This window comes from Phyllobacterium chamaecytisi (assembly GCF_020164455.1).
Classification (GTDB): domain Bacteria; phylum Pseudomonadota; class Alphaproteobacteria; order Rhizobiales; family Rhizobiaceae; genus Phyllobacterium; species Phyllobacterium chamaecytisi.
Window position 1 is genome coordinate 1 of record NZ_JAIQWW010000005.1, and the last position, 115,343, is coordinate 115,343.

The window sequence follows — 115,343 nt, forward strand, 5'->3', positions numbered from 1 at the left end:
TGACGGTGGCCTCGACGATGATGTTCTCAGTGGTGGCAGTGGCAAAGACATTGTGCGCGGCGGCTCTGGTAACGATCAAGTGGCGGTTGATACCGATCAGGTGGCCGACGTTTATGACGGCGGCGCTGGCGTCGATACGCTCGACTATACCGCAGTCCTGTACGGGAGCACGATCGATGTCGACGAAGGTACTGCATCCAGCGCCGAGATTGGTGAGGACACGATTTCGAACTTCGAGGTTTTCATGGCCGGGGCGGGACAGGATGACATCCAAGGCAGCGATGCGGCCGAGGAGATCCATGGCAATGGCGGCGATGATCGGATTGAAGGCGGCGGAGGCGCTGACATCGTGTCAGGCGGCGAGGGCAACGATCATCTGTCTGATGGTTCGGGGCAAGACTCTGTAAGCGGCGGAGCCGGTAACGACACGGTCACAGCCGCCCTGGATATAGTCGATGATGCCTACGACGGCGGGGAAGGCATCGACACGCTCGATTATTCGGCCGCCTTGATGACCGTGGTCATCGATGTCGTTGCCGCCAACGCCAGCGGCGCGGAAATCGGTACGGACAGCATTACCAATTTTGAGGTGATCAATGCGGGTGCAGGAGCCGACGAAATCAGCGGCGGTACCGCCAGCGAAAGCATCTTCGGAAACGCCGGTGACGATATTATTGCCGGAGGCGGCGGTAACGACACTTTATCGGGTGGCGCCGGCAATGACGTGATTGCAGATGGTGCAGGAGCAGATTGCGTTTTGGCTGGCACCGGCGACGATATCGTGCTGGCGGCGGCTGATGGCAGCAACGACATTTACTCCGGTCAGGGTGGATCCGACACCCTCGACTATTCGCAGTCGGCGCAAGGCGTGCTTGTCGATTTGAACACGGGCGCAGCGACAGGTTTCGATATCGGGCACGACGTGATTTCCGGCTTCGAACAGGTGGTTGGGAGCACCGGCAACGATCACATGAACATCGGTACGACTGCCATGGTCCTCGAAGGCAATGGCGGTTCAGACACTTTCGAATTCCATATTCCGGAAGGGAGTTCCAGTGCCGAGGTCATCCACCAGATCCTTGACTTCATGGTTGGTGATCGCATCGAGATGTCCAGGTACGAGATCTTCGAAGATGTCATCGACAGTCTGGAAGATCGGTTCGAGGAAACCTACGGCGATGATGCCAACGCGCAACCGCTGCCGATCCGCGTTCGTCACGAAGGAACGGATGAACTGCAAAAGACGCTGATCGAGGTCGATATGGACCGCGATGAACACTATGAAATGACTATCAATCTGACGGGTCATCACATGCTGATGGTCGTCGAAAACCCTTGAGTGAAGACGTCGTTGTGACGCGAGTGGGAGTGAAACATGTTCGGGCGACAAAAACAAAAAGACTTGGGCTTGGGACCTCAGATCGATTCTGAAAACAGTTTCGCTGTAGGGCCTCGGGTTGTCGCGGGTGTTACGCTTGGACTAATGCTTTTCGTCGGTGCGGGCGGCTGGGCGGCAACCGCACAGCTGACAGGGGCGATCATCGCGCCGGGCATGGTCAAGGTCGATCAGAACCTGAAGTCGATCCAGCACCGCGACGGCGGCATCATCAGCGAGATTGCAGTCAGGGAAGGTGACTTTGTCACGAAGGGTCAGGTCATGCTGCGGCTGGATGACGCCGAAACGCGTGCGGAACTTTCGATTGTTCGCACCCAGCTGGTCGAACTGATGGCGAAACAGGCGCGGCTGATGGCCGAGCGCGACAATCTCGACGCCATCATGATGTCAGCGGAACTGAGCGCGCGAACCGGGGACTTTCCACATGTGTTCTTTGGTGAAAAGCGCATGTTTGACGGCAATCGTCAGAACCGCAAAAGCCAGAAGGAACAGCTGGTCCTTGGGATCGATCAGCTTGGCGAGGAAATCAAGGGGCTTGAGTCGCAGCGCGATGCCAAGATCGACGAGATTGCGTTGGTCAAGACCGAACACGGCAAAATCAAGGGCTTGACAGACAAACGCCTCATCGAAACCTCGCGCAAATATATCATAGACCGCGAAATGGCGAAGCTCCTCGGCGAGCGGGGCGAGGTTGAAGCCAATATCGCGCGCGCCAAAGCCCGCATGGGCGAAATCCGCCTGCAGATTATAGCCATCGATGAAACAGCACGCACCGAAGCACAGCGTGAACTGAGCGCAATCGAGCCAAAGCTCTCCGAACTCAGGGAACGGCGAGTGGCGATCGAGGACCGGCTCGCGCGCGCCGATATCCGCGCACCGCTCTCGGGTACTGTCAACGAACTCGCAGTCCACACCATCGGCGGTGTTATCACCCCGGCGGAGAAGCTGGTGACGCTTGTCCCCGCAGATGCTGCGTTGAAGATAGAGGCGAAACTGTCACCGACTGATATCGACCAGGTTTTCGTTGGACAACCGGCAAAATTGCGCTTTTCGGCCTTCAACCAGCGTACCACGCCGGAACTGCATGGCCGTATCGCCTATGTTTCTGCGGCGACCAGCAGCGATCCCTCGACGGGCCAGGTCTATTATCTGGCCGACGTCATTGTACCATCGGACGAGCTCGAAAAGCTCGGCGACAGCAAGTTGTTGCCAGGTATGCCCGTGGAAGTCTTTGTTTCGACCGAAGAGCGTACAGCGATGTCCTTCCTGTCCAAGCCGCTCGCCGATCAGTTCAGCCGAGCCTTCCGTGAGCAGTAGCGAGACTGGGGATATAAGCGGCATTCGCGAGATTCGGTTTCCGTCGCGGGTGCCTCTTGTTAAGGGCATATTCGATTGCTAAACCCCTTCAAAAGGGGATTCGCTATGCCACCAATCAACCTAGCAATTGTCGGCGTTGGTAAAATTGCCCGCGATCAGCACCTGCCTTCAATTGCGGGCAATCCAGACTTGCAGCTTGTCGCTGCGGCAAGCCGTAACGGCGCGGTCGAGGGCATTCCGAATTTTCCGACGATAGAGGCGATGCTTGACGCCGTCCCCTTCATCGACGCGGTGTCCCTCTGCATGCCTCCTCAGTTCCGCTACGATGCTGCTTACAAAGCGCTCTGTGCAGGCAAGCATGTCTTTCTTGAAAAGCCGCCTGGAGCAACGCTGAGCGAGGTCGCTGACCTGGAGGCTCTTGCCATCGAGAAGGGTGTTTCACTTTTCGCCAGCTGGCATTCCCGATATGCCGCTGCCGTTGAAGCTGCAAAGTCGTTCTTGGCATCAACAAATATCCAAAGCGTTCACGTCGTCTGGAAAGAAGACGTTCGCCACTGGCATCCCAATCAGGATTGGGTATGGCAAGCCGGCGGTCTCGGTGTCTTCGACCCCGGCATAAATGCGCTATCGATCATAACGCATATTTTGCCAACCGGCATTTTTCTCAGAAACGCGACGCTGGAATTTCCGGAAAACAAACATGCACCAATTGCAGCCGATCTTAATTTCACGAACAGTGACAATATTTCTGTCCACGCGGAATTCGATTGGCGGCAACTAGGCGAGCAAACGTGGGACATTGTTGCCGAAACGTCTGCTGGAAAGATGGTTCTGGCTGAAGGCGGTTCAAAGCTCACCATCAACGATACGGTTGTTCCAGTTTCATCGGAGACGGAATACGCAGCTCTTTACCGTCAATTTGCCAGGCTAGTCAAAAATGGAGAATCCGACGTCGATCTAGCGCCGCTTCGGCATGTCGCCGACTCGTTCATGCTCGGCAAACGTGTCTTCGTTGCAGCCTTCCACGATTAGCATCAGACGCAATCTGTCCGATACCGTTGGAGCTGATCCTGCAGAAACCGATTTGTGTATGGGAAATGCGGAAGGCTTCGTGTGCCCGGTTACGGCGCTCACATAGCGCGAACAAAATCAAACCATATTTCAGCGGGATTTTATCATTCAACCCATGAACATTTTCATGGTTAGCGCATTTCAATTCGTACCTGCCGAACAGGCGTCGAGCAAGGATTGCAACCATGAAGAAGTTCGTTACCGCAGCCATCATCTGTGCCGCCTTTTCCAGCGAAGCAAATGCCGTTGATGACAAAACGCGGGATGCCATTCAGGCGCTTAAATTTACGAAGGCAAGCGCGTATGCAAAAGCCATCGACCAGTATTGCTTTGCCGATCATCCATTTGCCACTCAACCCCTCGCCGATGCCGCCGCGCAAGAAGCGGAATTCCGCCAGGAAATGAATGGGAATGAACAAGCTACGGACATTATTGCAGACGCCGACCGTTCCGCAGCGGAACATTTGAAAGTCGATCAATCGGCCTGCGCGCCGGCCGCTACTTTCGTCGACGGTGTCGCAGCGACGATTGAGGACTCAAAGCAGCACATGGCGGCCATCAAGCAGACGTTCGCCGATGCGAACGCGGCCGAGCAAAAGGCTGCGCAGGCCGAAAAGCGGTCCGCTACTTGCCATGACCTGCAATCGAGCGCCGACGCTGCTGGCCTCGAGGATCTGGTCTCCAAACGCATGGCGCTCCTTGACTGTGCCGACGTGCTGGGCGTTGACAACATTGCCAAGGTTGACACGCGAATTGAAAAGCTACGAGCCGACCAAGAAGCCACTGACGATGCGAAGCAGAAGCAAGCCGCCGATGCAAAGGCAACGGCCGCGGCCGCCGACGCGAAAAGAACTGCCGAAGTTGCAGCAAACATGGCAAAGCCTGCCATCAAGCCAGCGGTCAAACCCGCAGCTGAGATGACTTTCGTCGGCAGGTGGGATCAGATTGACGGTAACTGCCGAGGCAGACTCTGGGATTTCAATACAAGGACATATGACGGAACGCCTATCAGGAATGTCGAACGAAATGGCAACAGCTACCGGGTAGAATTGAGCGATGGCTATGCCTTCGAGCTCCGGGATGTGACAAAAAAAAACCTCACCTGGTATTCGCTCGAAAGCGGCGACAGCTTTCGCTTGAAACGCTGCAGATAAGTCTGGTTAGCAATCACGCCTCGTATTTTGGCTTAGGCGCAATCCAGCATTTTCCCAAAAGTTGGAACCCCGCCCCTTGGTGAACGTTAACCTTATCAAATGGGCGGGATATTTGATTTGAAAAAAGGAAGACTGTTATGTTGAAAAAAATCCTTATCGTCGGAGCAACGGCGTTAATCGCCATAACATCGGCTCCCCAAGCCTTTGCTCAGTCCATCCAGATTGGCCCTGACGGTGTTCGGCTACAAGAGCCACGGCCGGAACGGGATTATCGCCGTTTTTCGGACATCAGTGAGCGCGAAGCCGTGCGTATCGCCAGAAGCGAAGGTCTTCGCGACGTTGACGACGTAAGACGCACGAGGTCAAGATTCGTCGTTGAGGGTATAGATCGCCGCGGAAACGATATGCGCGTCAGTGTGGATCGCCGTACTGGTGACGTCCTTTCCGTGCAATAAGCGCTGAACCTGACGAAAGCCCGTCGCCGCAAGTGGCGGGCTTTTCCATGCCGACAGTCGGTCGCTTAGTAGGCTGATGTATCGCCATAGTCTTCAGTGAGATCATATAGACGCGACAGTTCCAGCTCGACTGCGGTGAAGAATGCTCCGACCTGCTCATCCTGTTCGTCCTCTTTGACCCCAATCCGCTCAAGATGCCGAAACAGCGTATCGGCAATCTGGTTACGATAGGCTTCCGCCTGCCGATCGGTAGCCTTTTCCATCAGTTTCGCCGCCACGTCGCGAATCTTCGCCACACGCTTTGTCAGTGGGAACGCAATGATCTGACATGGGATCGGGGATTCAGCTTCGAACATACTCATACTCTTCCCAGTTCGGCAACGCCGCGCTTACAATTGATTCGCCCAACGATAAGGCGAAGGTTCCTAACAATGTGTTCAGCTATGTCCGGTCATGCCGTGTGGAACGCTCTGATTGGTTACGTAACAAGTTATGTAACAAGCCAGCGAACAGATTGTGTGTAACGAAACCACAATGTTGCCCGCTACGGCACGCATGCTTATTCAGGTTCGTGTAAAGTGATTCGCATTCGTTACGGCATTAACCCATGACACTCAGTAATGCAGAGAGGCAGAGACGGCACCGCGAGCGGCAGAAGCAAAAGCTTGCCGTGGCTGCACCGGATCTCTCTATGCAGTACGAGAATGTCGGTGCTGATCTGCGCGACAAACTATATGCGCTTATCGACGCTGAAAATGGGCGGCGCGAACGCGCCGTAACACTTCTTGGACCGACGGATTTCCGCAGGGTCATTCTCGACATTGCTCTAAACGAAAATCGCTCGGGTATCGCCGACAGCGCGCGAATGGTCTTGCTCAAAGCTCTCAGTATGGGCGAAAGCTCGGAAAAGGAGATTCTCGACGCGCGCCGGCAAAAGGATGCCTTCGCCGAGCGAAAGTCTGACTTGCGCGACTCGAAGGAACAAGTGACGCCGCTTGCGCATTATTTGCGTGTTCCGAATTTCGGCTGATCAAATGTTACTGTTCTCATGTTCCGTTAGCTTGCCGCGATAGCGCTACGTAACGATAAAGGACGAATTCCATGGCACATCCTGCCTTTTCACCTTCCCATGTAGCCGTAGTCACAGGAGGCGCATCCGGTATCGGCCTTGCAGCTGCAAAACGCTTCACCTCCATGGGTTTAAAGGTCGCTATTGCTGATCTAGCAGGTGAAAAACTCGACCGGGCTTATGCGGCGGTTTCTGAACTCGCCAGCACCGGTGATGATGTCATCGCTGTCGCCACAGACGTGACCAACGTCGAAGATCTGCGCAAACTGCAGCAGACGGTCAATGATCGATTTGGCAGCGTTGCCGTCCTCATGAACAATGCAGGCATCCAGCCTGGCAGCAGCGTTTTCGATCCAGATCACTGGGACAGGATCATCGCCGTAAACATGTTCGGCATCATCCGCGGCAGCCAGGTTCTTGGCCCGGACATGATCCGGCGAGGCAAGCCTGGCCTCATCATCAACACAGGCTCCAAGCAGGGCATAACCACTCCGCCTGGCGATCCTGCTTACAATGTCTCGAAATCGGGCGTAAAGACCTTCACTGAAGCCTTGCAGCATGAGTTACGTAACACGAAGGACTGTCACGTAACGGCTCATCTGTTCATTCCGGGTTTTGTCTATACGCCTTTGACTGCAGGAGACCGCACGGAAAAGCCAGCTGGCGCGTGGACGCCGGAACAAACGGTCGATTTTATGCTGGAGCGTGTATCAGCCGGTGATTTTTATATCCTTTGCCCGGACAACGATGTTGCCCGCAACCTCGATGAGCGGCGCATCCTCTGGGCAGCCAACGACATTATCAGGAACCGTCCACCCCTATCGCGTTGGCATCCGGACTATCAGACCGAATTCGCTGATTTTCTTAATCAGGATATCTGACCCGCTAGTCCTGAAACACAGTCCCGGACATTGTGGATCCATCAAATTGCGAAAGGTAATTCCAAAATCGGTCGCTTGATACCGGGACTAATCCGGTTCTATGCTGAGGAAAGCCCTTCATTGACCAAGTTGGATTCATAATGACCTCATCTCCCCAAATCCCCGCAGTCGATCCCGTCAAGCTCGATCGTCTGGCGGAAGTAGCTATCAAAATTGGCTTGCAGTTGCAGCCCGGACAAGATCTCCTGATTACCGCCCCGCTTGCCGCAGTTCCCCTGGTGCGGCGGATCACAGAACATGCCTACAAGGCAGGAGCCGCTCTCGTTACATCGCTATACAGCGACGAAGAAGCCACCCTTATGCGCTATCGCAACGCGCCGGACGAAAGTTTCGATCGCGCCACAGGCTGGCTGTTTGAGGGCATGGCGAAAGCCTTTTCTGCCAATACAGCTCGGCTTGCAGTTGCCGGTGACAATCCGATGCTGCTCTCATCGGAGGACCCGGAGAAGGTCTCCCGCGCAAACCGGGCACAGTCACGCGCTTATCAGCCTGCGTTGGAAAAAATCACCAATTTCGAAGTCAACTGGAACATCGTTTCGTACCCGAATCCATCCTGGGCGAAGCAAGTATTTCCCGATCAGGATCCCGAAGTGGCTATAACCATGCTCGCTAATGCAATTTTTGCGGCGTCGCGTGTCGATCTGGACGATCCTGTCAGCGCCTGGCGTGATCACAACGCCGCCTTGCGTAAGCGCACAAAATGGCTGAACGAGCGCACTTTCTCGGCACTGCATTTCAAAGGACCGGGCACGGACCTCACAGTTGGCCTCGCAGATGAACATGAATGGCATGGTGGTGCTTCGGTTGCGAAGAATGGCATAACCTGCAACCCGAATATTCCCACCGAAGAAGTTTTCACGACACCCCACGCACTGCGGGTCAATGGCCATGTTTCGAGCACCAAGCCACTTTCCCACCAGGGCACGCTCATCGAAAATATCCAGGTTCGCTTCGAAGGTGGCAGGATTGTCGAAGCCAAGGCGACGCGGGGCGAAGAAGTCTTCAACAAGGTGCTTGGCACTGACGAGGGCGCACGTCGTCTCGGCGAAGTGGCGCTTGTCCCTCATTCCTCCCCGATTTCAGCATCGGGCCTGTTGTTCTTCAACACACTTTTCGATGAAAACGCTGCAAGCCACATCGCGCTCGGCCAATGCTATTCGAAATGCTTCGTCAATGGCGGCGAGCTGACGACCGATGAAGTTGCAGCGCGTGGTGGTAATAAGAGCCTCATTCATATCGACTGGATGATCGGCTCTGGCGAGATCGATGTAGACGGCATCAACAAGGACGGTTCGGCTGTGCCCGTGATGCGCAAGGGCGAATGGGTTTGATCGTTGACTTCATAAAAACAAAAAGGCCACCCAAGGTGGCCTTGTTGTTTTGTGCTATGGGTTAGGCAACCAGCCGCCCAGCTGATTCCGCTTGCGCATAAGCCTTGCCGAAACGATTGGCGAGGAACGCGTCAAGCGCAATATCTTCCTGCTTGAGAAAACCCTGCTGCGGCAAGGCGCCGTTCGCGAGCATGTCAAGCACGGCACAGATGGCCGACGCCGTCGTGATCTGGATCCCGCTATAAAGTTGCGATCCGATATGGCCGCTGTAGACCTTGTTGGCATAGGTTTCCTGAAGAAGACGGCCCTTCTTGCGTCCGCTGACCGTAACGAAAATCACGACGACATCCTGCAAGGTCGATGGCAAGGCGTTTTCGAGAATATCCTTGAACACATCGCGGCGATCACGCAGTCCAAGGTCGTTGAGCAGCGCCTTCATGATAGCCGCGTGGCCAGGATAGCGAATGGTGCGATAGTTGAGCGTGCGAACCTTGCCGAGGAGTGTTTCGCACAATGTGCCGAGACCGCCTGACGTATTGAACGCCTCATAGGTCACTCCGTCGAGCGAAAATTCCTCGCGTTCTTCCAGCGGCGGCACCTCCGTCAACTCGCCATCGACGATCGCCTCGCAGGGCTCGCAATATTCGTTGATAACCCCGTCCGTGCTCCATGTCAGATTGTAGTTCAGTGCGTTTGACGGATATTGCGGCAGTGCGCCAACGCGCATGCGCACGCTTTCCAACGTATCGAAGCGCTTGGCCAGATCGTTGGCTACAATCGAGATGAAGCCTGGTGCAAGGCCGCATTGGGGAATGAAAGCAGTCTTGGCAGTCATTGCCAGCTGCTTGACGATGCGTGTGCTGGCCACGTCTTCTGTAAGATCGAGATAATGCACGCTGGATTTGGCGGCAGCTTCAGCTATGCGCGTGGTCAAATGGAACGGCGCTGCACTCAGCACGGCGAATTTGCCATTGAGAACGCTTTCAAGCGCTCCGACTTCGGAAATCTCGATGCAGGCGGTTTCAACGAGCGGCGATACATCCAAAGCATCAAGCTGGGCTTGCGACCGGTCGACGACCGTTACGCGATAATCTCCCGTACCAGCCAGAAGATTAGCGATGGTCCCGCCGATTTTCCCTGCTCCAACGACAACGATCTCTTTCATGTGATTCCCCTCGGATATAAAAACTTTATATGAATTTCGCATATTGCTCGGCGAAATGAAGTCTATAAACTGACGAAACAACACCATAATTTTGTCGATATGCCGATTGGATTTGTCATTATGCTGTCAGAAGCCGATCATGCCCTGCTTTCATTGCTGCGCGAGAATGCGAGAGCCTCGACTGCCGAGCTTGCTCGCAAGCTGCGCGTATCACGCACCACTGTGCAAAGCCGCATCGAACGGCTGGAAAAGCGCGGTATGATAAGGGGATATAGCGTTCAGCTTTCCCCCGAATATGAACAAAACCTGGTGAGGGCACATGTGCTGGTGACGGCCTTGCCGAAACTGGCTGTGAAGGTTGAGGCTGCCTTGCGGAAAATCGCCTGGGTCAGAACGCTTCATTCCGTTAGCGGTCAATTCGATATGATCGTTATCGTTGAAGCACCTTCGATACAGGAACTGGACAAATTGCTCGACGAAATCGGCGCTCTTGAAGGTGTCGAACGCACCATGTCGTCGATTATTCTCTCCACTCGTATCGATCGATAATGGCGCATCCAACAACCTGATACATGCCGCTTGACTCTTGCTGTCATCGGATTCCATAATAGAACATATCATGAACATTGAAAGGCTACCGTAGTGACAACCGTCGATCTTGCGGCGTTGAGACGCGACATCGCATGTCTTGGAGAGGAGAATGCGCGTGCTGCGCAGCGCTCCGCCTTTGACTTCGGCGACAATGATATCGACCGCGTCTTCCGCCAGGGGATGCAGCGTGGTGCCGTGCATGAAATCTTCGCAGAAGAAGCAGGCGACGCAGGTGCGGCGACCGGTTTCGCTATTGCCCTTGTCCTGCGCGCATCTCCGGATCAAAGCCCTGTTCTATGGTTGGAAGAAGATTTTGCAGCGCAAGAAAATGGCTTCCCATATGCTCCCGGCTTGCAAAATATTGGACTTGATCCGCAACGCCTCATCATCGTGCGATGCGCCTCACCGCAGGATGTTTTGAAAGCTGCTTCGGACAGTCTCGGTATTCGTGGCACGGGCGCCGTCATCATCGCGCCGTGGAGCAACCCGAAGTGTCTGGACCTGACCGCCTCGCGCAAATTGCTGCTGACGGCGCAACAAACCGATGTGCCGGCCTTTCTTCTGCGATTGGGGGCATACCCCAGCGAAAATGCCGCCGTCACTCGCTGGTTGATCCGTGCCGCACCTTCGCAATCGAGTGGCGCCAATGCACCCGGACATCCGGTTTTCGACGCCACTCTCATACGCAACAGACAGGGAATGACAGGCCATTGGATCCTGCAATGGGAAAGTGATGATCATGTTTTCAGACAGATCGAGCCGTTTTCTGGCACTATGGTTTCCGCACCTTCCTACCGACCGCCTCAAACGCGAAAATCCGGGACGCGCCCATACTGATCAACACCTGATCGTGGTGGACAAACTTGCCAATGCCTTGAGGCTGACAGCTGTCGATGAAAAGGCCGCCAAGGCGGGGCTCTACAAGGGCATGGCTCTGACAGATGCACGCGCGCAATTTGAAAAGCTGGATATCGCTTTCGCTTCACCGCGCAAGGATGCTGTCCTGCTTGAAAAATTGGCCGATTGGTGTGACCGCTACACACCGCTTGTGGCACTTGATGAGCCTCATGGCCTTATTCTCGACCTGACCGGCTGCATTCATCTTTTTGGCGATGAAAGCAATCTTATTGAAGATATTCATAAGCGTCTTCATCGCTATGGCATGATCGTCCGGACCGCTCTTGCAAGCAATCCCGCTGCAGCACGCGCCCTTGCTCGACACTCGCCCGGTGGTATCATCGACCGGAATGACGAGACGCGCAGATTATACGCCTTGCCGCTTATCAGTCTCGATATCGAAGAGAACCATCTCGCCGGTCTCAAGCGGGCGGGTTTACGCAACGTTGGTGATATCGATGTCTTGCCCCGAGCTGCACTCACAGCGCGTTTTGGCACAAATCTTGTTAACCACCTCGATGCATTGTTTGGTCGTCAGGACGAACCTATTACCCCTCGCCGTATCGTCCCTGTCTGCATGATTGAGCGGCGTATGGCAGAACCGCTCATCGCCATGGAATCCGTGGAACACGTTCTTCTGTCCTTGAGCGATGAACTTTTCCGTCGCCTGCAACAAAGAGTTGAGGGTGCCCGCGAGATCGAAGCCAGCTTCTTTCGTGCCGATGGCAATGTACGCCGCATCAGCATTCAGACCGGCCGCCCCGTGACCGAAACAAAAACCATGTTTCGACTATTGAAAGAGCGGCTTTCCACACTTAGCGATCCGCTCGATGCCGGTTATGGTTTTGATATCATCCGGCTTGCCGCTATTCGTGTGGAGCAGAGTCAAGCGATCCAGAAAAGCCTCGACGACAGGGCACAAGAAACAGAAGAGATCAACACGCTTGTCGACCGGCTTTCCATCCGTCTTGGCAATTCCCGTGTACTACGCCCGCTGCCTGTCGATACGCATATTCCCGAACACGCAGTTTCACTTGAACCTGCCACTTCCTCAAAACAGGACATGGTGTTTGAACGGGCACCAGAACATAATCCGGGCAATCCTCCGGAGCGGCCGATCCGATTATTTCAGCCACCCGAGCGGATTGATGCGACGTTTGAAGTCCCGGATGCCGCCCCGGCACGATTCACCTGGCGCCGGGTTCAGCATATTATCACCATGGCAGAGGGACCGGAACGCATCGCCCCCGAGTGGTGGCGCGAACATGCCGGCGCGCTGACGCGGGATTATTACCGCCTTGAAGACAATAGAGGCCGTCGTTTCTGGGTGTTTCGCGAAGGCTTGTATGAGCGTGGAGATCCCACACCGCGTTGGTTTCTACACGGGATTTTTGCCTGATGCGACCCTACACGGAACTTGCTGTCACTAGTAATTTTTCCTTTCTTGAAGGCGCCTCGCAACCGCATGAACTTGTGCAGGCTGCAGCCATACTCGGGCTCGATGGTATAGGCATCGCTGACCGCAACACACTGGCAGGTGTGGTGCGGGCCTATAAGGCTCATAATGAGCTCAAGGAAAAAGCTGGAATACGACTGAACCTCTTTATCGGATGCAGGCTGGTCTTTATTGACGACACGCCAGATCTGCTCGTCTACCCACGCGACCGTACAGCCTATGGCCAGCTCTGCCGTCTTTTGAGCGAAGGCAAGGATCGGGCGAAAATCAAGGGTGAGTGCCACCTTCTTCTCGAGGATTTTCTTTTCCGAGCGAAAGGTTTTCAAATCGCGGTCGTTCCGCCGTTACGGGCAGATAAAATCTTAACTGCGTTCCTGAGAAAACTTGTCATTGCGGCACCGGGTTCAGTCTGGCTTGCTTTGGCAATGCCGCATCAGGGTGCAGACCGGCGGTATGGTGAAAAGCTGGCGCATATTGCAACAGGGGCCAATGTTCCCTTGCTGGCGATCAATAATGTGCTCTATCACACCGCTGCACGGCGGCCGTTGCAGGATGTACTGACCTGCATTCGCGAACATGTCACGATCGATACGGCCGGACGCAAGCTGGAAAAGAATGCGGAACGGCATTTGAAATCGCCTGATGAAATGCAGCGACTTTTCCGGCATTTCCCCGCAGCACTTCAGGAAACGCAGCGTTTCGTTGAGCCGATCGGCTTTTCGCTCGATCAGCTGAAATATGACTATCCTGACGAACCAGTGCCACCGGGCAAGACACCGCAACAATATCTATCCGAGGAAACGTGGAAAGGTGCTGCACAGCGCTATCCTGAAGGCATTCCGGAAAAGGTATGTGCAATTTTGCGGAAAGAGCTGGCGATAATCGAAGGGCTTGAATATGCACCCTATTTCCTCACGGTTTATGACATCGTCAAATATGCCCGCTCGCAGAATATTCTTTGCCAGGGCCGCGGCTCCGCTGCCAATTCCGCGGTCTGTTATTGTCTTGCTATCACAGCAGTTGATCCAAAACACACGGATGTCTTGTTCGAACGGTTCCTCTCGGCGGAGCGGAAGGAACCACCGGATATCGATGTCGATTTCGAGCATGAACGCCGCGAAGAAGTGATGCAATGGGTCTATGAGCGTTATGGTCGCAGTCGAGCGGCCATCGTGGCCACTGTCATCAGCTACCGCCCGCGCAGCGCTATCCGTGATGTGGGCAAGGCTTTGGGGCTGACTGAAGACGTTACTGCTGCGCTGGCCAATATGGTCTGGGGCAGCTGGGGCACAGCGGTTGAGAAGAACGAGGTTCGGCAAGCTGGACTGGATCCCGATAATGTCATGATACGGCGCGCTGTCCGACTCGCGACCGAATTGATTGGTTTTCCACGCCACCTTTCCCAGCATGTGGGTGGATTTGTACTGACGCAGGAGCGCTTGGACGAAACCGTCCCTGTTGGTCCTGCAGCTATGAAAGACCGCACTTTCATAGAGTGGGATAAGGATGACATCGACGAACTCAACATCATGAAGGTGGATGTGCTGTCACTTGGTATGCTGACATGCATTCGCAAGGCTTTTGATCTCATTCATCTGCATGGGGGCAAACGTTATGAACTGGCAACGATCCCCCAGGAAGACCCCGCGGTCTATGACATGCTCTGCAATGCCGATTCCCTTGGCGTGTTCCAGGTGGAAAGCCGCGCACAAATGAACATGCTGCCGCGCCTTCGACCAAGAGAATTCTATGATCTGGTGATCGAGGTTGCCATCGTTCGTCCTGGTCCAATCCAGGGCGATATGGTTCATCCCTATTTGCGCCGTCGCAATAAAATAGAGAAAGTCCACTATCCGTCTCCGTCCCCTAAGCATGGTGACAAGGACGAACTGAGAAATGTTCTCGGCAGGACCCTTGGTGTACCTCTATTCCAGGAACAAGCCATGCGCATTGCCATCGAGGCAGCAAAATTTACTCCCGACGAAGCCAATAAATTGCGCCGTTCCATGGCCACATTCCGCAATGTCGGCACAATCAGCGAAATGGAAGGGAAAATGGTGGAGGGGATGGTCCGCCGTGGTTATGAGCGGAGCTTTGCCGAAAACTGCTTCAACCAGATCAAGGGCTTTGGTGAGTATGGTTTCCCGGAAAGCCACGCGGCGAGTTTTGCGATTCTCGTTTATATTTCTTCCTGGATCAAATGCCATCATCCTGCGACATTCGCGGCGGCACTTTTGAACTCACAACCGATGGGTTTTTATGCTCCCGCACAGATCATCCGCGATGCACGCGAGCATGGCGTCGAGGTACGTCCCGTCGATATCAACTTCAGCGAATGGGACAATACGCTGGAACGCGTCGACAAGAATAATCTTGCCTTGCGTCTAGGCTTTCGACAGGTCGAAGGCTTTTCGGAAGCCTGGGCGGACGAAATATGCGCAAAACGAAAGCACCACTATAGTGACATCGAAGAACTGCGCCGCCTGACGCGGCTGGAAAGACGAGCCTTTATTCTCCTCGCTGATGCCGATGCGTTCCGTTCGCTGGAAATTGATCGCCGCGAAGCACTATGGGCAGTCCGTCGTTTCCCTAACAATGAAACCCTGCCACTCTTCCAGGTTGCTGAAACGAATGAATTGGCAAGGGAAGCCGAAACCAGACTGCCGCAGATGAAAATGTCCGAGCACGTCATTGCCGACTATGAATCGACGCGGCTTTCGCTCAAAGGCCATCCAATGCAGTTCTTGCGTGAAATGCTGACTGCGGAAAACATTGTAACATGCAAGCAGGCGAACAGTCTGAGCAACAATCGACGGGTCAAACTTGCCGGCGTGATTACTGTCCGGCAAAGGCCAGGCAATGGCAAAGTTGTCTTTATGACAATCGAGGATGAAACAGGCATCGCCAATATCGTTGTCTGGGCAAAACTACTGGAAAAATATCGCAAGGAAGTCATGGGATCACGCCTGATCCTGATCGAAGGCATGGTTCAAAGCGCCGATAATGTTGTGCACATTGTTGCCCGAAAACTGTTTGATCGGACCGGAGATCTCTACCGTCTCTCCGAGCAACGAACTATCCTACCTGTGTCTCATAGCGACGAGGTAATACATCCGGTCCCGGATCGACCACGGGCCAGTCATCCACGCAAGGTGCGTATTTTGCCAAAATCGAGAGATTTTCACTGACCGTTCAAGCCTGCTTGCTCTCCTTGGCCAATGCTGCCCGGTCTATCGCAGTGATCATGCAAATTTCCAGATCACCGAGACCATCCTTGATCTCCGATTCGGAAATACCCGCAGCTTCCGCATCTGCAGCACATTTTGCAGCAAGTTGTTTTGGCCGACGATCATGATGTGCCATATCCGCCGGTTTGTTTGCATCGACATTCGTGTCGATCCAATTATTAACGAAATCGATCGCTCTTTGGCTCATACATTTCCTCCTTGGCATTTGCCAACGTCTCTCAGACAAAACTGCCTAAGACCCAGAAGGTTGCGAAAAACACGCGACTAAACAGCTTCGCCGGCCCAAACCTTGAATTTCGTCAGGACATTGGGCCCGAATATATTCGTCAGGGGTACGTCCGCAGCGTCGCGTCCATGCGCCACCTTGATCCGGCCTATTCGGGGCTGATTGTTACGGGGATCAAAAGCGTGCCACTGACCCCCGAGGTAAACCTCCATCCATGCACAAAAGTCCATTTCCGCATGGGGCAATGGTATGCCGATATCGGTGATATAACCAGTGCAATAGCGCGTCGGAATGTTCAGACAGCGGGAAAAGGCAACTGCAAGATGCGTGAAATCACGGCACACACCACGGCCTTCGAAATATCCCGTGGACGCCGTGCGAGTGGGGTTCGAATGCTCGTAGCCAAACACAATGTGGTTGTGCACGAAATCGCACACAGCCTGAACGCGTTGCCAGCCTTCCGGTACGTGGCCGAACAGGCGCCATGCTTCCTCGCTCAACAAATCGGTCTCGCAATAGCGGCTGCCCATAAGATAGACCAGCGTTTCATCCGGAAGATCCTGCACCCGGTGCTGAACAGCATCGAGAACCACAGGATCTGGCATGCCGCTGTCGTTGACGACGGCATTTGTGGAGCAAAAAAATGTGCCCGGCGCTGCGAGAATGCGATTACACCAGTTGCCGAACTGGTCGTGATAGCCATCGACACTGGCGCCAAATGTAGTCTGGAACGTCTCGATGCCCTCCAGATCGGCAAAACGTGAATGATGCACGTTCAAAATGGCAATCAGAGGCGTTTCCTGCGTAAACTCGAACGTCAGTTCACACCCCACATTAATCCTCATCAGCTGTTCCTTTAAAACAAAAAAATCTGATTTCGATAAAAAAGACAGCACGACAGACTCTCGCACAAAAAGCAACCGGCCCGACAAGGGACCGGCTGAATTCGCAGCGTTAAAGACGATCAGGCCTTATCGACAACCTTTTTCACAGCATCCTTGGCTCTCCCCTTGGCCTGCTGTGCTTCGCCCTTTATTTCCTGCATTTTGCCCTTCGCCTGCATTTCTTTCGATCCGGTCGCCTTGCCGGCGGCCTGCCTCACATTACCAGCCGCCTTGTTGGCTGCGCCGGAAAGTTTGTCGCTGGTACTACCCATAAGGAACTCCTTGAAGCTTCAACTACACAAATCAAACGGTCGTAGTTGAAGTTTGTTCCGTCGGTTCATGCAGGTACAAGTATTTGAAAATTCAGGATATTTGCACGGATGGACGACAAACGACCCGGCGCCCACGGGGGAACAGGCACCGGGTCTCCAGTTACCGATCGAAGCTCGATCAGCTGGGTGGAAACGTAGCCAGCTCGCTCTTGGTTCCGCGAAAATCAAGATTGGTGAAAAATCTCCGGGGGGCGGCTCACTCGCAAACCTCTTTAACCACCGCTTCTAACGACGATACAAAAAAACAGTTGCGTGTTGATCCAACGATCTTTTCGCCATCAACTTCGCTCCCATCTTCCGCCCAGAATCCGATGACAATCTTTACGCGTGCGTTCCGCCGTCTTATGCGGCGGACGAGATAGCGTGCGTGAGCGACCGAGGACGTGTTCAGGTAGCTTATGTAGATTGCGTTGACGCTAGCAAGATCAAGCTTGCCGATGTTGATCGCCTCAAGCTCCTCGTGAGAAATGTCGCGAACGTCAAAATCCTTGCGCTCGAGAATATCACCAAGAACAACAGCTGCGGCATCGTCGAGGTCGCCGCGTCCGCCTGCAGACACGATTGTTCTCGGCGTTTCTGGTTTTACCTTCTCTTTATTAGCCACAACTTTCTTGGAGCCCCCTTCGGGTTCGGCTCCTTTTTCTTCTTCGTCCTCAACGTCGTGATATTCCGACAGGTTCTCGACGAGAAGGATCATGCTTTGCGCCACACGATTGCGCCTAGGCTCGTCAAGCACGCCCCGGCCTCTGTCGTGTTCGGCGAGCAGCAGCGCGGGAATAGCCACCGAAGCGTAATAATCTGTGATCGTTGCCGATTGCAGATACTCCTCTGCCTTTTCTGTTGCTTCGTCCGGATCGCCGGATAACAGCCGTTGATATAGCTGCTGCGGTGGAAGGAGCACCGGCTCATTTCCAAGAAGAACATCCAAAAATTCGAACTTTGGCACGTGTCTTCCGAGAACGACCAGGCACACGGTGAGCGGTGTTGAAAGGATCAATCCGATCGGCCCCCAAATCCAGGTCCAGACAATGGCGGCCATCAGAATCGCAACGGGGGACAACCCCGTCTTGGAACCGTAGAGAAGCGGCTCCATGATATTGCTGCTGATGAGCTCCAGCACGATGAACAAGGCGGCAGTCCAGAAGAGCACCATCCAACCCGGATCGACTGCCAGCGACAGAATAATCGGAAATGCGGCTGCAATGATTGGTCCAATGTAGGGCACAAAACGGAGAACTATCGCCAGCATGCCCCACAGCATCGGGTTGGGAATGCCAATGAACCATAGCCCGATCCCGATTGGGACGCCGAAGCTGATATTGATGATCAACTGCATCAGCAAATATTGGCCGACGCGCTTGCCGGCATCATGTAGAGCTGTCGTCGTTCGGTGAATATCGCTGGCTCCCACCAGCTTTATGAAACGGTCGCGCAAATCTTCACGCCGCATCAGCATGAATATGACTACCACAATCACAATGCCGATTGTCGCCAGGGGCTGGATCAACGGACCGGCAAAGGTCTGCAGCAGACTTAAGGGATCTAGCGGTGGATTGCGGATTTCCACAGGTACGGGTTTGTTAGGATCTATGCCGCGCAAGGGTGGTAAAGGGGCAGGCGGTGCAACATTTTGGGGAGGTTGTCGCGCCGGGTCTGGTTTGGCCGCTGCCTGGTTGTCGCTTTCAAAGCGCTCCACTTCGTCCGATCGACCAATTTCGTCGCTGAAGCGTTTGAACATGCGCGCGCCGCGATCAAAAATGCTGTTCCCCGACTGCGCATCCTTGATCGCGCGGATCTTCGTCTCGATATTATATTGATAGCTTGGCAGATTTTGCGCGAGCACAGTAAGCTGGCTCGCGACAATGCTGACGAAAATGAAGATCACAAGAAAGGCCGTTGTCACAACACTTAGTACGGCAACGCCTTTCGGCACACCCGAGCGGTGCAAGCGGGTGACCAATGGTGACAGCGCGAAGGTCAAAAGCAGAGCCAGCGCCAATGGCACGAAAATTTCACGGGCGAAATAAAGCGCTGCTACAATGGCTATCGCGACAATTATTGGTGGGAACTGGTTCGCCGCATTCGCCGAAACTGGCGTATAGATCGATCGTTGGGTTACCCGTTCGACAGCGCGCGACTTCCCCCCGGCCCCTTCAGAAGGCATGAAAACCTACCGGCATGACATCCATAAAAACCCATCTCCATTGAAACCCCGCGACAGAAACGAAGTCGGCTCAATTTGGTTGCATTCCACTTCTTGGTCGTGGTCCGAGCCCGTCACGTGGGAACCAAATTCTGATTCGGGTGTTTCGGAGCTGTAAAGTTTCCCAGGAGAGGGAGGAAAGAATGCCACTCACGACAATTCTCATCATCATTCTCATCTTGGCACTTATCGGGGTCTTTCCAACTTGGCCTCACGCCAGGAATTGGGGCTACGGCCCCTCTGGACTCGTGGGAATAGTCTTGGTCGTTCTGTTGATTTTGCTTCTGATGGGCAGAATTTAACGCGCTTCTTAGACCTTTATTACGAACGATCATCTGACATAGCTGAAAAGGAGTTCTAAAATGTTACGAGGTGTTTTGCTTTGGCTCATTGGTCTGCCGCTTCCGATCATTCTCATTTTGTGGTTGATGGGCTATCTTTCATAAGCTTTGGAAAGGATGCCCGCTAGTAGACTACTTGCAGCGGCCTCCAATGCATGGAACAAATACTGAAGACCAACGTTCCTGACCGATATCCGGCTGTTTTCTCAAGGAGTTTTTCTATGGCTACGGTTTCTTCAAAAATTCGCAAAGCGGTTGACGACGCGACCGATAGCAATCCCGATTTACAAGCCCAGGTTGCGGCCCTGAAGGAGGACATCGCGAATATTGCAGCAACCCTTGCCAAGATAGGAAAGAGTTCTGCCAAGGACGCCACGCGCAGCGCAGCAAGTTCCTATGAAACCGCAAAAGTCCGCGGTGAGGAAACGTTGGACGATCTTCGCTTGCAGGCTCGTGAGCTTGAAGACCAACTCACTGAGACTGTTCGTGAACACCCTCTGACCACGATTGCCGTCGCCGCCGGTGTCGGTTTTCTTCTTGCCCTGATCGCCCGCCGCTGACATGCTCAAACTGTTAGCTCCACTTTTTACCAGCGTCGCCGCGGGTGAAGTTGGCCTCGTGATAAACAGATTGAAGCGCAACGCGGTCTTCGCTGGCATTATCGCTGTGCTGGCAATTATCGGCGTGATTTTTCTGGTTGTGGCTGCCTATATCGCCCTTGCCGAGCGCTACGGCCAAATGCATGCGTCGTTGATCCTCGCCGGTGGCGCGTTCGGCTTGGCTATCATTACTTATATAATCATGAAGCTCGTCGAACGCGCCGCGCGAAATCGCCAGCGCGAACGCGCCAAGGTTGACACATCTGCTCTTCTTACAGTTGCAGCTCTTGCTGCAGCACCGGTTGTTCTGCGATCACGCGCGCTCATGATGCTTGCAGTTCCTCTCGTGGCTTTCGCTGGCCTTTCGCTTCTGACAAAACCAAAGAAGAAGAAAAGACGGCGTCCTGAAGACACCACCTCATCTACGGGCCAGGATATTTGAGTGATCGCGGATGGGCATGGAAATCAAAGCCTCCATGCCGGTTTCCGGATAACTCAATCTGACGCTGCTCGATAGAACCTTATCCAAACTGCGCTCGATCAATCTTTCACCAAGCCCTCGCGCTTCCGGCGGCAGCACCTTCGGACCGTTGGATTCTACCCAGTGGATGGTAACGCGGGATTCATCGAGGCCGGGTTCTATTTGCCATGACACCCGCACGCGACCGTCGGCGACGGACAGGGCGCCATGTCTAGCTGCATTGGTGGCAAGCTCGTGCAGCGCAATGCCAAGCCCGAGTGCGTGGTCCGGCGGTAAAACCATGTCCTCCCCTGCGAGCTCGATCTGTCGAGGATCAAAACCCGCATAAGGCTCCACTTGCTTTGCAATCAGATCGATCAGACTGATGCCGCTCCATTCTCGATCGGAAAGCAATGTATGTGCTTCCGAAATGGCCCGAAGACGTCCTGAAAACGCCTCCATGAACTCGGCTGGATCGGATGTTCGATTGAGCGTCTGCCGTGCCAGCGATTGCAACATTGCCAAGGTGTTTTTGACGCGGTGATTGAGCTCGCGCAGCAGGAGCCGCGTTTTCTCGGCGGCTTTTTTTGTGTCCGTAATATCAATATTGACACCAACCGCGACCACGGGTCTTCCCTGGGCATCGCGTTCGAAAATGCGGCCGCGTCCTAGAAGCCATTGACCCGATGACGCAGCGCGGAATTCTCCGACATAATCCTGATTACTGACCAGCGCGCGTGTGAAGGCCGATTTCATGATTGGAAAATCGTCAGGGTGCATTGCCCGGAAGACGTCTTCGCCGCTGACAGGTTGATCGGGACTGAGACCAAGCATGGAATAGGCCATCCTGTTGCCACTGAACTTGCCCGTGCGCAGATCCCATACCCAGCTGCCGACATTGCCGACCTCAAGTGCCATGGAATTGCGATCTTCATCCTGATGCAACTTCGCCATGGCATCGGTTTCCGTGCGGGATTCACGTTTGAGCGAGATAAACGAACCGGCAAGTCTTGCCAGATGCATGAGTTGCTTCTGCTGGGTTAAAGCGAATTCCGTTCGGGGCTCGTCGGACAGGACGCTGAGAGCTCCAATACACTCGTTGGCGACGCAGATTGGTGCAACGGCCAAGAACCGGAGATTCGGCCTATGGGTCACAGCATCGATTTCGGAATAGCGAACATCCTCGGCGGCGTTCAGAATGATCAGGCAACCCCTCTCAGGTGCCGCCAGTGAACTGGCTTCAATAGCCCAGATATTGGCTATCCCAAGACGGCCTGCATTGGACAAGATACGGCTTCGTTTCTCATCCACAAGCGTGATCTGTGCGCCGCTGCTGTTGGACATCGACAATGCGAGTTCCGCCAAACAATGGAACTCGTTGTCATGCTCGCGAATTTCAAGCGTCTTCAAACTCGAAAGAACATCACGACGCGACGACCCCGAAAGAAATTCTAACGTGCTTTCTGAAATGTTTTCCGATCTCATATCCACATGATGGCTCGCATCGCCACCCTACTCGTACCATCGATACAGCTCCATCAAGAACGCAACCCTTTGTGCTTTGTTCCTTATTTGGAACATTTATCCAGCACCTTCGTTTTCGTTAGATCGAAGGAGGCCGAAAATGCTTGAAGCGAATGACATTCTATCTGACGAGGGTCTGAGCAGGGTCCAGAAGATTGCCAAACTGGAAGAACTGCTGAGCGAGGCTCGGGGACTACAGCGAGCGGCCACGGAAAGTGGTATGGATCCTGATGATGGTGTAACACGAAATTTGCGGGACATTGAACTTGCCCTTGGTCATCTGAATGCTGAAAAGCCGGAAACAGGTGCGGCAACGCTCTGACGACCGATCACTCATCCTTTTGGGTGGCCTCCTCTGACTGTATCTCCATGAGGCCGGGTAGCGCCACCTTTACTGAGGTGCCCCCGCCCGGATGGACAGAGTAGACAACCGATCCGTCGAATTGCTGGCAAAGCTGATTGACGATAAGCGACCCAAGTCCAGAGGAGCGTTTTTTCGATGTCTTCTGCATGCCGATGCCGGTATCGGCAATCTCCAGCCGCAGAACGTCATCTTCACCCCGCACGAGATCGATTCTTATCTCTCCGGCCTTGCTGCCCGGAAAAGCGTGTTTTATGGCGTTCATCGTCAACTCGCCGATGATTATTCCCAGCGTCGTCGCATCGCGGGAGCTCAGGTTTATTGGGGCAAGCTCTGCGACAATCCTGATATCTCGTTCATGGGCGGTCGACTGCTTGATATCAGCGATGACGTCCGGCAAATATTCATCCGCACGAACAGTCTCATGATCCTTTCCAAGCCGCAGACGTCTGTGGGCCGACGAAATGGTTTGAATTCTGTCGCGGGCTGCCCCGAGTGCGGCGCGTATTTCCTCCGACGATACGTCCCGCATCTGAATACCGAGTAGCGACGAGACCGTCGCAAGCGAATTTCCTATGCGATGGTCGGAATCCTGCAGCAGTGTTTCCACGCGAGCCCGCTCCCGTTTTGCCAAGAGCATGGCTTTTTCAAGTTCCGCCGTCCTGTTTTGGACCATACTTTCCAGAATTGTTTTTTCTGAAAGAAGCAATGTTTGTCCCTCTGTCAGCTTGCGTACATAACGTCTGGTTCGGTTCGCAAGAATGACTGCCAGAATGAGAGCACCCCCGAGGGAAGAGAGCGCAGCTATTGTTAGCCAGCTTCTCATTTGATCCACAGCAATGTTTCGTTCAATCAGCCTTCGATCTTCTTCTGCGAGAAAGCCGTCGACCGTCTTGTTGATTTCATCGAGTTGACCAACGCCGAAATTTGGTCCGAGGGACTCACGCGCTTCCATACTCATCCCCGCAACCGCCTGGGCAATCGCCGCATCCACGTTTCTCTGTTTTGCTTTCGCCAGATCGCGGATTCGAGTCGCCGTAGCTTGCTGCCGCGGATTTCCCTTGGTCATTTCCGTAAGCGTATTGAGGCTCTCGTCGAGCCGGGCTGTTACGTTCCGATAATGATCGAGTAACGGGGTACTGTTCGTCAAGATGAACCCGCGCTGACTGTTGTGAGCCTCGGTCATCAATGACAGCGAACCATACGCCTGTTCGCGCACCTTATAGGTGGCGAGGATATCGTCGATCTGATTGTTGACGCTGCGCGCTAGGATAATCGTGGAGCCGGCTGAACCAATAATCATGCCGAGCGAAAGGACGATCGCCAAGCCCCTTAGCGGCCTCTGTGAAAAGCTCATGACAACTCTGCGCCACCACAACAAATGATGTGCCCTCCATGGGAATACCCTAGATATATGGTCGAAGCGTGCCCGGCAAACCCTGCCATCCCGATATGTCCAGGAGCACGTCCTCCTCAAGGATCTCGCACCCGCGATCAAGCCAACGAAGGGCGTTACGAGCCGCGAGCTTCTTCAACGTCTTGTTAGTGTGAACAATCGAAAGGCCTAGCGTATCAGCCACATGTTGCTGCGTCAGCGGCACCATCAGCTTGTTACTCCTGACCATCCCTACTGATTTGGCACGCTGGAACACGAAGGCAAAAAGATAGGCTGCCCTCTCCAAGGCCGTGCGCCGTCCTACGCTCAGCAGGATTTCGTCGAGCATTTGTTCCTCGCGGGAAGCAATCCAGGTTATGTCATAGGCAAGTTCGGGATAGTTTCGGAAGAGGTTCGCAAGTTTATCGCGCTGAAATACACAAAGTATCATCGGCGACAAAGCCTCGATCGAATGCTGCATCTCACGCATCACAGATCCCTGCAGACCAATCAGATCGCCAGGAAGAACATAGTTCAGGATCTGCCGGCGACCGTCTTCCAATGTCTTGTAGCGGAAGCCCCAGCCCGAAAGCACGGTAAAGAGGTGCGCACTATTGGCACCTTCCACAAGGACAGTCGTACCGGCGTCGGCAACCAGCTCGCCCGTTTTGAAGTCCGTGAGGAACGATATTTCTTCTTTGGTATGCCGTTGAAAATGCGGAAACTCCTGCAATGGACATTTGTCACAGGGGTACTGCCGGGCAGCCGAAGTTTTCGTGGTTTTCATTGTGGCCGTTCAGTTGATGTCGGGTTACAAGTTATCATGCCGCCTGTGAATTGCTTAACATTTCTTCGCAATCCGCATGTCTTAGTTAAATGACATTGCGATTCGCTCCTGTGCATAAGAAGTCCCCACAGGAGCATCTTAAATGGAATTGAAAGGCATGCGACTTCTGGTCCTCGAAGATGAATATCTGATTGGACTAGAGCTGGAGCGCATCGCGGAAGAGTGCCAGGCGCAATCCGTCGATCTGGTTTCGAATGTTAGTGAACTACTTGCCTGGATCGAAAGCGAGGCCGAATGCGACATTGCAATCATCGAGGTCGAAGCGCACGGCGTTTCTTCGTTGCAGGCGGCTACCCTATTGCAATCGCGAGGCGTGCCGCTCGTTTTCACCACTGCGTATGATGTGGAAGCAGGTGGCATAGATGGCTTTGTAGGAGTTACCGTTGTCGGTAAACCCTACGGCAAAAGTCAAATTATCAAAGCTGTAGCCGCCTTATCGCCGTCGAAAAAGCGATTCAATGAAACCGGCTCCTCAGGCGAACTTGTTTGATGTGACCTGCGTTGCGATCGAATCAGGACCGTAGTCCACCTCGCCCTGAATCTCGAGCAATTCCTGCAGACGTGTTCTGGCACGGCTCACACGGCTTTTGATCGTTCCGACAGCGCACTCGCAGATTTCGGCAGCCTCTTCATAAGAAAAGCCCGACGCGCCGACAAGTATGATCGCTTCACGCTGATCGTCGGGCAGTTTTTCGAGCGCTTTGCGAAAATCCTGCAAATCCAGCGAGCCATATTGTGCCGGATGAACGGACAACTGCTCGGTGAATATCCCATCGGAATCCTGAACCTCGCGCCCGCGCTTGCGCATCTGGCTGTAGAATTCGTTGCGCAAGATCGTAAACAGCCAAGCCTTGATATTGGTGCCGGGCTCGAACGAATCCTGTTTGGCCCACGCCTTCATAATCGTATCCTGCACAAGGTCATCTGCCCTGTCCGGATTGCCGATCAGTGACACTGCAAATGCTCGCAGCTTCGGCAAGGCAGCAATCAAATCTCTCTTGAAGTCGGCAGATTCATGTACCATTCAACAGCCCGTTATTTGGATGATTGCGTATGATTGCGTTCAGCCTCATCAAGCTTTTCAAGAAGATCGAGAAAACGAGCCGGTATTTCTTCCTCCTGCACCGATGCGTAAAGCGCGCGTAACTTCAGACCAATTTCTGTTTCAGCGTTCTTAATGTCGCGGCGGCGAACTCGCACCTTTTCAGGAGCGTCAATAGAATTCTTTTTGGCGTTCATTGTCTGATCTTTGCTGGTGGTTCGTCGCTGTAGTATGAATAGAGCCTGTACCCAAGGCACATTAATGATGACAATTCCTGACAAAGAAGAAAGTTCCGTTACAGGGAACTTTTTTTTTGCGAAAGTGTTTCAGGAAGGAACTCACCACGCCTCAGTACCCCACCCGAAACAGGGAAATCACTATAATGTCATTGTCCACCCGGATAGCCCCTCATCTGCCGTATCTTCGCCGTTTCGCTCGCGCTATCACCGGCTCGCAATCTTCTGGCGATGCCTATGTTGCGGCGACGCTTGAAATTCTCATCACCGACGTTTCCCTTTTCCCTCAAACAGGCTCCGATCGTGCTAGCCTCTACAAGCTGCTGATCAAACATTTCAACTCCGTCAATGTCCGCCCTCTCGAATTGAAATCCGAGTTCGGCTGGGAGAGACATGCAGCGGCCAACCTCACTGCAATCGCGCCGAAAGCCCGTCAGGCCTTCCTGCTGATCAGCCTTGAAGGTTTCAGCCAGGCCGAGACGATGGAAATTCTCGAAGTCACGGATGGCGAACTTTACGGGCTGTTGGACGAGGCATCCGTCGGCATTTCGAAACAGATCGCAACCGACATTCTGATTATTGAGGACGAACCTTTGATCGCCATGGATATCGAGCACATGGTCCAGACCCTCGGGCACCGCGTGGTTGGCATTGCACGGACGCGCGACGAGGCGCTCAAGATTTACTCCGCCACCCATCCGAGCATGATTCTTGCAGATATCCAGCTTGCGGATGGAAGCTCCGGTATCGACGCGGTGAACAACATTCTCAGCCAGGATGCGGTTCCTGTTATTTTCATCACCGCCTTTCCCGAAAGATTGCTGACAGGAGAACGGCCGGAACCGACCTTCCTCGTTACCAAACCGTTCAATCCCGATATGGTCAAGGCATTAATCACCCAGGCCCTGTTCTTTAAAGAGAGCAGCAAAGCCAAGGCGTAGAGCGCGTTGCCCTCCTGCCTCGGGAACAAAACAGCGTCTTGCCCGTTTTGAATCCGACAAGACAGGGAGATGATAAATGCTTTATTATGCTGTAATTTTTCTGATCATAGCACTTGTGGCAGGCGCGTTAGGTTTTGGTGGTATTGCCGGCGCCTCGGCAGGCATCGCCCAGATCATTTTCTACGTGTTCCTGGCGCTGCTACTAATCTCATTGATCGCCAGCATCATACGTCGCGCTTAACCGCAGCAAATCACAAAAACCGCCGGTCTCGTACCGGCGGTTTTTGTGTATCTTTAAGAAGTCCTGTCCGGGATTGCGGCACAATCAATTTTTGTAGTAGGTCACGCTGAATGAAGCGTGGGAGCCAAAGGTGTTCTGGCGAAAATTCAGCATGGCCTCACTTGATGGCCCACCAATCAATTGGTCAAAACTTGCACGCCTCGCCCCGCGTGCAATCGTTCTGTACATCCTTGCCATCTTAGTACTGCGCCTCTTTCTTTCGCGGTTTATGGAAATCGATGAGGCGCAATTCGTTGGCGAAGTTGCGTTCGCTTGGAACTATGGCAACTCGCATCCGCCAATGTACAATTGGCTGGTGCGACTCGCGCTTGAACTGACTGGTTGGAACTGGGTTCTTGCTGTCGCTCTGGTGCGCCTTTCCCTGCTTGGGCTCTATCACTGGCTTAGTTTCGATACTGCGCGCCGACTGGGTGGTGACCGCGCAGGCGTACTAGCGTTAACTGCGTCGGCGTTTCTGCCGCAGATAGTCTGGATGTCCATCCAGACTACAGCACATACTATTCTCGTTATTTCCGCATCGATCGGCATCGTTCATGCCTTTGCGCTGTTGCGTGAGGGGAAGGGTCCGCGTGCATACATCTGGTTTGGCATCTGGTCGGCAATCGGGGCCTTGGCCAAATACAACTTCTTCATTTTTCTGGTCAGCTTCCTCATCGCTGCGGTGATAACGCCAACCATTCGCCGTCAATTGTTCCAGCGGCGGATCTGGATCTCGATTGCTATTTTCATTGCCGCTTTTACACCCGTCATTGTCGCCTCCCTCAACGCACCCTTGGCGGCGACAGCCGGCAGAATGCATAAGCTTGCGCAGGCCATCGGCTACCTGGAATCATTCGATCTTCCGCGGGTAGGGATCGACGGGCTTGCCAGTCTCCTGATTTCAACCTTCCTGTGGGCTGGGCCTGCGCTCATAATCTTCTGGATTGGTCGGACTCGAGATCATCCACGCCCCCCGCCGGATGGCGAGGAGGATGTCCGCAAGCTCCTGCTTCGCACAATACTGATCGGCCTTGGCGCCTTCGCCGTATTGGTTTTCATTGCCGATTACCATTCCGTCGCAGAGCGCTACATGGCCCCGATTCTGGCACCAACTGCGATCCTTTTGGCGCTTTCTTTGCCGCAGGTACTCGGCGCACGCAATGTACTGGTCATATCAGGCGTAACGTACATCCTTGCCCCGCTGGCAGTCGCAATGATTGCCCTGTTCGGCACCCCTCGATTCAATTTTCCCTTCGACGGCATAGCCGACGCGATCCGCGCACAGAATCCCACGCCTGCGAGGATCGCGTCCAACCGTCAGGATGATGCGGGCAATGTGGCCGCGCTCCTGCATTGGCCGCCTGAACGGGGCGAAGCCTCGGATATTGTTCTGGTCTGGCAGGGTAATGACGACCCTGGCGAAGAAGCACTAGCGCGTTTACCCACCGACGCACAGCCAATCGGACCGGTAACACGGGTGACCGCGCGAGTGCGAAACTTCAATGGTGAATTGCGAACCTTTAGCTTCCAGCGCTATTCATCTCGGTTACCGATACCGGATCAGAATAGCGGCGGATGAGCCAGAAAACGCCGACTGTATCAAGAAACGCCACCGCGGCGCGGTCAAAAAAACCATATTTCGATACGCCGGCCAGTCTTGGCCGGTCCTCGACGTCGACCTCGATTACTGACAGCCCGGCCCGTCGCGACAAAGCCGGAATAAACCGATGCATGTTGTCGAAATAGGGCAGACTTTGCGCTACTACAGCCGGAAGAATCTTGAAACCGCAGCCCGCATCCCGGCAATCATCCTTCAGCAGCCGTTTGCGCACGAAATTGGCGGATCTTGAAGTTAACAGTTTGACGATACCATCGTTACGCCGTTTCCTTACACCCGCGAAAAGCGCCGGAGATGCGCGCTCAAGGCGAGGCCACAATCGCGCAATATCCATCGGGTCATTCTGGCCATCGCCATCCAGCGTCGCAATCCACCGGCCTTGGGCCGCCCGAAAGCCGCTGATCAAGGCGCGTGATTTGCCAGTGCGTTTTTTGTGGCGCAGCACACGGGTGTGGTCGCCGGCAGCTGCGGCTTCCTCCGCCGATCCATCAGCGGACCCGTCATCGACCACAATGATCTCATAGGATGGGCCGGATAAGAGCGCTGTATTGATTTCCCTCACCAGGTTTCCGATGTTGCCGGACTCGTTGTAACATGGGATTACGATCGTCAAATCGGTCATATTGAGAACCATTGGTGAAGGGGATGCCACATCCGGATGCCCAAGATCACTGAGTGATTTTGCAGATGCAGCCATCACCTAAATATAGACATGTTGGAGCGAATTCCATCCCCCTGGACGGTATCCGCGTCAAGAAGCATCGACCAAAGTTCAATGCGGTGATCGGAGCGCCGCAATTCCGCCACGTCAATCAATGCTAAATCATCAGACTTTCGACGTGGCTGGTTTATGGTTAATACTTCATTAATCGAAGTCTCCCTAAAGTCGGGATCAAACCATCGCTCTAGTCCGGTCCGGCAATGAAATTTGAGGCACTAAAGGCAACACTGAAAGGCAAACGCACATTCTCACATGTCGTTTTCCTGATGATAGCCTTGGCCGGCATGTCAGTCATTCCATCGTTCGTTCAAGCGCAAGAAAATGGCTTGCAATCGGCTCCCGAACCTCTGGATGCAAAACGCGCACAAACTGCCAAGGAACTTGAAGACCTGACCGGGCAGATATCGATGTCCTCGGAACGTGTCACGGCGCTGGACAATGAAATCGCGTCGCTGAAAAAGGATCAAACCACGATAACCGCCGCACTCATCCAGTCGGCCAAGACCGAGAAAAAGTTGAGTGAGGATATCACCGGCTTTAGCGACAAGCTCGCCGGTCTGCGTGAGCGAGAAGACAGTATAAAGGCGTCGCTGAAATCTCGGCGTGGCGCGCTCGCCGAAGTGCTTGCGGCCTTGCAGCGCATGGGCCTCAACCCGCCGCCGGCAATTCTCGTTCGTCCGGATGATGCCCTCGCATCCGTGCGAAGCGCGGTTCTTCTCGGCGCTGTTGTTCCCGAAATGCGTCAGCAAACCGAAACCCTGATTGCAGATCTCAAGGACCTAACCCGCGTCAAGACCTCGATTGCCGAGGAACGGAGCCGTCTGACCGCCGCACTTTCAGGGCAGGCGGAGGAGAAGACACGGCTCGACCTGCTTCTTGCTGAGAAGCAAAAAATGCAGACCACCTCTGAAGAAACGCGCCTCGCTGAGCAACAGCGTGCCGAGGACCTCGCCAAGCGAGCCACGTCGCTACGCGATCTGATCGCCTCCATGGAAAAGGACATGCAGGAGGTCAAGAAGGCCGCGGATGCTGCGAGCGCGCAGGAGCAACAGAAGATGGCCGCAAGCCAGCAACGTGCCGATGATTTCGCCTCCAACCAGAGCCGTCTTTCGGCACAAATTAATTTTGCGTCGCTGAAAGGCCATCTTTCCATGCCAGCAGCAGGCAAGCTGGTGAAGCATTTCGGCGACGATGACGGCGTAGGCGGCACGGTTCAGGGCGATACGCTCGCGACCGCGCCAGGCGCCACGATTACTTCACCGGTCGACGCCGTAGTCCTTTATGCGGGCGCGTTCAGGTCTTATGGTCAACTCTTGATACTTGACGCGGGCAATGGATATCATGTTGTCTTGGCGGGAATGAATAAAATCAACGTCTCCCAGAACCAGTTTGTACTGGCTGGAGAACCGGTCGGTGTGATGAACAAGCAACTTATTGCGAGTACCGCACCTGTTCCGATGGGAAATGGAGCTCCAATGCTTTACATTGAGTTCCGGAAGGATACAAAACCTGTTAATCCCGCTCCCTGGTGGGCGGAAAGGCTTGCTGGAAGGACCGCAAATGATACGTAGGCTAACGCTTCTCATGGCCGGAGCCCTGTTGGGTGCGACGGCAATGGTCGTTGTGCAGGGAGCTCTGCCCACAACCGCTGCAGAAGCTGCGGGCACCGATACCTATAAACAGCTATCAATTTTTGGTGATATATTCGAGCGCGTACGCGCCCAATACGTCACGCCACCCGACGACAAAAAGCTGGTCGAGAGCGCCATCAACGGCATGCTGACCTCGCTCGATCCACACTCATCCTACATGAATGCCGAACAGGCGCAGGACATGCGCGTTCAGACCAAGGGTGAATTCGGCGGCCTCGGTATCGAAGTCACCATGGAAAACGAACTTGTGAAGGTTATCGCTCCGATCGAGGACACGCCGGCATCGAAGGCTGGCGTTTTGGCGGGCGACTATATTTCGCAAATCGATGGCACTGAGGTGCGTGGCATGACGCTGACAGACGCCGTCGACAAGATGCGCGGCGAGGTGAACACGCCTATCGAACTGACGCTTATTCGTCAGGGTGCCGACAAGCCGATTAAACTCACCATTGTCCGCGACGTGGTCAAGGTCAAAGCTGTCCGCTCCCGGGTCGATAACGACGTTGGTTATGTCCGCGTCATTTCTTTCACCGAACAGACCTTCGAGGACCTGCAGAAGGCGATCAAGGATATCCAGAGCAAGGTTCCGGATGACAAGCTCAAGGGCTTCGTCCTCGATCTGCGCTTGAACCCCGGTGGTCTGCTGGATCAGGCCGTCGCCGTCTCCGATGCTTTCCTCGACAAGGGCGAGGTTGTCTCGACACGTGGCCGCGATCCGCAGGATATCACCCGGTTCGACGCAAGGCCCGGCGATCTGACCAACGGCAAGCCGCTGATCGTCCTGATCAACGGCGGCTCGGCCAGTGCTTCGGAAATCGTCGCCGGTGCGTTGCAGGACCATCGCCGCGGAACGATCCTCGGAACACGCTCATTCGGCAAAGGTTCGGTACAGACAATCATACCGCTCGGCGAAAGCGGCGCATTGCGTCTGACGACGGCGCTTTACTACACACCTGCTGGAAAATCCATCCAGGGCAAGGGTATTGTTCCGGACATCGCTGTCGATCAGCCGCTTCCCGCCGACCTTCAGGGCAAGGCGGAGCCGATGAGTGAATCCAGTTTGAAGGGTCACATCAAAGGCGTGCAAGAAGATGCAGAGGGTTCCGGCTCGATCGCCTATGTGCCGCCAGATCCGAAAGACGACCTCCAGCTCATCCAGGCGCTGAAGCTCTTGCGCGGCGAACAGGCAAATGCGGCCTTCCCGGCCGATCCCAAGAAGGGCGTGCCTAACTGATATGAAAATGGGGACCGGACTTCTCTCCTATAGTCTGGTCCCCATGGTTCATTTTCCCAACCGTGTTTCCCTCCCTGATATCCACTGCGGCCAAAACGCGTGAACTCCGATCTCAACCGGCCGCTGGGACAAAACAGCAAACGGCCAGATTCAAAAACTGACAAGACATCGCTAATCCGCTGGCTATTGCCATCGGCTGCGATTGTCTGTGTCCTTGGCCTTGCCTCGTTCGTCACCTACACCAGCCATCAAGGCTTCCGACGGCCCGTACCTGAACCGCCAAAGCCGCAGGTTGCGGAAGCCGCACCGACCGTTATCCCGCCCCCCGCCCCAGCGCATGACAATAAAAGCCAGCCGGGCAACATCGTCACAGCGCCTGAAGGCGGCCCCAAGGTCATCGTTGTTGGCGATCCTACGCGGCGCGCCCAGGACCCCCGCACTGCCCATATCCCCGAACCCGATATGCTGGAGCAAAGCCCGCAGGGGCCATTGCCCATAATTGCGCCCGATGGCCGTCGCCCGCTCGATATCTATGCCCGGCCATGGTCAGGCGCGCGCGGTGCTCGCGTCGCTATTATCATCGGGGGGTTAGGCCTTTCGCAAACCGGCTCGCAACAGGCAATCCAGACGTTGCCTCCCGAAGTGACACTGGCCTTCTCGCCGGAAGGCAACAGCCTTCTCCGCTGGATGCAGGCAGCGCGTCAGGATGGCCATGAGGTGCTGATGCAGATCCCGCTCGAACCCTATGACTATCCGCGAGTCAACCCAGGGCGCAACACGTTGACCGTGGATGCATCGCCAGCGGCGACTTTGGAAAACCTGCATCGGACGATGGGCCGTATCACCAACTACACAGGCGTCATGAACTATATGGGTGCACGCTTCACCGCTGAACCCGAGGCAATGACCACTGTTGTTCAGGATATCGCCAAGCGTGGTCTTCTCTACCTGGATGATGGCACATCGGCGCGCAGCAAGGCCGATAGCATTGCCGCGCAACAGGGCGCGCCTTTCGCCGCAGCCGATCTGTTGATCGACGCTTCGCAGGATCGCGGCGCGATTCTGAAGAAGCTTGATGAGCTGGAGCGCATTGCTCGTGCCAAGGGTACGGCGATCGCCACTGGCTCCGCCTTCGACGTGACAGTGGAGGCCGTCACATCATGGGCCAATGAGGCGAAGGCGCGCGGTATAGAGATCGTTCCTGTCTCCGCCCTTGTCCGCGATCCTGAAAAAGGTTAGCAACCGGTGGCCCGGAGTATTTTGCATGAGCAAGAACAAGCAACCTGTCGATCCTGAATCTCTGCCCTACCGGCCCTGCGTTGGTATCATGGTATTAAATCGGCAAGGTCTGGTCTGGGCCGGGCACCGCATCGTCATTGCCAATGACGAAATGGATGGTGCAACGCAGCTGTGGCAAATGCCGCAGGGCGGCATCGATCAAGGAGAGAACCCGGAACCGGCGGCCTTGCGCGAACTCTACGAGGAGACGGGTATGAAATCCGTATCTCTCCTCGCCGAAGCACCCAATTGGATCAACTACGATTTGCCTCCTCATCTTGTTGGCGTTGCGCTGAAAGGCAAATATCGCGGCCAGACGCAAAAGTGGTTCGCCTATCGCTTCGAGGGCAACGAAACCGAAATTGCGATCAATCCGCCTCCCGGCGGTCACACGGCCGAATTCGACGAATGGGCGTGGAAACCCATGGCACAATTGCCCGACCTCATCGTTCCCTTCAAGCGCAAGGTCTATGAAGAAGTGGTCGCAGCGTTCAGGCATTTAGTAGACTAAATTTAATCTCAAACCGACCTGCCGGATTTACCGGTTAACGCGTATTTTCTTTACTCGTTGTATGTCCGATCAATGCCTCGAGCATTGTGTCCCAGTCGTCCGGATGCAGTTCATGACCGCCTCCTTCAATCTCGACCAGCTTCGACTCTGGTACGATCTTGATGAATTCGCGGCCGTGTTCGACGGGAAAGATGGGATCAGACGTGCCGTGGATAACGAGAAGCGGCAGTCTAAGGCGGGTGAGCTTGCCCTTCTGTTGATCTCCGCTGGAAAGCACGAAATGGTTGGTTGCGCTTTCAAAACGGCGCGCCCGATCATAGTCCATTACGATGAAGTCTCGCGCATGTTGCTCGTCAAATGGATGTCTCGTACTGGAAATCGCGCGGACGTCAGCAAGCATGAACTCGGCAACCTGCGTGCGATCTGACCAATCGAGATCGGCGTAGCTGGCGGAATGCTCTGTGTAGGCGGCAGTCATTCCGGGTAGATGAGCGGTATCAAAGCCGACAGGTGATGTGCTTATCAGTGTCAGTGTTCGCGATCGCTCCGGATATTTCAATGCCACAAGTTGTGCGATCATGCCTCCCATGGACATCCCAACGATATGCGCCGACGAAATGCCGTAGCCATCGAGCACACGAATTGCATCATCGGCCATGTCGTCGAAACTGTATTCGGGTTTGCCAACCGGATAGTTTGTCGAAAGCCCCGTATCACGATTGTCATAGCGGATTACGTAGCGGCCTTTGCCTGCGAGGCGCTGGCAAAACTCTTTCGGCCACCACAGCATCGAGGCCATGGCGCCCATGATCAGCAGGATCGCCGAGTCATTCGGATTGCCGAATGCTTCGCTTGCCAGCTCTACGCCGTCTGCCTTGACTAGTTTCGTCTGCATGCCATCACCTTGAAAACACCCTCTCAGCATTCACCGCTAAATGTCATTGGGGCAAGCGGTCCAAATCGTCGTAGAGCGCTTGACTGTGTTTATAAAGTTTCTCGAAGAACATCTGCATCGGCGCATATATATCCGACCAACGCGGGTCTGGCATTATTTCATCAACGTAGGAAACATGGGCGTCCACGCCCGCTTCCACGTTAGTAAAGCGCCCGGTCGCTGTGGCGGCCATGATAGCGCAGCCGACAATGCCGCATTCAGCTTCAGCGGGCACCAGAATCGGTATGTTGTAGACGCTGGCCTTGATCCTCATCCAGAGCTTCGTCTTCGCGCCGCCGCCCGAAGCGATTATCCGTTCAAGGGGCACTCCAGAAATGGCATCGAGAACATTGATGTGACGCTTCACCGCGAAGGCAACACCTTCAAGAATTGCGCGGTGCATGTGCGCAAGGCCATGGGAAGCGCCTATCCCGAAATATTGCGCACGCGCATTGCGATGTTCGCCAAGCCGTTCGCCTGCAAGATAGGGCATGAAGAACAGTCTTTCCGATCCCGGCGGGGCTTCTTCAGCCCTCCCAACGATATCGGAATATGACAGCTGCTTTTCATGGAAAGCCCGGCGAGCCCATCGCATGGCGTCCCCGCCCGATTCCAGCAGCATGAAGGCGCCCCAATTGCCCTCGACCGTTCCAACATTGCAGACGGCTGCGTCAAGCAGCGGCTGATCTGAAACGGCAGTTATGATCGCGGAAGTGCCCATGACTTCCGATCCGACGCCCGGACGGCATACGCCCGATCCAAGAAGCGCAGCCGGATAGTCCCCCGCCCCGACAAGGACCGGCGTCCCCTCGCGCAACCCGGTTTCGATCGCTGCTTTCGCCGTAACGTGACCAAGAATTTCTACCGGATTACGCAATGGCGCCAGCTTGGCCCTGTCGAGGCCCAGAAGCCCGATCATCTTTTCCGACCATTCTCCAGTCATCGGATCCATGAGAAAGCTTGCACCTCCATCGGTGCGATCCATGGCGATCTCTCCGGTCAGCCGCAGATTGATATAGTCCTTTGGCATAAGGACTGCCGCTGTCCGTTGGTAGGCATCAGGGTCATTGTCGCGCAACCACTGCAGCTTGAAACCGGGCCAGGCGGGCGTCGCTGGATTGGCAGAGTCAGCGAGGTAGGTTTCAGGTCGATGCAGTCTTTCGAAAGCTGCAACGTAACTTGCTGTGCGTTTGTCGTTCCACAGCGGTGCGGTATCACGGACCAGTTTGCCGGCGTCGGTCACGAGCACGGTACCGTGCATCTGGCCGCAAGCGGCAATCGCATCGATATTGGACCGCGCGTATGGGACCTTGTCGAGCACTTCGCGGATCGTCGCCACAACGCCCTGCCACCAATCGTCGGGCCGCTGTTCCGACCAGCCGAATTGCGTCACGATCTGCTCGTGTTCCCGCGCGACAATCACAAGGATCTTGCCCTTGGAATCCACGAGTGCGCTCCGCACGCTTCCCGTGCCTACATCGATCGCAAGCGTGAGCTTACCTGCCAAGTGCTTCGCCTGTACTCTTCAAGAACAGATGCATCCTTTCCACATCGATCGGAATGTTGACGATGTCATCGGGACGGATCGGCGAGCCTGCAGCAACCTGTGCCGTGAATGGCGCAGTTCCTGTCTTGCCAATGGCAAGCGTGTGTGGTCCGAGCGGCTCGATATCAGCCACCTTCAGCGGCACCGTTGGAAACGAACCCGTCGCAATCATCGTGTGCTCCGGCCTGATGCCAAGCACGACCTCTTCGCCGGCCGCGCTCGTCAGCGCTTGTGTTCGATTTGCCGGTATTGGCACCGTCACATCATTTCCCGCCTGAAAGCTGAGCCCGCTACCATCCCGCTCGAGCCGGCCTTCGATGAAATTCATGCTCGGCGCACCGATGAAGGCAGCGACAAACAAATTCTTCGGCGACTCATAAAGTGTGATGGGGTCCGCCGCCTGCTCGATACGTCCCTGGTTCATCACAACAACCCGATCGGCCATCGTCATCGCCTCGACCTGATCGTGCGTCACATAGACGATGGTGGTTTTCAGGCGGCGGTGCAGAAGCTTGATCTCGGTTCGCATTTCAATACGCAGCTTGGCATCGAGATTGGAAAGCGGCTCGTCGAATAAAAAGACTTCCGGCTGGCGCACAATGGCACGGCCAATGGCGACGCGCTGGCGTTGTCCGCCCGAAAGCGCGCTGGGCTTGCGTTGAAGATAGGCGCCGAGGTTGAGAATGCGCGCGGCGTTTGCGACCGAGGTTTCAATGTCGGCCTTTGATGTGCCCCGTACTTTCATGCCATAGCCAATATTCTCGGCGACCGTCATGTGGGGGTAAAGCGCATAGTTCTGGAACACCATCGAACAGTTGCGCAAACCAGGGCGGAGATTGGTGACATCGCGGTCACCAATGCGGATTTCTCCGGACGTCGCCTGTTCCAGGCCGGCGATCATGCGCAGGGTTGTCGTCTTCCCGCAACCGGAAGGCCCGACAAGCACAACGAATTCCTTGTCAGCGATCACCAGATCGAGTGGTGGAATAACCTCGACCTTGCCGAACGATTTGGTGACCTGTTGCAAACGCACTAGGGACATGCTGTGCCTTTTCATACGAACTCCGTCGCGCTGCTACAGCGGCGACGGACGCTTCATTTCCCGTCTCGAACTATCCCGCCCACACTTGCGGCGGGCGGGATACTGACTTGTCATTATTTTGCCGGAAGGCCCATCGACGAGCGATAGGCCGCAAGTTGCTTGTCCCGGCCAAAATCATCGGTCAGCTTGTTCCATCCCTGCGCCACCGTGTCTAGCGCCTGCTGCGGCGTCACCTCGCCAGCCAATGCTTTCGACAACTCGATCTCCAGGATTTCCGTGTAGGAGAAATAGCCCGGCAAGCGCATGTCAAGCGCCGTGTTCTTGGCGGTGACGGCATCTTTCTGGGCACCGAGATATTCTTTGGCCTCACGTGGTGAGAATATCTTCGACCAAAGATCGGCGTTGGTCGTATGCGAGATGCGATACGGGTTGACTCCGGTGCCACCGGTGATCGCCGCCTGTCCTGATACAGCGGGACTGGTCAGGAACTTGATATAATCCCAAGCTGCATCCTGATTTTTGGATGAAGCGGGAACAGCCGCCTGCCACCCGCCGAACGCCATGAACGATGTCTGGATAACGTGGTCGAACTTGTCCCACTTCTTGGTCTTGTAGTTCCAGATTTCGTCCGATCCAGGCAGCGATGCCGAGCCGACATTGCCGGCAACCTTGGATTGCTTGGGATCGGCGCCAATAACACCGGTATCACCCCAGCCAATCGACTCCGCCACCTGACCGCCGGCAAACGCTGCATTCACTTCGCCGAACGAGAAATTCAGCGCATTGGGCGGCGCGAGTTTCGACGCCTTTATATATTCTTCCAACCCGCGGACCCAGCCAGGATTGTTAACCTGGGCATCCATCGTGTCCGGATCAAAGAACATGGCGCCGGGATTGTCCGGATGGCTTGTGTAACCGGCAACATGGCTGAAAAGGAACCAGAATTGCTGTCCGCCGCGGCGGAAAGCCTCTGCGGTACCCCACAGGCCGTTCGCCGGTTGCTGGAAGAATTCAGCAATATCGAGATACTGCTTCCAGGTCTTTGGCGGCGCCAGATCGTAGCCATACTTGGCCTTGAATGCCGTCTGGTTTTCCGGCTTCTCAAACAGATCGATACGGTAGGTATAGGTGTGCGCGTCGCCGTCCATCGTTTGCGACAGAACCTTGCCGTTCCAGACCATCAGCTGTTCGCGATAAACGGGAGCAATATCCTCCCAGTCTGGTCCGGACTGCATAGCCTTGGGCATCTCCGACAGATAGTCGGTGAAATCCGGCGCCCAAGCTGGCGCGAAGGCAATCACGTCGAATGTGTCTTCGCCCGATGTCAGCGATGTTACGATCTTTGGATAGAGCTCTGACCATGGAAATTCGACGACATTCACTTTGCCGCAGGTTTTCTCTGTCCAGCCTTTGGCGGCAAGCTGCAGCGCGGAAGCGATATATGGTCCGGTCTGCGTCGTCGCAGTCAGAGTGATGCCGGTATAGTCGGGGTCGCAGGCAAGCGCCGGTGACGCGCCCGCCATCGCTAGCAGACCCGCAGCCGTAGTACTCAATAGCAATCTTCTCATGTTTTCCTCCCTGGAATTTATGATGATCAGTTATCGTGAATGCTTATTTTATTGCTCCCAGAAGCAGGCCGGATCGCATCAGCCTGCTTAGAATTCCAGCCATGATAACCATGGGTATGATGGCAACCAGGGCGGCCGCAGAAATCGACCACCATTCGTCACCGCGCTGACTGTTTTGACCCGCGACGAGAATTGGAAGAGTCTGCCATCTGGAGTTCGTCAGAAACAGCGCAAACAAAAATTCGTTCCAGACGAACGCCAACGTGATCATGAACGTCGCTATCAGTCCTGGCTTCGACATTGGCACCACGATGCCAAAGAATATTCTCCACGAAGGAACATTATCCACCATCGCCGCTTCCTCCACTTCGATGGGCAATGCGGCAAAGAAATCGCGCATCAGCCAGATCACGATCGGAAGTGAAAAAGCCACATAGGCGAAGGTCAGGCCGGTATAGGTATCGACGAGCTTGAATCCGAGCTTTCCCATTTCAGTATACATCAGAAACAACGCGAATGCCGCGACGATCGGCGGAAACATGCGCTGGCTGACGAACCAGAAGACAATGTCGTCATTGCCTAAAATGGGACCGGGGAGCCGTATCCGGCTGGAGCCGATCGCGAGCGCGAGAGCCGCGATAAAGGCATAAATGAGTGATATCGCTTGACCATAGCCCGCAACGTGTCGTCCCAGCAGGTATCCACCGAAAGCCACCACGACGAATATAACACCCGTCAGGAGTTTGACCTCGAAAGTGAACCTCACGAGCGCATAGGCTGCCATCGAACCGACCGCTGTGGCGATGACCGAGGCTGAAAGGCCAATAATCGTCGAGGCCATGAAGTTATTGTAGAACTGTCCGCGCTGGCCCGACAAAAGCTCGGTCCACGCCGTCAATGTCGGTTCAAAATCGACAAACGGCAGGTAAGTCGGCCCGCCAACAACACCCAATGGCGACTTGAATGACGTTATTGTCACCCAATAGAGCGGGAAGAAGGTAAATGCCAGCCAAAGCAGGCAGCCCGCAAGCGCCCACCAGCGTCCATTCCCCTTCAGATCCCTCACACTCATTTGTGCTTCTCCAGATAGGGCTTCAGGATCGCGAGATAGACAAGGCCGATAACCGTGATGACGATCAGGAACAGGAAGGACAGCGCCGACGTATAACCAAGATTGAACTTCTTGAAGCCTTCCTGGTAGGCGAACAGTGTCAGGGTTTCGGTTGAAATCCCCGGACCTCCACCGGTCATGACAAACACTGTATCGATGATCTTGTAGCTCTCGATCAGCCGGATAAACACGACCGCCACAGAAATTGGCAGCATCATTGGGAAGGTGATCCCCCAGAATTGCTGCCACGAGCTGGCATTCTCCAGCGCTGCTGCTTCATAGACATCATCCGGCAAGGTCTGCAACCCTGCAAGCAACATCAGCATGACGAAGGGCGTCCATTGCCAAACCTCAACAGAAATAATGGCCCCGATAGCCCATCTCGTCTGTGTCAGGAAAGGCAGATTGGGAAAGCCGAAAAATGTCATCAGCTCATTGAGCGGACCCATGGTCGGGTTGAGGATTTGCCGCGCGATCAAAGCAACGGCGACTGGCGCAACGAGCATCGGCAACAAGAAACTGACGCGGAACAGACCCTCGCCCGGAACATTTCTGTTGAGCGCGAGCGCCACGGAGAACCCGATCACATACTGCAAGCCGACGGAGATGAAGGCGATGATCGTCGTCGTCCACGTGACGTGCCAGAACCGTGGATTCTGCAGGAGTTCAATATAATTGCCAAATCCGACAAATCTCGGCGGTATTGGCGGGACGAGCCGCAAGCTCATGAAGCTGGTCGTCAGCGAATAGATCAACGGAAATATGGAAATCACCAGGACGATCAGTAGCGCTGGCCAGATAAAAAAATGCTTGATCGGATCATTTCGAGTCATGCCGCACCGCTGACGCAGCAAACTGCGATCCGGAAGCAGGACACCTTAAAATCCGACATAGATCTCCTCCCACCAAGGACCTGACCTTGATGAATCCCCCGAACTATTTGTAGCGTAATTACGCAATTTTTGTCAGTCAACACAATTCTACCCCGAATGACAGCAAGCGAGTGCTCCGCTCGGATTGCAAATATTCGCTTGCGCGCGCACTTTTGTAGTTTTATGTAATTTTACTACAGAACGGAGATTGACTATTGTGCACGAACCGGTCGCCTGCCTCGTAGACCCTTTTGCCGGCCGAATGAGCGGCCACACCGGTCGTTATGAAAAGCGCTTGAGCGACCTCGTCGGGGTCTATGAGAACGCAAACGCGCATGCGGCGCTCATAAAAAGCCTGAATGATCCGGTCGTCTATAGTGTCGAAGATTTTCGGCCGGGCACGCATGCCGGTGACCTTAATTACGGCGTCACCCGCATGAATCCCGGGCGCGTCGACAGGGAGTTTTTCCTCACGCGCGGTCACATTCATGCGAAGGCGGATCGGCCGGAAATTTATTACGGTCAAAGCGGGCATGGTCTCATGCAATTGGAATCGCCGGAGGGCGAGACACGCATTATCGAAATCACCGCGCAGACTATCTGCTATGTTCCGCCATACTGGATCCACCGTTCCATCAACATCGGTGAAACGGACCTTGTGATGGTCTTCGCTTACCCTTCCGATAGCGGGCAGGACTACAGCATCATCGAGAAATCAAACGGCATGCGCCATCGTGTGATGAGCAGTGGCAACGGGTGGGAATTGGTGGACAACGCCTGTTACAACCCGCGGACAGGCGAACAGGTCGCTGCACTCATGAAGAATAATCCTTGATCAAAAAGCCCACTCATCTGGAGAACCGTAAGTGACTGCTTACACACCTGCGACGCTGCCCACACTTTACTTCATCGGTGTCACAACCGGCAAAAGCTCTATCATGAAGGTGTTTCCCGCATGGGCCAAGTATCTCGGGCTTGAAACCGCTGTCATCAAGGGCATCGATTTTAAACTCCATGACGATCCTGCCGCCTATCGCGAAGCTGTGGCGTTCATCCGGGACGATCCCCTTTCTCTCGGCGCACTGGTGACGACTCACAAGATTGATCTCTTTCACGCTTGCCGCGATATGTTCGACACTATCGATCCGCTCGCACAATTGATGGGTGAAACCAGCTGCATTTCCAAACGCGACGGCAAGCTGATCTGTCATGCGAAGGATCCCATTTCGTCCGGCCTTGCCATAGATGGTTTTCTCGGCGAGCAGTATTTTTCCGGTAGTGAAGCTGACCTCTTCTGCATGGGCGCAGGCGGCTCTACGATTGCAATCACCTGGCACCTGATGCGCCGCTCGCGCGGCGAGGACGTCCCCGGGAGGATACTCGTGTCTGATCGCAGCCATGAACGGCTGGATGAAATCCGTCGCATTCATGAACAGGTCAACAGCGTCGTCCCCATAGAATACATTCTATCTCCTGAAACTGACGCCAACGACCATGTATTGCGCCAGATCAAGCCGGGCTCTCTCGTCATCAATGCCACGGGCCTCGGCAAGGATGCACCGGGTTCGCCCTTGTCCAACGCCTGCCAGTTTCCTGATCGTTCTGTGATATGGGATCTGAATTATCGAGGCGATCTGATTTTTCTCGACCAGGCACGCAGCCTGCAACAGAACCACAATCTGCAGGTTGTGGATGGCTGGACCTACTTCCTGCACGGCTGGACGCAGGTAATCGCCGAAGTCTTCAATATTGAAATCCCTGTGGCGGGGCCATCGTTCGATCGGATTTCCGCAATCGCTCTCGAAGCATCGGAGCGATAGCGATGCACAGAGAAGCAGACGATAATGAAAGGGACGCACGCACAGATATCCGGGATGCCGGTGGTCGGAATATTATAGAAATTATCCGCGCGATGCGGGCCGGCCTGCGCAAATCAGATCGTAAGGTCGCGGATGTGGTTCTAAAGGACCCCCAGCGAATCCTGAAGGCTACGGTGGGTGAGACAGCAACACTTGCCGAGGTCAGCCAACCTACGGTCCTGCGCTTTGCTATGGCGATCGGATGCAAAGGTTTCCAGGATTTCAAGATACGGCTCGCTCAGAGTCTGGCTTTCGGCACACCGGCGACCCATTCAGTCCTGCTAGATACCGATGATCCGGAGACCGTGGCTGAGAAGATCTTCGAGTACACCATGACCAGTCTCGATTGGGCGAGATCACACCTTGACAGGACCGCTCTGCGCAAAGCCATCGATATTCTCGCGCAAGCCCGGACCATCGAATTTTTTGGCTTTGGCGCGTCGGGCATTGTTGCGCGAGACGCCCAGCAGAAATTTCCACTCTTTGGTGTTCCTTGCGGGGCACAGCTCGATTCACATCAGCAAATCATGATCGCCTCAATGATGAAGCAGGGCGATGTTGCCTTTGTGATTTCCAATACCGGAACAACGCGCTCCATCATCGAGATTGCCCGTATTGCTCGCGCAAACGGCGCCGCCGTTATTTGTCTGACGGGTTCGGACTCGCCGCTCGCCAGTTACTGTGACGTGGCTTTGATCGTCGAGACGCTTGAGAACACCAATATGTATACACCGACGATCTCGCGCATTGCCGCGCTCGTCGTGATCGATATTCTCTCGACCAGCGTGGCGATGCGCCGTCCCCTCGAGGATCAAGCGCGGATTCACAATATGAAGCGGCAACTGAGTGATATGCGCAAAGTCCAGCCGATTTGAGAGCCTGGTGCTACGAAGCCATCTCGTAAACGACGCGATCACGCCCCTGGTTCTTGGCCCGGTAGAGGCATTCATCCGCGGCATTGACCAGTTGTTCCAGTGTTTGCCCAGGCTCATGAAACGCAACACCGATACTGACCGTCAATGACAGTTCGCTCCGGGCGACCTTCCTCGATATGGCCCGGACATCGAGCAGTATGCCGTGCGCCACCCACGATGCTTTGCCATAGTCTGCATCGGCGAGGAAAACTGCAAATTCTTCGCCGCCAAAGCGCGCGCCGACATCGCGCCGACCCAACCGCTTTCCAATGAGCGTTCCTATCTCTTGCAGGGCATCATCTCCAGCGGCATGGCCGAACCGATCGTTGACCGACTTGAAGTGATCGGCATCTATATAGAGCACGGCCCCGGCACTGAGAGCAGGATTGTTGCCAAGGATCATCTGCTCGACCCGTAGATAAAACTCATGACGCGTCGATAGCCCTGTCATCCCGTCTTTGCGAAATGCGATGTCGAGCTCGTGCGCCAAAATCTTCAGGCGATAGTTCAATCCGACCAGAAATGCTCCAAGCGGCCCTCCGACAACGATAACGATTAGTGTTGTCACAAGGATCGTCTTGTCGAGACTATCGTAACCGCCGAGCTTGAAGAAGAGGGCGGCCAGGACATTTGCGAGGACACCGCCGAGACCGAGCACCAGCAATATCTGCCTGACGGGCGACAACGCCTCGAACATCGTCATCCAGCGATTGAAAGTGTTCATCGATGCCTTCCAGAGATGCGGTCGGCTTCTTATAGGCTCTAAAAATGAAAGATGCGGTAAAGACAGCCCATTACCCTATATCAGGCCTGATCGTAGCCGGGCTAATTGCCCAACGCATCCTTGATTGTCATCCAGGCATTGTCCTTGGCTTGAATGAGCGGCGGTGACGCCAGTATTTCGGGGGGTTGGCTCCGGCGTAGCCCGTCGTGAACCAAGGTGAGCATGCGAATTTCGCCGTCGGTATAATACGGGCTGCCCTCACCATTGCGGCCATTCAGCGTCGGACCGACACCCGAGACCTGGTAGATCGCGTCCACCATACCCGCCCCCGTAAGACTATTGGCAAAATAGTCGCGCTCGGCATCGATATCCGGTGCAATGTCATGCGTTACCTGACCGGTATACTCACTGAATCCCACACGTTGATCGAAGGTTGCGGAACCGAGCCATACGGGCCTTTGTTCTACGCCCGTATCGAGCACCTTCCACAAACGAACATGATGGCGCTGCTTTGCGCTGCTGCCAACGGGCATTTCGTAAGCGAGGTCCTCGCGGCGGCCGTCATAAAATAGCGGGCTGACCGGAGCCTTGTCGTAAGGCCGGTCGAGCATCACGCTTCCAATGATATCGATGCTGGAACGCAAGGTGACGGGATCGGCCGGATACCAGGCACCGGCATGCATGGCGCGGATAATGTCCTCACGATCACCTATAAGGCCGACATTCAGCGGGTCGCCCGGAATACCTCGGGCAGTCTTCGTCACCATGGGATGATTAGCGAGGCCGGGCTGTCGTTCATAGTGAGTCCAGACAGTTGGAAGGGCCACATATGCGAGTAAGAGGTAGACGGCAACGATGATTGCAGCACCGACAAACAGACGCCTCATTTCTTTCTCGCCCCCGCCCTATAGTCTCTCGGAACGATCTTAGCGCGATAGCTTTGGAAAGAACATGATCCAGTCGTTCGACCTGGACTTGATCGTCGGGGCGGCCATTGTTCCGTAAATATGGTTTCGCCGGCCCTATCAAGGATCGTACGGCGGACTTTCCATTCGCCGCCTTGGCCGTTCGCCTGTGATCACTGGGGGAACTGCCGTAATAAAAAACGGGCCGAAGCCCGCTTGATCTATCATCGATCGGTTTGGCCCGATCAGGCAGCCTTGATGGCTTCCTCAAGTGTCTTCAGTTGGCCGAGAAGATCTTCTGCCTTGGCCCGATCTTCGCGGGTTGTCGCGTCTTCGAAGTCTTCCTGGGCGTCCTTTATGCGGTTCTGCAATTCATCGGCCCTTATATCGGCGACGTGTACTGCCGATTCAGCAAGGAGCGTGCAGCCGTCAGGCGTAATGTCAACAAAGCCGCCGAAAACCACATAGCTGTCCAGCTTGCCGTCCGGTGTCTTCACGGCGACGACGCCCGGCTTCACTGTTGCCATCAATGGCGCATGGTGCGCCATAACGGTCATGTAGCCCTCGGTACCTGGAACGACGACCTCGATAATCTGCTCCGAAAGAAGCAGACGCTCTGGTGAGACGAGTTCGAACTGAAAGGCTTCTGCCATGATATTCACTCAAATCCTGTGGCGAAAAGGCGGGCCGCAGCCCGCCATCAGTCATGCATTAAGCTGCTTCCGCAGCCAGACGCTGTGCCTTCTCGATCGCCTCGTCGATCGAGCCGACCATGTAGAACGCAGCTTCCGGCAAGTGATCATAGTCACCATTGCAGAGACCCTTGAAGCCCTTGATGGTGTCCGCCAGATCGACCAGCTTGCCCGGCGAACCGGTAAAGATTTCAGCAACGAAGAATGGCTGTGACAGGAAGCGTTCAATCTTGCGGGCACGGGCCACAGCAATCTTGTCTTCTTCCGAAAGCTCGTCCATGCCAAGGATGGCGATGATGTCCTGAAGCGACTTGTAGCGCTGCAGGATCGACTGAACCTGACGGGCCGTCTGGTAGTGCTCGTCACCGACGATCAGCGGATCGAGCATGCGCGATGTCGAGTCCAGCGGATCCACAGCCGGGTAAATACCCTTCTCGGAGATCGCGCGATTGAGAACCGTCGTCGCATCAAGGTGAGCGAACGAAGTCGCAGGCGCAGGATCGGTCAAATCGTCGGCGGGGACGTAGATGGCCTGAACCGATGTGATCGAACCCTTGTGCGTCGTGGTGATGCGTTCCTGCATCTGGCCCATATCCGTCGCGAGTGTCGGCTGATAGCCCACGGCGGACGGGATACGGCCAAGCAAAGCGGACACTTCGGAACCGGCCTGCGTGAAGCGGAAGATGTTGTCCACGAAGAACAGAACGTCCTGGCCCTGGTCGCGGAAATGCTCGGCGACAGTCAGACCTGACAGAGCAACGCGGGCGCGTGCCCCTGGCGGCTCGTTCATCTGGCCGTAGACGAGTGCGGCCTTGGAGCCCTCTCCGCCGCCTTCCTTGTTAACGCCGGATTCGATCATCTCGTGATAGAGATCGTTACCCTCGCGTGTACGTTCGCCCACACCGGCGAATACCGAATAACCGCCATGCGCCTTGGCAACGTTGTTGATCAGTTCCATGATGAGAACTGTCTTGCCGACGCCTGCACCACCGAAGAGACCGATCTTGCCGCCGCGTGCATAAGGTGCGAGCAGGTCGACCACCTTGATGCCAGTGACAAGGATCTCGGCTTCCGTCGACTGCTCGACATATGCCGGGGCTGGCTGGTGGATGGCGCGGGAAAGCTTTGTCTTGATCGGGCCTGCTTCGTCGACCGGCTCGCCGATGACGTTCATGATGCGGCCAAGTGTTTCCTCGCCGACCGGCACCATGATAGGCGAACCGGTGTCGTAAACAACCTGGCCGCGGATCAGGCCTTCGGTCGAGTCCATGGCGATCGTGCGCACAGTGTTCTCACCGAGATGTTGCGCAACTTCGAGAACGAGGCGGTTGCCGAGATTGTCGGTTTCCAGCGCGTTCAGGATCTGCGGCAGAACACCACCATCGAAGGCCACGTCGACAACAGCGCCGATAACCTGGCTGACGCGGCCGGCAACACCAGTTGCCTTGAGAGCAGTCTTGGGTGTCGCTGACTTTGTTGCCTTTGCCGGAGCTGCGGCTTTGGCAGCTGGAGCGGCCTTGGCAGCGGCTTTCTCAACCGGCTTCACGGCCTCGGCAGATGTCTTTGCTGCAGGTGTCTTTGCTGCCGGGGCAGCCTTGGCGGCTGCGGGTGTTTTCGGGGTCGCTGCTTTAGCCATCGATCCTTACCTTCGCGATTAGAGCGCTTCCGCGCCCGAAATAATTTCAATCAGTTCTTTGGTGATCTGGGCTTGACGCTGGCGGTTGTACGACATTGTCAGCTTGTTGATCATGTCACCGGCATTGCGGGTTGCGTTGTCCATAGCGGACATACGCGCACCCTGCTCCGATGCCGCGTTTTCAAGGAGAGCGCGGAAAACCTGGACGGAAATATTACGCGGGATCAGATCGCCGAGAATGGCGGCCGGATCCGGCTCATATTCATAAACTGCATCGCCTGCGCTCTCCGGCTCGACATCGCCGATTTCACTGGCTGGAATCAACTGCTGGGCAGTCGGTATCTGTACGATCACAGACTTGAATTCCGAATAGAACAGCGTGGCGACATCGAACGCACCTTCATTGAAGAGCGCGATGATCTTGTGACCGATCTCGTCTGCGTTGACAAAACCAAGTGTTTTGACTTCGCGCAGATCGACATGATCGATAATGTTCTTGCCGAGATCACGGCGCAGGATGTCTGCGCCCTTCTTGCCAACGGTTATGATCTTGACCGTCTTGCCGTCGGCGAAAAGCCGGCGGGCATGGTCACGAGCCAGACGCGCGATCTGCGAATTGAATCCGCCGCAAAGGCCACGTTCAGACGTACAAACGACCAAGAGATGTACATCGTCCTTGCCGGTACCGCTCATCAGCACAGGCGCATCATCGCCATCGACATTGGAAGCGATGTTCGCCAGCACCGCAGCCATGCGCTGCGAATAGGGACGAGCGGCTTCCGCAGCCTCCTGCGCACGACGCAGCTTCGCCGCGGCGACCATTTGCATCGCCTTGGTGATCTTCTGCGTCGCCTTGACCGAGGCGATCCGGTTTCTCAGATCCTTTAACGAAGGCATCCGTTCATCCCGTCCGTAATGTTAAGCGAAGGACTTGGCAAAGCCGTCAACAGCGGCCTTGAGCTTGCCTTTGGTCTCGTCGCTGATCTGCTTTTCCTTGGCGATCGTCGCGAGAACGTCCTTGTGTTCCGTACGAAGCCATGTGAGCAGACCTTGCTCGAAACTGTTGACCTGATTGACGGCGAGCTTGTCGAGATAGCCATTGACGCCGGCGTAGATCACCGCAACCTGCTCTTCCGTCTTCAGCGGCGAGAACTGTGGCTGCTTCAAAAGCTCGGTCAGGCGCGCGCCACGGTTGAGCAGGCGTTGTGTCGAGGCATCGAGATCAGATCCGAACTGGGCAAAGGCCGCCATTTCGCGATACTGAGCCAGCTCACCTTTAATCGAGCCGGCAACCTGTTTCATCGCCTTGATCTGCGCGGCAGAACCAACGCGGGAAACCGACAGACCGACGTTAACAGCCGGACGGATACCCTGGTAGAAAAGGTTCGTTTCCAAGAATATCTGGCCGTCGGTGATCGAAATCACGTTGGTCGGGATATAGGCAGAAACGTCGTTCGCCTGGGTTTCAATGACAGGCAATGCGGTCAGCGAACCGGCACCATTGTCCTCATTGAGCTTGGCGGAGCGCTCCAGCAAACGGGAATGCAGATAGAAAACGTCGCCCGGATAAGCTTCGCGGCCCGGAGGACGGCGCAGCAGCAGGGACATCTGGCGGTAAGCCACGGCCTGCTTGGACAGATCGTCATAGCCGATCAGCGCGTGCATGCCGTTGTCACGGAAGTATTCGCCCATGGTGCAACCGGCAAACGGCGCCAGATACTGCATCGGCGCAGGATCGGAAGCTGTGGCAGCAACGATGATCGAATATTCAAGCGCACCGCGCTCTTCGAGAATCTTGACGAACTGCGCAACCGTCGAACGCTTCTGGCCGATAGCGACGTAGACGCAATACAACTTTTCGTTCTCATTGCCTGCATCGTGAGCCGGCTTCTGATTAAGGAAAGTATCGAGAATAATCGCTGTCTTGCCGGTCTGGCGATCGCCGATGACCAGCTCGCGCTGGCCGCGGCCGACCGGGATCAGCGCATCGATAGCCTTGAGGCCTGTCGACATCGGCTCATGCACGGACTTGCGCGGGATGATGCCTGGCGCCTTGACATCAACGCGCATACGTTGCGTTGCCTTGATCGGGCCCTTGCCGTCGATCGGATTGCCGAGTGCATCGACAACGCGGCCAAGCAATTCCTTGCCGACGGGAACGTCAACGATGGCGCCTGTCCGCTTGACGGTGTCGCCTTCCTTGATGTCACGGTCCGAACCGAAAATAACGACGCCGACATTGTCGCTTTCGAGATTCAGGGCCATGCCGCGGGTACCGTCCGGGAACTCGACCATTTCACCGGCCTGAACATTGTCCAGACCATATACACGAGCAATACCGTCACCGACGGACAGAACCTGACCGACCTCGGAGACTTCTGCCTCCTGACCGAAATTCTTGATTTGCTCTTTCAGGATTGCGGAAATTTCCGCGGCGCGGATGTCCATCAGCCGACCTCTTTCAGTGCAAGCTTAAGCGAAGAAAGTTTTGTGCGAAGTGAAGTGTCGATCTGGCGGGACCCCAACTTGACGATGAGACCTCCAAGGATCGACGGATCAACAGTGACATTGATTGTCACGTCCTTGCCGGCGACGCTTTTCAGCGTGGCCTTCAATTCTGTCTGCTGCGCCGCCGTCAAGGCATGCGCCGAAGTAACGTCCGCCGAAACCTCGCCGCGCTGGGCGCTGGCGATCTGGCGAAATGACTGGATCATGGCTGGCACCGCGAAGAGGCGCCGGTTCTGCGCGACGACACGCAGGAAATTGCCGACTAGGCCGCCGATCTTGGCTTTTGCAAGAATGGCGGAAATCGCTTTGACCTGATCGCCCGATGAGAAGACCGGGCTCAAAACCAGTCGCTTCAGATCGGCACTACCATTGATGAGAGCCTCGAACTCGCCGAGATTCTTCTCCACCTCGGCAACGGATTTCGTCTCGAACGCAAGGTCGAACAACGAACCCGCGTAACGCTGGGCAACACCGGTAATGAGCGACGAAGTTTCTGCCACGAACGACAAGCTCTCTGCGTTGGAGCCAAAAATCTGGAAACCGGAAAGGATTTTCGGTCAAATCTTTGGCATTATTGATTTTTTTACCGCCGAAGGCACAACCCGAGAGCCGTATCCGACGAGATTTGAATGCCGTCTAGCATAGGAACTCAGGACTCGCAACACGCGAATCCCCTAAAAAGGCCGTCCCAATCGCCGCAGCTCTGGATAATTATGAGCAACTGATTCAACTAATGCTGTCATGTTTATGCAATGAAGCCGAAGGCGAAGAGCAAGGGGCCCGTTGCCAGCGCAATTTCGACAAGCACCGATATCCAGTTATAAACCGTGTTGCCTCGATCCGACATCATGGAGATCAGGCGGCCGAAGACCGTAAAGCCCCACGAAACGCCAAGCGCGATCCAGAGAAAGGGCTGGGAGAAAACCAGGGCGCTTAGCCCAAGTCCGAGATAAAATCCGGCAAATGTAGCGCGCACTTCAGATATGGCTTCAGGCCGCTCGGGTTTGGTTTGCAGGCGCATGATTTTCAGTGCGACGCGAGGTGCAAAAAACAGTATCAATCCGAAGATCACTGTAATTGCCGCTGACAGCCAAGCCAGCCATTCGCCAGTAGTCGCCGGCCAATAAAGTTCCATTTCTTATCCCCTCCCCAAATTACCTGTAATCCTGCTTTCATAGCGCCGACCCAAAACTCGTCATGGGGTGGCGAAAATGGTAATTTTCGAGCACCGGAGCGGAGCGTACTTTTCGGTACGTGAGCACCGGAGCACAGAAAAGCGCCATTTGCAGCCCGCCGTGGCGAGTTTTATAAGAAGCTTTGCGGATCAATATCAACCTGCACGCGCACCGATCCCCGTTCTTTTGGTCCTGCCGCCAGCATGGCGCGGATAAAGCCCTGAATATCCGCCTTGCGGGTGCCATGGATCAGGAGCCGAAAGCGGTGGCGCCCCCGAACAAGCGCGAGTGGGGCCTCCGCCGGACCGAGCACGCTGATCTGCGGCGAGGCGGGCGCTGCACGGCGTAAAGCCCGGGCATGATTTTCCGCCTCTGGCCGTGTTGCTGCCGAGATAATCAATGCTGCAAGGCGGCCGAATGGCGGGAGCCCGGAACGTTCTCGCTCCTCTATCTCGCGCTCGTAAAAGGCTTGCGCATCACCGGAAACAATCGCACGCATGACGGGATGGTCCGGTTGATAGGTCTGCAACAGTCCGAGGCTCTTTTTGCCAGTGCGTCCCGCCCGCCCTGTCACCTGGTTCAACAACTGAAACGTACGCTCGGCCGCGCGCGGATCGCCATTGGCAAGCCCGAGATCCGCATCGACGACCCCGACGAGGGTCATGTTGGGGAAGTTATGCCCTTTGGCGACGAGCTGCGTGCCGATGATGATATCCGCCTCTCCACGCGCAATTGCATCGAGTTCAAGCCTCAGACGCTTCACACCCATGAGATCGGATGACAGGACGATGATGCGCGCATCGGGAAATGTCTTCTCGGCTTCCTCTGCGATGCGCTCGACACCCGGGCCGCAAGCGACCAGGTGGTCAAGCGTACCACAGGATGGACAAGCCTCGGGCCTGGCCTCGCGGTGCCCGCATTGATGACAGACGAGCTGACCACGAAAACGATGCTCCACAAGCCAGCTTGAACAATCCGGGCATTGGAACCGATGGCCGCATACCCGGCATAAAGTCAGTGGTGCATAGCCGCGCCGATTGAGGAACAGCAGCGATTGCTCCTTGCGCTGCAAGGTCTGGTTGATGGCCTCGACCAGCGCCGGGGAAAGAAAACCACCCGGTCGCGGCGGTGATTTGCGCATGTCGATCGATTTGAGATCGGGCATCGCGGCTTCCGCATAGCGGCCCGGCAGGCGAATGCGTGTATAGCGACCTTGGCTCGCATTCACCTGGCTTTCGATCGATGGCGTTGCCGAAGCCAGGACCACTGGAAAATTGCCGATATGCCCGCGCACCACGGCCATGTCGCGCGCATTGTAAAAAACGCGATCTTCCTGCTTGTAGGCCGGATCATGCTCTTCATCGACAATGATCAATCCCAGATCCTTGAACGGCAGGAACAAAGCCGAGCGCGCGCCCGCGACAACTCTGACCTGACCCTCCATCACTTGCCGCCACACCCGCTCACGCGATCTGGGCGCGAGGTCGGAATGCCACTCCGCAGGTTTCGAACCGAAACGGTCGTGGAACCGATCGAGAAATTGCTGTGTCAGTGCAATCTCCGGCAACAGGATCAACACCTGTTTGCCTTCTTCGATAGCCTTGGCCACCGCCTCGAAATAGACTTCGGTCTTGCCCGAACCTGTGACGCCGTCGAGCAAGGATACCGAAAAACCGCTCGCGGATACCGCTTCGACCAATTGACCGGCAGCTTGCGTTTGATCGGGAGACAACGCCGCTTTCGCATAATCCGGATCGGGAGCAGCTACGATTGGCCGCGCCGGGATCATCACCTGTTCGAACACGCCCTGAGTAAAGAGACCGTCGATGACACTCGCCGACACGCCAGCGGCATGAGCAAGTCCGGTTCGGGTCCATGCCATTCCGTCTTCCGCAAGTTCCAACACGCGGGCACGGGCGCCCGTCATCCTGTCAGGCTCGCGACCGGAGAACCGCAGACCTGGGACAGGCGGCTCCGGATCGAACGCAGCAGGCACCCGAAGCACCATCCGCGCCACCATACCAGGCGGCGATATCGTATAATCAGCAGCCCAGCGCATGAACCGCATCATGCCATCATCGACCGGAGGACAGTCAAAGAGTTCTGAAATCGGCCGCAGCTTTTTGGCATCAATCGAGTCTGTCGAGCCTTCCGTAACAATGCCCGCGACCTCGCGCGGTCCTAGTGGCACCCGAACGATTGAACCGGCCTGCACGTCCATGCCATCCGGCACGGCATAGCTATAGGGTCGCTCGGCCGGCATAGGCACAAGCACGGGAACAATTTTTTGCGGGATGAACGAATCCTGGCTCATATGGGCGTGACCTTGACGCGGCTTTGCGATAAAGAAAAGCCACTTTCGATGGGATATAGCCCATCTCCGATAATAGGCCAGGTCACTGGACGCTTTGTCATATCAGGAAGGACTGCTCCGATGAAATTCTTTGCCGATACCGCCGATGTAAAGGAAATCCGTGAACTCAACGATCTTGGATTACTCGATGGCGTGACAACCAACCCTTCGTTGATTCTCAAATCCGGCGGCAGCATCTTCGAGGTCACCAAGGAAATCTGTAGCATCGTCAAGGGACCGGTTTCGGCCGAAGTGACAGCGGTCGAATATGAGCAGATGATGAAAGAGGCGGCCGTGCTTGCCAAGATCGCCGACAATATCTGCATCAAGGTACCGCTTACTCTCGACGGCCTCAGGGCCTGCAAGGCGCTTCGCTCCGACGGACATCTCGTCAATGTCACACTTTGCTTCTCCGCCAATCAGGCGCTGCTGGCCGCGAAGGCCGGTGCAACATTCATCTCGCCGTTCATCGGCCGCATCGACGACATCGGTATCAACGGCCTCGAGCTGATTTCGGAAATTCGCACGATCTACGACAATTACGACTATCCAACGGAAATCCTTGCGGCCTCGATCCGTACCGTCAACCATGTCAAGGAAGCCGCACTGATCGGTGCAGACGTCGTAACCGCACCGCCGGCAACGTTGAAGGCGCTCGTCAAGCATCCGCTGACCGACAAGGGTCTCGAGACTTTCCTCGCTGACTGGGCAAAGACCGGCCAGAAGATCGCCTGATCTGAGTATTACTATCTGAATTCAACACCCGCTGACATCGTCGGCGGGTGTTTCTTATCGATTATACAATTGATCCAATATCTGCCGTTCAAAAAACGCCAGTTCGGGCGAAGCATGACGGCGCGGGCGTTCTACCGGGATCGCCAGGTCGAGCGCAATGCGTCCGCTATCGATGACGACGACCCGGTCGGCTAGTGAAACGGCCTCGGCTACATCATGCGTCACCAGAACCGCGGTGAATTTCTTCGCCAGCCAAATTCGTTCCAGCAGTTGTTGCATCTCGATCCGCGTCAGCGCATCCAATGCGCCGAGAGGTTCGTCCAACGCCAATATGGATGGGTGGCCAACCAGAGCCCGTGCAAGAGCAACGCGCTGCCGCTGCCCTCCTGAAAGCACGGACGGCCACTCGCCGCCACGATCCGCCAGTCCGACTTCGGCCAGAATCTCGAGACTTTCCTTGCGCGCAGTCTCGCCCTTTTCGATACCGGTCAGCCCTACACCGACATTGGCGGCGACCCGCGCCCAAGGCAAGAGTCGCGGCTCCTGAAACATGATACGGGTACGTTTCTGATCATCTTCCAGAACGCCTGCAACGATCTCGCCCGATGTCGGCTTGTCGAGCCCGGCGAGCAATCGCAACAAGGTACTCTTGCCGCAGCCGCTCTTTCCGATGACCGCAACGAATTGTCCCTCGTAGACATCAAGGTTGATGCCTTGCAGCACGGCCTTGCCGCCAAACTGCTTGGCAACATTGCGAAACGAGAACGAGACCTTGCCTTGCGGTGCCGGCTTATAGGCGGGCGTCGTCGTGGAGTAGGATTTGCGGGCTGTTATGGTCGCTGCGGTCATCTTGGTTCCTCAAACAGTCTGGAAGGCAGGGTGCCATTGCAGTGATATCCGCTCGAGAAACCGCGCCAGCGAATCTGCCAGCTTGCCAAGCAGCGCATAGATCAAAATCGATAGAACAACGACGTCGATCAGCAGGAATTCGCGTGCCTGCATCGCCATGTAACCAAGACCCGAGGACGCGGAAATCGTTTCGGCGACGATCAATGTCAGCCACATGATACCGAGCGCATAGCGCAATCCGACAAAGATCGACGGCAGCGCACCCGGCAGGATCACACGCACGAACAGCTGTGTGCGTGACATGCCATAGATGCGGCCCATCTCCACCAGCTGCGGATCGACACCCTGAATGCCAAGCAGAGTATTGACGTAGATTGGAAAGAACACGCCGAGCGCAACGAGAAACAGCTTCGCTTCCTCGTCTATCCCGAACCACAGGATAACCAGCGGGATCAGCGCCAGATGTGGAATGTTACGGATCATCTGCAGCGTCGTGTCGGTCAGTTCGCGGCTGAGCGCCGATAGTCCATTGGCAAGGCCAAGCGCGAAACCGATGCTACCGCCGACGAGGAAGCCGCTGAGCGCGCGCAATGTCGAAATGCGGATATTCTCGATGAGTTCACCGGACAGGAGCAATTTCCAGAACGCCTCTCCGACAGCGGACGGTGCTGGCAAGACGTTGGCCGGTATAAGCCCGGCTCGCGACGCGCCCTCCCATCCGGCAAGCAGCAAGGCTGGCAGAAGCCAGCCCAGCGCGCTGCGCCCGATAGAACGGAGCGCCCGGCTCATGAGGAGGCCTGCAGGCGTTTGTCGCCATAAAAGCCAACGCCAAACTCGTTCTCGATTGACCGGCGCGGGGCACGCGCATTTCCGCCAAGACCAAGTTCTGGAAACAGAAGTTCCGCAACACGGTAGGCTTCTTCCAGATGCGGATAGCCCGAACCGATCACCGTATCGATGCCAACCGCCTGATATTCGCGAATCCGCGTTGCGATGCTTTGCGGCGATCCGACAAGTGCTGTGCCTGCACCGCCACGTACGAGGCCAACGCCCGCCCAAAGGTTGGGACCGACAACGAGTTTGTCGCGGCGTCCGCCATGCAGTTCCGCCATCCGGCGCTGCCCGACAGAATCCATTTCCTTCAGGAACCGCGCCTGCGCGACTTCGATTTGCTCATCGGTGATCCTGCTTATCAGCCTGTCCGCTGCGGCCCAGGCTTCATCTTCAGTTTCGCGAACGATGAAATGCAGGCGAATGCCAAAGCGCAGCTTGCGGCCTTTGCGAGCCGCCTTTGCACGTGCACGCTCGATCTTTTCGGCTACCTGCTCCACTGGCTCGCCCCACGTCAGGTACATGTCGACCTGTTCCGCCGCAAGGTCTTGTCCCGCATCGGATGAACCGCCGAAATAGAGCGGTGCGCGTTCCTGTACCGGCAGGAGGTCAAGCCTACCCCCTTCTACCCGATAATGTTTGCCGTCAAAGTCGACCGTTTTGCCGGAGACAAGATCGCGCCAGATCTTCAGGAATTCCGCGGCTTGTTCATAGCGCTGGTCATGCGGCAGGAAGACGCCGTCGCCAGCAAGTTCCTTGGGATTGCCGCCAACGACCACGTTCAGCAGCAGGCGCCCATTGCTCAGGCGGTCAAGTGCTGCCGTCTGCCGCGCAGCAAAAACCGGCGACGTCACACCCGGGCGCAGTGCCACCAGAAACTTCAACCGCTCCGTATGCGCGGCGAGCCCTGCTGCGGTGATCCAGGAATCTTCGCAGCTTTGTCCCGTTGGAAGTAACACACCCGGGAAGCCCAGCCGATCGACCGCTTGCGCAATCTCGCGGAGGTAATCATGTTCCGGCGGCCGCTGCTGCCGTTCCGAACCAAGATAGCTGCCATCGCCGTGCGTCGGGATGAACCAGAAGAAATCGAGCGGGGTGTTATTTACTGGCTGCGTCATATCGCGACTCCGGTCCATAGTCAGTTGGTTGGTGCCGTCCATACGGCATCGGAAATCTTGATGGCATTGGGGATGAGCTTCAGCTTGAAGAAACGGTCTGCGGTTTCCTGCTGATGCGCGATAATTGCCGGTGTAATCGGTTCGACGCTGAAAACAGAGCGGTTCGCCGCGAGGGTCTGCGCGTCGAGAGGCACACCGGTCACTTCATGCAGCGCTTCGGCCACCTTGTCCTTGTTGGCGTTGGCCCAATCAGCCGCGACCTTCAGCGCGCCGATTGTCTCCGTCACAACTTCTGGATGTGCCTTGGCAAAATCGCGATTGGCAATGAGATAGGTGTTGACGTTGAGAACGTCGCTGGTGCGGACGAGAATGCGCGGATTGTAGCGCGTCTCGGCAATAGCGAAGAACGGATCCCAGATTGCCCAGGCATCGATTTTATCGCTGGCAAACGCCGCAGCGGCATCGGCCGGACTCAGGAAAACCGGCGTGATCTCATCGTAGCCCAATTTGGCTTTCGCCAATGCTGCGATGAGAAGATTGTGCGCGCTTGTCCCTTTGCCAACACCTACTTTCTTGCCCTTGAGGTCGGCAAGCGACTGGATGGACGAGCCGGGCTTGACGATGATGGCCTCGCCCTTGCCATTGGGCGCAAGAGCAGCGGCATAGGCAATCGCGGAACCTGCGGATTGTCCGAAAATCGGCGGCGCATCGCCGACCCAACCGACATCGATGCTGCCGACATTCAGCGCTTCAACGAGTGGCGGACCTGCGGTGAACTCGACCCATTTAACCGCAATACCCTGCGGTTCAAGTGCTTTTTCGATCACCTGCTGCTGGCGGGCGATTACAGGCAGACCTGTTTTCTGATACCCGATTTTCAGCTCTTTTAGAGGCTCAGCGGCCTGGGCGAATGTGGTGCCAAAAACAGCCGCAGCCAAAAGGGCCGCACCAAATGCTCTGCGTGTCAATCTGGACATTGGTCCCTCTTTGGATGCGGGCTTTATTGACAAAAAAGCCTTCCCGCCCGACCGGGAATTGATCCAATGCTAGTTAACTCGACCAATCTAATAGAGAAAAGAAATTTCGTAGAGTCTGGCGCGAAAGGATTAGTTTTCTGGCAAGTTCGTGAGAGCGCGCAAAGGCGAGAGCATTATCATAATAAATCGTCATCACCGAAATGGCCGTCTAGCCTCAATCCCTCAATGGATGTTGCGCCGTCCTGGCGGACTACGGTCATGGCACGCATACCGGTCCGAGCAGAAATTTCGTCCGCCAGCGCGCGCGAATGGGTCACGATCCACAACTGCGTGCGCTCCGCCGCCTGGCTGATCATGTCGGCAAGAGCCGGCAGCATCGACGGATGCAGACTGGTCTCCGGCTCATTCAGCGCAATCAGCCGCGGCAGCCGATAAGAAAGAAGCGCACCCGCGAGTGCCAGAAACCGTATCTGGCCGTCCGACAGCTCTTCCGGACGAAACAGGCGCTGTGGAAATTCGGGAAGGCGCAGACCGAAAGTTGCAGTCTCTCCCGGAACCGGCACATCGAGGGTGGCACCCCCCAGCGCTTCGGCGATGCAACGGTCGAGATCAACCGTATCTTCGCGGATATGCACCAGCGTCGCAAAGACAGCAGCAAGATTGCCCCCGTCTTCGTCCAGCATTGGTGCAGTGATTGCCAATGTCGGCCGTCGAACGGGCGAATCACGGTCGGTGCGAAAGCCGTGATAGAAACGCCAACCAAGCAGCGTGGCGCGCAGATCGCCGATCTCGGGGTACCGCCCCGAGCTACCAAGGATCGCCAACCCCGTTTCGGAATCGAGAAGCTTGACTGGATGCTCGACGCGCCGGCCAGAATCATCCCTTGCAAACACCGCCGGCCCCTTGCGACCCATCATATCGACCGGCCTTCTACCGCTGTCGATCGTTAGAGTCTCTTCCTTAATCTGCGGCTCGAAGGCAAAACCCGCGGCTGCGGGCGGACGCAAACCGATCTCGACGGTATAATCCCCCCGAGTAGTCGTTCCTTCATCTTCAAACGAAGCGTTGAAAGCTATACGTACCGGACCGGTTCTGCGTCTCCCGGTCCACAGGGCGGACTGCATACCACCTTCGCGCGCAATCTCGTAAGAAAGCGTCCCTTCCGCCGAAGCCTTGACCAGTTGCATTGCCCGATAGAGATTGGATTTGCCGACGCCGTTCTCGCCGACAAACAGTGCGAGCGGACCGATATCGAGCCGTATCGAACGCAACGACCGGTAGCCAGTCGCCGAAAGCGAAGTCAGGCGCATTATCTACACCCCGACGTTTGTATCTAAATTTTGGATAGATCCTGGGCGACAGTGAGATTGAGCGACTCGGCGAGCTCCCGCGCCGCACGATTGTTCGCGTCGCGCTGTGCTCTGAGTACGGCATAACGCTGCCTTGGCGCGTCGTAGTCCGCAGTGACTATGCGTGTTCCGCTACCAACAACCTTCCCGTCAGAGAGGCGCGTCAAGGTATAGGCGCCGGTCATGCGAATCGAACCAGCCGTCGGCTGGCCGGATTTGTCATTCGTTGCATTCTGCACGAGCAACAACGACAAATCCCTTGAAGCGACACTCAGCGTCAGCGAATAGGCGGGACTGGCCGGTTGTCCTGCTCCGCCGGCAAACAGGAAAATCAAATTGTTGCGCACTTCCTGCGTCACGCGGTCGCCGGGCTGGTTGATCGAGATGTTGGCGAGCTTCGAGCGTATATTGTCGTTAACGCTTCCAGTCACCGTAGGGCTCGGTGTCGAATACAGCGGCCTCACTTGGCATCCTCCGGCAATGAGGGCCATTCCAAGAACGCAGACCGATAACAACAGACGCCCGGAACGCGATCCCGGTTGAAAACGATCAGGCAACGACATTGATGATCCTCTGCGGTACAATAATGACTTTCTTTGGCGGATTACCATTCAACGCGGCCCTGACGAAATCAAGCGCGAGGGCAGCTTTTTCGACCGCCAATTGATCCGCATCTCTGGCAATTGTCAAATCACCACGCTTCTTGCCGTTGATCTGCACCGGCAACGTCACATCGTTCTCGACGATCAGTGCCTCGTCATAGGTTGGCCATGGCTGATGTGCGATAAGATCCTTGCCGTTCAGCGCTTTCCAGCATTCTTCAGCCAGATGCGGCATCATCGGTCCAACCATCGCCAACAGCATATTGGTCGCTTCGCGGCACGCGGCGATCATCACCATGTCCGCTTCCCCGGCGGTGATTTTCTGCAGAGGTCCTGAAAGCACATTCACCAGTTCGTACAGCCGGGCGACCGCTTTGTTGAAGGCGAGCTTTTCGATATCCTCGCCGACCAGCTTGACTGTCCGGTGTGCGGCCTTGGAAATTTGCAGCGCTTCACCTTCGAGAGCGGATGCAGGCTCGACAGCCTGCAATACTCCCGCTGCCTCCGAGATTAATCGCCACACGCGCTGCACGAAGCGGTGCGCGCCTTCGGCGCCTGCCTCCGTCCAGATCACATCGCGCTCGGGCGGCGAATCCGACAGCATGAACCAGCGCGCTGTATCGGCACCATAAGAAGCGATGATATCGTCCGGATCGACCACATTCTTTTTGGACTTCGACATCTTCTCGATCGAACCGATCTCGATCTCTTCTCCGGTCTCGATCAGGATCGCACGGCGCTTGCCGTCACTCTCTTCGACCTTGACCTCCGCTGGCATAACCCAGCCGTCCTTGCCCTTGTAGGTCTCGTGCACGACCATGCCTTGGGTAAACAGGCCCTTGAACGGCTCGCTGATATCCAGATGGCCCGCGACCTTCATTGCCCGCGTGAAAAACCGCGAATAGAGCAGATGCAGGATCGCATGCTCGATGCCACCGATATATTGATCCACTGGCAGCCAGTGATTGGCGATCTTCGGATCGGTGGGTTCATTCTCCCAAGGCGCCGTGAATCGCGCAAAGTACCAGGACGAATCGACGAAAGTGTCCATCGTGTCGGTTTCACGACGCGCAGCCTTGCCGCACTGCGGACAGTTCACGTGTCGCCAGGTCGGGTGACGGTCAAGTGGATTGCCGGGGCGGTCGAATTCGACATCGTCCGGCAGCTTGACTGGCAGATCGGCCTTCGGCACAGGAACGACACCGCAATCGTCACAATGGATCATCGGGATCGGGCAGCCCCAATAGCGTTGGCGCGAAATGCCCCAGTCGCGCAGACGGAAGTTGACCTTCCGTTCACCTTGCGGCCGATTGCCGATCGTCTGCTTTTCCAGCTGGTTCGCCACCTGCTCGAATGCCGCGGCAGGTGTCATGCCATCGAGGAACTGCGAATTGATCATCACCCCGTCATCGACATAGGCCGTTTCAGTGATCTGGAACGTCGCCGCATCCGCGTCCTTCGGCATGACCACAGGGACTACGGGCAAGCCATATTTGTTGGCAAAGTCCAAATCGCGCTGATCGCCCGACGGGCAGCCGAAGATCGCGCCCGTGCCGTAGTCCATCAAGACAAAATTTGCGACGTAAACCGGCAGCTTCCAGTTCGGATCGAACGGATGCTCGACGCGCAGACCGGTGTCGAAGCCCTTCTTCTCAGCCGTCTCCAGCGCAACAACGGACGTGCCGGCCTGGCGGCATTCCTCGTTGAACTTCGCCAGCGCTGCATTGGTTTCCGCGGCCTTCTTCGCCAACGGATGGTCTGCCGCGATCGCGATAAACGACGCACCGAACAGCGTATCCGGACGTGTCGTATAAACCTCGATCTCGTTCTCGCCGCCGGCGTGCGACTTATCATCCAGCGCCCAGCGGATCAGCATGCCTTCGGACTTGCCGATCCAGTTGCGCTGCATCAGCCGCACCTTATCAGGCCATTGGTCGAGATCGTCCAGCGCGCTCAGCAATTCCTCATTGAAATCGGTGATCTTGAAGAACCATTGCGTTAGCTCACGCTGTTCGACCAGCGCGCCGGAGCGCCAGCCGCGGCCATCGATCACCTGTTCATTGGCAAGAACGGTCATGTCCTCCGGATCCCAGTTGACCTTGGAGGATTTGCGCGTCACCAGCCCCTTTTCGACGAAGTCGAGGAACAGCATCTGCTGGCGATGATAATATTCGACATCGCAGGTTGCGAACTCGCGCGACCAGTCGAGTGACAGCCCCATGGATTTGAGCTGGCTGCGCATGGTTTCGATGTTCTGATAGGTCCAGGTCTTCGGGTGAACCTTGTTCTGCATCGCAGCGTTTTCCGCCGGCATGCCGAATGCGTCCCATCCCATCGGGTGCAGTACGTTGAATCCCTTGGCTCGCTTGTAGCGTGCAACGACATCGCCCATGGCATAATTGCGCACATGGCCCATGTGAATGCGGCCCGAAGGATAGGGGAACATCTCGAGCACGTAGTACGGGTCACGCGGATCGTCATTCGGCGTTTCGAAAAGTTTGGCGTCGTCCCAAACCTTCTGCCAATGCTTTTCGGCTACACGGGGATTGTATCGTTCGGTTGCCATGAACGGGATTCTCTTGCAAAGGATACTGGATTAGGGTGCGTCGAAGTTCAAGTCAGGGTGAGCCGAAAATGGTAATTTTCGAGAACCGGAACGGAGTGAACTTTTGGTTCATGAGTACCGGAAGCGCAGAAAAGTACCATTTGCAGGCCACCATGGCGTGAATCTCGACACACCCTAGTGTTGCGGGACCTTCACCACGTATTGGTGGGACCGTCAACCATTTGAAGCTGAAGGAACCCGCGAAAACCGGGCTCGTGTATCATAAATAGGACTCAACTGCGCCATGCCCAATGCCGTTGAACAACTTTTTGCCGTTCAAAGCGAAATTCGCAAGGCCGAAGCCGAGGCCAACCGTTCAGAAGGTTCGGTGACATTGGTAGCGGTTTCCAAGACTTTTGATGGCGAGGCGATTCGCCCGGTTATCGAAGCCGGGCAGCGCGTTTTCGGTGAAAATCGCGTACAGGAAGCTCTGGCGAAATGGCCATACCTGCGTACCGATTTTCCGGATATCGAATTGCACCTGATCGGCCCGCTGCAGTCCAACAAAACGCAGGAAGCTGTCGCTCTTTTTGATGTGATCGAAACTGTTGATCGTGAGAAGATCGCCGCAACTCTGGCCGTGGAAATGAAGAAGCAGAACCGCTTTCCGAAGCTCTTCGTTCAAGTCAATACCGGCTCCGAACCGCAGAAGGCCGGCATCGAACCCAAGGAAGCATTGGCCTTCATAACGCGCTGCCGCGACATGCATGGCCTCATAATTGAGGGCCTGATGTGTATCCCGCCAGCCGATGAGAACCCTGGGCCACATTTTGCCCTTTTGCGCAAGATTGCGGCCGATGCCGGCGTGGAGAGGCTTTCCATGGGCATGTCGGCCGATTACCGGATTGCCATAGGTTTCGGTGCGACGTCGGTGCGCGTCGGCTCGGCGATTTTCGGCGCTCGCTAGGTCCTACCAGCTGCGGCGCGGCCCGGTATCGATGTGATAATAACCCGCCGGGTAGCGCTTCATCCCACCCACATCTTTCGCGGAAGAAAGAAAATTGATCAATCCGGACGCGCCGCCATGCACGCGGAAATCCACCGCCTGACAGCTGAGGTGATAGGACTGATCACGTCCGCCAACACTGCGATTGCGTGATCGCGAACGAACGGTGGAGTTGACAGTTATCGGGCCATATTTGGCCGATACGCGGTTGAGCACATTCCTTAAACGTTCCGGGACACACTTCGACGGAGCCTTGTAATCGATATAGGCCTTGCCGCGAGGCATGGCGGCGAGCACCAGAGGGCTTATCTTGTCGAAGACGGAATCTTTCAACAGATGCGCGTGCTCATCACCGAATAGATGAGCGCCAATTCGCTCTTGAGGGTTTGACGGTTCAGGCAACGTTCCGGCATCCGCGGGGATTGCCAGTGCGAGCACCATCAGAAAAAGCATCGTGAATTTCGCGCGGAACACAACACTGCGCAAGGGTTGAATTATCATTCTTCGATCCTTGGTGTGGCGCAGATTTTATGATTATAGGGCGCGCCTCATTTGTCCTCCCAAGTCAAGGCAGCGACCGATCAAGCCGAAATGTGTTCAAAATGGACCGCGTTCCATGACAAAATGTAACGGTATATTACAACGCCCGGTTGTAGACGGCGGCACAACACCTCTACGATCAGCCATTTGAGATATTTACGCCATGATTTGCATGATGCTATGGAAGGCACTTCACCCCTCGCTCGAGGGGTTCGCGGGTGGAGGCCCGTCATCTCAGGTTCTGGAGGAAATTGATGTCCGAGAAGGTTTATCCCGTGCTGGCAAGCGCGAAGAAAAGCGCGCTCATCGACGATGATACCTATCAGAACTGGTACAAGCAGAGCATCAAGGATCCGGAGAAGTTCTGGGCCAAGCACGGAAAGCGCATCGATTGGTTCAAACCTTTTACCAAGGTGAAAAACACCTCGTTCCAGGGAAAGGTCGCGATCAAATGGTTCGAGGATGGCGTCACCAACGTCTCCTACAACTGCATCGATCGCCATTTGAAAAAGCGCGGCGATCAGGTTGCCATTATCTGGGAAGGCGACAATCCCTATCTCGACAAGAAGATCACCTATAATGAGCTTTATGAGCAGGTATGCCGTCTCGCCAACGTGTTGAAGAAGCACGGGGTCAAGAAAGGCGACCGCGTCACCATCTATATGCCGATGATCCCCGAAGCCACCTATGCGATGCTCGCCTGCACACGCATCGGCGCCATTCATTCCGTGGTTTTCGGCGGCTTCTCTCCGGACGCGCTGGCGGGCCGCATCGTCGACTGCGAATCCACCTTCGTCATCACCTCGGATGAAGGTATGCGGGGTGGCAAGCCTATCCCGCTCAAGGATAACACCGACAAGGCGATCGATATCGCTGCCAGGCATCACGTCAGGGTAAAGAACGTGCTGGTTGTGCGCCGCACCGGCGGCAAGACAGGCTGGGCGCCGGGCCGGGATCTCTGGTACCACGAGGAAACGCAGAGCGTGAAGCCCGAGTGCAAGCCGGAGAGGATGAAGGCGGAAGATCCGCTGTTCATCCTCTATACGTCGGGTTCAACAGGAAAGCCGAAGGGTGTTCTTCACACCACCGGCGGCTATCTGGTGTATGCGGCGATGACGCATCAATACGTCTTCGATTACCATGATGGCGATATCTACTGGTGCACGGCCGATGTCGGCTGGGTCACCGGCCACTCCTATATCGTTTATGGACCGCTCGCCAATGGCGCGACCACGCTGATGTTCGAGGGCGTCCCCAACTATCCGTCGGTTTCGCGCTTCTGGGAAGTCATCGACAAGCACAAGGTCAACATCTTCTACACCGCCCCGACCGCCATTCGCGCGCTGATGAGCGCCGGTAACGACCCCGTCACGAAGACATCGCGCAAGTCGCTGCGCATCCTTGGCTCCGTTGGCGAGCCGATCAATCCGGAAGCCTGGGAATGGTATTATCAGGTGGTGGGCGAAAAACGCTCGCCCATTGTCGATACCTGGTGGCAGACGGAAACCGGCGGCATACTGATCACGCCGCTACCCGGCGCAACGGCGCTGAAGCCGGGTTCGGCAACGCGGCCGTTCTTTGGAGTTCAGCCGGAGCTCGTCGACAATGAAGGCAATGTGCTTGAAGGTGCTGCCGACGGCAATCTGTGCATCACCGATTCATGGCCCGGCCAGATGCGTACCGTCTATGGCGATCACAAGCGTTTCATCGAGACCTATTTTTCCACCTACAAAGGCAAGTACTTTACCGGCGATGGCTGCCGCCGCGACAAGGACGGCTACTACTGGATCACCGGACGCGTCGATGACGTGCTCAATGTCTCGGGTCATCGCATGGGCACGGCAGAAGTGGAATCCGCCCTTGTCTCGCACGATACAGTTTCGGAAGCCGCCGTCGTCGGTTACCCGCACGACCTGAAGGGCCAAGGCATTTATTGCTATGTCACGCTGATGGCCGGCCTTGAGGGCACTGATGCGCTGCGCAAGGATCTCGTTGCACATGTGCGCAAGGAAATCGGACCGATTGCTTCGCCCGACAAGATACAGTTCGCGCCCGGTCTGCCCAAGACCCGCTCGGGCAAGATCATGCGCCGCATCCTGCGCAAGATCGCCGAGGACGACTTCGGTGCGCTCGGCGATACATCGACGCTTGCCGATCCAGCTGTCGTCGACGATCTGATCGCCAACAGGCAAAACAAGAAGGGCTGATCTTTCCTTCTTTCATAAAGCACTACCTGGAAATTCAGCCTGACGAGTCAGCTGGTGTGGTTTTTCGAGAACCGGAGCGGAGTGGACCTTTTTGTCCATGAGCACCGGAACGCAGAAAAACTGCATCAGATGGCCATCAGGGTGGATTTATCGATACAAATCCGCCCGTGTCTGCGGCACCGCCGACAACCCCCGCTTGCGCTTGGATGCCAGCGTCTGATTGATCTGCACGGTTCCCCGCTCGAAGGCCAGCGCGCAACCGGTCAGATAGAGCAGCCAAAGCCGTGCCTTGGGCGCGCCGACTTCGGCAATCGCTTGGTCAAACCGGGCGTGCAGCCGGTCCGCCCACATCCGGCAGGTCTTGCCGTAATGTTCGCGGAGATTCTCGACATCATGCACCTCAAAACCGTGGCCTTCGAGATTTTCCACCGTCATGCCGAGGTGATCCAGCTCGCCGCCCGGGAAAATATACTTTACCAGCGCCAGGTGCTCGGCGCTCTTGCGCCCGAAGGTCTTCTTGTTGCGTTTCATGCGCCGCGTGATCGCATGATGTAGGTAAAGCCCGCCCGGCCGCAGCAGGCGGCGCACGCTGGAGTAATAGGTATCGTAGTGCGCTATGCCTACCGCCTCGAACATGCCGATTGACGAGATCTTGTCGAACTGACCTTCGAGGTGTTCGTAGGATTTGACGTGGATGGTGATCTTGTCTTCGAGGCCTTCGGCCTTGATCCGCTCCCGCGCCAGCGCCGTCTGCGCCTCGGACAGTGAAACACCCGTCCCGATCACGCCATAATGCTTCGCCGCATAGATCAACATCGCGCCCCAGCCGCAACCGATGTCCAAAAGCCGGTCGCCGGGTTGCAACCGCAGCTTGCGGCAGATCAGCTCCAGTTTGTCCGCCTGCGCTTGGTCGATCGTATTGGCCCAATCGGTGAAATAGGCGCAGGTGTAGACCATGCGCTCATCGAGAAAGAGCTGATAGAAAGCGTTCGACACATCGTAATGATGGGTGATGGCTTCCTTGTTGGAGCCGCTGACAAAGGGGTCCTTGCCGCCCAGACCGGAATTGCTGGCCTTGCCGCGGCCAAGCAGCAGCGAAGGCACATCTTTTAGCAATTGCCATTTCGGCAGGCTCTTCAGCTTCTGCTTGAATTTTCCCTTGGGACCGCGCTCGACGAGATCGAACAGCGTGCCATTCTTCACATCGATTTGTCCGGAAACCCATAATTCGACGATCGAGCCGATATTGGGTTTCAGGGCAAGCTGGCGCACAACCATGGGATCGTTGATCGCAAGAATTGGGCCATCGGTTTCGCCAATTCTGGTGCCATCCCATAATTCGACGGCAAATTGCGGCTCTAGTACATCGATTACCGTGCGGATAATCCGCGCCGCTCTATCTTCAGCTGCCATCCTGTACCCCTAAACACCGCGCTGGCGCTGATTGGGCACCGGGTGTGCTTCGTGAAAAACATTTTCTTGGCTTATGGCCGCAAACCGCTATTTGCAAGCCATCAGAAAGTCTCGACAAATTTTTCTCTTGAAACGCGGGCAAAGACACCCCATTCTTGTTTTGTGTTCAACGAATGTAAAGGAGGTGATCCGATGTCTCGTGATTTCGAAAACTGCCACAAGGCGTCTGATGCTTTCCATCGGGGATCGTCTCTCCGTTGAATAAGCGCCTTGGCTGAGTCCAGGGAAGAAGGCCAAACGACAGCTTTGTGCCAGACGGAATTGCGGGGCCACCCTTCGGGGTGGCCCTTTCCGTTTATGCCGCGCGCTTGCCGCTGATCTGGAAGCCGATCGCCTTCAATACGGCGATTGTCGTCTCCAACGTCGGGTTGCCGTTTTCGCTCAAGGAGCGGTACAGCTGTTCGCGTGCCAAACCCGTTTCCCGCGCTATCTTCGTCATGCCCTTGGCGCGCGCCACAACTCCGAGTGCCCTCGCGATGTATCGCGCGTCTCCGGTCTCGAAGGCATCTGCCAGAAAGACTTCTATCGCCTCGTCGGTTGTCAAATCCTCGGCGGGATCATACGGAATCAATTTTTCAACCATTCCAACTCCTCCAAGCGTCAGCCAAATGTTTCGCCATGCGGATGTCCTTTGCCTGCGTGCTTTTGTCACCACCGCAGAGAAGAACCACGATCACATCTCCACGCCTCTGAAAATAGATGCGATATCCAGGACCATAGTGAATTCGCAGTTCACTGATACCGTGCCCTACGGGTTGCACATCGCCTGCGTGCCCGAAAGCAAGGCGATCTAACCGCGAAGCGATCAAAGCTCGCGCTCGCTGGTCTTTGAGTTCCGTTCGCCATTTTCGAAATGTTTCAGTTTGTTCAAGCTGGACCATATATGTATTTTTTAAATCACAAAATGTCAATAACCTCGGATCGTATCGCCAAACCGCCGCAGACAACACCAACGCCAGATTGCATGTGGTAACTCTTTGCTCTTTGCAAAATTGATGATACCAAGATTTGCCTGAAAACGGTGCATTCTGCCTAATGCCAAGGCAAGATCCCTCTGAAAGTTTTGAACAATGTCGGCTGCTATAGTCCAAAACGCGCCAAAGCGTGCATGGCGTGATGAAATCGTTGCGATGCTCTCGCTGAGCTGGCCGATGATTCTCACCAATCTTGCGCAGACCGCAATGACAGCGACCGATGTCATGATGATGGGCTGGGTCGGAGCAAGTACGCTGGCGGCCGGCGCGCTCGGCACTAATCTCTATTATGTTCCGATGATTTTCGGCCTCGGCCTGATGACCGCAACCTCGCCGATGATGGCGCGCGAACTCGGACGCAACAAATTCACCGTCCGCGAAATACGCCGCACGGTACGTCAGGGGCTGTGGATCGCAGTCACCATTTCGATTCCGATCTGGCTCATATTGTGGAATACCAAAACGATCCTCATCGCCATGGGGCAGGATCATGCGCTCGCTGCCGAGGCTGGCAATTATGTGCGTGCGCTGCAATGGGCGGTGCTGCCCTTCTATTGCTATATCGTGGTGCGTTCTTTCATCGCTGCTCTGGAACGCCCCGGCTGGGCGCTTGTCATCGCTCTTTTTGCCGTCGCCTTCAATGCGCTGGCGAACTGGCTGCTGATCTTCGGTCATCTTGGCTTTCCGAGGCTCGGCATTGTCGGGTCCGGCATCGCGACGTCGTTATCTTCTGCCTTGATGTTTGCCGGCTTCGTCATTGTCATTTCTTTAGACAAGCAATTCCGTCGCTATCGCCTGTTCGGACGCTTCTGGCGTGCGGACTGGCCACGCTATCGCGAACTATTGCGCCTTGGCCTGCCAATTGCTGCGATCCTCAGCTTCGAAGTAACGATCTTCAATGCCGCTGCCTTCCTGATGGGACTGATAGGGGCTGATTCGCTCGCCGCGCATGCCATCGCCATCCAGATCGCCTCGATCGCCTTCATGGTGCCGATGGGTTTTGGTCAGGCGGCAACGGTGCGCGTTGGGCGGGCCTACGGCGCGCAGGATCCTGAAGGCATCAAGCGCGCCGGCTGGGTTGCGTTCACGGCGGGCACCGGCTTCATGGTCCTCACCGCAATGCTGATGCTACTGGCACCCCACGCTTTGATAAGCGCTTTCATCGACGTCAACGACCCTGCCAACGCCAAGGTGATTTCGCTCGCCGTTACATTTCTGGCCTTCGCCGCGTTGTTCCAGATATTCGATGGCGGTCAGGCCGTCGCGAGCGGCATGTTGCGCGGCCTGCACGATACCACCATACCGATGATCTATGCAGCTATCGCCTATTGGGGTGTCGGCCTGCCATTGTCTGTCGGCCTCGGCTTCTGGCTCGGCTTGGAAGGCGCAGGCATCTGGCTTGGGCTGTTGTGCGGTCTCGCAACGGCCGCTCTTTTGCTGATCAGCCGCTGGCTACGTCGCGAAAAACTTGGCATCGAGATTATCCGCTAGAGCAATTCCAGGAAAAGTGGGAACCGGTTTTCCGTCCGGAATTGCGTAAAAACAAAGAGCTGGAGCAACTCCGTGATTCGAAGAAAAACGGAAATGCTCTAGAAGTCGATCGTGCGGCCTTTGATTTCCCAATCCCCGAAGCGGGCAGGATCCTTGCCGCCCCGCCCGCCTATTTCGCGCGGCTGATCGGCCTTTTCCTTCTCGGCCTTGCGGCGTGCTTCCGCCTCTTTCAGCGCCCGCTGCGCGGCTGGCGGCAGTTGCTCGAACGTCGGACGCGGCCGGCTGTCGTCATTATCCGCATGCGGCGTCGTTGTCGTATGGTCGTCGTTCATAACGCTGATACTCGTCATTGAAGCTTGCTGTATAAAACACCATCATATAGCGGAAGACGACCAGTAAAAGGAATGAACTTGATCGATTTGTCCAATACGGGAGGACTGCTGCCATGAATGTGATGCGCACCGGAATGCTGCTTGCCTTTATGACCGCCCTGTTCATGGGCGTCGGTTTTCTCATTGGCGGAACCGGCGGCATGATGATCGCCCTGGTCATTGCCGCGGGCATGAATCTGTTCAGCTACTGGAATTCCGACAAGATGGTGCTGAACATGCACCACGCGGTTGAGGTCGATGAGGCGAACGCACCGGAATACTACGCCATCGTTCGCGATCTGGCCGCAAATGCCAATCTTCCCATGCCGAAGGTCTATCTGATACAGAACGATCAGCCCAATGCCTTCGCGACGGGGCGTAATCCGCAAAATGCCGCCGTGGCCGCCAGTACGGGCCTGCTGCAGCGCCTTTCACCCCAGGAAGTTGCAGCCGTCATGGCGCATGAACTTGCCCATGTTGAACACCGCGACACACTGACCATGACCGTAACTGCCACCCTTGCCGGCGCCATTTCCATGCTCGGCAACTTCGCGATGTTTTTCGGCGGTGGCAGCCGTGAAAACCATAATCCGCTCGGCTTCATCGGCGTGCTCATCGCCATGATCGTTGCGCCATTTGCCGCCATGATCGTGCAGATGGCGATCAGCCGCACCCGCGAATATGCCGCCGACCGGCGCGGTGCACAGATCTGCGGCAATCCGCTGTGGCTGGCATCGGCGCTTGACAAGATTGCCCGCGGCGCAAAGCAGATCGTCAACGAGGATGCCGAACGCAACCCCGCCTCCGCTCCGCTTTTCATCATCAATCCGTTGAGCGGCCAAGGCGCCGACAATCTGTTCTCCACCCATCCGAGCACGGAAAACCGCATCGCCGCGCTTGAGGCGATGGCGAACGAGTTCAGCCAGGCGCCCGCCGCCTCTCGGCCCGCCCGCGCACCACAGGCGCCGATCGACGACGAACAGTTGGATGACCGACCGTCCCCGTGGGGCCGCGATGGCGGCGGCCGTAAAGGCCCTTGGGCATGAGCGCGGAACCCGGCACCAGACGACCAGCCAAACGGCCTCTAGGCAAAAAACCGGCAGATTACATCGATGCGGAAGACCGTCCCGGTCTCGCAGCGCGTCAAGTGGCGACGCGCCTGCTTGGCGCCGTCATCGAGAAGCACACCTCGCTTGATGGTCTGACTGACAACAGCAACGGCCATCCGCAATATATGGCGCTCGACGACCGCGATCGCTCGCTGGTCCGCGCCATCCTCGGCGCCGCACTGCGCAATCGCGGCACCATCGAAGCCGCCATCGGCCAGTTGATCGACCGGCCATTGCCGGAAAACGCCGTTGCGCTGCGCCATCTTCTGGCAGTAGCGGCTGCGCAGATCCTCTATCTCGACCTGCCCGACAGGGCCGCCGTCGACCTTGCGGTCACCGCCGCCAATAATGATCCGCGCAATCGCCGTTTCGCCTCGATGGTCAATGCTGTCCTTCGCCGGCTGTCGCGCGAAAAGGAAACGTTCAAGAGCGAGGTCTATCCGCAGGCCAGCAATGTTCCTGCGTGGTTCGAGAACAGCCTCATTGCCGCTTATGGCAAGGACAAGACCAAAGCCATTCTCGACATCCAGAGCAAGGAACCGCCGATCGACCTGACAGTGAAAGGCGATCCGCAGATGTGGGCGGAAAAGCTTGGCGGCATCGCATTGCCAACGGGTTCCGTACGTCTTGCCACAGTCGAAGGCGCATTGACGTCGCTTCCGGGGTTTGCGGAAGGCGAATGGTGGGTGCAGGACACCGCCGCAAGCCTGCCAGCGAAGCTTTTCGGAGACATCGAGGGCAAGCGCGTCGCCGATCTCTGCGCTGCGCCGGGCGGCAAGACTGCACAGCTTGCACTGGCGGGCGCCAATGTCACCGCACTCGACCTTTCGGCCAATCGCCTCAAGCGTCTGCGCTCCAATCTCGAACGTCTCAAGCTTTCCGCCGAGACGGTCGAGGCCAATCTTTCGGCCTATCAACCAGCCCAGCTATTCGATGCGATCCTGCTCGACGCGCCGTGTTCTTCAACGGGCACGGTACGGCGGCACCCGGACGTGCCCTGGACCAAGACGCCTGAAGACATTGTGAAGCTGGCGCAGCTTCAGGCAAAACTCCTCGACCATGCCGTCACCATCGTCCGCCCCGGCGGTATTGTGGTCTTTTCCAACTGCTCGCTCGATCCACTCGAAGGCGAGAAAGTTGCCAATGATTTGCTTGCAAAGAACCCGGGCATAGAGCTCGTACCGGTAACCAAGGATGAAGTTGGCGGCCTCGCTGAACTCATCACCGCGGAAGGCTTTGTCCGCTCCACACCGGCCGATCTTGCCCATGAAAATCCCGCGCTTTCCGGCATGGACGGCTTCTTCGCAGCCCGTTTCAAACGGAAATACTAAAGTTTTAACGGTTTGTGCTCCATAGTCGGCGTTTGTCGAGGCGATTCGAAGCAATAATAATATGGTCGCGCTGAGCGAAACACCGCAATTGTGGGGACTGGCAACTGCGCAACTTTGGCGCCGTTTCCGCAGGCGTGTGCGAATGGGCCCCCTGTATCGCTGGCGGTTCACCGGTTTTACGCCCGAACGCGTTCTCATTGCCCCGCAGGATCTTCGCCCCGCAGATCCGCAACTGGCGGAAGAGTTCTACCACGGCCGTTTCGCCCTTGCCGGCAGGGTCGTCGAGACGGGCGGGCGCTCGCCGTTCCTGATTGAACCACCCAATGCCGCGTGGCAGGCGGCCCTGCACAATTTTGGCTGGCTACGCCATCTGCGCGCCGCGGGCACAGATCTTGCCACCGCCAACGCACGGGCGCTGCTCGGCGACTGGATCACCACCCACGGCCGGTCGATTTCAGGACCCGCCTGGCTGCCCGAAGTCACTGCACAGCGCATTATCGCTTGGCTGCAGCATTCGAGCCTCATCCTCGCCGGCACGGATCTTCGCTCGTACCGCCAGTTCATGCGCTCGCTCGCCATGCAGGTGCGTTATTTGCGAACCATGGCCGCCGTCATGGATGATGGCGAGGAGAAGCTGCGCGCGCGCATTGCTCTCGCGCTCGCTGTATTGGCCCTGCCCGTAACTTCCAGTACGAGCCGGTCGGCCCGGCGCAACCTTGAGTTCGAGCTCGTGCGGCAAATCCTGCCGGATGGCGGCCACATCTCGCGCAACCCGCTGACGATCCTTGAACTGCTCGCCGATCTTCTGCCCTTGCGCCAGACCTATGCCAGTGGCCAGGAAGCGCCCCCCAAGGCATTGATCGAAGCCATCGAACGCATGCTGCCCGCGCTACGATTCTTTCGTCATCACGACGGCAGTCTTGCTTTGTTCAACGGCGTCGGCGCGACCATGCCGGAACGGGTAATCGCGGTGCTGCGCCACGATGATATTGGCGGGCTGCCGCTCACCCACGCCCCGCATTCAGGCTATGAACGGCTATCTATGGATTCCACAACGATCATCGCCGATACGGGTCTCGCACCGCCTGTGACCGCCTCCCGGGATGCCCATGCCGGCTGCCTTTCCTTCGAGATGTCCTCCGGTCGCAATCGTTATATCGTCAATGCCGGCGTCGATCGCTACGGCCCGCCGGAATTTCGCCCCTTGGCGCGTTCCACCGCCGCCCATTCGACAGCCACGATCAACGACACGTCCTCCTGCCGGTTCAGCTCCACGTCGGGACTGTCGACGATGATCGGTACGCCGATTATCGCTGGTCCGACGAAGGTCAATATTGAACGGATCGAACGCGAAGGCGCAGTCGGATTCGTCGCCAATCACAATGGTTATGTCCGGCCCTTTGGCATCTATCATGAACGCCAGATTGTCCTTTCGCACAATGGCAGCGTCATCGAAGGCATAGACAGTTTCTTTGCTTCCGGGCGTAATCCACTCCGCGACACGGGTGCCGAGGACGTTGTCATCCGTTTCCATCTGCACCCATCAGTCAACATCACAGTCGATGAGCATGGCCTGATCATCCTGCAAGCGGAGAATGATGACATCTGGATGTTTTCGGCGACGGTCCAGCCCTTTGTCGAGGATTCGCTGTTCTTCGCCGGGTTCCGGGGGCCGGTCAAAACCCACCAGATCACGCTTTCGGTCAACGCGGCCCAGCGCCCGGAAGTCGAATGGCAGTTCACCCGTACGACCCTCGGGGTCTATGGATAACATTCTCCCATTGTCTCTCCTTGGTTGAAAAAACCCGCCCGATCACCAATCTGTGTCTAAGCTTCGGGGGCGACATCCGGCCTTATGGCTTGTATAGAGTTGCAACGTTGCGCTCGCTCGGCGAGCTTGCACCTCTGTCATCGTCACATTCACCAGGAGTCTTCACCATGGAGTATCGTCAACTCGGCCGCTCCGGCCTTAAAGTATCCGCGCTCAGCCTCGGCACGATGACCTTTGGCGGCAAAGGCAATTTCGCCAAGACCGGGGACACTGACCTGGAAGGCGCCAAGCGCCAGATCGGCATGGCTCTCGATGCCGGGATCAACCTCATCGACACAGCAGACATTTATTCGACCGGTGCTTCCGAGGAGATCGTCGGACAGGCTCTCAAGGGCAAGCGCGACAGCGTCCTCGTCGCCACCAAGGCCAGGTTCCGCATGGGCGAGGAAATCAACGATGCGGGCCTGTCACGCTACCATTTGATCCGCGCTGCAGAGGCCAGCCTGAAACGCCTCGGCACCGATCACATCGACCTCTACCAGTTGCATCAGTGGGACGGACTGACACCGCTCGACGAAACGCTGGAGGCCCTCGATACGCTCGTGCGCTCCGGCAAGGTGCGTTATGTCGGCGTTTCGAATTTCTCCGCCTGGCACCTGATGAAGGCCATGGGCGTTGCGGCATTGGAAAAGTTCGTCGCACCTGTCAGCCAGCAGATCCATTACAGCCTTGAGGCGCGCGAAGCCGAGTATGAACTGATTCCTGCGACCCTCGACCAAGGCCTTGGCGTACTGGTCTGGAGTCCTTTGGCTGGCGGGCTGCTGTCCGGTAAATACCGCCGCAACAAGGCAACGCCGGAAGGCACGCGTCAGCTTGCCAATTGGGGCGAGCCGCCGATCCGGGATCAGGAGCGGCTTTACGACATCATTGAAGTTTTGGTCGGCATTGCCGAAGCCCGCAATATTTCTGCGGCACAGATTGCGCTGTCCTGGCTGCTCGGGCGCAAGGGCGTGACGTCGATCATCGTCGGCGCTCGTACGGACGCCCAGCTTGCGGATAATCTCAAGGCTGCCGATGTGGTCCTGAGCGCGGAAGAACGCGCAAGCCTCGATAAAGTCAGCCAGTTGCCGCTCATTTATCCGTACTGGCATCAGGCCCGGACCGCGTCCGACAGGCTTTCTGCCGCCGATCTTTCCCTTATCCAACCCCATCTGAAATAACGAAAAGCCGGGGGTGGGAGGACCGCCGGCAGCGAGAACCTTATGGCCTATTCCCGAGACACCTTACTTCCGCAATCTGAACTTGCCGAGGCGGCAACGGAATTGCCTGGGCTTTCCCCGGCATTGACCTTTTTGTTCGCCTTCGCCTGCGGGGCAATGGTCGGTAATATTTACTATGCGCAAGCGCTTATCGGTCTCATCAGCACCGACCTCGATATGCATGGCGGCATGGCCGGTTTTATCGTTACAGTGACTCAACTCGGCTATGGCGCGGGACTGCTGTTCCTTGTTTCGTTGGCCGATCTTGTCGAAAATCGCCGCCTGGTTCTTTTGACGCTCGCTGGCACCGCACTTGGTCTTGCCGGAGCAGCTCTGTCCGGCTCGGCAACGACCTTTCTCCTGTCCTCCTTCATCATTGGCTTCTTCGCCTGTGGTGCACAGGTTCTCGTGCCTTTCGCCTCCCATCTGGTTCCCGCCGCTTCTCGCGGCCGCACTATCGGCAATGTCATGGCGGGGCTCTTGACCGGCATCATGCTGGCGCGACCGCTGGCCAACCTGGTCGCTTCCGAGTTCGGATGGCGGGCGATCTTCTGGATTTCGGCAGCGGCAATGATCGCTGTACTTGTGCTGCTGCGTGCCGCGCTACCACAACGCCAGCCGCATGGCAGCATGCGCTATGGCGCTATCCTGAAATCGATGTGGCATCTGCTTGTCACCACACCGGCTCTGCAGCGCCGCGCATTCTATCAAGGCATCATCTTCGCCAGTTTCAATCTGTTCTGGACCGGCATTCCGCTGCTTTTGACCGACATTTTTGGCTACAGCCAACGCCAGATTGCTCTGTTCGCCCTGGCGGGTGCAGCCGGCGCCCTCGCGGCTCCCGTGGCTGGCCGTCTCGCAGACCGTGGCTATACAAGACAAGGTACTGCTACCGCCATGATCACGCTTACGATCTGGTTTCTGATTGCCGGTTGGGCTGGAACTGCCATCTCGATCACCGCGCTCGTCCTTGCGGCGATCTTCATCGACAGCGCCGTTCAAACCAACCAGATCCTTAGCCAGCGCATCATCTTCTCGCTCAATGATCAGGCGCGCGGCCGCCTCAATGCGATCTATATGACCATCGTTTTCCTGCTTGGTTCGGCCGGGTCGGCGCTTGCCGCCGCCACCTACTACTATGGCGGCTGGTGGGTTACTTCGCTGGCGGGGGCCATGATGGGTGTTGCGGTCCTGTTGGCGTTCACGACAGAGCCCCGCCCGAAAACATAAAAGATAGGATTCCAGCTTTGGCTGTGCTAACGGCCACGCAAATCCATTCATCCAGTCAAAGTTTGAGGACGTACACCCATGGCCGTCGCCGCCAAATCCTTTCCTGCTCCAAACCTTCATCCCGTGAAGAGGGCCCTTCTTTCCGTTTCGGACAAGGCTGGCCTTACCGCGCTGGCTCATGCGCTGCACCGCCATGGCGTCGAAATCCTCTCCACCGGCGGCACCTCCAAGACGATAGCCGCCGAGGGCATTCCGGTCCGCGACGTCGCCGACATTACCGGCTTTCCGGAAATCATGGACGGCCGTGTCAAGACCTTGCATCCGAAAGTGCATGGCGGGCTGTTGGCCGTACGAGACGATCCGGAACATACGGCGGCTATGCAGGCGCATGATATTGGCGCCATCGATCTCGTCGTCATCAACCTCTATCCATTTGAAGAGGTCCGTCATTCCGGTGCCGATTACGCCAATATTGTCGAGAATATCGACATTGGCGGTCCGGCCATGATCCGTGCCGCTGCCAAAAACCACGCCTATGTCGGGGTCGTTACCGAGACCGGCGACTACGACATGGTCATCGCCATGCTCGACAAGCATGAAGGCTCATTGCCCTATTCGTTCCGCCAGAGCCTTGCCGCCAAGGCCTATGCCCGCACGGCCACCTATGACGCAGCGATTTCCGGCTGGTTCGCCGAAGCCCTCATGACGGAAACGCCGTCACGCCGCGCTATCGGTGGTCATCTGCATTCAGTCATGCGCTATGGGGAAAATCCGCACCAGTCGGCTGGTTTCTATCTTACCGGCGAGAAGCGTCCGGGCGTCGCCACCGCTACCCAATTGCAGGGCAAGCAGCTCTCCTACAACAACATCAACGACACGGACGCCGCCTTCGAGCTCGTTGCCGAATTCGACCCGGCGCGAACATCCGCCGTCGCCATCATCAAACACGCCAATCCTTGCGGCGTTGCCGAAGGCGCGACCTTGAAGGAAGCCTATCTGAAGGCGCTCGCCTGCGACCCGGTTTCGGCTTTTGGCGGCATCGTCGCACTCAACAAGACGCTCGACGCCGAAGCCGCGGCGGAAATCGTCAAGACCTTCACCGAAGTCATCATCGCGCCCGACGCGACACCGGAAGCGCAGGCGATCGTTGCCGCCAAGAAGAACCTGCGGCTGCTGGTCACCGGCGGCCTGCCCGATCCGCGCGCCGGCGGCATCAGCGCCAAGACCGTTGCCGGGGGAATCCTCGTCCAGTCGCGCGACAGCGGCGTTGTCGACGATCTCGAACTCACGGTCGTCACCAAGCGCGCTCCAACCGACGCGGAAATGTCCGATCTCAAGCTTGCCTTCCGCATCGCCAAGCACGTGAAATCCAATGCCATCGTCTACGTCAAGGATGGCGCGGCTGTTGGCATCGGTGCCGGGCAGATGAGCCGGGTTGATAGCGCTCGCATTGCAGCCCGCAAAGCCGAGGATGCCGCCGAAGCTGCAGGAAACGCGACGCCCTTGACCAAAGGCTCCGTGGTCGCCTCCGATGCGTTCTTTCCCTTCGCTGACGGCCTGCTGTCAGCTGTCGCCGCCGGTGCCACCGCCGTGATCCAGCCGGGCGGGTCGATGCGCGATGACGAAGTGATTGCCGCCGCCGACGAGCATGGCATCGCCATGGTCTTCACTGGCATGCGCCACTTCAGGCACTGATTTTTGCAGCCGGATAGGGCGTTCTCAAAAGAATCGCCAGTCCGGCCAGCAAGAACAGGATGATCATCGCCATGCCGAGGCGCGGCGATCCGCTTACCGCTGTCACAGTTGCGACCAGGAAGGGCGCGAGAAAGCTTGTTGCCCTTCCGGACAGCGCGTAGATGCCGAAATAGCGCCCGGCCTCATCGGACGAAATGCTGCGCGCCATGTAGGAACGCGATGAAGCCTGCACCGGTCCAAACGCAATGCCGATGAGCAGTCCGAAGCCGATATAGGCTTTTTCTGCAGGTGTACCGAACAGACCTCCACTATCGGCGCCCGGCAATTGCACGACACCGAACAAGGTGAAACCAGGACCGGTCGAGACGATGCCGATCGTTGCAATGGTCAACAAGACCAACGAGATCACCACCACGACCTTCGACCCTAGTATCGTGTCAAGTTTGCTGGCGGCAAGACAGCCAAAAATGGCAACCACGTTGAGTATGATACCGAAAATCCCGATTTCCGCCGTGGCCCAGCCAAACATTGTCGCCGCGAAGGCCCCGCCCAGCGCGATCAATGCATTCACGCTGTCCTGATAGATCATGCGACCGACGAGAAAGCGAAAAAGCCCCGGCCGCTGCCGTACCTCGCTTAACGTGGACTTGAGTTCCGCAAGTCCGACCCGCACTGCCGGACCAGCTGCCAAGCCTCTCGCACCATCCGGCGTGAACAGGAACATCGGCAGGATGAAGACGAGGTACCATAGCGCCGACAATGGCGCCGTTGCGCGATCACCCTCGCCCGTCGCCGGATCGAGCCCGAAGATCGGTGCAAGGCCGAGCATGGTCTTGCCGGTCTGCGGCGAAGCGGCCATGAATGCCACGACGAAGATCAGCACGATCATGCCGCCGAGATAACCGAGGCCCCAGGCCATGTTGGATATGCGGCCGATATCCTTTGGTGCCACCAGCCGCGGCATCATCGAATCGTTGAAGACGATGGAAAACTCCGCCGCAATCGACGCCAGCGAAAAGAACATCAACGGGACAATCAGGCCTGAGCCTGGTGCCGCAAACCACAGCATGATCAGCGAGAATATCTTGATGATCGCGAAGAAACCGATCCACGGTTTGCGCCGTCCCGTCTGGTCGGCGATCGATCCGAGCACCGGCGAGAGCACGGCGATGAACAGCCCCGAAACGGCGATGCCATAACCCCACGCCGCCTGGCCGATGGCCGGATCGCTCGCCATGCGCGAAACGAAATACGGTCCGAAGATAAACGTCGTGACGACCGTGAAGAATGGCTGCGCCGCCCAGTCGAAGAGCATCCAACCCCAGATGCCTCTTCTCGATGCAGCCATTACGCTATCCCTTGCCCATCAAGCCCACCTGCCTATGACAGATCGGAAAGCAATCCGGCAGCCACCGCAAGCCGGGAGACGGTCAAATCGCCCGTTTCCACAATATTCGCCATGCGCTGCCGCACCTCGTCGACGCGTGCGCCCCGGCTCATCAGCCAGTCTTTTGCCGGATCGGCCTGCTTGCCATATTTGCTCAGTGCCGCCACGGCGATACCGCGCCGCGCCTGACTGATCAGGTCGGTGGCACGGGCAAGCGCCAGTCCGTCATAATAATCGGCGATGGAAACGCCGCGCGCCGCATCCTCGATACGGCCGATACGGAATGCTTCGGATATGTCGAAATAGGCCCTTGCTGCACTGGCAATGTCGATTTTGGCTTGCTGGGCCACGGCGGCGATATCCGGAATGATCGGCGCTATCTCCAGCCGCGCCAACTGCGCGGCAAGTGCCGGAGGCGCACCGAGAGCAGCGTTGCTGGCGGTATCTTCGCGGATGAGGCCGATCATCGATGCAGGCAGCAGCTTGTCGAGGCGCGGCTGCAGCGCATCGCGGGCCGTTTTGATCTCCGCGATCGCAGCACCGAGACCAACGGCGCCGGTGTGGTTACGCAGCACCCAGGCTGTCGTCCAGTTCAGCATCTGGGCGACGTTGGCATAGAAACCGTTTTGGGTTCCACCTGGTACTGCATTGTCCAGCGCGTCGATCCCTGCGAACACCTCATCCAGCTCAAAGCCGTCTCGCACGATCACGTAGGCGCGAACGATCTCCGGGCCTGATTGGCCGGTAAGGTCCGCCAGCCGGCTTACGAAAGTCGGCCCGCCGCGATTGATGACATCGTTGGCAAGCTGCGTCGCGATGATTTCCCGACGCAGGCGATGCGTGCGGATTTCGTCGCCGAAACCCTCCTTCATCTGACGCGGGAAATAGTCCATCAATTCGCGTTCGAGATAGGGATCGTCCGGCAAATCGCTGGCCAGAAGCTGGTCCAAAAGGACAATCTTCGAATAGGCAAGGAGCACGCCGAGTTCGGCCCGCGTCAATGGAATGCCTTCGACCTGCCGCTCTGCCATCGCCTTGTCGTCGGGCAGCGTTTCCACCTTGCGGTTAAGGAGTTTCCTTGTCTCGAGATCGTTGATGAAGCGCGCCTGATAGGCAAGGTCGGCGAGGCCGCGCCGCTGTGCCAGCGATAGCGCCAGTGTCTGCAAATAATTGTTGCGCAGCACCAGATCACCGACTTCCTCGGTCATCGATTCCAGCAGCGTGTTGCGCTTGTCACGTTGCAATTTGCCAGCGCGCATGGCCTGTGCCAGGGCGATCTTGATATTGACCTCGACGTCGGACGTGTTGACGCCAGCCGAATTGTCGATCGCATCGGAATTGCAGCGCCCGCCGAGCAGGCCGAACTCTATGCGCGCCTTCTGTGTCACGCCAAGATTGGCGCCTTCGCCGATGACTTTCGCCCGAACATCGCTGCCGGTGATGCGGATGGCATCATTGGCGCGGTCACCCGCTTCCGCGTCGCTCTCCAGCGACGAACGGACGTAGGTGCCGATGCCGCCGAACCACAGGAGGTCGACCGGCGCTTTCAGGATCGCCGTCATGATCTCGAACGGCGTTGCCGTGGTCTTGGCAAGGCCGATGGCCTTTGCGGCTTCCTTCGACAGGGTGATCGACTTTTGCGAGCGCGAGAACACGCCGCCGCCCGCCGAAATCTTGCTCTTGTCGAAATCCTGCCAGCTGGAGCGCGGCAGGTTGAACAGTCGCTGACGCTCCTTCAACGTCGCCTTCGCGTCCGGCTCGGGATCGATGAAAATATCGCGGTGGTCGAAGGCTGCTATCAGCTTCGTTTGCGGCGACAGCAGCATGCCATTGCCGAAGACGTCGCCTGACATATCGCCGACGCCAACAACGGTGAACGGCATTTTCTGGATGTCTGTGCCGATTTCGCGGAAATGGCGCTTCACGGCTTCCCATGCGCCGCGCGCGGTAATACCCATTTTCTTGTGATCGTAGCCCGCAGAACCACCCGAAGCGAAGGCATCGTCCAGCCAGAAATCATGCGCCTGGCTGATCGCATTGGCTGTGTCGGAAAACGTCGCCGTGCCCTTGTCGGCGGCTACAACGAAGTAAGGATCGTCGCCGTCGAGGCGGATCACATTTTGAGGTGGAACAACCGTCTCGCCTTCCAGATTGTCGGTCACCGAAAGCAGCGTCGCGATGAAGGTGATATAGGCCGCGCGGCCCGCCTCGAAGATGGCGTTGCGATCGGTGCCAGTCGGAAGGTGTTTCGGGAAGAAACCGCCCTTGGCGCCAACGGGAACGATGACTGCGTTCTTCACCTGCTGCGCTTTCACCAGACCCAGCACTTCCGTGCGGTAGTCCTGCGCACGGTCCGACCAGCGCAAGCCACCGCGTGCCACTGGACCAAAGCGCAGATGCACACCTTCGACCTCCGGCCCATAGACGAAAATTTCGCGGTAAGGCCGCGGCTCCGGCAGTTCATCCAGCGATCGTGGATCGAGCTTGAAGGCAAGCGTCACGCGTTCGTTGCCGCCTTCTTCCGGGGCAAAGGCGTTGGTGCGCAGGGTCGACTCGATGAGATTGAGGAAACGGCGCAGGATACGGTCATCGTCGAGGCTCGGAACGTCCTGCAGCGCTTCCTCGATTTGAGAGCGTAGCGTCGTCTGTTTGCGTTCCGACTTCGCACCGGCCCTCGCAGGATTGAGCCGCTGATCGAACAGATCGAATATCTGTCTGGCAATCGCCGGATAGCGGTTAAGCGTCGCCGCGATGAAATCCTGCGAATAGGGAATGCCCGCCTGCTGAAGATAACGGCCGTAAGCGCGCAGGATGATGATTTGCCGTGCGGTCAGCTGCCCGGTAAGGGCAAGCGCATTGTAGCCATCATTGTCCGACGCACCATTCCAGATGGAGCGGAACACGTCTTCGAAAAGAGCGCCATCATCGGCAAGATCGATCCCCGAATCCGAGGCGCTGATGAGCTCCATGTCATGCACAAAAAGCGGGCTGCCGTCGGCCGCAGGCAACTGGAATGTCTGCTCGCTGATGACGCGAAAGCCCATATTCTCCAGCAAGGGAACACGCTGCGAAAGGGCAACTGCCGAGCCATAATGATAGATCTTCAACGAAGCGGCATTGGGCCCGTCAGTGCGATGCCGATAGAAATCGACATAGAGTGGATTGTTGCGTGAAAGACCGGCAATGCGACTGGCATCGACCAGCGCCTCGTCGGGCGAAAAGTTTTCGCGATAGGAATCCGGAAAGGCCGCAGCAAGAGCGGTGAATTCCGCAGTTCCACGGCGATCTCCGACCTCCGCAACAGCATCTTCCCAGGTGCGGACGATGGAGCGAACGGTTTCTTCCAGCGCCTCACGTTTGACCTTGGGAAACTGGTCCTCGGCATGGCCGACGATAAAATGCACGCGGGCAAGCCCACCCTCGGGAAATGCCGGATAGTAAGCCGACACATGCCCCTCATACACTTTGGCAAGGTGCGAACCGATTTTCTCGCGCACGATTGAGTCATAGCGCTCGCGCGGCACGAAGACGATGATGGAAGCGAAACGGCCAAAAGGATCGATCCGCGGCAGGACACGCACGCGCGGCCGCTCGCCGAGCGCCAATATGATCTCGGCATACCGGGTCAGCGTCTTGACGTCGATCTGGAAAAGATCATCGCGCGGGTAACCCTCGAGTACCTTGATGAGTTGCTTTCCGGAATGATCTTCGAGATTGAAGCCAAGCCGGTGGATAACAGCCTCGGTTTTCGAGCGCAGATAGGGGATCTTAAGCACAGAACGCGTATAGGCGCCGGACGTGAACAGCCCGACGAAACGCAATTCGCCCGTAACCTTGCCCTCCGCATCGAACGTTTTCACGCCGATGTAATCCATATAGCCGCGGCGGTGCACCAGCGATTTTGTATTGGCCTTGGTGACGATCAGAGGCTCGGGACCGGTGAGAAAGGCAATGATCTGCGGGGTTGTCGTCACACCCTGGTTGCCGCGCTTCAAGACACGCACATCGGGATCGCTCAATATGCCAAGGCCGCGCTTGCCGGAGCGCTCCAGCTCACCTTGACTATTGTCGCCCTGATAGTCGTACTCACGCACGCCGAGAAAGGTGAAATTATTGTCACGCAACCATTCGAGAAACTCTGCTGCTTCCTCTGCTGCAGCTTTTTTCATCGGCGTTTTGCCGGTCTTGTAGGCTTCGATCGCTTCGCCCAGACGTGCGACCATGGCTCCGCGATCGCTAACGGCTTCGCGCACCTGCTTGAGCACAAGGTCCAGCGCCGCGGTCATGATCTCACGCGATGGCTCATCGAGCGCCGGTACATGAATTTGCATGACACTGACCCGCGCCACTTCTTTGCCCGGCTTGTCCGGACCCGCAGTCCCGAGAACGCTGTTCGTGTGTCTGTCGATATCCATGACCGGATGCAACACGAGATAAACCGCCGTGACGCGCTCACTGATTTCGCCAAGCACCGAGTCGAGCAGGAAGGGCATGTTGTCGTTGATCAGGGTAATTACCGTCACAGGACGGCCATCGCGGGAGACGATATTGCCTTCGCTGACATCGATGACTGGCCGTCCCGACTTGAATTGCGCCAGCGCATTCTCCGCAAGCTTCGCCGAGGCGGTCAGCGCACCCGCATCGTAGTCGGCAAGATCTTCTTCCGGCGCCCGGGCAAACAAAAGGTCTTCAAACAACCCTGCTTGTGGCTTCTCTTTCGGGGCTTTCGGTGGTTTTGACTTCGTGGCGACCTTTACGTCCGCTTTATTTTTGGAAGCCATCAAATATTTCCCCCTGGATTATGTATTTGGCGCGATCATAGCCTTTCAAAAGGCTTTTTCGAGCCTAAACTGCACGGTCGCGGTGAAAATCGTGTGACACGCAATAAAAGGTCATAAATCGATGATCGAGCGTTAGAATCGTTCCGAGAGCCCGAACGAAAATACGTCAGGGTGGGACGAAAATGGTGGTTTGCAAGCCCCGAAGCGCAGCGTACGTTGAGTACGTGAGCATCGGAGCGCAGAAAAACGCCATTTGCAGCTCGCCCTGGCCAATTTTCGGCGGTCTCTCCTACAATTCGACCAAATGATCATCTAGCTCATTGACGTCATCGACCCCTCTGGGGAAATGTTCTTCCAAGAGTTGGCCCGCTTTTCCAATGGCTTTCAAAAAACCATCGGCCAATTCATCTCTGTCCGCATGTTCGGTCAGGATCGCGACGATTCCGTTCCATTCATCCTGATGGACTTTTGCATTGATACCCGCATCCGCAACCACCTCCGCGTATCGCTCCGCCAGCGAGACGAAAAGGAGGACACCCGTGCGTTGCGTCGTGAGATGGACGTTTCGTGCCAGAAATTGCTGGATCGCGTTGAGATGCGCCCGCTTGTAGCGGATGCGTCGCGGCACGAGCCACATGGTAATGCCGGGCAAGAGCCACAGGACCAGCACAGCGGCAAGAAAAGCGGCAAGGATAGCGAGGCCAAAGACCGGCAGGGGCAAGGTGAACCAGTACCAGTGCGCCGCCACCGCAACCACGACGGCGGCGAAAAGTATGCCGCAAGCCGCGGTAAATCCTGCCACGTAGAAATAGCTGTCGCTGCGCCGCGCGAGCACCGCATAGATTTCGCCGCTTGTGCGGCTTTCGGCTGCACGTATCGCCTCGGCAATGCGCGCGTGATCGGCTTCATTCATGGACCCTGGACTCATGGCCTACCAACTCCCCGATGCGCCGCCGCCGCCGGACGAACCGCCCCCGCCCGAAAAGCCGCCGCCGCCACCACCCGAAGACCAGCCACCCCCTCCGGATGACCAACCACCACCGCCCGAGGACCATCCGCCACCGCCGCGACCGCCTCTCGAGCCAATGTCAAAGATCATGCCCAGCCACTCATAGCGGCCAGGCGCGATCTTGCGCCCGAAGGACGTAACGACGGCGGGAAGTATGATCCCGCTGAAGAACATGAACAGAAAGATCATGACGAAGATGAGCATCACCCAGTCGACATCGGAGGTCGGCTCCTGAACATTGCGTTTGGCGCGGGCCTCGAGTTCAGCAGCATCACCGGAAAGGACAGCAAGAATGCCATCGACACCTTTCGAGATTCCACCCGAATAATCGCCCGAGCGAAACCCCGGTATGACGGCATTTTCGATGATGAGCTTGGACAAAAGGTCGGTCAGCGTGCCTTCAAGACCATAGCCGACCTCGATGCGCACCTTGCGATCGTTTGGTGCGACGACGAGAAGAACACCATTGTTTTCCTGTTTTTGCCCGAGCGCCCAGGAGCGGTAGAGCCGGTTGGAATAGGGCTCGATCTCCTCGCCATCAAGGCTCGGCACTGTAACCACCACCACCTGATCGGAGGATTTTGCTTCGAACGCCGCCAATTTCTGCGTTATCTGCTCGCGCGTTGCCGCATCGATGACGTTCGCGTCATCGACCACACGACCTGTCAGAGCAGGAAGTTCGGCAGCAAATGCGCTGACTGATAGCAATGCCAGCAGCGCAATGGCCAATAATAATAGGCGATTGAACCCAACCACAGTCTGGCGCAATGCGCTCATGTCTGGAGCCTAGAACTTGACCTGAGGCGTTTGCTTGGCTGAGTCTTCGATGTTGAAGGTCTGGTAGGGTTCATTGCCCGTGTACCAGATCCACTTCCAGATCATGGTCGGCATCGTCCTGAGCGAGGTGTTATAGACCCGCACCGACTCGATATAATCCCGGCGCGATACGGCGATGCGGTTTTCCGTGCCTTCGAGCTGCGATTGCAGTGCGAGGAAGTTCTGGTTGGATTTCAGCTCCGGGTAGTTTTCGACGACAGCCATCAACCGTGACAGTGCTCCGGTCAACTGTGCCTGGTTCTCCTGAAACACCTTCATCGCATTGGGATCGGTGAGGGTTTCCGGCGTTACCTGAATGGAGGTCGCCTTTGCCCGCGCCTCAACCACCGATGTCAGCACGTCCTTTTCCTGTGCGGCATAACCTTTGACAGTCTCGACGAGGTTGGGAATGAGATCGGCCCGCCGCTGATACTGGTTCAACACCTCGCTCCACGCGGCCTTGGCCTTTTCCTCATTGGTCGGAATAGTGTTGAAGCCGCAGGCTGAAAGCAGCGGTACGAGAAGAAACAGGGCAATGATGGAAAAGGCGCGGCGCGGTGTCGGCAGGCAAGTCGAATGTTGCATTGGAATCCTCTCCCCGAGTACAGATTCACCGCTTCAGAACGAAGCACCACAAACCTAGCCATTTTTTTCTGCAAAAGGAACAGCCAAAGCGCTATGCTAAGTTGTTGAACATAAACCGAGTGTCTTCATGCCTGAACACGATGGAAAGCATCAGTCCGATGCGGAATCGAGACGCATTATCGAACGGATCGATCGCGAATCCGCTTCCGGAGGCATATCTATCGTCGAACGGACCAAGGGCCACTTTTCTGCCGGCGATGCGGATCCGGCCGACCCCATAGAAGTCTGGGGCACACGCATCGGCAGGTTTCTGGGATTGCTTGTCTTGATCGCCATGATTATCTGGGTGATCAGTTCTATAGTCGGCAAGGGTTGAGTCGCGCTCGCTCGCTCGCCCGAACTCTCGCACGAGTATTTCCAATGACCAGTTCCGTTGCTCCTTCATCCAATGCTGTCATCGTCATTTCCAGCCATGTCGTGCGGGGTTCAGTCGGCAATCGTGCCGCCGTATTCGCGCTTGAAACGCTCGGCCATCCGGTATGGGCGGTGCCAACCGTCATCTTGCCATGGCATCCCGGTCACGGACCGGCCAAGCGCATAGTGCCGGAACCGCAGCAATTCGACGACCTGATTGCCGATCTCGAGCGCGCTCCCTGGCTTGGCGAGGTCCGCGGCATTATGAGTGGTTACCTCGGCAATGCTGCGCAGGCCGCCAGTGTCGCCCGTCTGGTAGAAACCGCAAAAACCCGCAACAAGGGCGTGCTTTATCTCTGCGATCCTGTCATCGGCGATGAAAAGGGGCTTTACGTTCCGGAGGCGACTGCAAATGCCATCCGCGACGAGTTGATGCCGCTCGCCGATGTTTCGACGCCTAACCGCTTCGAGCTTGCATGGCTGACCGGCGCGGAATTGCCCGACAACAAGGCGGTCATGCAGGCAGCGTTGCACGCAGGGCCCGGTACAATGCTTGTGACCTCCGCGCACCCGATGATTGCTGGCGGCACCGGCAATCTGCTGGTGACGCACTCTCTGGCACTGCTCGCCGAACACCGCCTCGTCGTCGGCCCGACCAATGGCCTTGGCGATCTTACTGCCGCGCTGTTCCTCGCACGCACGCTTGCCGGTCTTGATCTCGAACAGGTGCTGCAACGCACGACGGCCTCGGTTTTCGAGATCATGGCCCGCTCTGCCAAGCGCGGCGCCGATGAACTGATGCTCGAAGCCGACGCATCCAGCCTTTCCACCCCTATGGCGATGACTCAGATGCGGCGGCTGGTTCATCCAAGCAAGGGCATCAGGGCATAGCACATTAGAGCCCGAGCCAAAATTCGTCAGGAGGCGGCGAAAATGGTGGTTCTCGAGCACCGAAGCGCAGCGTACGTTTGGGTACGTGAGCATCGGAGCGCAGAAAAACGCCATTTGCAGCCCGTCATGGCGAATTTTGGCTCGGGCTCTTAGACCAATTGATCTTGTCCCGGTTCCGGATTAGAGGAAAAGAATGACCTTGCTTCCCGAGAAACTTCTCACCGGCTATCGCAACTTCATGGCGCATCGCTATGCCAACGAAACGATGCGCTACAAGCAGCTTGCGGATCAGGGCCAGACGCCCGAAACACTGGTCATCGCCTGCTGCGACTCCCGCTCCGCGCCGGAGATCATCTTCGATACGGCACCCGGCGAGATTTTTGTTCTGCGCAACGTTGCCAACCTCGTACCGCCCTACGCGCCGGACGGCGAATATCACTCCACCTCCGCAGCCCTCGAATTTGCGGTGCAGAGCCTGAAAGTCAAGAATATCGTCGTCCTCGGGCACGGCCGCTGCGGCGGCATAAAGGCGGCGCTCGACACGACGAGTGAGCCGCTGTCCCCTGGCGACTTCATCGGCAAGTGGATGAGCCTCGTCGGCCCCGCAGCCGAAGCGGTTTCCGCCAACGAGCTGATGACCCCATTCGAGCGCCAGACTGCGCTGGAGCGCATATCCATTCGATACTCGCTGAAAAACCTGCGCAGCTTTCCCTGTGTCGATATCCTTGAAAAGAAAGGCCGCCTCACCTTGCATGGCGCCTGGTTCGATATTTCGACCGGTGAACTATGGATCATGAATCCGGAAACCGGTGATTTCCTTCGCCCCGACCCCGAAGAGGTCGGCGAAGCCGCCGCGCTGGAATAGAGGGAGACAAGAGAATGGCGCGGTTGATATTCATGATCCCCGTCATTCTTCTAACGATGTGTCCTGCCGCGGCGGACGATGCGCACAACGCCATCATCGAAAACTGGTATTCTGCGCTCGGTACCGCCGACCGCGCGGTTTTCGACAGAATTCTGGCCGATGACGCAACGGTCATTCTCGAAGACATCGATACGATCCAGACCAAGGATGAATTTCTGGCCAGCCTCGATGAATGGAAGAGCGCTGTGCGTGGCGCCAGGGTGCGCCATCGTATCGGCGGCGTTGAAGGCGATACAACGACCGTTTTCGTCTGCTATCAATTCCCGGCCAACACTACCTACACGCGCGAGATCTTCAACTTTCGCGGCGGCAGGATCATCGAGAGCGCCCAGAGTTCGCTCGGCGAGGCCTGCGAGGGTTTTTGAAATGGAAAGGCCGGCGCAAGCGCCGGCCAGGAAACATCGTCGACGACGAACCGATTATTCGCCGTCGATCTTCGCGCCGATAATGGCAATCGCCTGCTGATAGACGGTGGCAGCGTTCCAGCCTGCAATGGCGCCGTAGTTGGCTTGTCCCGGTTGATAGCCGCCACCTGCGCGCCAGCCATGTCCGACCAGAAAATTCGCTGTCGATGCCAGTGCGTCGGCCTTGGAGCGGACCATGTCGATGCGGCCATTGCCGTCGCCGTCCGCGCCGTAGCGAAGGACATTGAGCGGAAGGAACTGCGTCTGACCGATCTCGCCGTGCATTGCGCCGACGGCATTGGGCGCAAGCGTGCCGTTGTCGACAAGCTTCAATGCGGCATTGAGTTGCTCGCGGAAATACTCCGTGCGACGGCAGTCATAGGCAAGGGTCGCGACGGCTGAAAGCGTATGCTGATTGCCCATATAACTGCCAAAACCGGTTTCCATGCCCCAGATGGCGATCAATGGGCCAGCGGGAACACCGTAACGCTGCTCGATCCGATTAAACAGCGCGGCATTCTGTGCTTTTTGCGCGCGTCCCCGCGAAATGATCGTCTGGGCGCCGCGAACCTGCATGAATTTGTCGAGTGAATATTTGAAACTCTTCTGGTTGCGGTCGGCATTGATCGTCTTGGTAGCATACTTGACGTTGTCCAGAGCGTTGATGCCTCTGCTGCCGATACCCTGCGCCCCGGCCTGCTGCTGGTAGGTCTGGACCCACGACTCGAATCCGGCGGAATTGTTGCCGCATTGAGGGGCAGCCTGCGCCATGCCTGCCGTCATAAGAAGCGCTGTCGCTACAGCCGCAAAAAATCTGCCTTTGGCAACGAATGCCATGAAAATCTCCTCAAAGGTTGAATCGTCGTGCTCCTATCTGCCATTTTTCTGTCGTGCTGTCATCTGCAAGAATCGAGCTATATGGGTTGAAACGGCGCTCATTCTCAGCGTTTCAGGCTGCTATCGGCCTGCACATGCGGCAAATCGCATGTGTCGCCAGCCAATGTCATGACCGGCACGGATACAATCTAGGGTTGTTACTCGTCAATTGTGCCACCGCGCCCGACCTTGAACTAATTGATGAGACCTTTTGAGAGAGTTCCGCTGGAGGCCTTTCACAGTTTCAGCTACGCTTTCACTACATTTTTTGTATATACAATAATTATTGACCAAAGCAGTTTTCATGAGTAGATTTGAGTGGGACGAAGAAAAGGCCAAAGCGAATTTGCGCAAGCATGGCGTCGATTTTGGCGTGACTGAGCGGTTTGAATTCAACACTGCTTTAGAGCAACTGGACGACAGGCATGATTATGAAGAGGAAAGGATTGTGGCTATAGGGTTTATCGGGCCTTCACTCTTTACTCTTGTTTACACAGAACGGCGCGATAAAATCAGGGTAATCTCTTTGCGAAAATCAAAAACGATTGAGATCAAAAAATATGCGAAATCTTATGAATGATCAGCAGCTCGTGGCTCATCGGGCACGGATTAGGGCGGCGCTCGACAGCATCACCCCAGCGGAAGATGCTGCAATTGCGAAAGCAGTATTAGAAGACCCGGACACAGTGCTCATTACCGAATTGACAAAACGCCGCCCCGGTCGTCCGGTTGCCGATACACCAAAAATCCCGGTCTCCATCCGTCTCAGCCCGGATGTACTGGATCATTATCGCTCAAGCGGGCGTGGCTGGCAGGGCCGCATCGACGAGGCATTGCGCAAGTTAATGCAACTCGAAACCCAGGATGAGCGACCCAACGCTGTGACACGCCGGAAAAAGCGCGCCTGACCCCGCGCGTCTTGACTCCACGCCGCATTTCCTGTTTAAGCCGCCCATCAATCCGCGACGAGCTTTGAAACTCCGAGCAGCCAACCGGGGCCCCGCAAGGGTCTAGACGATCCCGGAGGTCAACACCCGACAGCGCGATGCGCCCTCGGGTGTCATTTTGCTTTGAGCTCTTTGCCATGGCGCGGTTGGTACTTATCTTTTGGGGAGCGGGTCTCTGAAGGAATAAAGGAAAACTGGATGTTCGAGAGCTTACAGGAACGACTTGGTTCGATTTTGAACGGCCTCACAGGCCGTGGCGCGCTGTCGGATGCCGATGTCGCGGCGGCCTTGCGCGAAGTGCGCCGGGCCCTGATCGAAGCTGACGTCGCGCTCGATGTCGTCCGTTCGTTTACCGACAAGGTTCGTGCCAAGGCAGTTGGCGCTGATATCGTCAAGAGCATCAAACCCGGCCAGATGGTCGTCAAGATCGTCCATGACGAGCTGATCGACATGCTCGGCGCCGAGGGCGTCACCATTGATCTGAACGCGCCGGCGCCCGTCGTCATCATGATGGTTGGTCTGCAGGGTTCCGGTAAAACCACCACCACCGGCAAGATCGGCAAGCGCCTGACCGAGCGGTCGAGGAAGAAGGTGCTTCTCGCCTCTCTCGATACGCGCCGTCCCGCCGCGCAGGAACAGTTGCGCCAGCTCGGTGTGCAGACCGGCGTCGACACGCTACCAATCATTGCTGGCCAGACACCCGTCGAGATCGCAGCGCGCGCCGTTCAGGCGGCCAAGCTCGGCGGCCATGATGTCGTCATCCTCGATACGGCGGGCCGTACCCATATCGACGAGCCATTGATGATCGAAATGGCCGACATCAAGAAAAAGGCCAATCCGCATGAAATCCTGCTGGTTGCCGATGCGCTGACCGGTCAGGACGCCGTCAATCTTGCGCGGTCCTTCGATGAGCGCGTTGGCATCACCGGTCTCGTTCTTACCCGGATGGATGGCGATGGCCGCGGCGGTGCTGCCCTTTCCATGCGGGCCGTCACCGGCAAGCCGATCAAGCTTATCGCCACCGGCGAAAAGATGGATGCGCTGGAGGAATTCTATCCCCGCCGCATCGCCGATCGCATTCTCGGCATGGGCGACATCGTTTCGCTCGTTGAAAAAGCTGCTGAAAACATCGACGCGGAAAAAGCCGCGGCGATGGCCAAGAAGATGCAGTCCGGCAAGTTCGATCTCAACGATCTCGCTGACCAGATCGGACAGATGCAGAAGATGGGCGGCATGGGCGGCATCATGGGGATGATGCCCGGCATGGGCAAGATGAAGGATCAGATGGCTGCGGCCGGTCTCGATGATTCCATCTTCAAGCGCCAGCTCGCGATCATTTCGTCAATGACCAAGGCGGAGCGCGGCAATCCCGATCTGCTCAAGCACTCGCGCAAGCAGCGTATCGCCAAGGGTTCCGGCACCAATGCCGCCGACATCAACAAGCTTCTCAAGATGCACCGCCAGATGGCGGACATGATGAAGGCGATGGGCGGCAAGGGCAAAGGCGGCATGATGAAACAGATGATGGGCGGCCTTGGCGCGAAAATGGGTCTCGGTGGGCTGGGCGGCATGGGGGGCATGCCTGACCTGTCCAAGATGGATCCGAAGCAGCTTGAAGCCCTGCAGAAACAGGCGGAAGCCGCTGGTTTCGGCAAGGGTGGCGGCTCGCCTGGTGGGCTCGGTGGTCTTCCGGGCGGATTAGGTGGCTTGGGCGGCGGCATGCCGCGTCTGCCCGGCCTTGGTGGCGGTCTTCCCGGACTGCCGAAAAAGAAAGGGTGAATATGTCGTCCTCCTCTCTCCCCAAAGAACTGCTCCAATTGCGCGCTTCCATCGACAATATCGATGCAGCGTTGATCCACATGCTCGCCGAACGTTTCCGCTGCACCAAGGCAGTGGGCGTTTTGAAGGCGAAGAATGGCCTCGCACCCGCTGACCCGGGCCGTGAAAAACTACAGGTCGAACGTCTGCGCTCACTGGCGCTGGATTCAGATCTGGACCCCGATTTTGCCGAGAAGTTCCTGAACTTCATCGTCAAGGAAGTGATCAGGCATCACGAAACAACAGCCGCCAAGGAAAACGGCGCTTAAGCAATTCCAGGAAAAGTGTAATGCGGTTTTCCGTCCGGAATTGCGCACACAAACAACCCAACTACCAAGGAGAATACCAATGCCACTGAAAATCCGTCTGGCCCGTGCAGGGTCGAAGAAGCGCCCTTATTATCACGTCGTCATTGCTGACGTGCGTTCGCCGCGCGATGGCCGTTTCATCGAAAACGTCGGCTCATGGAATCCGATGCTTCCCAAGGATGGCGATCGCGTCAAGCTCGATGCCGACCGCATCAATTACTGGATCGGTCATGGCGCACAGCCAACGGACCGCGTTCTTCGCTTCCTCGATCAGGCCGGTATCGCCAAGCGCGACACCCGCAGCAATCCTGAAAAGGCATTGCCGGGCAAGAAGGCACAGGAACGCGTTGCCATGGCCAAGCAGGCTGAAGAAGATGCAAAGGCCAAGGTCATTGCTGATGCGGAAGCTGCTGCCGCCGCCGCTGAGGCTGAAAAGGCTGCCGCCGCTGAAGCTGCTGCTGCGCCTGCCGAAGAAGCTCCGGCTGAAGAAACTGCAAGCTGATCATCAGCTTCTGCTGTTGACGACGAAACGGGTGGCTTTTGCCGCCCGTTTTTGTTTTTGAGCAAACTTCACAGAACTGCAAAAAAACTGAAACGTTCTCCGCGCAAAGAAGACGCAGCCAGCCACTTTGAATCGGCGCATAATGCTCCCAAGACCCTTTGCGGTTTGGGGTCACGCGTCAGCCAGCCCGGAGAGACCACTATGAGCAGATCGGCTTCGTTCACGCGCCGCAACTTCCTCGTTTCATCGGGAGCCGTTGCACTGACCGCAGCGTCAGGTCTTGCGCTCCCATCCTATTCACGCGCGAATGCGCGACCGGTATTTACGCATGGCGTTCAGTCGGGTGACGTCGACGCGACGACGGGCATGATCTGGACGCGAACCGACAGGCCAGCGCGGGTCAATATCGAAGTTTCCACCACGGAGAGCTTTGCCAACGCCTATTCGTTACCGCCGCTCAATGCCTTCCCGGACAGCGACCTTGCGGTAAAGCAATTGCTCACCGATCTCGTCTCGGACCAGGATATTTTTTACCGCCTGACTGCAGTTGATCTTAGCGACCTCAATGCTGTCTCGGAACCGATTGTAGGCCATTTCAAAACCGCCCCGACAGCAAAGCGCAATATCCGTTTTGCCTGGTCAGGCGATACGGTAGGTCAAGGCTGGGGTATCGACGAGACCGGCATGAAGACCTACGCGACTATCGCCAGCCACACCCCCGATTTCTTCCTGCACTCGGGCGATACGATCTATGCCGACGGTCCTCTGGTGGAAGAAACGACGTTGAAGGACGGGAGCAAGTGGAAAAACCGCATCATCACCGATGAAAAGCGCAAGGTGGCAGAAACGCTGGACGAATATCGGGGCCAGTGGAAATACAACATGCTTGACGATCACGTCCGGGCCCTGAACGCAATCTGCCCGACTTTTCTCCAGTGGGACGACCACGAGGTGCTCAACAACTGGTCTTCCTCCAAGGATCTGACCGCCGACGATCGTTACACTGAAAAGTCCATCGCGCTCCTGTCGGCCCGGGCCGCGCGGGCCTTTCACGAAATGACCCCGATCCGCTACACGCCTGCTGAACCTGGACGCGTTTATCGCAAGATCGCCTATGGCCCGCTGCTTGACGTCTTCTTTCTCGACTTGCGTTCCTATCGCGGCCCGAATGGTCCGGACATGGAAGATACGATCACGCCGGAATCGTCCATTCTTGGCGCAAACCAGGTGCGCTGGCTGAAGCGCGAACTGTTGAATTCCCGCGCGACCTGGAAGGTCATCGCGGCGGACATGCCGCTGGGTCTGGTGGTGTGGGACAATGCGACCGAGAAGAAGGGCGCGGAAGCTGTCGCCAATGGCGACAACGGCCCAGCGAAGGGGCGGGAGCTCGAGATTGCCGATCTGCTGCGCTTCATCAAATCTGCCGGTATCCGCAATACCGTCTGGTTCACGGCGGATGTGCACTACACGGCAGCGCATTACTACAATCCGGACAAGGCGCAGTTCCAGGACTTCGAGCCGTTTTGGGAATTCGTTTCGGGCCCCATTCATGCCGGCACTTTCGGCCCCAACGATCTCGACCAGACCTTCGGGCCGGAACTCAAGTTCATCAAGGCGCCAACACCGGAGCAAGGACAGAACCTGCCACCCTCGGCCGGGCTGCAGTTCTTCGGTCTCGTCGATATCGATGCCGCAAGCGAACAGATGACTGTGAGGCTGATGGATCGTGAGGACGCCGAACTTTACAAGGTAACGCTCGATCCCGTTCGTTCGATCTGATCCGGTGATATCGACGAGTTTGCATCTGAGTTCAGCCTGATGAGGCAGCTGGTGTGATTTTCGAGACCCGGAGCGCAGTGGACATTTGGTCCATGAGCACCGGAAGCGCAGAAAATTGCATCAGATGCCCATCAGGGTGAAGTCAAAGCGTCCCAGGCCGCCATGGCAGCATCGGCGGTCTTCTTCAATTGCTCGAGTGTGGCGCCGTCACGCGCGGTGATCGACATGCCGTGTTGTACAGTCGCATAGAATTCCGCCACCTGCTGGATATCGACAGTCTCGGAGAGTTCGCCTTCGCGCACCGCGCGCTCCAGCCGTTGGCGCAACTGTGTCACGTTGTCGAGGCGGCGCTCCTTCAGCAGCGATGACGGCGTTCCGGGACCCTCGTCGCCGTGCAGCGCGCCCATCACCACCATGCAACCATGCGGCTGGCCTGGATCGGTATGGGAGATGGCTGTCTGCATGAGAAAATCCGCGACCCCCTCCTTTGCAGTCGCCGCTGTCGGCAATGAGTGTTTGATGCGCTGGCCGATCTTGTTCGTATAGAGCTCGACCGCCTCCTTGAACAAGTCCGCCTTGCTGCCGAATGCAGCGTAAAGACTGGGCGCATTGATGTGCATCGCCTGCGTCAGATCCGCCATGGACGCACTGTCATAGCCTTTCTGCCAGAACATGCGCATGGCGCATTCCAGCGCTGTATCGCGGTCGAATGCACGCGGGCGGCCCTTCGGAGACATCACGAATTCCTTTCTGTATCGATTAATACATAAATCACTTGACGCCGCTTCGCAATAGTGACATTGCATTATGTATCGATCATTACAAAAAGGAAAACATGATGTCACGCCTCAAAAATAAAGTCGCTTTCATCACCGGCGGAAGCCGCGGCATGGGTGCCGCAATTGCACTGAAATTGGCCGAGGATGGCGCTGATATCGCCATTACCTATACGAGCGCCGCTTCGAAGGCTGAGGAGACCGTCAAGGCAATCCAGAAGCTGGGCCGTCGCGCCATCGCCATTAAGGCGGACAATCTCGATGCAGCCGCCATCGAGGCCGCAGTCAACGAGACCCACGCCAAATTTGGCAGGCTGGATATTCTCGTCAACAACGCCGGCGTCTACTCGATGGATACCGTCGATGCACTGACGCTTGAGGAGTTCGACCGCGTCATGTCCATCCATGTCCGCGCGAGCTTCGTCGCGGCAAAGGCAGCCGCCGCGCTGATGGGCGCGGGCGGGCGTATCATCAACATCGGCAGCAATCTTGCCGAGATCGTGCCGTTCCCCGGCCTCATTGCCTATTCAACCAGCAAGGCCGCCCTCATAGGACTGACCAAGGCGCTGGCACGTGATCTTGGCCCAAGGGAAATCACGGCCAACATCGTCCATCCCGGCTCGACCGATACGGACATGAATCCCGCCAATGGCGACCACGCTGATGGTCAGCGCGCCCGTATGGCGATTCCAAAATTTGGAGAGGCGAGCGATATCGCCGGTCTCGTAGCGTTCCTGGCCGGAGACGAAGGGCGTTTCATCACCGGCGCATCGCTCACCATCGACGGCGGCGCCAACGCCTGATCTGCATAGCGCAAGGGCAGTCCCTCAGATATCGCCCTTGCGCACGAGCTTGCCTTCTTCCGCCTTGTGGAAATATTGCGAGCAGACCAGCCAGCCCTTCAGCGGTCGCAGAAGCACCAGGCTACCAAACAACGTCAACGGCAGTGTCGTGATGAGATGCACCCAGATCGGCACTTCATACGTCGTCTGCAGCCACAGTGCGAAGACCAGGGCGGGCACCGCAACGATCGTCATGGCGAAAAACGCCGGGCCGTCCGCAGGATCGGCGAAGGAATAGTCCAGCTCGCAAACCTCGCAGGACGGCGCCAGTTTGAGAAAGCCATCGAACAGATGCCCCTGCTGGCATCGCGGGCAGCGCCCCAGGATCCCGGTTTTCATCGGGTTTTCAGTAGGATGATAATGAACAATGTGAGCCATGGTCTTGCCTTTCGACCCTATTGTATCTGTATGGCCTTCGACATCGACATCCATACAATTGGTAATTTACTACCGGACACATACTCCTTGTAGGGAGTAAATGAAAGAAATATTTGCCATATAGCGGCAATTTGACTTGCCAAAATCCCGTTCGGTCTATAATTGTATGGATAAATGCCCATACAAAGAGTCGAACCATGGCCCTCTGGAAGCCTCGCATCGCTGCCACGTCGAGATACAAGCATCAAGGCATCGTCGATGCCTTGAATGCCGATATCGCCGCTCGCCTGCTGACTTCAGGCGATGCGCTGCCGCCGCAACGGGAGATCGCGCGCCAGCTTGGCGTCGATCTTACCACAGTTACGCGCGCGCTGAACGAGGCGCGTCGTCTCGATCTGATCGAGGCCAGAACTGGCGCGGGTACATTCGTGAAACAGCAGGCGGTTGCCCCGAGAGTGGCACCTCCGGCAGCCGAACTCGACCTCAGCATGAACATACCGCCGCAACCAGCCGCGGCCCGTTTGCCCGACCGGATCGCCGAAGGCATCAGCGCATTGCTGGCCGGACCCTCCAGCCGGTTTCTTTCCTATCAGGAGATTACCGGCATCGAAGCCGCACGGCATGCCGCCGCGCAATGGCTGATGCCGCGTTTTGGCCATGCGCCCTCGCCCGACAATATTCTGGTTGCTGGCGGTGCACAAAGTGCGCTCTTCGCCATTTGCAGCCTCGTAGCCGCCAATGGCGCCATTTGCGCTGGCGCCCACACCTATCCGGGGCTCAAATCCGTCGCCGCAACCCTCGGTATCGCGCTTCATGCGCTTGCCATGGATGAATTCGGCATATTGCCTCAGTCGTTCGAACAACGTTGCCGGGACCATGCCCCCAAGGCGCTTTACATCGTTCCCTCCATCGACAATCCGACCACGGCCACCATGCCGCTGAAACGCCGGCACGAGATCGTCGAAATCGCTCGCCGATACAGGGTCGCAATTATCGAGGACGATCCCTATACGGAACTTCTGGACGAGCCGCTGCCGGCTCTCGCGTCCCTGGCGCCGGAGATTACCTGGCACATCGCAACATTGTCGAAATGTGCAACGCCCGCCCTGCGTGTCGCCTTTGTGGCCTGTCCCTCAGCGCTGGATGTGTTGAAGCTCACATCTTCCCTGCGCGCCAGCAATCCCGGCGCGTCGCCGTTGTTGGCCGCCCTCACGACAAGCTGGATCGAAAACGGCACCCTGCAGCAGATCGCATCTGCCGTACGGGAAGAGAGCCGCGCGCGGCAATCACTTGCTGCGGTCATTCTCAAGGATTGGAAATACGCCGCCGGACCGGCAGGCCATCATCTTTGGCTCACTCTTCCCGAACATTGGAAAGCCGCCGAGTTCGCCGCACTTGCCCGCCGTTCCGGTCTTGGCATCGTGGCCGCGCCCGCCTTCGGCGTTGGAACTTCGCCGGACGAGGCCGTTCGCGTTTCACTTGGCGCCGCACCGGATCGTCCGCGCCTCGAACAGGGATTGCTAATGCTGGACCGGCTGCTGCATGAACCGCAGTTCTCGACAGGTTTGATTGTCTAGAGCAAATTCCCTCCAGCAGAACAGCTCTTAATATACAAAGCTTGCTCTAGAGAAAGCTTCCCTGGGCCGTAATCGGATGGAACACTGGTTGCCTGGCCATGCCGGCGAATATCCGGTGTTCGAGGTCGAGCAGGAAGCGCTTGCGCCGCTGCCCGCCGCCATAACCGGTCAGCGAGCCATCCGCGCCAATGACGCGGTGGCACGGTACGACGATTGCAACCCTGTTTTGCCCATTGGCTGCACCCACGGCACGGCTCGAACCCGGCTTGCCGAGATCCCGGGCTATGCCGCCATATGTGCGTGTTTCCCCATAAGGGATAGCATGGAGGGTCGACCATATCTGCCGCTGAAATGCCATCCCCGGCAGCACGAGCGGTGTTTCGAACCCGGTGAGCTTGCCGGCAAAATAATCGGCGAGCTCGGCCTCGATCTGCTCAAGCACGGCGTTGCGGCCAGGTTCGATGGAATAGCCATAGCGTTTTTCGAGCTCCTCGACCTCCACCGGCAAGGCTGGCCGATCGTGAAACTCCAGCAATGACAACCCGTCGTCGCCCGCCATCGCAATCATGGGTCCAAGAGGCGTCTGAATGGACTTTCGTACCAAGGTCTTCATCACATCAATCTCCGGTTCGCGCGTGATTCTAGCATCTCAGCGTGCGACGCCCACCCGATTCATGCGTTCCTGCCGGCAATAGTAACAACCGTACCCGCCGCATGCAGCGCCTGCATGATGTCGGCCGGCGGTTCATGGTCGGTCACCAGTTCACCGAACCCGCCAAAACCACAGACCTGAACCAGGCCGCGTTTGCCGAATTTCGCCGCGTCTGTGATGGCGATCGAACGTGTACCGCGCGACAATACCGTACGGGCAAATTCCGCCTCTTCCAGGTCGTAGTCGGTAAGGCCGCCAATCGCATCCATCGCACCAACGGAAATAACAGAATGGGCGACACTGAAACGGTTGACATACTCGATGGCCGAGACGCCGAAGGCCGCTCCGCTATCCCGGCGCAACTCACCGCCCGCCATGAAAACCCTGTTGCCATTCACGGTCGCCAACGTTCGGGCAATATCGGATGAATTGGTTACGACCGTCAGGTTCCGGTGCTGTAGCAACTCGCGGGCGAGAAAACTCGTGGTCGTACCAGTGTCCAGCATGATGGATTCGCCGTCCTGGATAGTCCGCGCCACCCATTGGGCAATCACGCGCTTGGCTGGAGCGTTTTCGCGCATGCGTATCTCGAAAGGCGCCTCACCCAGATGCTGCGGCAGCCCAATGGCACCATGGATTTTGACGATTATACCCTCATCGGTCATGGGCTTTACGTCGCGCCGGATCGTTTCCAGGGATACGCCAAGTTTTTGCGCCAGATCGGCGATTGAAATGGTTCCCTCGTCCTGCAGCAGCCGTTTTATTTCGCCGTGTCGTTTGGAATTCATGCCCGAAACCCTAGCCAAGAGTAAATTATCCGCAAGATTACCACACGATTCCCACAAATTTGTCATCAAAGCCACAAATCACCACAAAAACGTGTTGACATAGGTGAAATAAAGGTGGAAAGTCACATTATTAGATAAATACGTGGTTCGACAGGCTCATCATGAGGGGTAGTATCCCTGCAAATAATCAAAAAGCAGTTATGGGGGTGCGAAACAGAAGTCTTTGCCACAGACGGATTCCTGTTCTTGGAGAGCCCACAACCCTCCTTCAGCAGACCAACTCCGTCATGGTGAGTCTGTCGAACCACGTATTTGTCAGCCGATGACAGCAACTTCTGCAATCTCTTCCGCAGTCAAAGAACGCATTGCCGCTCTGCCACTCTGGCAGGGCGATATTCATATTGCTCTTTTGAAGGGCGGCATTAGCAACGAGAGCTATGTCGTCGAGGATAACAGTCGCAAATATGTCGTTCGCTTCGGCAAGGACTATCCATTTCATCATGTGTTTCGCGACCGCGAGGCGATGACCGCCGAGGCGGCCCATCGCGCCGGTTTTGCCCCCGAACTGTTCCACGCGGGCGACGGCGTCATGGTTACCGCGTTCCTCGGAGCGCACACCTACTCCGCAAGCGATGTTCGCGCCAATATTTCACGCGTGGCGCAGATGATCCGGCAATTCCACACGACGATGCCCGAACATATCCTCGGACCGGGTTTCATGTTCTGGGTCTTCCATGTCATCCGTGACTATGCCCGCACGCTGCAGGCGGGCAACAGCCGCATGGTACCGCGCCTTGCTGCCTATCTCGCCATCGCCTCGGAAATGGAGGCGGTGCAACGGCCGTTGCCAATCATCTTCAGCCACAACGATCTCTTGCCTGCCAACATACTCGATGATGGCAATCGCCTCTGGCTGATCGATTTCGAGTATGCGGGTTTTTCGACTTCGATGTTCGATCTTGCGGGCCTTGCCTCCAATGCGGGATTAAGCGAAGACGAATCCGAGGCCTTGCTTGCCGCCTATTTTCAAGGCGCACCCGACCGCGAACTCAAGCGCGCCCATGCCGCCATGCAATGCGCCTCACTGCTACGCGAAGCCATGTGGAGCATGGTTTCCGAGCTCTACCTCGACGCGCCCGGTATCGATTACGTCGCCTATACAACCGAGAATTTATTGAAGCTTGATCAGGCGCTCGATCAATATAGGTCAAGCTATGGAAAATAGGGCAAGTTTATCCGCTCGTGCAGAGGGCACCGCCTCCTACCCTCCCCCTTGTGGGGAGGGACGGAGCAAAGCGACGGGGAGGGGTTCTTTCTTGACTATCAAAACCTTATTCGCGGCACGCACAGGCTCGGATCAAAAAGCCCCCCCCTGCTGCTGCGCAGCCTCCCTCCCCACAAGGGGGAGGATAGGAGGCGGTGCCTTCTGCCAACAAGCGTCAGGAAAAACTGCCTTTCATAGAGAGACTATATTATTATGACCCTGCCCTCCCATGCCCAGATCGTCGTCATTGGCGGCGGGATTATCGGCTGCTCGACGGCCTATCATCTGGCCAAGGATCACAAGGCCGACGTGGTATTGCTGGAAATGGGGCAATTGACCTCTGGCTCGACATGGCACGCGGCGGGGCTGGTCGGTCAACTGCGTTCCTCCGCCTCGATTACCCGCGTGCTCAAATATTCCGTCGATCTCTACAAACGTCTCGATGAGGAAACGGGCCTTGCGACGGGCTGGAAAATGACCGGCTGTCTGCGCCTGGCCACCAATCAGGACCGCTGGACCGAGTTCCGCCGCCTCGCAACCACTGCGGGAAGTTTCGGCATGGAAATGCACCTCCTCTCCCCGCAGGAGGTCAAAGCCATGTTCCCGCTGATGCGTGTCGATGATCTCGTTGGCGCGAGCTGGTTGCCAACCGACGGGCAGGCCAGCCCTTCTGACATCACCCAATCACTGGCGCGCGGCGCCCGCATGCATGGCGCAAAACTGATCGAGAACGTACGCGTCACCGGCTTCGAGATGAATGGCGACCGGATCGTCAAGGTCAAGACCGATCAGGGCGACATTGCCTGCGAAAAAGTCGTCAATTGCGCCGGCCAATGGGCGCGGCAGGTGGGTGAGATGGCGGGCATCAATGTGCCGCTGCAGCCGGTGAAGCATCAGTACATCATTACCGAAAAGATCGACGGGCTTTCATCCAATGCGCCGACGATCCGCGATCCGGACCGGCGGACCTATTTCAAGGAAGAAGTCGGCGGCCTGGTCATGGGCGGCTACGAGCCCAATCCACAGAGCTGGATGACTGGCGACGTCCCCAATGATTGGCAGTTCCGCCTGTTCGATGATGATTTTGATCATTTCGAGCAGCATATGCTCGCTGCGATCGAACGTATCCCCGCGCTTGAAACCGTTGGCGTCAAGCAGATGATCAACGGCCCGGAGAGCTTTACGCCCGACGGCAATTTCATCCTCGGCGTCGCGCCGGAATGTTCCAACATGTTCGTCGGGGCTGGCTTCAACGCGTTTGGCATCGCCTCCGGCGGTGGCGCGGGCTGGGTGCTGGCACAATGGGCCATCGATGGCGAAGCACCGCTCGACCTCTGGACCGTCGACATCAGGCGCTTCTCCAATCTCCACCGCAATCGCGACTGGGTCCGCGACCGCACGCTGGAAGCCTATGGCAAGCACTACACGGTCGGCTTTCCGCACGAGGAGTATGTGTCCGGGCGCCCCGCCATCGTCTCGCCGCTCTATGAGCGCTTGCAGCAGCATCGCGCCGTCTTCGGTTCCAAGCTCGGCTGGGAGCGACCGAACTGGTTTGCACCAGAAGGGACGCCTGCAGAAGACGTCTATTCCATGGGCCGCCAGAACTGGTTCAATGCGGTTGGGGAAGAACACCGGCACGTGCGCGACAAGGTCGGCATCTTCGACCAGTCTTCCTTCGCCAAGTTCGAACTGACTGGCAGGGACGCCGCAACGGCGCTCGACGCCATCTGCGCCAATGATGTGTCAAAACCATCAGGCCGCCTGACCTATACGCAGCTCCTGAATACGCGCGGAGGCATCGAGTGCGACCTGACCGTTGCGCGGCTATCCGACGACCGCTTCTACATTGTCACCGGCACCGGCTTTCGCACCCATGACTTCGCCTGGATCCGGGATCACATCGGCAAAGACCTCGATGCGAAACTCACCGACGTAACCGAGAACTTCGGCACCCTTTCGCTGATGGGGCCGAAGGCCCGCGACGTGCTAGCCGGGGTCACCAACGCCGACGTCAGCAACAACACCTTCCCTTTTGGCCATGTTCGCGAGATCGAGATCGCAGGAACAACCGTTCGCGCCCTGCGCATCACCTATGTCGGCGAACTCGGCTGGGAGTTGCATGTGCCGATTGCTGCGACCGGCGAGGTCTTTGATGCTCTGATGCTAGCCGGCAAAGAATTCGGCATCAGGCCGGTCGGCTATCGGGCACTCGAATCCCTGCGTCTGGAGAAGGGCTACCGCGCCTGGGGTTCCGACATCACCCCGAATGACTCACCTTTCGAGGCTGGGCTCGGCTGGGCGGTGAAACTGCGCAAGGACACCGAATTCGTCGGACGGCAGGCGAGCGAGGCCATCCATGCCGCTCCGCTCAAAAAACGCCTCGCAACGTTCACAGTCGTGGATAAGGACGTCGTATTGCTCGGCCGCGAGACCATCCTGCGCAATGGCGAGCCGGTCGGCTATCTTACCAGCGGCGGCTATGGCTATACGGTCGATAGTCCGATCGGTCTCGGCTATGTGCGCAACGCCGATGGTATCAGCGATGCATTCCTCACCGATGGAAAATATGAGCTCATCGTCGCCAATGAACGCTACGCCGCCCAAGTCCATCTGGAGCCACTGTATGATCCGGAAAATGCGCGGGTGAAGGAGCTGTAACCGGAATGAGGCCCTTCATCGTAAGACTTTGAACCCAAGATCGCGATACCCCTGCGCTTTTGGCGCAGGATAAGCCGAATCTCGCACAAGAATCGGCAAAACCCACACAACAATCGTCGATTCCGGCGCATGTTTATCAATCGGAGCGCGAAAATTAGTTGCACGAAGTTGTGTTTTTTGCAGCAAATCAAAAGACTTGACTTTGGCCTTCGACAGGACCAAATGCACATCGTGCGGACCTGTGTCCACAAGTCTGTATATCTTCAACCGGAGTTAAATCTCTCATGCCCAGCGACGACAGTAGTAGTCGATTGTTTGCGCCGTCAACGGCGATCGTGGCCTGATCTGAGATCAGCTCGCCTCGATCCCCTGTGACGGCGGATCGACAGAAAGGCGAGCTAAAATGAACGATCTTCGCTTTCCCACAGGTGCGGACAATGCCGAGCTGGCACCCGTGCTGACCCTCGCAGAACAGCTTGCATCCATGCATGCTGCGGATGCGATCGAGCTTCTCAATGAGCTCGAACTATCTGAATCTATTGAGATTCTTGCCGACATGCCGCACGAGCACGCCGTCCTGATCCTGGATCAGCCGGAGTTGCATGACGCGGCGGGTATCATAAAGGGATTGTCGGCCGAGACGGCACGACAACTTCTCGACGCAATGTCGATCGACCGTGTCACCGACATCTTTCATGAGTTCGATACGGAGACCCGGGCCCGACTTGTTGTCGGCCTCGGGCCCGAAACGACGGCCGCATTGCGCAAGCTTCTGCGCTATCCGCCGCATACGGCGGGTAGCCTGATGACGACCGAATTCGTCAGCGTGCCCTCCAACTGGACCGTCGCGCAAACGCTACAGCATATTCGCGAAGTGGAGCGGTCCAGGGAGACCATCTATGCCATCTATGTCACTGATCCGGCAACAAAAAATCTGTTGCGGGTCGTAACCCTGCGCCGCCTGATCACCAGCGAACCGGACGCTTCTATCATGAGTGTTGGCCGCGACGTCGCCCCCGTGACCGTTGCCCCGCTGACTGATCAGGAAGACGTGGCACGGCTCTTTCGCAAGCATGATCTCCTTGCCGTCCCGGTGGTAAATGACGGCGATCAGATCATCGGTATTGTCACCGTCGATGACGTGATCGACGCCATGACCCAGGAGATGACCGAGGATACGCTGAAGTTCGGCGGCATGGAGGCTCTGAACAAGCCCTACATGCAAATCGGTTTCGTTCAGATGCTGCGCAAACGCGCCGGTTGGCTCGGCGTGCTGTTCTTGAGCGAAATGCTGACCGCCAGCGCCATGCAGCATTTTGAAGGGGAATTGGAGAAAGCAGTCGTTTTGACCCTTTTTATCCCGCTTATCATGAGTTCCGGCGGCAATTCCGGCTCTCAAGCCACGTCTTTGCTGATCCGCGCTCTGGCGTTGCAGGAATTGCGGTTGAAGGATTGGTGGCGGGTCGCATTGCGCGAAATTCCGACGGGCCTCGTGCTCGGCTCGTTCCTCGGGCTGATCGGGGTGGTTCGGATTGCAACGTGGCAAATGTTGGGTCTCTATGATTATGGTCCGCACTGGCCGCTTGTCGCTGCAACCGTCGGCACAGCGTTGATCGGAATCGTGACGTTCGGCTCGCTGGCCGGGTCGATGCTGCCATTCGCCATGCAGAAACTCGGCTTCGATCCTGCGAGCGCCTCGGCGCCGTTCGTGGCAACGCTCGTCGATGTTACCGGATTGGTGATTTACTTCAGTATCGCCCTGATAATCCTGTCGGGAACATTGCTTTAAAACTTTTGGCCTGCATGGCAGCCATGCAGGCCAAAACGCTTTGCCCCCTTTCGCATTTGCGAAAAAACATGTATGGAGCGCGCAAATGTAAAGCGGCGCAGCTCAGATGGCGTCCACAATCCTCCAAAAGAGAACCTTATGAAACTGCGCAACATCGCGATCATCGCACACGTTGACCATGGCAAAACCACGCTCGTTGACGAACTTTTGAAACAGTCGGGCAATTTCCGCGACAATCAGCGGGTCGGCGAAAGGATGATGGATTCCAATGACATAGAGCGCGAGCGCGGGATCACCATCCTTGCCAAGGCGACCTCAGTTATCTGGAAAGATACACGTATCAATATTGTCGATACCCCAGGCCACGCTGATTTCGGCGGCGAAGTCGAACGTATCCTCAGCATGGTGGACGGCGCTATCGTTCTCGTCGATGCTGCCGAAGGCCCCATGCCGCAGACGAAGTTCGTCGTTGGCAAGGCTTTGAAAGTTGGCCTTCGTCCAATCGTAGCGATCAACAAGATCGATCGTCCCGACGCCCGCCACGAAGAAGTCGTGAACGAAGTTTTCGACCTCTTCGCCGCTCTTGATGCTACGGACGAACAGCTTGATTTTCCAATTCTTTACGGCTCCGGCCGTAACGGCTGGATGGCGACGAGCCCGGAAGGTCCGAAGGATCAGGGTCTGGCAGCGCTGTTTGACATGGTTCTCGATCACGTCCCTGCGCCCACTGTCGGTGAAGGTCCATTCAAGATGATCGGCACCATCCTTGAAGCCGATCCATTTCTTGGCCGCATCATCACCGGCCGTATTCATTCTGGTACCGTCAAGTCAAACCAGCAAGTCAAAGTCTTGCATGGCGATGGCGCCCAGCTTGAGACGGGGCGCATCTCGAAGATCCTGGCGTTCCGCGGTCTTGAACGCCAGCCGATCGAAGAAGCACACGCCGGTGACATCGTCGCTATCGCAGGCCTGCAGAAAGGCACCGTCGCTGATACATTCTGCGCGCTCGAAGTAACCGAAGCGCTGCACGCACAGCCGATCGATCCGCCAACAGTTACCATGTCCTTTATCGTCAACGATAGCCCGCTTGCCGGCACCGAAGGCGACAAGGTTACGAGCCGCGTCATTCGCGACCGCCTGATGAAGGAAGCTGAAGGCAATGTTGCGCTGAAGGTCGAGGAATCCGACGACAAGGATTCATTCTTCGTTTCGGGTCGCGGCGAATTGCAACTCGCGGTTCTCATTGAAAACATGCGCCGTGAGGGTTTTGAACTTAGCATATCGCGCCCTCGCGTCGTTTTGAAAAGAGACGACTCCGGCACTTTGCTCGAGCCCATCGAAGAAGTGCTGATTGACGTCGATGAGGAATATTCCGGCACCGTTGTCCAGAAGATGTCCGAACGTAAGGCTGAAATGGTCGAGCTTCGTCCATCCGGTGGTAATCGCGTTCGCATGGTATTCTATGCGCCGACACGCGGACTCATCGGCTACCAGTCGGAGCTTTTGACCGATACGCGCGGCACCGCGATCATGAATCGCCTTTTCCGTGCCTACGAGCCTTTCAAGGGTGAAATCGCCGGCCGTACCAATGGCGTTCTGATCTCCAACGATCAGGGAGAGTCCGTAGCTTTCGCCATGTGGAACCTTGAAGATCGCGGCGCAATGATTATCGAGGCTGGCATAAAGGTCTATGCCGGCATGATCATCGGCATCCATTCGCGCGACAACGATCTTGAAGTGAACATCCTCAAAGGTAAAAAGCTGACCAACATTCGTGCTGCAGGCAAGGATGAAGCTGTCAAGTTGACCCCGCCGATCCGGATGACACTAGAACGTGCTCTTGCCTGGATTCAGGACGACGAGCTCATGGAAGTAACTCCGAAATCAATTCGTCTGCGCAAGCTTTACCTCGATCCAAACGAACGCAAACGTTTCGAAAAGAGCAGCAAGACTGCAGGCGCTGCCTGAGTTTAATTGTCATTCGTGAAAAAAAGCGGCGATCTTCGCCGCTTTTTTGTTTTCGTGCACACCCAAAACGCTTTTTTGGATGTTGCGAACTCGCGGGTTGCGGGTCTATGGTTAAGGGACCATGAACACCCATGTGATCGAGATAAGACGGGCGCATATGGCCGATGCGGTGGCGATTTCAGCCATTCATCTGGCTGCCTGGCAGGGCGCCTATGCAGGTATCATACCCCACCGCGCGCTGAACAACATGTTGGAGCGGCGCGGCGCCAATTGGTGGGCAAAGGCAATCCAGCGCTCGACACAGATCCTCGTGGCCGATGTTGGCGGCATCGTTGCCGGTTACGCGACGCTTGGGCCAAACCGCGCCCGCCAGTTGCAGCAACGGGGTGAAATTTACGAACTCTACGTCAGGCCGGAATATCAGGGCTTCGGCCTGGGTACTCGCCTCCTGGGCGCCGCTCGCCGCAGTCTCGGCGATCAAGGCCTGAAGGGTATGGTGATCTGGGCGCTCGAGGACAACGACCTTGCGATTTCATTCTACCAGAGCGCCGGTGGCCGCGATGTCGCCGAGGGTGTCGAGTGTTTCGATGGCAAGACCCTCAAGAAGGTTGCTTTTGTCTGGAATTGATCCTGGTTTAGACCAGATTCTTGCTTCGCAGCTCAAATGCAGAGTTGTGTTTTGCCATTCGCGTTCAATAAGCCTATCAATCGTTTTCCTTACGTAAGGGCGACGGCATTGTTGCGCCGCGGTATAAAAATCAGTACAGGACTTCCATACTCATAAGGACTCTGAAAATATGCGCATCGATGCCATTGCCGTCGGCAACAATCCCCCTGAAGATGTAAACGTTATCATCGAGGTCCCGGTCGGCGGTCAACCGATCAAATACGAGCTCGATAAGGATTCGGGCGCGTTATTCGTCGATCGCTTCCTGCACACGCCCATGACCTATCCAGGCAATTACGGTTTCGTGCCGCATACGTTGTCGGATGATGGCGACCCCATCGATGTATTGATCTGCAACACACGCGCGCTGATGCCTACGAGTGTGATCAATGTCCGTCCAATCGGTGTCCTCGTCATGGAAGACAATAAGGGACAGGACGAAAAGATCATCGCTGTTCCTTCACCTCACCTGACGCTACGGTACGAGAAGGTGCATAATTACACCGATCTTCCCGACATCACGCTCAAACAGATCCAGCATTTCTTCGAGCACTACAAGGATCTGGAGCCCGGCAAATGGGTGAAGATAGGAGATTGGGGCGATGAAGATGCCGCCCGCCAGCTCATCACCGAAGCAATCGAACGCCACAACGCCAAGAAGGCCTGATCGATCAATATTTGGGCGGTTCGAGAACGGCAAGCTTCAAAGCCAGTTCGTCAGGATCGCCCGAAATTCTTACCTGCTTCAGCCGCGACGTTGCTCCTGTAGCGATCGTTATATCTCGCGCTGCAAGACCCAACCGCTTTGCCAGCAAGTTTACCAGCGCTGCATTGGCCTTTCCGTCTTCAGGAACCGCGCGCACCCGTGCTTTCAGGTGGAAGCGCCCGTCATCAGTCTCTTCCACACCTTCAATCGCGTCCCTTGCCGATTTCGGCGTCAGCCGCACAAAGAGAGTGACGCCGTTACGCTCCGTGCGGAAATGCGCTGGCTTTCTGGTCAAACCAGAATCGGTGCGATCGTGGTCCAGAGAAACTGGCGAATGAAGAATATGATCAACAAAAGTACGATCGGGGAAATATCGATGCCGCCGAGGTCAGGAAGAAAGCGGCGAATGGGTCGCAGCGCAGGCTCGGTGACGCGATAGAGAAAATCTCCTATCGAGGCAACGAAGCGATTGCTCGAATTGATGACGTTGAAGGCATAGAGCCATGAGAAGATCGCACTGGCAATGAGAATCCAGGTGTAAATGTCGAGAGCCAGATCGATGGTGCGGATAAGGGCGAGCATACAGGTCTCCTAAGATTTCCACGACATGTAGCGATTGGCTGGCCCGCGAGCAAGAGGTTGCGACCGCCGGAAGACGCAGGACAGCTCCTTCCAGTTAATTGTGACAGTATTCATGGCCTGACTATTCCAGGCGTCGAATGCGCCTAAGGTATTACAGGGACTTGATCTTGACCGATATTGTTGAATTTAAAAAACCGGAATAAATTTGCGTCGTGATTCGGGCTATCCCGGCCCGCTTTTCATCCAAGGGGGTTTCCATGCTCAATAAACTGTCGGCCGAGTTCTTCGGCACATTCTGGCTTGTCCTTGGCGGTTGCGGCAGTGCCGTTATTGCCGCTGCATTTCCCGATGTCGGTATTGGTTTGCTTGGTGTTGCCTTTGCGTTTGGTCTTACGGTTCTAACCATGGCCTATGCGGTCGGCGGAATTTCCGGCGGCCATTTCAATCCCGCTGTTTCGCTCGGCCTCGCCGTTGCGGGACGCTTCGACTTCAAGGATCTCATTCCCTACTGGATCGCACAGGTTGTTGGTGCGATTGTTGCAGCTGCCGTCCTTTATCTGATTGCATCCGGCAAGGCCGACTTCACCGCGGGCGGCTTCGCTTCCAACGGTTATGGTGACCTTTCACCCGGCAAGTATGGCTTGGTCGCCGCACTTGTCACAGAAATCGTGTTCACTGCCTTCTTCATCATGATCATTCTTGGTGCGACCTCGGCTTCCGTTCCTGCTGGGTTTGCACCAATCCCCATTGGTCTCGGCCTGACGCTGATCCATCTAGTTTCGATTCCGGTGACAAATACCTCCGTCAATCCGGCTCGTTCCACCGGCGTCGCCCTTTTCGCAGAAACCGCCGCGCTTGGCCAGCTCTGGCTGTTCTGGGTCGCCCCGCTCATTGGCGCGGTACTCGGCGCAATCATCTGGAAATCCTTGCTCAGCAAAGATTCAGACGCTTCTGTTGCTGCAGCTGTAAACGCGGCTTGAACCAAAATGGGCCGGTTCGGGCCGGCTCATTTGCTTTCCCTTTCGCATAATGTTTCTGATTTTCCTTATCCTCATTCTCCCTAAACTGGTCTAGAAGAAAGCTCCCGATTCCGGAGCCTTTCAGCGAAATGACCATCTCCGAAACGAATGCAGCGCATGATCGTTATGCCGCGTTTCGCCATTCGTCCTTTACCCGCTATTGGCTGGCACGCTTCTTTGGCTCATTTGCCATCCAGATTATCAGCGTCTCCGTCGGCTGGCAGATCTATGATTTGACCCGCGACCCCTTTTATCTGGGCATCGTTGGGCTTGTGCAATTCGCGCCATCGCTGCTGCTCGTGCTCATTACCGGTGCAGCTTCCGACCGCTTTGGGCGACGGTTGATCATGGGGCTTTCGTTGTGCGTCGAGGTAATCTGCGCGGCTCTGTTGCTGCTATTGACGATAACCCACCTGTTTACGCCGGCATTGGTGTTCATCATCCTCGCGGGATTTGGTGTTGGCAGAGCATTCCTCGGACCAGCTTCCTCATCGCTGGTCGTTAATCTTGTGCCGGCGGAAACGTTTTCCAACGCTGTGTCCTGGAACTCCTCGGCATGGCAAATTGCAACGATCGTCGGACCGGTCGCCGGGGGTCTGCTCTATGGTCTTTCTCCTGTCGCAGCCTACGGCGTCGCCAGTGTAATGCTTGTCGTCGCAACCCTGAGCACGTTTTCCATTGCCAAACCTGCCCAGCATACCCTGCACGAAACAAGATCGCTTCAAACTCTGCTGGCCGGCTTCCACTACATCTGGAAGGAAAAGGTTGTTCTTGGCGCGATTTCGCTCGATCTGTTTGCTGTGCTGCTCGGTGGAGCCGTGGCGCTTCTGCCGGTTTATGCGCGCGATATCTTGCAACTTGGCCCGTGGGGCCTTGGCATGCTGAGGGCTGCACCCGGTATCGGTGCCATTGTGACGGCGGTCTGGTTGACCGGGCATCCCATTCGCGATCATGCTGGAATGATCATGTTTGCCTTTGTCGCGCTCTTCGGATTGCTTACGGTCATGTTCGGCATTTCCGACATTGCCTGGTTGTCGATCGTGGTACTTGCTTTGATGGGTGCTGCGGACATGATCAGCGTCTATATCCGCGAGACACTGTTGCAATTGTGGACACCGGATCATGTACGAGGCAGGGTCAATGCCGTCAACATGGTTTTTGTCGGCGCATCCAATGAACTGGGCGAATTCCGTGCTGGTGTCATGGCTTCGCTGATCGGTACCGTGCCCGCCGTTGTCTTCGGTGGCCTTGGAACAGTGGCCGTTGCCGGCCTTTGGGCCTATTGGTTCCCGCAATTGCGCAAAGCACGGAATTTGCAGGGCAGGACTTGAAAACTCACGCTGTTACCGGAATGCCAAAAATTGTTGCTAGGAAGCGGTGCAACCAGGCCCTGAGCACTGCATCATAGATCATCCGGCCGTCCAGATGGTCGCGGCCCTGCTGCGCGCCGCAGAGGGTAAACCGTTCCGCGCCACGTACAACCCAACGATGCATCATGGCCCGTGTCAGTTCCGCATGGAACTGGACGCCCCAGGCATTCTTGCCATACCGGAACGCCTGATTGGGGTAGGAGCTGCCCGTCGCCAGTAAGGTTGCAGTCTGCGGCAATTCAAAACCTTCGCGATGGAAATGATAAACCATCGACGGCCAGTCCATCAGAGCGCGACCGGCTTCCGTCGGTTCGAGCGGATACCAGCCGATTTCGACGAGGCCATCCGGATGAGGGCCGACACGACCGCCCAAATGGTTGGCAAGCATCTGCGCACCGAGGCAAATGCCGAGAAAGGGCTTGTCTTCTGCGAGTGGTATGGACAACCACTCCGTTTCTGCGCGTACAAAGTCTTCCGAATCATTGGCGCTCATCGGGCCGCCAAAAATGACGGCTCCTGCATGGTCTTCCAGCGTTTCGGGCAATGTATCTCCAAGCGGCGGCCGGCGAATGTCGAGAGCAAACCCGGCTTCAAGCAGCAAATGGCCGACCCGGCCGGGACTGGAACGCTCCTGGTGCAGCACCGTCAGGATCTTGGGACGATGCGACTGTCCGCTTTCCATCCATCCAGTTTGGTACATTCGCTCGGCCTATTCCTCTTGCACCGTCTGTTTTGCGCGAACCGCCGCCTGTCGTTTCATGGTCACCCGGTCGCGTGTCGATACGCCGATCAGTTCCGCGACACGCC

At 56.6% G+C, this 115,343-nt stretch carries 110 protein-coding genes (1 of these 110 running past the window's edge); 57 read left to right on the forward strand and 53 right to left on the reverse strand.

Going from position 1 to position 115,343, the window contains the following annotated elements:
• The 5 genes from LB462_RS09105 to LB462_RS09125 all read left to right on the forward strand — a co-directional run.
• A partial coding sequence (locus LB462_RS09105; RefSeq protein ID WP_304610440.1) for a calcium-binding protein occupies positions 1–1,339 on the forward strand: 1,339 nt, incomplete at its 5' end.
• A 36-nt stretch (positions 1,340–1,375) separates the two neighbouring features.
• Entirely contained in the window at positions 1,376–2,713 is a 1,338-nt protein-coding gene (locus LB462_RS09110) for an HlyD family type I secretion periplasmic adaptor subunit (RefSeq protein ID WP_224507144.1), read from the forward strand.
• Positions 2,714–2,818: 105 nt separating this feature from the next.
• Positions 2,819–3,745: a Gfo/Idh/MocA family protein gene (locus LB462_RS09115; RefSeq protein ID WP_224507147.1), complete on the forward strand. Its 927-nt coding sequence runs from the start codon at positions 2,819–2,821 to the stop codon at positions 3,743–3,745.
• Between the two features lie 224 nt (positions 3,746–3,969).
• Positions 3,970–4,938, forward strand: coding sequence for a hypothetical protein (locus tag LB462_RS09120; protein WP_224507149.1), 969 nt, complete (start codon positions 3,970–3,972; stop codon positions 4,936–4,938).
• Positions 4,939–5,075: 137 nt separating this feature from the next.
• Positions 5,076–5,393 (forward strand): PepSY domain-containing protein, encoded by a 318-nt coding sequence (locus LB462_RS09125; protein ID WP_112532216.1) that lies wholly within the window; start codon positions 5,076–5,078, stop codon positions 5,391–5,393.
• Positions 5,394–5,458: 65 nt separating this feature from the next.
• Here the strand turns inward: LB462_RS09125 and LB462_RS09130 are convergent, their stop codons facing one another.
• Positions 5,459–5,749 carry a DUF6074 family protein gene (locus LB462_RS09130; protein WP_224507151.1) on the reverse strand — a complete coding sequence of 97 codons (291 nt, stop codon included), beginning with the start codon at positions 5,747–5,749 and terminating at the stop codon, positions 5,459–5,461.
• 251 nt (positions 5,750–6,000) lie between these two features.
• Between LB462_RS09130 and LB462_RS09135 the strand changes: the two genes are divergently transcribed.
• From LB462_RS09135 to LB462_RS09145, 3 genes are all read left to right on the forward strand, one after another.
• Entirely contained in the window at positions 6,001–6,423 is a 423-nt protein-coding gene (locus LB462_RS09135) for a hypothetical protein (protein ID WP_224507152.1), read from the forward strand.
• 71 nt (positions 6,424–6,494) lie between these two features.
• A complete protein-coding gene (locus LB462_RS09140) occupies positions 6,495–7,343 on the forward strand; it encodes an SDR family NAD(P)-dependent oxidoreductase (protein ID WP_224507154.1) in 849 nt (282 codons plus the stop codon).
• 140 nt (positions 7,344–7,483) lie between these two features.
• Entirely contained in the window at positions 7,484–8,734 is a 1,251-nt protein-coding gene (locus LB462_RS09145) for an aminopeptidase (RefSeq protein ID WP_224507156.1), read from the forward strand.
• 61 nt (positions 8,735–8,795) lie between these two features.
• Here LB462_RS09145 and LB462_RS09150 read toward each other — a convergent pair whose 3' ends face one another.
• A complete protein-coding gene (locus LB462_RS09150) occupies positions 8,796–9,899 on the reverse strand; it encodes a saccharopine dehydrogenase family protein (RefSeq protein ID WP_224507159.1) in 1,104 nt (367 codons plus the stop codon).
• A 120-nt stretch (positions 9,900–10,019) separates the two neighbouring features.
• On the opposite strand from LB462_RS09150, the gene LB462_RS09155 reads away from it, so the two are divergent.
• The 4 genes from LB462_RS09155 (at position 10,020) to LB462_RS09170 (ending at position 16,031) form a co-directional block, all read left to right on the forward strand.
• A complete protein-coding gene (locus LB462_RS09155) occupies positions 10,020–10,448 on the forward strand; it encodes an Lrp/AsnC family transcriptional regulator (protein WP_224507160.1) in 429 nt (142 codons plus the stop codon).
• Between the two features lie 93 nt (positions 10,449–10,541).
• A complete protein-coding gene (locus tag LB462_RS09160; protein ID WP_224507162.1) occupies positions 10,542–11,327 on the forward strand; it encodes an ImuA family protein in 786 nt (261 codons plus the stop codon).
• Positions 11,230–12,786 carry a Y-family DNA polymerase gene (locus tag LB462_RS09165; protein WP_224507164.1) on the forward strand — a complete coding sequence of 519 codons (1,557 nt, stop codon included), beginning with the start codon at positions 11,230–11,232 and terminating at the stop codon, positions 12,784–12,786. Before LB462_RS09160 ends, LB462_RS09165 begins: the two co-directional genes overlap by 98 nt.
• Positions 12,786–16,031 carry an error-prone DNA polymerase gene (locus tag LB462_RS09170; RefSeq protein WP_224507166.1) on the forward strand — a complete coding sequence of 1,082 codons (3,246 nt, stop codon included), beginning with the start codon at positions 12,786–12,788 and terminating at the stop codon, positions 16,029–16,031. Before LB462_RS09165 ends, LB462_RS09170 begins: the two co-directional genes overlap by 1 nt.
• A 4-nt stretch (positions 16,032–16,035) precedes the next feature.
• Here the strand turns inward: LB462_RS09170 and LB462_RS09175 are convergent, their stop codons facing one another.
• The 4 genes from LB462_RS09175 to LB462_RS09190 all read right to left on the reverse strand — a co-directional run bounded on the left by LB462_RS09175 (position 16,036) and on the right by LB462_RS09190 (position 19,697).
• A complete protein-coding gene (locus LB462_RS09175; protein ID WP_112532207.1) occupies positions 16,036–16,278 on the reverse strand; it encodes a DUF768 domain-containing protein in 243 nt (80 codons plus the stop codon).
• 77 nt (positions 16,279–16,355) lie between these two features.
• On the reverse strand, positions 16,356–17,162 hold the full coding sequence (locus tag LB462_RS09180) for a transglutaminase-like domain-containing protein (RefSeq protein ID WP_224507190.1): 807 nt from the start codon (positions 17,160–17,162) through the stop codon (positions 16,356–16,358).
• Positions 17,163–17,281: 119 nt separating this feature from the next.
• A complete protein-coding gene (locus LB462_RS09185; protein WP_209999085.1) occupies positions 17,282–17,473 on the reverse strand; it encodes a CsbD family protein in 192 nt (63 codons plus the stop codon).
• A gap of 256 nt (positions 17,474–17,729) precedes the next feature.
• Entirely contained in the window at positions 17,730–19,697 is a 1,968-nt protein-coding gene (locus LB462_RS09190) for an AI-2E family transporter (RefSeq protein WP_224507192.1), read from the reverse strand.
• Between the two features lie 182 nt (positions 19,698–19,879).
• Here LB462_RS09190 and LB462_RS09195 point away from each other — a divergent pair, with 182 nt between their 5' ends.
• The 3 genes from LB462_RS09195 to LB462_RS09205 all read left to right on the forward strand — a co-directional run bounded on the left by LB462_RS09195 (position 19,880) and on the right by LB462_RS09205 (position 21,118).
• A complete protein-coding gene (locus LB462_RS09195; RefSeq protein ID WP_224507193.1) occupies positions 19,880–20,038 on the forward strand; it encodes a DUF3309 family protein in 159 nt (52 codons plus the stop codon).
• Positions 20,039–20,298: 260 nt separating this feature from the next.
• Positions 20,299–20,637: an ElaB/YgaM/YqjD family protein gene (locus LB462_RS09200; protein ID WP_224507196.1), complete on the forward strand. Its 339-nt coding sequence runs from the start codon at positions 20,299–20,301 to the stop codon at positions 20,635–20,637.
• Position 20,638: 1 nt separating this feature from the next.
• A complete protein-coding gene (locus LB462_RS09205; protein WP_224507198.1) occupies positions 20,639–21,118 on the forward strand; it encodes a YwiC-like family protein in 480 nt (159 codons plus the stop codon).
• Here LB462_RS09205 and LB462_RS09210 read toward each other — a convergent pair.
• Positions 21,095–22,480: an HWE histidine kinase domain-containing protein gene (locus LB462_RS09210; protein ID WP_224507200.1), complete on the reverse strand. Its 1,386-nt coding sequence runs from the start codon at positions 22,478–22,480 to the stop codon at positions 21,095–21,097. The two genes, LB462_RS09205 and LB462_RS09210, sit on opposite strands and share 24 nt — an antisense overlap.
• 280 nt (positions 22,481–22,760) lie before the next feature.
• Between LB462_RS09210 and LB462_RS09215 the strand changes: the two genes are divergently transcribed.
• A complete protein-coding gene (locus LB462_RS09215) occupies positions 22,761–22,982 on the forward strand; it encodes a hypothetical protein (RefSeq protein ID WP_112532199.1) in 222 nt (73 codons plus the stop codon).
• Positions 22,983–22,989: 7 nt separating this feature from the next.
• Here the strand turns inward: LB462_RS09215 and LB462_RS09220 are convergent, their stop codons facing one another.
• Together LB462_RS09220 and LB462_RS09225 are read right to left on the reverse strand one after the other, a co-directional pair.
• Positions 22,990–24,378 carry a sensor histidine kinase gene (locus LB462_RS09220; protein WP_224507202.1) on the reverse strand — a complete coding sequence of 463 codons (1,389 nt, stop codon included), beginning with the start codon at positions 24,376–24,378 and terminating at the stop codon, positions 22,990–22,992.
• Between the two features lie 49 nt (positions 24,379–24,427).
• Positions 24,428–25,183: a Crp/Fnr family transcriptional regulator gene (locus LB462_RS09225; RefSeq protein WP_112532197.1), complete on the reverse strand. Its 756-nt coding sequence runs from the start codon at positions 25,181–25,183 to the stop codon at positions 24,428–24,430.
• A 142-nt stretch (positions 25,184–25,325) separates the two neighbouring features.
• Here LB462_RS09225 and LB462_RS09230 point away from each other — a divergent pair, with 142 nt between their 5' ends.
• Positions 25,326–25,733 carry a response regulator gene (locus LB462_RS09230; RefSeq protein WP_224507205.1) on the forward strand — a complete coding sequence of 136 codons (408 nt, stop codon included), beginning with the start codon at positions 25,326–25,328 and terminating at the stop codon, positions 25,731–25,733.
• On the opposite strand, the gene LB462_RS09235 is transcribed toward LB462_RS09230, so the two are convergent.
• On the reverse strand, positions 25,716–26,267 hold the full coding sequence (locus tag LB462_RS09235; protein WP_112532195.1) for an RNA polymerase sigma factor: 552 nt from the start codon (positions 26,265–26,267) through the stop codon (positions 25,716–25,718). The genes LB462_RS09230 and LB462_RS09235 overlap by 18 nt on opposite strands.
• Positions 26,268–26,278: 11 nt before the next feature.
• Positions 26,279–26,482, reverse strand: a complete 204-nt coding sequence (locus LB462_RS09240; protein WP_112532194.1) for a NepR family anti-sigma factor — start codon at positions 26,480–26,482, stop codon at positions 26,279–26,281.
• A gap of 185 nt (positions 26,483–26,667) precedes the next feature.
• On the opposite strand from LB462_RS09240, the gene LB462_RS09245 reads away from it, so the two are divergent.
• The 3 genes from LB462_RS09245 (at position 26,668) to LB462_RS09255 (ending at position 29,321) form a co-directional block, all read left to right on the forward strand.
• Positions 26,668–27,462 (forward strand): response regulator, encoded by a 795-nt coding sequence (locus tag LB462_RS09245; protein WP_224507207.1) that lies wholly within the window; start codon positions 26,668–26,670, stop codon positions 27,460–27,462.
• A gap of 76 nt (positions 27,463–27,538) precedes the next feature.
• Positions 27,539–27,703 (forward strand): DUF1328 domain-containing protein, encoded by a 165-nt coding sequence (locus LB462_RS09250; RefSeq protein ID WP_027231091.1) that lies wholly within the window; start codon positions 27,539–27,541, stop codon positions 27,701–27,703.
• Between the two features lie 151 nt (positions 27,704–27,854).
• Positions 27,855–29,321: an ArnT family glycosyltransferase gene (locus LB462_RS09255; RefSeq protein ID WP_224507208.1), complete on the forward strand. Its 1,467-nt coding sequence runs from the start codon at positions 27,855–27,857 to the stop codon at positions 29,319–29,321.
• On the opposite strand, the gene LB462_RS09260 is transcribed toward LB462_RS09255, so the two are convergent.
• Positions 29,263–29,982, reverse strand: a complete 720-nt coding sequence (locus LB462_RS09260) for a glycosyltransferase family 2 protein (protein WP_224507211.1) — start codon at positions 29,980–29,982, stop codon at positions 29,263–29,265. The genes LB462_RS09255 and LB462_RS09260 overlap by 59 nt on opposite strands.
• Positions 29,983–30,365: 383 nt before the next feature.
• On the opposite strand from LB462_RS09260, the gene LB462_RS09265 reads away from it, so the two are divergent.
• The 4 genes from LB462_RS09265 to LB462_RS09280 all read left to right on the forward strand — a co-directional run bounded on the left by LB462_RS09265 (position 30,366) and on the right by LB462_RS09280 (position 34,756).
• Complete coding sequence (locus tag LB462_RS09265) at positions 30,366–31,652, forward strand: murein hydrolase activator EnvC family protein (RefSeq protein ID WP_444358514.1); 1,287 nt, start codon at positions 30,366–30,368, stop codon at positions 31,650–31,652.
• Entirely contained in the window at positions 31,642–32,967 is a 1,326-nt protein-coding gene (locus tag LB462_RS09270) for a S41 family peptidase (RefSeq protein WP_112532191.1), read from the forward strand. The genes LB462_RS09265 and LB462_RS09270 overlap by 11 nt, the downstream gene beginning before the upstream one ends.
• Before the next feature lie 99 nt (positions 32,968–33,066).
• Complete coding sequence (locus LB462_RS09275) at positions 33,067–34,206, forward strand: divergent polysaccharide deacetylase family protein (protein WP_224507215.1); 1,140 nt, start codon at positions 33,067–33,069, stop codon at positions 34,204–34,206.
• A 25-nt stretch (positions 34,207–34,231) separates the two neighbouring features.
• The gene (locus LB462_RS09280; protein ID WP_224507218.1) at positions 34,232–34,756 is read left to right on the forward strand and encodes an RNA pyrophosphohydrolase; all 525 of its coding nucleotides are present in this window, start codon (positions 34,232–34,234) and stop codon (positions 34,754–34,756) included.
• A gap of 34 nt (positions 34,757–34,790) precedes the next feature.
• Here LB462_RS09280 and LB462_RS09285 read toward each other — a convergent pair whose 3' ends face one another.
• The 6 genes from LB462_RS09285 to LB462_RS09310 all read right to left on the reverse strand — a co-directional run bounded on the left by LB462_RS09285 (position 34,791) and on the right by LB462_RS09310 (position 41,790).
• Positions 34,791–35,651, reverse strand: a complete 861-nt coding sequence (locus LB462_RS09285) for an alpha/beta fold hydrolase (RefSeq protein ID WP_224507220.1) — start codon at positions 35,649–35,651, stop codon at positions 34,791–34,793.
• Positions 35,652–35,694: 43 nt separating this feature from the next.
• Complete coding sequence (locus LB462_RS09290) at positions 35,695–37,197, reverse strand: xylulokinase (RefSeq protein ID WP_224507222.1); 1,503 nt, start codon at positions 37,195–37,197, stop codon at positions 35,695–35,697.
• A complete protein-coding gene (locus LB462_RS09295; protein ID WP_224507224.1) occupies positions 37,187–38,278 on the reverse strand; it encodes an ABC transporter ATP-binding protein in 1,092 nt (363 codons plus the stop codon). The genes LB462_RS09290 and LB462_RS09295 overlap by 11 nt, the downstream gene beginning before the upstream one ends.
• 113 nt (positions 38,279–38,391) lie before the next feature.
• Positions 38,392–39,846: an extracellular solute-binding protein gene (locus LB462_RS09300; RefSeq protein ID WP_224507226.1), complete on the reverse strand. Its 1,455-nt coding sequence runs from the start codon at positions 39,844–39,846 to the stop codon at positions 38,392–38,394.
• Between the two features lie 43 nt (positions 39,847–39,889).
• Positions 39,890–40,918, reverse strand: coding sequence for a carbohydrate ABC transporter permease (locus LB462_RS09305; RefSeq protein WP_224507229.1), 1,029 nt, complete (start codon positions 40,916–40,918; stop codon positions 39,890–39,892).
• On the reverse strand, positions 40,915–41,790 hold the full coding sequence (locus LB462_RS09310) for a carbohydrate ABC transporter permease (RefSeq protein ID WP_224507231.1): 876 nt from the start codon (positions 41,788–41,790) through the stop codon (positions 40,915–40,917). The genes LB462_RS09305 and LB462_RS09310 overlap by 4 nt, the downstream gene beginning before the upstream one ends.
• Before the next feature lie 247 nt (positions 41,791–42,037).
• On the opposite strand from LB462_RS09310, the gene LB462_RS09315 reads away from it, so the two are divergent.
• From LB462_RS09315 to LB462_RS09325, 3 genes are read left to right on the forward strand one after another with little or no spacing between them, the layout of a single operon-like run.
• The gene (locus LB462_RS09315; RefSeq protein WP_370637101.1) at positions 42,038–42,664 is read left to right on the forward strand and encodes a glucose-6-phosphate isomerase; all 627 of its coding nucleotides are present in this window, start codon (positions 42,038–42,040) and stop codon (positions 42,662–42,664) included.
• Positions 42,665–42,695: 31 nt separating this feature from the next.
• A complete protein-coding gene (locus LB462_RS09320; protein ID WP_370637102.1) occupies positions 42,696–43,649 on the forward strand; it encodes a shikimate dehydrogenase family protein in 954 nt (317 codons plus the stop codon).
• 2 nt (positions 43,650–43,651) lie between these two features.
• A complete protein-coding gene (locus LB462_RS09325; protein ID WP_224507234.1) occupies positions 43,652–44,563 on the forward strand; it encodes an SIS domain-containing protein in 912 nt (303 codons plus the stop codon).
• 10 nt (positions 44,564–44,573) lie between these two features.
• Here LB462_RS09325 and LB462_RS09330 read toward each other — a convergent pair whose 3' ends face one another.
• The 9 genes from LB462_RS09330 to LB462_RS09370 form a co-directional block, all read right to left on the reverse strand.
• On the reverse strand, positions 44,574–45,326 hold the full coding sequence (locus LB462_RS09330; RefSeq protein ID WP_224507236.1) for a GGDEF domain-containing protein: 753 nt from the start codon (positions 45,324–45,326) through the stop codon (positions 44,574–44,576).
• A gap of 101 nt (positions 45,327–45,427) precedes the next feature.
• Positions 45,428–46,213 (reverse strand): LssY C-terminal domain-containing protein, encoded by a 786-nt coding sequence (locus tag LB462_RS09335; RefSeq protein ID WP_224507238.1) that lies wholly within the window; start codon positions 46,211–46,213, stop codon positions 45,428–45,430.
• A 263-nt stretch (positions 46,214–46,476) separates the two neighbouring features.
• Positions 46,477–46,884: a F0F1 ATP synthase subunit epsilon gene (locus LB462_RS09340; RefSeq protein WP_112532179.1), complete on the reverse strand. Its 408-nt coding sequence runs from the start codon at positions 46,882–46,884 to the stop codon at positions 46,477–46,479.
• A 58-nt stretch (positions 46,885–46,942) separates the two neighbouring features.
• A complete protein-coding gene (gene atpD, locus LB462_RS09345) occupies positions 46,943–48,559 on the reverse strand; it encodes a F0F1 ATP synthase subunit beta (protein ID WP_224507239.1) in 1,617 nt (538 codons plus the stop codon).
• A gap of 18 nt (positions 48,560–48,577) precedes the next feature.
• A complete protein-coding gene (locus LB462_RS09350; protein ID WP_224507242.1) occupies positions 48,578–49,456 on the reverse strand; it encodes a F0F1 ATP synthase subunit gamma in 879 nt (292 codons plus the stop codon).
• A 21-nt stretch (positions 49,457–49,477) separates the two neighbouring features.
• Entirely contained in the window at positions 49,478–51,007 is a 1,530-nt protein-coding gene (gene atpA / locus LB462_RS09355) for a F0F1 ATP synthase subunit alpha (RefSeq protein WP_224507244.1), read from the reverse strand.
• Positions 51,007–51,567, reverse strand: a complete 561-nt coding sequence (locus tag LB462_RS09360) for a F0F1 ATP synthase subunit delta (protein ID WP_224507246.1) — start codon at positions 51,565–51,567, stop codon at positions 51,007–51,009. Before LB462_RS09360 ends, atpA begins: the two co-directional genes overlap by 1 nt.
• Positions 51,568–51,812: 245 nt before the next feature.
• The gene (locus tag LB462_RS09365) at positions 51,813–52,202 is read right to left on the reverse strand and encodes an AGROH133_08824 family phage infection protein (RefSeq protein WP_224507248.1); all 390 of its coding nucleotides are present in this window, start codon (positions 52,200–52,202) and stop codon (positions 51,813–51,815) included.
• 170 nt (positions 52,203–52,372) lie between these two features.
• Positions 52,373–54,556 (reverse strand): primosomal protein N', encoded by a 2,184-nt coding sequence (locus tag LB462_RS09370; RefSeq protein WP_224507250.1) that lies wholly within the window; start codon positions 54,554–54,556, stop codon positions 52,373–52,375.
• 120 nt (positions 54,557–54,676) lie between these two features.
• Between LB462_RS09370 and fsa the strand changes: the two genes are divergently transcribed.
• Entirely contained in the window at positions 54,677–55,330 is a 654-nt protein-coding gene (fsa, locus tag LB462_RS09375) for a fructose-6-phosphate aldolase (protein WP_112532174.1), read from the forward strand.
• A 54-nt stretch (positions 55,331–55,384) separates the two neighbouring features.
• Here the strand turns inward: fsa and LB462_RS09380 are convergent, their stop codons facing one another.
• The 7 genes from LB462_RS09380 to leuS form a co-directional block, all read right to left on the reverse strand.
• Entirely contained in the window at positions 55,385–56,179 is a 795-nt protein-coding gene (locus LB462_RS09380) for an ATP-binding cassette domain-containing protein (protein ID WP_224507252.1), read from the reverse strand.
• A gap of 9 nt (positions 56,180–56,188) precedes the next feature.
• The gene (locus LB462_RS09385; protein ID WP_112532172.1) at positions 56,189–56,968 is read right to left on the reverse strand and encodes an ABC transporter permease subunit; all 780 of its coding nucleotides are present in this window, start codon (positions 56,966–56,968) and stop codon (positions 56,189–56,191) included.
• A complete protein-coding gene (gene ssuD / locus LB462_RS09390) occupies positions 56,965–58,128 on the reverse strand; it encodes an FMNH2-dependent alkanesulfonate monooxygenase (RefSeq protein ID WP_224507254.1) in 1,164 nt (387 codons plus the stop codon). The genes LB462_RS09385 and ssuD overlap by 4 nt, the downstream gene beginning before the upstream one ends.
• Positions 58,129–58,148: 20 nt before the next feature.
• The gene (locus LB462_RS09395) at positions 58,149–59,105 is read right to left on the reverse strand and encodes an aliphatic sulfonate ABC transporter substrate-binding protein (RefSeq protein ID WP_224507257.1); all 957 of its coding nucleotides are present in this window, start codon (positions 59,103–59,105) and stop codon (positions 58,149–58,151) included.
• 176 nt (positions 59,106–59,281) lie between these two features.
• Positions 59,282–60,415 carry an AAA family ATPase gene (locus tag LB462_RS09400; protein ID WP_224507259.1) on the reverse strand — a complete coding sequence of 378 codons (1,134 nt, stop codon included), beginning with the start codon at positions 60,413–60,415 and terminating at the stop codon, positions 59,282–59,284.
• Between the two features lie 23 nt (positions 60,416–60,438).
• Positions 60,439–60,918 carry an LPS assembly lipoprotein LptE gene (lptE, locus tag LB462_RS09405; RefSeq protein ID WP_224507263.1) on the reverse strand — a complete coding sequence of 160 codons (480 nt, stop codon included), beginning with the start codon at positions 60,916–60,918 and terminating at the stop codon, positions 60,439–60,441.
• Between the two features lie 85 nt (positions 60,919–61,003).
• A complete protein-coding gene (leuS, locus tag LB462_RS09410) occupies positions 61,004–63,622 on the reverse strand; it encodes a leucine--tRNA ligase (RefSeq protein WP_224507265.1) in 2,619 nt (872 codons plus the stop codon).
• Between the two features lie 283 nt (positions 63,623–63,905).
• Between leuS and LB462_RS09415 the strand changes: the two genes are divergently transcribed.
• The gene (locus tag LB462_RS09415) at positions 63,906–64,568 is read left to right on the forward strand and encodes a YggS family pyridoxal phosphate-dependent enzyme (RefSeq protein WP_224507267.1); all 663 of its coding nucleotides are present in this window, start codon (positions 63,906–63,908) and stop codon (positions 64,566–64,568) included.
• A 3-nt stretch (positions 64,569–64,571) separates the two neighbouring features.
• On the opposite strand, the gene LB462_RS09420 is transcribed toward LB462_RS09415, so the two are convergent.
• On the reverse strand, positions 64,572–65,108 hold the full coding sequence (locus LB462_RS09420) for a YcbK family protein (RefSeq protein WP_224507269.1): 537 nt from the start codon (positions 65,106–65,108) through the stop codon (positions 64,572–64,574).
• A gap of 293 nt (positions 65,109–65,401) precedes the next feature.
• Here LB462_RS09420 and acs point away from each other — a divergent pair, with 293 nt between their 5' ends.
• A complete protein-coding gene (acs, locus tag LB462_RS09425; RefSeq protein ID WP_224507271.1) occupies positions 65,402–67,354 on the forward strand; it encodes an acetate--CoA ligase in 1,953 nt (650 codons plus the stop codon).
• A gap of 147 nt (positions 67,355–67,501) precedes the next feature.
• Here the strand turns inward: acs and LB462_RS09430 are convergent, their stop codons facing one another.
• From LB462_RS09430 to LB462_RS09440, 3 genes are all read right to left on the reverse strand, one after another.
• Entirely contained in the window at positions 67,502–68,767 is a 1,266-nt protein-coding gene (locus LB462_RS09430) for an SAM-dependent methyltransferase (RefSeq protein ID WP_224507273.1), read from the reverse strand.
• 355 nt (positions 68,768–69,122) lie between these two features.
• Entirely contained in the window at positions 69,123–69,410 is a 288-nt protein-coding gene (locus tag LB462_RS09435; RefSeq protein ID WP_106712621.1) for an addiction module antidote protein, read from the reverse strand.
• Complete coding sequence (locus LB462_RS09440; RefSeq protein WP_224507706.1) at positions 69,403–69,708, reverse strand: type II toxin-antitoxin system RelE/ParE family toxin; 306 nt, start codon at positions 69,706–69,708, stop codon at positions 69,403–69,405. Before LB462_RS09440 ends, LB462_RS09435 begins: the two co-directional genes overlap by 8 nt.
• 189 nt (positions 69,709–69,897) lie before the next feature.
• Between LB462_RS09440 and LB462_RS09445 the strand changes: the two genes are divergently transcribed.
• Positions 69,898–71,292, forward strand: coding sequence for an MATE family efflux transporter (locus LB462_RS09445; protein ID WP_224507275.1), 1,395 nt, complete (start codon positions 69,898–69,900; stop codon positions 71,290–71,292).
• Between the two features lie 98 nt (positions 71,293–71,390).
• Here LB462_RS09445 and LB462_RS09450 read toward each other — a convergent pair whose 3' ends face one another.
• Positions 71,391–71,642 carry a DUF1674 domain-containing protein gene (locus LB462_RS09450; protein ID WP_224507277.1) on the reverse strand — a complete coding sequence of 84 codons (252 nt, stop codon included), beginning with the start codon at positions 71,640–71,642 and terminating at the stop codon, positions 71,391–71,393.
• Between the two features lie 95 nt (positions 71,643–71,737).
• On the opposite strand from LB462_RS09450, the gene htpX reads away from it, so the two are divergent.
• The 6 genes from htpX (at position 71,738) to purH (ending at position 80,058) form a co-directional block, all read left to right on the forward strand.
• Positions 71,738–72,709, forward strand: a complete 972-nt coding sequence (htpX, locus tag LB462_RS09455) for a zinc metalloprotease HtpX (protein ID WP_224507278.1) — start codon at positions 71,738–71,740, stop codon at positions 72,707–72,709.
• Entirely contained in the window at positions 72,706–74,103 is a 1,398-nt protein-coding gene (locus tag LB462_RS09460) for an RsmB/NOP family class I SAM-dependent RNA methyltransferase (RefSeq protein WP_224507280.1), read from the forward strand. Before htpX ends, LB462_RS09460 begins: the two co-directional genes overlap by 4 nt.
• 61 nt (positions 74,104–74,164) lie before the next feature.
• Positions 74,165–75,874, forward strand: coding sequence for a heparinase II/III family protein (locus tag LB462_RS09465; protein WP_224507281.1), 1,710 nt, complete (start codon positions 74,165–74,167; stop codon positions 75,872–75,874).
• A 167-nt stretch (positions 75,875–76,041) separates the two neighbouring features.
• Positions 76,042–77,094 carry an aldo/keto reductase gene (locus LB462_RS09470; protein WP_224507283.1) on the forward strand — a complete coding sequence of 351 codons (1,053 nt, stop codon included), beginning with the start codon at positions 76,042–76,044 and terminating at the stop codon, positions 77,092–77,094.
• 42 nt (positions 77,095–77,136) lie between these two features.
• Positions 77,137–78,363: an MFS transporter gene (locus LB462_RS09475; protein WP_224507285.1), complete on the forward strand. Its 1,227-nt coding sequence runs from the start codon at positions 77,137–77,139 to the stop codon at positions 78,361–78,363.
• A gap of 78 nt (positions 78,364–78,441) precedes the next feature.
• Positions 78,442–80,058 carry a bifunctional phosphoribosylaminoimidazolecarboxamide formyltransferase/IMP cyclohydrolase gene (gene purH, locus LB462_RS09480; protein WP_224507286.1) on the forward strand — a complete coding sequence of 539 codons (1,617 nt, stop codon included), beginning with the start codon at positions 78,442–78,444 and terminating at the stop codon, positions 80,056–80,058.
• Here purH and LB462_RS09485 read toward each other — a convergent pair.
• From LB462_RS09485 to LB462_RS09505, 5 genes are all read right to left on the reverse strand, one after another.
• A complete protein-coding gene (locus LB462_RS09485; protein ID WP_224507288.1) occupies positions 80,048–81,406 on the reverse strand; it encodes an MFS transporter in 1,359 nt (452 codons plus the stop codon). The genes purH and LB462_RS09485 overlap by 11 nt on opposite strands.
• 32 nt (positions 81,407–81,438) lie before the next feature.
• Positions 81,439–86,226, reverse strand: a complete 4,788-nt coding sequence (locus tag LB462_RS09490; RefSeq protein WP_224507290.1) for an NAD-glutamate dehydrogenase — start codon at positions 86,224–86,226, stop codon at positions 81,439–81,441.
• Positions 86,227–86,515: 289 nt separating this feature from the next.
• On the reverse strand, positions 86,516–87,154 hold the full coding sequence (locus tag LB462_RS09495) for a TPM domain-containing protein (protein ID WP_224507292.1): 639 nt from the start codon (positions 87,152–87,154) through the stop codon (positions 86,516–86,518).
• 3 nt (positions 87,155–87,157) lie between these two features.
• Positions 87,158–88,012, reverse strand: a complete 855-nt coding sequence (locus tag LB462_RS09500; protein WP_224507294.1) for a TPM domain-containing protein — start codon at positions 88,010–88,012, stop codon at positions 87,158–87,160.
• Positions 88,013–88,021: 9 nt separating this feature from the next.
• On the reverse strand, positions 88,022–88,636 hold the full coding sequence (locus LB462_RS09505) for a LemA family protein (protein ID WP_224507296.1): 615 nt from the start codon (positions 88,634–88,636) through the stop codon (positions 88,022–88,024).
• A 127-nt stretch (positions 88,637–88,763) separates the two neighbouring features.
• On the opposite strand from LB462_RS09505, the gene LB462_RS09510 reads away from it, so the two are divergent.
• The 4 genes from LB462_RS09510 to LB462_RS09525 all read left to right on the forward strand — a co-directional run bounded on the left by LB462_RS09510 (position 88,764) and on the right by LB462_RS09525 (position 91,231).
• Positions 88,764–89,012 (forward strand): hypothetical protein, encoded by a 249-nt coding sequence (locus tag LB462_RS09510; protein ID WP_224507298.1) that lies wholly within the window; start codon positions 88,764–88,766, stop codon positions 89,010–89,012.
• A 44-nt stretch (positions 89,013–89,056) separates the two neighbouring features.
• Positions 89,057–89,941 (forward strand): pyridoxal kinase PdxY, encoded by an 885-nt coding sequence (pdxY, locus tag LB462_RS09515; protein WP_224507299.1) that lies wholly within the window; start codon positions 89,057–89,059, stop codon positions 89,939–89,941.
• Positions 89,942–90,134: 193 nt separating this feature from the next.
• Complete coding sequence (locus LB462_RS09520; protein WP_224507301.1) at positions 90,135–90,806, forward strand: carbonic anhydrase; 672 nt, start codon at positions 90,135–90,137, stop codon at positions 90,804–90,806.
• Positions 90,807–90,820: 14 nt separating this feature from the next.
• The gene (locus LB462_RS09525) at positions 90,821–91,231 is read left to right on the forward strand and encodes a DUF4440 domain-containing protein (RefSeq protein ID WP_224507303.1); all 411 of its coding nucleotides are present in this window, start codon (positions 90,821–90,823) and stop codon (positions 91,229–91,231) included.
• Positions 91,232–91,285: 54 nt separating this feature from the next.
• On the opposite strand, the gene LB462_RS09530 is transcribed toward LB462_RS09525, so the two are convergent.
• Complete coding sequence (locus tag LB462_RS09530) at positions 91,286–92,107, reverse strand: lytic murein transglycosylase (protein ID WP_224507305.1); 822 nt, start codon at positions 92,105–92,107, stop codon at positions 91,286–91,288.
• A gap of 343 nt (positions 92,108–92,450) precedes the next feature.
• Between LB462_RS09530 and LB462_RS09535 the strand changes: the two genes are divergently transcribed.
• From LB462_RS09535 to LB462_RS09560, 6 genes are all read left to right on the forward strand, one after another.
• A complete protein-coding gene (locus tag LB462_RS09535) occupies positions 92,451–92,726 on the forward strand; it encodes a BrnT family toxin (protein WP_224507308.1) in 276 nt (91 codons plus the stop codon).
• Entirely contained in the window at positions 92,719–93,054 is a 336-nt protein-coding gene (locus LB462_RS09540) for a BrnA antitoxin family protein (RefSeq protein WP_224507310.1), read from the forward strand. Before LB462_RS09535 ends, LB462_RS09540 begins: the two co-directional genes overlap by 8 nt.
• A gap of 237 nt (positions 93,055–93,291) precedes the next feature.
• Positions 93,292–94,872, forward strand: a complete 1,581-nt coding sequence (gene ffh, locus LB462_RS09545; RefSeq protein ID WP_224507311.1) for a signal recognition particle protein — start codon at positions 93,292–93,294, stop codon at positions 94,870–94,872.
• Positions 94,873–94,874: 2 nt separating this feature from the next.
• Positions 94,875–95,180 (forward strand): chorismate mutase, encoded by a 306-nt coding sequence (locus LB462_RS09550; RefSeq protein WP_112525166.1) that lies wholly within the window; start codon positions 94,875–94,877, stop codon positions 95,178–95,180.
• Between the two features lie 79 nt (positions 95,181–95,259).
• Positions 95,260–95,721: a 30S ribosomal protein S16 gene (gene rpsP / locus LB462_RS09555; RefSeq protein WP_224507313.1), complete on the forward strand. Its 462-nt coding sequence runs from the start codon at positions 95,260–95,262 to the stop codon at positions 95,719–95,721.
• A 201-nt stretch (positions 95,722–95,922) separates the two neighbouring features.
• The gene (locus LB462_RS09560; RefSeq protein ID WP_224507315.1) at positions 95,923–97,500 is read left to right on the forward strand and encodes an alkaline phosphatase D family protein; all 1,578 of its coding nucleotides are present in this window, start codon (positions 95,923–95,925) and stop codon (positions 97,498–97,500) included.
• A 131-nt stretch (positions 97,501–97,631) separates the two neighbouring features.
• On the opposite strand, the gene LB462_RS09565 is transcribed toward LB462_RS09560, so the two are convergent.
• Complete coding sequence (locus LB462_RS09565) at positions 97,632–98,237, reverse strand: TetR/AcrR family transcriptional regulator (protein ID WP_224507317.1); 606 nt, start codon at positions 98,235–98,237, stop codon at positions 97,632–97,634.
• A gap of 101 nt (positions 98,238–98,338) precedes the next feature.
• On the opposite strand from LB462_RS09565, the gene LB462_RS09570 reads away from it, so the two are divergent.
• The gene (locus tag LB462_RS09570; protein ID WP_370637109.1) at positions 98,339–99,079 is read left to right on the forward strand and encodes an SDR family oxidoreductase; all 741 of its coding nucleotides are present in this window, start codon (positions 98,339–98,341) and stop codon (positions 99,077–99,079) included.
• A 24-nt stretch (positions 99,080–99,103) separates the two neighbouring features.
• On the opposite strand, the gene LB462_RS09575 is transcribed toward LB462_RS09570, so the two are convergent.
• A complete protein-coding gene (locus LB462_RS09575) occupies positions 99,104–99,496 on the reverse strand; it encodes a DUF983 domain-containing protein (protein ID WP_224507321.1) in 393 nt (130 codons plus the stop codon).
• Between the two features lie 197 nt (positions 99,497–99,693).
• Between LB462_RS09575 and LB462_RS09580 the strand changes: the two genes are divergently transcribed.
• A complete protein-coding gene (locus LB462_RS09580) occupies positions 99,694–101,073 on the forward strand; it encodes an aminotransferase-like domain-containing protein (RefSeq protein ID WP_224507323.1) in 1,380 nt (459 codons plus the stop codon).
• Positions 101,074–101,119: 46 nt separating this feature from the next.
• Here LB462_RS09580 and LB462_RS31320 read toward each other — a convergent pair whose 3' ends face one another.
• A complete protein-coding gene (locus LB462_RS31320; protein ID WP_304610441.1) occupies positions 101,120–101,686 on the reverse strand; it encodes a methylated-DNA--[protein]-cysteine S-methyltransferase in 567 nt (188 codons plus the stop codon).
• 59 nt (positions 101,687–101,745) lie between these two features.
• Positions 101,746–102,513 carry a DeoR/GlpR family DNA-binding transcription regulator gene (locus LB462_RS09590; RefSeq protein ID WP_224507325.1) on the reverse strand — a complete coding sequence of 256 codons (768 nt, stop codon included), beginning with the start codon at positions 102,511–102,513 and terminating at the stop codon, positions 101,746–101,748.
• Between the two features lie 322 nt (positions 102,514–102,835).
• On the opposite strand from LB462_RS09590, the gene LB462_RS09595 reads away from it, so the two are divergent.
• The 6 genes from LB462_RS09595 (at position 102,836) to ppa (ending at position 111,526) form a co-directional block, all read left to right on the forward strand.
• Positions 102,836–103,738, forward strand: coding sequence for a phosphotransferase (locus LB462_RS09595; RefSeq protein ID WP_224507327.1), 903 nt, complete (start codon positions 102,836–102,838; stop codon positions 103,736–103,738).
• Between the two features lie 252 nt (positions 103,739–103,990).
• Positions 103,991–106,435: a GcvT family protein gene (locus LB462_RS09600; protein ID WP_224507329.1), complete on the forward strand. Its 2,445-nt coding sequence runs from the start codon at positions 103,991–103,993 to the stop codon at positions 106,433–106,435.
• Positions 106,436–106,838: 403 nt separating this feature from the next.
• On the forward strand, positions 106,839–108,224 hold the full coding sequence (gene mgtE, locus LB462_RS09605) for a magnesium transporter (protein WP_224507331.1): 1,386 nt from the start codon (positions 106,839–106,841) through the stop codon (positions 108,222–108,224).
• A gap of 138 nt (positions 108,225–108,362) precedes the next feature.
• On the forward strand, positions 108,363–110,192 hold the full coding sequence (typA, locus tag LB462_RS09610) for a translational GTPase TypA (protein WP_224507332.1): 1,830 nt from the start codon (positions 108,363–108,365) through the stop codon (positions 110,190–110,192).
• Between the two features lie 121 nt (positions 110,193–110,313).
• A complete protein-coding gene (locus LB462_RS09615; protein WP_224507334.1) occupies positions 110,314–110,820 on the forward strand; it encodes a GNAT family N-acetyltransferase in 507 nt (168 codons plus the stop codon).
• Between the two features lie 169 nt (positions 110,821–110,989).
• Entirely contained in the window at positions 110,990–111,526 is a 537-nt protein-coding gene (gene ppa / locus LB462_RS09620; RefSeq protein WP_112525138.1) for an inorganic diphosphatase, read from the forward strand.
• A gap of 4 nt (positions 111,527–111,530) precedes the next feature.
• Here the strand turns inward: ppa and LB462_RS09625 are convergent, their stop codons facing one another.
• On the reverse strand, positions 111,531–111,860 hold the full coding sequence (locus LB462_RS09625) for a DUF167 family protein (protein WP_224507336.1): 330 nt from the start codon (positions 111,858–111,860) through the stop codon (positions 111,531–111,533).
• Entirely contained in the window at positions 111,857–112,147 is a 291-nt protein-coding gene (locus tag LB462_RS09630; RefSeq protein WP_112525134.1) for a YggT family protein, read from the reverse strand. Before LB462_RS09630 ends, LB462_RS09625 begins: the two co-directional genes overlap by 4 nt.
• Positions 112,148–112,404: 257 nt before the next feature.
• Here LB462_RS09630 and aqpZ point away from each other — a divergent pair, with 257 nt between their 5' ends.
• Together aqpZ and LB462_RS09640 are read left to right on the forward strand one after the other, a co-directional pair.
• Positions 112,405–113,127, forward strand: a complete 723-nt coding sequence (gene aqpZ, locus LB462_RS09635; protein WP_224507338.1) for an aquaporin Z — start codon at positions 112,405–112,407, stop codon at positions 113,125–113,127.
• A 128-nt stretch (positions 113,128–113,255) separates the two neighbouring features.
• Positions 113,256–114,497, forward strand: a complete 1,242-nt coding sequence (locus tag LB462_RS09640) for an MFS transporter (protein ID WP_224507340.1) — start codon at positions 113,256–113,258, stop codon at positions 114,495–114,497.
• A 4-nt stretch (positions 114,498–114,501) separates the two neighbouring features.
• Here LB462_RS09640 and LB462_RS09645 read toward each other — a convergent pair whose 3' ends face one another.
• Together LB462_RS09645 and LB462_RS09650 are read right to left on the reverse strand one after the other, a co-directional pair.
• Entirely contained in the window at positions 114,502–115,236 is a 735-nt protein-coding gene (locus LB462_RS09645) for a glutamine amidotransferase (protein WP_224507341.1), read from the reverse strand.
• A 9-nt stretch (positions 115,237–115,245) separates the two neighbouring features.
• Positions 115,246–115,343, reverse strand: the 3' end of a protein-coding gene (locus LB462_RS09650) for a tellurite resistance TerB family protein (RefSeq protein ID WP_112525128.1). It continues 379 nt past the right edge of the window; only the last 98 of its 477 coding nucleotides appear in the window; its start codon lies off the right edge, out of view — the gene reads right to left on this strand; its stop codon occupies positions 115,246–115,248.

Excerpts from the sequence above, each read along its gene's own strand:
- LB462_RS09110 (WP_224507144.1), top strand. The coding sequence starts at position 1,376 with ATGTTCGGGCGACAAAAACAAAAAGACTTGGGCTTGGGACCTCAGATC.
- LB462_RS09115 (WP_224507147.1), top strand. The coding sequence starts at position 2,819 with ATGCCACCAATCAACCTAGCAATTGTCGGCGTTGGTAAAATTGCCCGC.
- LB462_RS09120 (WP_224507149.1), top strand. The coding sequence starts at position 3,970 with ATGAAGAAGTTCGTTACCGCAGCCATCATCTGTGCCGCCTTTTCCAGC.
- LB462_RS09125 (WP_112532216.1), top strand. The coding sequence starts at position 5,076 with ATGTTGAAAAAAATCCTTATCGTCGGAGCAACGGCGTTAATCGCCATA.
- LB462_RS09130 (WP_224507151.1), bottom strand. The coding sequence starts at position 5,749 with ATGTTCGAAGCTGAATCCCCGATCCCATGTCAGATCATTGCGTTCCCA.
- LB462_RS09135 (WP_224507152.1), top strand. The coding sequence starts at position 6,001 with ATGACACTCAGTAATGCAGAGAGGCAGAGACGGCACCGCGAGCGGCAG.
- LB462_RS09140 (WP_224507154.1), top strand. The coding sequence starts at position 6,495 with ATGGCACATCCTGCCTTTTCACCTTCCCATGTAGCCGTAGTCACAGGA.
- LB462_RS09145 (WP_224507156.1), top strand. The coding sequence starts at position 7,484 with ATGACCTCATCTCCCCAAATCCCCGCAGTCGATCCCGTCAAGCTCGAT.
- LB462_RS09150 (WP_224507159.1), bottom strand. The coding sequence starts at position 9,899 with ATGAAAGAGATCGTTGTCGTTGGAGCAGGGAAAATCGGCGGGACCATC.
- LB462_RS09155 (WP_224507160.1), top strand. The coding sequence starts at position 10,020 with ATGCTGTCAGAAGCCGATCATGCCCTGCTTTCATTGCTGCGCGAGAAT.
- LB462_RS09165 (WP_224507164.1), top strand. The coding sequence starts at position 11,230 with ATGTTTTCAGACAGATCGAGCCGTTTTCTGGCACTATGGTTTCCGCAC.
- LB462_RS09170 (WP_224507166.1), top strand. The coding sequence starts at position 12,786 with ATGCGACCCTACACGGAACTTGCTGTCACTAGTAATTTTTCCTTTCTT.
- LB462_RS09175 (WP_112532207.1), bottom strand. The coding sequence starts at position 16,278 with ATGAGCCAAAGAGCGATCGATTTCGTTAATAATTGGATCGACACGAAT.
- LB462_RS09180 (WP_224507190.1), bottom strand. The coding sequence starts at position 17,162 with ATGAGGATTAATGTGGGGTGTGAACTGACGTTCGAGTTTACGCAGGAA.
- LB462_RS09185 (WP_209999085.1), bottom strand. The coding sequence starts at position 17,473 with ATGGGTAGTACCAGCGACAAACTTTCCGGCGCAGCCAACAAGGCGGCT.
- LB462_RS09190 (WP_224507192.1), bottom strand. The coding sequence starts at position 19,697 with ATGCCTTCTGAAGGGGCCGGGGGGAAGTCGCGCGCTGTCGAACGGGTA.
- LB462_RS09195 (WP_224507193.1), top strand. The coding sequence starts at position 19,880 with ATGCCACTCACGACAATTCTCATCATCATTCTCATCTTGGCACTTATC.
- LB462_RS09200 (WP_224507196.1), top strand. The coding sequence starts at position 20,299 with ATGGCTACGGTTTCTTCAAAAATTCGCAAAGCGGTTGACGACGCGACC.
- LB462_RS09205 (WP_224507198.1), top strand. The coding sequence starts at position 20,639 with ATGCTCAAACTGTTAGCTCCACTTTTTACCAGCGTCGCCGCGGGTGAA.
- LB462_RS09210 (WP_224507200.1), bottom strand. The coding sequence starts at position 22,480 with ATGTCCAACAGCAGCGGCGCACAGATCACGCTTGTGGATGAGAAACGA.
- LB462_RS09215 (WP_112532199.1), top strand. The coding sequence starts at position 22,761 with ATGCTTGAAGCGAATGACATTCTATCTGACGAGGGTCTGAGCAGGGTC.
- LB462_RS09220 (WP_224507202.1), bottom strand. The coding sequence starts at position 24,378 with ATGAGCTTTTCACAGAGGCCGCTAAGGGGCTTGGCGATCGTCCTTTCG.
- LB462_RS09225 (WP_112532197.1), bottom strand. The coding sequence starts at position 25,183 with ATGAAAACCACGAAAACTTCGGCTGCCCGGCAGTACCCCTGTGACAAA.
- LB462_RS09230 (WP_224507205.1), top strand. The coding sequence starts at position 25,326 with ATGGAATTGAAAGGCATGCGACTTCTGGTCCTCGAAGATGAATATCTG.
- LB462_RS09235 (WP_112532195.1), bottom strand. The coding sequence starts at position 26,267 with ATGGTACATGAATCTGCCGACTTCAAGAGAGATTTGATTGCTGCCTTG.
- LB462_RS09240 (WP_112532194.1), bottom strand. The coding sequence starts at position 26,482 with ATGAACGCCAAAAAGAATTCTATTGACGCTCCTGAAAAGGTGCGAGTT.
- LB462_RS09245 (WP_224507207.1), top strand. The coding sequence starts at position 26,668 with ATGTCATTGTCCACCCGGATAGCCCCTCATCTGCCGTATCTTCGCCGT.
- LB462_RS09250 (WP_027231091.1), top strand. The coding sequence starts at position 27,539 with ATGCTTTATTATGCTGTAATTTTTCTGATCATAGCACTTGTGGCAGGC.
- LB462_RS09255 (WP_224507208.1), top strand. The coding sequence starts at position 27,855 with ATGGCCTCACTTGATGGCCCACCAATCAATTGGTCAAAACTTGCACGC.
- LB462_RS09260 (WP_224507211.1), bottom strand. The coding sequence starts at position 29,982 with ATGACCGATTTGACGATCGTAATCCCATGTTACAACGAGTCCGGCAAC.
- LB462_RS09265 (WP_444358514.1), top strand. The coding sequence starts at position 30,366 with ATGTCAGTCATTCCATCGTTCGTTCAAGCGCAAGAAAATGGCTTGCAA.
- LB462_RS09270 (WP_112532191.1), top strand. The coding sequence starts at position 31,642 with ATGATACGTAGGCTAACGCTTCTCATGGCCGGAGCCCTGTTGGGTGCG.
- LB462_RS09280 (WP_224507218.1), top strand. The coding sequence starts at position 34,232 with ATGAGCAAGAACAAGCAACCTGTCGATCCTGAATCTCTGCCCTACCGG.
- LB462_RS09285 (WP_224507220.1), bottom strand. The coding sequence starts at position 35,651 with ATGCAGACGAAACTAGTCAAGGCAGACGGCGTAGAGCTGGCAAGCGAA.
- LB462_RS09295 (WP_224507224.1), bottom strand. The coding sequence starts at position 38,278 with ATGTCCCTAGTGCGTTTGCAACAGGTCACCAAATCGTTCGGCAAGGTC.
- LB462_RS09300 (WP_224507226.1), bottom strand. The coding sequence starts at position 39,846 with ATGAGAAGATTGCTATTGAGTACTACGGCTGCGGGTCTGCTAGCGATG.
- LB462_RS09305 (WP_224507229.1), bottom strand. The coding sequence starts at position 40,918 with ATGAGTGTGAGGGATCTGAAGGGGAATGGACGCTGGTGGGCGCTTGCG.
- LB462_RS09310 (WP_224507231.1), bottom strand. The coding sequence starts at position 41,790 with ATGACTCGAAATGATCCGATCAAGCATTTTTTTATCTGGCCAGCGCTA.
- LB462_RS09325 (WP_224507234.1), top strand. The coding sequence starts at position 43,652 with ATGCACAGAGAAGCAGACGATAATGAAAGGGACGCACGCACAGATATC.
- LB462_RS09330 (WP_224507236.1), bottom strand. The coding sequence starts at position 45,326 with ATGAACACTTTCAATCGCTGGATGACGATGTTCGAGGCGTTGTCGCCC.
- LB462_RS09335 (WP_224507238.1), bottom strand. The coding sequence starts at position 46,213 with ATGAGGCGTCTGTTTGTCGGTGCTGCAATCATCGTTGCCGTCTACCTC.
- LB462_RS09340 (WP_112532179.1), bottom strand. The coding sequence starts at position 46,884 with ATGGCAGAAGCCTTTCAGTTCGAACTCGTCTCACCAGAGCGTCTGCTT.
- atpD (WP_224507239.1), bottom strand. The coding sequence starts at position 48,559 with ATGGCTAAAGCAGCGACCCCGAAAACACCCGCAGCCGCCAAGGCTGCC.
- LB462_RS09350 (WP_224507242.1), bottom strand. The coding sequence starts at position 49,456 with ATGCCTTCGTTAAAGGATCTGAGAAACCGGATCGCCTCGGTCAAGGCG.
- atpA (WP_224507244.1), bottom strand. The coding sequence starts at position 51,007 with ATGGACATCCGCGCCGCGGAAATTTCCGCAATCCTGAAAGAGCAAATC.
- LB462_RS09365 (WP_224507248.1), bottom strand. The coding sequence starts at position 52,202 with ATGGAACTTTATTGGCCGGCGACTACTGGCGAATGGCTGGCTTGGCTG.
- LB462_RS09370 (WP_224507250.1), bottom strand. The coding sequence starts at position 54,556 with ATGAGCCAGGATTCGTTCATCCCGCAAAAAATTGTTCCCGTGCTTGTG.
- fsa (WP_112532174.1), top strand. The coding sequence starts at position 54,677 with ATGAAATTCTTTGCCGATACCGCCGATGTAAAGGAAATCCGTGAACTC.
- LB462_RS09380 (WP_224507252.1), bottom strand. The coding sequence starts at position 56,179 with ATGACCGCAGCGACCATAACAGCCCGCAAATCCTACTCCACGACGACG.
- LB462_RS09385 (WP_112532172.1), bottom strand. The coding sequence starts at position 56,968 with ATGAGCCGGGCGCTCCGTTCTATCGGGCGCAGCGCGCTGGGCTGGCTT.
- ssuD (WP_224507254.1), bottom strand. The coding sequence starts at position 58,128 with ATGACGCAGCCAGTAAATAACACCCCGCTCGATTTCTTCTGGTTCATC.
- LB462_RS09395 (WP_224507257.1), bottom strand. The coding sequence starts at position 59,105 with ATGTCCAGATTGACACGCAGAGCATTTGGTGCGGCCCTTTTGGCTGCG.
- LB462_RS09400 (WP_224507259.1), bottom strand. The coding sequence starts at position 60,415 with ATGCGCCTGACTTCGCTTTCGGCGACTGGCTACCGGTCGTTGCGTTCG.
- leuS (WP_224507265.1), bottom strand. The coding sequence starts at position 63,622 with ATGGCAACCGAACGATACAATCCCCGTGTAGCCGAAAAGCATTGGCAG.
- LB462_RS09415 (WP_224507267.1), top strand. The coding sequence starts at position 63,906 with ATGCCCAATGCCGTTGAACAACTTTTTGCCGTTCAAAGCGAAATTCGC.
- LB462_RS09420 (WP_224507269.1), bottom strand. The coding sequence starts at position 65,108 with ATGATAATTCAACCCTTGCGCAGTGTTGTGTTCCGCGCGAAATTCACG.
- acs (WP_224507271.1), top strand. The coding sequence starts at position 65,402 with ATGTCCGAGAAGGTTTATCCCGTGCTGGCAAGCGCGAAGAAAAGCGCG.
- LB462_RS09430 (WP_224507273.1), bottom strand. The coding sequence starts at position 68,767 with ATGGCAGCTGAAGATAGAGCGGCGCGGATTATCCGCACGGTAATCGAT.
- LB462_RS09435 (WP_106712621.1), bottom strand. The coding sequence starts at position 69,410 with ATGGTTGAAAAATTGATTCCGTATGATCCCGCCGAGGATTTGACAACC.
- LB462_RS09440 (WP_224507706.1), bottom strand. The coding sequence starts at position 69,708 with ATGGTCCAGCTTGAACAAACTGAAACATTTCGAAAATGGCGAACGGAA.
- LB462_RS09445 (WP_224507275.1), top strand. The coding sequence starts at position 69,898 with ATGTCGGCTGCTATAGTCCAAAACGCGCCAAAGCGTGCATGGCGTGAT.
- LB462_RS09450 (WP_224507277.1), bottom strand. The coding sequence starts at position 71,642 with ATGACGAGTATCAGCGTTATGAACGACGACCATACGACAACGACGCCG.
- htpX (WP_224507278.1), top strand. The coding sequence starts at position 71,738 with ATGAATGTGATGCGCACCGGAATGCTGCTTGCCTTTATGACCGCCCTG.
- LB462_RS09460 (WP_224507280.1), top strand. The coding sequence starts at position 72,706 with ATGAGCGCGGAACCCGGCACCAGACGACCAGCCAAACGGCCTCTAGGC.
- LB462_RS09465 (WP_224507281.1), top strand. The coding sequence starts at position 74,165 with ATGGTCGCGCTGAGCGAAACACCGCAATTGTGGGGACTGGCAACTGCG.
- LB462_RS09470 (WP_224507283.1), top strand. The coding sequence starts at position 76,042 with ATGGAGTATCGTCAACTCGGCCGCTCCGGCCTTAAAGTATCCGCGCTC.
- LB462_RS09475 (WP_224507285.1), top strand. The coding sequence starts at position 77,137 with ATGGCCTATTCCCGAGACACCTTACTTCCGCAATCTGAACTTGCCGAG.
- purH (WP_224507286.1), top strand. The coding sequence starts at position 78,442 with ATGGCCGTCGCCGCCAAATCCTTTCCTGCTCCAAACCTTCATCCCGTG.
- LB462_RS09485 (WP_224507288.1), bottom strand. The coding sequence starts at position 81,406 with ATGGCTGCATCGAGAAGAGGCATCTGGGGTTGGATGCTCTTCGACTGG.
- LB462_RS09490 (WP_224507290.1), bottom strand. The coding sequence starts at position 86,226 with ATGGCTTCCAAAAATAAAGCGGACGTAAAGGTCGCCACGAAGTCAAAA.
- LB462_RS09495 (WP_224507292.1), bottom strand. The coding sequence starts at position 87,154 with ATGAGTCCAGGGTCCATGAATGAAGCCGATCACGCGCGCATTGCCGAG.
- LB462_RS09500 (WP_224507294.1), bottom strand. The coding sequence starts at position 88,012 with ATGAGCGCATTGCGCCAGACTGTGGTTGGGTTCAATCGCCTATTATTA.
- LB462_RS09505 (WP_224507296.1), bottom strand. The coding sequence starts at position 88,636 with ATGCAACATTCGACTTGCCTGCCGACACCGCGCCGCGCCTTTTCCATC.
- LB462_RS09510 (WP_224507298.1), top strand. The coding sequence starts at position 88,764 with ATGCCTGAACACGATGGAAAGCATCAGTCCGATGCGGAATCGAGACGC.
- pdxY (WP_224507299.1), top strand. The coding sequence starts at position 89,057 with ATGACCAGTTCCGTTGCTCCTTCATCCAATGCTGTCATCGTCATTTCC.
- LB462_RS09520 (WP_224507301.1), top strand. The coding sequence starts at position 90,135 with ATGACCTTGCTTCCCGAGAAACTTCTCACCGGCTATCGCAACTTCATG.
- LB462_RS09525 (WP_224507303.1), top strand. The coding sequence starts at position 90,821 with ATGGCGCGGTTGATATTCATGATCCCCGTCATTCTTCTAACGATGTGT.
- LB462_RS09530 (WP_224507305.1), bottom strand. The coding sequence starts at position 92,107 with ATGGCATTCGTTGCCAAAGGCAGATTTTTTGCGGCTGTAGCGACAGCG.
- LB462_RS09535 (WP_224507308.1), top strand. The coding sequence starts at position 92,451 with ATGAGTAGATTTGAGTGGGACGAAGAAAAGGCCAAAGCGAATTTGCGC.
- LB462_RS09540 (WP_224507310.1), top strand. The coding sequence starts at position 92,719 with ATGAATGATCAGCAGCTCGTGGCTCATCGGGCACGGATTAGGGCGGCG.
- ffh (WP_224507311.1), top strand. The coding sequence starts at position 93,292 with ATGTTCGAGAGCTTACAGGAACGACTTGGTTCGATTTTGAACGGCCTC.
- LB462_RS09550 (WP_112525166.1), top strand. The coding sequence starts at position 94,875 with ATGTCGTCCTCCTCTCTCCCCAAAGAACTGCTCCAATTGCGCGCTTCC.
- rpsP (WP_224507313.1), top strand. The coding sequence starts at position 95,260 with ATGCCACTGAAAATCCGTCTGGCCCGTGCAGGGTCGAAGAAGCGCCCT.
- LB462_RS09560 (WP_224507315.1), top strand. The coding sequence starts at position 95,923 with ATGAGCAGATCGGCTTCGTTCACGCGCCGCAACTTCCTCGTTTCATCG.
- LB462_RS09565 (WP_224507317.1), bottom strand. The coding sequence starts at position 98,237 with ATGTCTCCGAAGGGCCGCCCGCGTGCATTCGACCGCGATACAGCGCTG.
- LB462_RS09570 (WP_370637109.1), top strand. The coding sequence starts at position 98,339 with ATGTCACGCCTCAAAAATAAAGTCGCTTTCATCACCGGCGGAAGCCGC.
- LB462_RS09575 (WP_224507321.1), bottom strand. The coding sequence starts at position 99,496 with ATGGCTCACATTGTTCATTATCATCCTACTGAAAACCCGATGAAAACC.
- LB462_RS09580 (WP_224507323.1), top strand. The coding sequence starts at position 99,694 with ATGGCCCTCTGGAAGCCTCGCATCGCTGCCACGTCGAGATACAAGCAT.
- LB462_RS31320 (WP_304610441.1), bottom strand. The coding sequence starts at position 101,686 with ATGAAGACCTTGGTACGAAAGTCCATTCAGACGCCTCTTGGACCCATG.
- LB462_RS09590 (WP_224507325.1), bottom strand. The coding sequence starts at position 102,513 with ATGAATTCCAAACGACACGGCGAAATAAAACGGCTGCTGCAGGACGAG.
- LB462_RS09595 (WP_224507327.1), top strand. The coding sequence starts at position 102,836 with ATGACAGCAACTTCTGCAATCTCTTCCGCAGTCAAAGAACGCATTGCC.
- LB462_RS09600 (WP_224507329.1), top strand. The coding sequence starts at position 103,991 with ATGACCCTGCCCTCCCATGCCCAGATCGTCGTCATTGGCGGCGGGATT.
- mgtE (WP_224507331.1), top strand. The coding sequence starts at position 106,839 with ATGAACGATCTTCGCTTTCCCACAGGTGCGGACAATGCCGAGCTGGCA.
- typA (WP_224507332.1), top strand. The coding sequence starts at position 108,363 with ATGAAACTGCGCAACATCGCGATCATCGCACACGTTGACCATGGCAAA.
- LB462_RS09615 (WP_224507334.1), top strand. The coding sequence starts at position 110,314 with ATGAACACCCATGTGATCGAGATAAGACGGGCGCATATGGCCGATGCG.
- ppa (WP_112525138.1), top strand. The coding sequence starts at position 110,990 with ATGCGCATCGATGCCATTGCCGTCGGCAACAATCCCCCTGAAGATGTA.
- LB462_RS09630 (WP_112525134.1), bottom strand. The coding sequence starts at position 112,147 with ATGCTCGCCCTTATCCGCACCATCGATCTGGCTCTCGACATTTACACC.
- aqpZ (WP_224507338.1), top strand. The coding sequence starts at position 112,405 with ATGCTCAATAAACTGTCGGCCGAGTTCTTCGGCACATTCTGGCTTGTC.
- LB462_RS09640 (WP_224507340.1), top strand. The coding sequence starts at position 113,256 with ATGACCATCTCCGAAACGAATGCAGCGCATGATCGTTATGCCGCGTTT.
- LB462_RS09645 (WP_224507341.1), bottom strand. The coding sequence starts at position 115,236 with ATGTACCAAACTGGATGGATGGAAAGCGGACAGTCGCATCGTCCCAAG.